This window comes from Virgisporangium ochraceum, assembly GCF_016863655.1.
GTDB classification, from domain to species: Bacteria; Actinomycetota; Actinomycetes; order Mycobacteriales; family Micromonosporaceae; genus Virgisporangium; species Virgisporangium ochraceum.
Map to the genome: position 1 here is coordinate 1 of NZ_BOPH01000016.1, position 93416 is coordinate 93416.

A 93416-nucleotide genomic window follows, 5' to 3' on the forward strand; every position below is an offset into this window, starting at 1 on the left:
CCTCACTCGTGCCCGGGCTTCGTTGCCCGAGCACGAGCACCCCCGATCGGGTTCCTCTCGCGAGGCCGGTAAGCCCGGCCTTCGAGGGGTGACCGGGCTAGTAGCTCACTGCGGGAAAGCGCGTGTTCCAGTGTTCGCGTGCCTTGCGGAGCGCCCGGTTCAGCTTGCCCACCTCGATGGAGTCACGGGTGCTGAGGAGCGCGAGTTCCGCGCCGTGGAAGTTGGCCCACAGGGTCCACTCCCTCGGGTGGGTGCGGCTCAGGACGAATGCCGAGCCGACCGAGGCCAGACCCGCGAGCCCGAGCGCCGCGGTCATCGCCACCGGCATGACCGCGCTCATGACGATGGCCATGGCCATCAGGGAGACGCCCCCGCTGAGCGTGCGGACCACCATGCGGTGGATCGGGCCGCGGGTGGTGCTGATCTCCCGCAGGTCGCTCACCGGGTAACGGTGGTCGCCAATGGCGACGTACTCACTGGTGACCTTCACGTACCGGTCGTTGTAGTAGGTCCTCATCTCTTTCACCGCCCTTCGCCAGCCACCTGGCGGATGGAACCTTCGCTGATTGCGATGTCCCGTCAGTAGTATGACCCGGCCCACAATCCGGGTGCAACTGTTTTCAGTGATCACCTACGATTCTCAGTTGGCATCCCCGGCGCGGCCGTCGAAACTTCAAGTTTTTGTCAAGTTCGACTACGCTGCAGCGACGAAGACACGCACAGCCCTCCAACGTTCAGGCCTGGTGATGACGAACGACGCCCAGTCGGGAGCCCAGTCGAAGCGTCCGGGTGAGGATTCCCGCGGCGCCGCGCACGAGGCCCGGCAGCGGTGGGCCAACGAGGTCATCCAGGCGCTCGCCGAGCGACGGCTGTCCATCAACGCGGCGGCCCGCGAGATCGGGATCTCACCGGGACGCCTGCAGGCCTGGCTGCACCAGGACGTCGAGCCGTCGCCGCGGGTGATGCGCGACCTCGCCCGCGTGATCGGCCGTAGCCACACCCACCTGCTCTCGCTGCTGGAGTGGCTGCCGCCCGAGATGTCCGACGCGCCGATGCGGCTGGAGGCCACCGAGAAGCTCAACGAGGCGATCGGCGAGGCCCGCCGCTGGCTGCGTGGCGCCACCCGGGCGGTCGGCATCCGGGGCGGCACCATGGTCGCCGGAGCGCTGCTGGAGAACAGCCGCGACTGGGGCGCGACGGTCCGCAACAGCATGCGGGGCCAGAAGTACCCCACCCGGTACGCGGTGCGGGTCGGCGCGCATCCGGTCGACGCCGTCTCCGGCATCCGGGGGCTGCCCGACGACCCGCGGGTCACCGCCGACGACCGGCACCGCATCGAACTCGCCATCTTCGACACCATGCTGCGCACGTCCGCTCATTGGCTCGAACCCGGACCCGCGACCGGCGCGCACTGGGCCCGGCGGCCCGACCTGGTGATGAGCGTGCCCTCGCTGTGCGCGAGCCGACCGCGCGGCCTGCGCCCGAACCTGCTGGTGCCGCCGAGCATCGTGGTGGTCGGCATCCCGCACGCTGGCAGCCAGGAGGTCGGCGCCCTGCTCGCCGACCTGCTCGACTGGGCGTACCAGGACGTGAAGGCGCTCGCCGCCGAGCAGTTCGAGCTCGGACCGGACACGTCCACCGAGGTCGTGGAGCGGGCCGAGGTGGCGGCCGCCCGCCGGCTGATGGAGGACCCGCTGGGCATCGCCCGGCAGACCGTGTGGTCGTACCTCGACCCCAAGCCGATCCTGCAGACGTTCCGCCAGCTCGGGCCGGAGCTGCCGCTGGTGGTGCTGCTCCGCGCACCCGACAGCCTGATCGAGCACGTCACCGCCGAGTTCGCCGAGCGCGGTGACCCCGACGTCGACCTCGTGGAGGCGGCGCAGAACCTGGTGCGCCGCACCGTCGAGACCAACCGTGCCCCGAACAGCTACCTGATCGTCGACGTGCCCGACCTGCCGCTCGGTTCCGGCAAGCCCGACGAGACCGACCTGATCTTCGACGCCTACGTCGAGCTGGCGTTCAGGGCGGCCGAGTGGCTGCACATCCACCACGGCGGCCCCGCGCTGGCGCAGAGCGACGGAATCCTCGGCCGCCTCTGGCGGTCGGTCAACACCTGACAGTCACCTCTGATCCGACACCTTCCGAACCTGAATCGGGGCACCACGGTGATGCACGCCGACTTCTACGACCGCGCCTACTTCGATGGCACGGGCAAGAGCAACTACTGCTCGTACACCGGAACCTCCTCGCCGTTCGAGGCGCACGCCGACGCCGTCGTCGCGATGCTCCGGGAGTACTCGCTCGACGGGCCGGTGCTCGACATCGGCTGCGCCAAGGGCTTCCTCGTCGCCGAACTGCGCCGGCGGGGCGTCGACGCGCACGGCGCCGACTGGTCCCCATACGCGATCGCCGAGGCGCCGGCGGAGGTGCGGCCGTACCTGCACCGGGCCGGCGCACACGATCTGCCGTTCGCCGACGGGCAGTTCGCGCTGGCCGTGTCGTTCGACGTGCTGGAGCACATGGATCTCGGCTACGCGCAGCGCGCGCTGCCGGAGATCGCGCGGGTCTCGCGGTGGCAGCTGCACCAGGCCAATACCGGTCGGCTCGACATCTGGCGCTTTGACGGCGACGCCAGCCACTGCACGCGGTTGCCGCTGGAGCAGTGGCAGGCCCTGGCCGTCGCGCTCGACCTGCCGCACACGGTAGTTTGCGAGCCCGACCGGCGGCTGCCATTTCTCAGCGAGGTGCACGCGACTTAGGCAACTAAGCTTGCCGATGGGAGAGGGGACCATCGTGTGGAGTTCGCTCGGGGGAACGTGGATCACCGCACCGCACGTCGTCGAGCTCGGGGCCGACAAGATCGCCCTGTTCACGGTCGGCACCGACCACATCATCCGGGTGCGCTGGCGCATCGACGGCGAGTGGGGCGGCTGGACGGTGATCCCCGGCGAGGTGATCCAGGTCCCCCACGCCGTCGCCGGCACCGGCGACTGCCTCGACATGTTCGCCGTCGATCCGAAGTACTCCATCCAGCACCGCCAGTGGCGGGCCGGCGAGTGGACCGAGTGGCAGTCGATGACCGGCGAGGCGGGCGGTCCCACTCTCACCGCGCCGCGGGCGGTGTGGTCGACACCGACCCGGCTCGACATCTTCGTGCTTGGCACCAACCTCGGCATCTGGCACAAGTACCGCGAGGACAGCGGGTGGAGTGACGAGTGGTCGTCGCTCGGGTCGCTCTGGCTCACGCCGCCGCACGTCCTGTCGCGCGGTCCCGGTCGCATCGACGCGGTGGCGATCAACTCGCAGAGCGGCCTGTCGCACGCGCGCTACCAGGACGGCGAGTGGAGCCACTGGCAGACCGACGACGCGATCTCGATCTCCCGCCCGTTCGCCGTCGAGTCCGACGACAGGCTGCACGTGTTCGTGCTCGGTGAGAACCGCGGGGTCTACCACTACACGTGGGACAAGGAGTGGACCGAGCCGACGCCGTTGCGCGGCACGGTGATCTCGCCGCCACGGGCGGTCGCGTGGCCCGACGGCGGCATCGACGTGTTCGTCGTCGGGCAGAACAGCGCGATGTTCCGGCGCGCCTACCGCGGCGGCGTCTGGCACGAGTGGCAGCCGATCGGCGGCCGGGCGTTCTCGCCGCCGAGCATCATCGCCCGCGACAGGACCGTGGAACTGTTCGTCCTCGGCGCCGACAGCGCCATCTGGCACACCGAGGTCAGCGTCGACTAGACCGCGGCCTTGCGGGCGCGCTTGGTCGCGTACATGGCCTGGTCGGCGCGGCGGAGCAGTTCGTCGGGGGTGATCGCGGCGGCGACCACCGAGCCGATGCTGGCCCGCACCGGCACCACCGCCCCGTCGACGACCACCGGGTCGGCCAGCAGCGCGTCGACCCGCTCGACCAGCTTGGCCACCAGGGTCTCGTCGGCGTCGGGCACCAGCACCGCGAACTCGTCGCCGCCGAGGCGGGCGGCCAGGTCCTGCTCGCGGAACCCGTCGCGCAGGCGCTGACCGACCGCGACCAGCACCGCGTCGCCGGCGTGGTGGCCGATCGTGTCGTTGATCGGTTTGAAGTCGTCGAGGTCGATCAGGCAGATGCCGACCTGCCGGCCGGCGGCCACGACCTGCTCCAGCCGCTCGGTGAACAGGGCCCGGTTGGCGAGGCCGGTCAGCGCGTCGTGGTGCGCCTGATGGTGCAGCTTGTCGCGCAGCCGGCGCGCGTCGGTGATGTCACGCGCGTTGCTGACGATGCCGTTCACGCCGGGCTCGTCGAGCAGGTTCGTACTGAACAGCTCCAGCCACCGGTACGAGCCGTCGGCGTGGCGGAAGCGGGCCTGGAACGTCACCGTCCGGCCCGGATCGGCCGCCAGGTCGAGCAGCAGGCCGCCGACGCTCTGCCGGTCGTCGGGATGCAGCCGGTTCAGCCACATCGTCCCGGTGATCTCGTCCGGCGGCACCCCGAGGATCCGCTCGATGGCCGGGCTCACGTACGTGATCCTGCGGTCGGTGCCGGTCACGGCGGTGATGTCCGACGAGTGCTGCAGCAGCGCCCGGAACCGCTTCTCGTGCCCCACCAGCTCACGGAACAGCCGCTCGTTGTCGGCGAACGCGGCGAGCTGGCGGATCACCACCAGCATCGTGATCAACGTGACGGCGATGACCGCGCCCCACGCGCGCGCGTCGAGCCCGCCCGGCAGGAGCGCGAGCATGAGACCGAACGTCAGCACGATCGACACGTACGGCACGAAGCTGTACCGCCGGGCCGGCGCGAAGACCACGTTGACCAGGTGCTGCGGGCGCAGCTCCACCCACAGCCCTAGCATGAAGATCATGATCGGGGTGATGCGCAGGGCCTGGGTCACGGCCAGGTCCGCCGCCGGCGTCTGGACGGCCGACCCGCAGCTGGCCAGGGCGAACGTCAACGACCCGACCGCCAGCAGCGTGCCGCCGGGCCGGGTCTTCAGTCGGTCGCCGCCGAGCATCAGACGGATCACCGTGAACGCCACGACCATCAGCACCGCGGCGTTCACCAGCACGTTGATCTTCTGGGTGAGCCCGCCCTCGGCGACCTGGTCGGCGATCACCGTCGCCCACACGAACGCCGACCCGCCGAGCAGCACGATCACCGCATCGAGCCAGTTCCGGAACTTCTCCGACCGGTTGTGGTGACTGGTCGGGTGGCGCAGCAGCACCACGAGCGTGGGCACCATGCCGATCAGCAGTGCCACGCTCTGGACGTCGCCGCTGACCGTCGCGCGCAGGCCCGGCTCCGCCAACGACAGGACGACCTGCGACCCGTCCCCGATCACGAACATCGCGCACATGAACGCGACCACCCGCCACAGGCGACGCAGTTCGGCGTAGCCGCCGGGCTGCCGGGCCAGCGCGACGCAGATCGCCACGAAGACCACGTCGAGCGCGACCTGGAACGTCCAGAACACCTGCACCTGGAGCGCGGCCGGACCGACACCGGCCAGGAAGTACAGCGGTGCGGCCACGGCGAGCAGCACGAACGCCGTGAGGACCCGGTCACGGGCAACGAACCGCACCGCACCGCACACGGCGAGCGCGACTCGCTTACCGGACATGTACCCGAGGTCGGACGGCTCGGCCCGAACCTGAGCACTCAGCGTTACAGGGAGACTTCTCCGCGTGCGGCGCGCAGGGCGATATCGGGCCGCACCTGCGCACCGGGCATCGTGACACCGTCGACGAGGGCGTAGGCGGCGTGCCGGGCCGACGCCAGGTCGGGGCCCGTGGCGGTGCAGCACAGCACCCGTCCCCCCGCCGACACCAGCGACCCGTCGGACCGGCGGGCGGTGCCCGAGTGCAGCACGCCCGGCACCCGGTCGGCGCCCAGGATCGGGTCACCCTTGCGCGCCGACGCCGGATAGCCGGCCGACGCGATCACCACGGTCACCGCCGACTCCGGCCGCCACCGCAGCGTCGGCTGCGCGGCCAGCGTCGTGGTCGCGGCCGCGTACAGCAGACCGGCCAGCGGCGTCTCCAGAAGCGCGAGGACGACCTGGGTCTCCGGATCCCCGAACCGGCAGTTGAACTCGATCACCCGGGGACCCGACGGCGTCAACGCCAGACCGACGTAGAGCAGGCCGCTGAACGGGGTCCCCCGCTCGCGCATCTCGGCCAGCGTCGGCGTCACCACGGTCGCCAGCACGTCGTCGACCAGGCCCGCCGGTGCCCACGGCAGCGGCGCGTACGCGCCCATGCCACCCGTGTTCGGACCGGTGTCGCCCTCCCCGATGCGCTTGAAGTCCTGCGCCGGGATCAACGGACGCACGGCCGTGCCGTCGGTGATCACGAACAGCGACACCTCGGGGCCGCTCAGATACTCCTCGACCACCACCCGCTCGCAGGAAGCGGCATGCGCCAGGGCCTCCGCGCGGTCGTCGGTGACCACCACGCCCTTGCCGGCGGCCAGTCCGTCGTCCTTCACCACGTACGGCGCGCCGAACTCGTCGAGCGCGGCGGCCGCCTCCTCGGGCGTGGTGCACGTCCTGGCCCGGGCCGTCGGCACGTTCGCCGCGCTCATGACGTCCTTCGCGAAGGTCTTCGAACCCTCGATGGCGGCCGCGGCCTGCGACGGACCGAAACACGCGATGCCCTTGGCCCGCACCAGGTCGGCGACGCCGGCCACCAGCGGCACCTCCGGGCCGACCACGACGAGGTCGACCCGGTGCTCGACCGCGAGCCCCGCGGCGGCCTCGAGGTCGGTGACCTCCAGCGGCGCCAGCACCACCGGCGCGCCGCCGCTGAGGCTGACGCTCGCGATGCCGGGATTACCGGGGGCGCAGACCAGCGCGGTGACGGCGGGGTCGGCGGCGAGGCTACGGGCGAGGGCGTGCTCCCGCCCACCCGAGCCGATCAGAAGTACGCGCACGGGGACAGATGGTACGGGCGGTTCAGGGCAGGAGGGCGTGCCGGATGACGTTTTCCTCCCTACCGGGACCAACACCGACCACGCTCACCCGGGAACCGCACAGTTCCTCCAGGCGCGCGATGTAGCGGCGGGCGTTGGCGGGCAGGTCGGCCTCGGTGCGGGCCTTGGAGATATCCTCCCACCAACCCGGCAGCTCCTCGTAGATCGGCCGGGCGTGGTGGAACGCGGTCTGGGTCATCGGCATGTCGTCGACGCGCTCGCCGTCGATCTCGTAGCCGACGCAGATCGGCACCGGGTCCAGGCCGCTGAGGACGTCGAGCTTGGTGACCACGAGGTCGGTGATCCCGTTGACGCGCACCGCGTACCGGCCGACGACCGCGTCAAACCAACCGCAGCGCCGCTCCCGTCCTGTAGTTGTGCCGTATTCGACTCCCACCTTGCGCAGGTGCGCGCCGTTGTCGTCGAACAGCTCGGTCGGGAACGGACCCGCACCGACCCGGGTGGTGTACGCCTTGATCACGCCGATGACCTGGTTGATGCGGGTCGGCGGCACCCCGGAACCCACACACGCGCCACCGGCGGTGGGGTTCGACGAGGTCACGAACGGATAGGTGCCGTGGTCGACGTCGAGCAGCGTCGCCTGTGCCCCTTCGAGCAGCACGGTCTCGTCGCGCTCGAGTGCCTCGGCGAGCACCTTGCGCGTGTCGGCGATGAACGGACGCAGCCGCGTGGCGTAGCCGAGGTACTCCTCGACCACCGAGTCGGCGTCGATGCCCTTGCGGTTGTAGACCTTGACCAGGATCTGGTTCTTCTCCCGCAGCACCAGCTCGAGCTTCTTGCGCAGGATGCCGGTGTCGAGCAGGTCCTGCGCGCGGATGCCCATGCGGCCGACCTTGTCGCCGTACGCGGGTCCGATGCCGCGCCCGGTGGTGCCGATGCGGGCCGAACCCAGGTAGCGCTCCACCACGCGGTCGAGCGCCCGGTGATGCGGCATGATCAGGTGCGCGTCGGCGCTGAGCAGGAGCTTCGACGTGTCGACACCCCGCTCGGCCAGCCCCTCGATCTCGGTGAGCAGCACCTTCGGGTCGACCACGACGCCGTTGCCGATCACCGGCACGCAGCCCGGCGTCAACACCCCGGACGGCATCAGGTGCAGCGCGAACTTCTCGCCGTCGGGCGTGATCACCGTGTGACCGGCGTTGTTGCCACCCTGGTACCGCACGACGTACTGGACGCGCTCGCCCAACAGGTCGGTAACCTTGCCCTTGCCCTCGTCGCCCCACTGAGCGCCGATGAGCACAATCGCTGGCATGTTCTTCGCCTCCCGGCCCTGGGCCACCGTGGCGCCCACCTGGCGCCTTGGAGCGGCCCGCGGCCCCGGGGTGACAGGCTACAACCCACCTGATCGGGAAGGACGAACCCGGTGCATCGCGTCGTGATCCTGTCGCTGTCCGACGGTCCCTCCGGGGGCTGCTCGGCTCCGCGCGTCCCCGTGCTCGCGTGCCAGGACGCGCTGCGCGCGGCCGGGGCCGAGGTCGAGATCGTCAACGCCGGATCGGATGCGGAGATCGACGCGGCCCTCGCCACCGACGGGCGGCTCGTGGTCGCCGCCGCCGCCGACGGCCAGGTGCGCGCGGTCGTGCGTCGCCTGGTCCGCAAACACGCCCCGGCGCCGAGCAAGCGGCCGGCGGACCTGCCGGCCGACCGCACCCTGCCCGACCTTCCCCCGATCGGCCTCCTGCCGCTCGACCCGACCGGCCCCGACCTGGCGTCGCGCCTCGGCCTGCCGCGCGACCCGGCCGCCGTGGCCGGCGCCGTGCTCGACGGCCACGTCCGCCGGATCGACCTGCTCCGCAACGACGGCGGCTCGCTCACCCTCGACGGCGCGCTGCTCGGCGGCGCCGACAGCGAGGGCCGGGCGGTGCCGTTCAAGGCCACCGTCAACGTCGACGACGCCGTGTTGTCGAACGGCCGCGAACAGTTGATCGCCGCGGTCGTGGCGAACGCCGCCGGCTACTCGACCTTCGACGGCCTGCCGCTGGTCGTCGACCCGAAGCCGGCCGACGGCGTCCTCGACGTCGCGGTGGCGCTGGCCGTACGCCGGCGCGGCCGCGTCGAGATCGAGGTCCGCCGTGGTCGCGGCCGCGCGGTCGCGGTGACGCCGCGCGCCGAACTCCCCTTCCTGGACGACGGGGTGGCCGGCTCGCTGACCCACAAGCGCACCTGGTGGATGGAGCGCGCGGCGTGGGGCGTGTACGCACCGGCGTGAAGAACGGGCCTTTGTGTGCAAGGCTTTCCCGGGGCTTCCCCGGAAGCACGCACGGGGGCATGGGGCAGGAGGTTTGCGGTGGAAGATCCGATCTGGCCGCCGGAGGACCGAGCCGGCGACACCGACAGCGACCGCACCGCACGGGTGCGACCGGGCGGAGTGGCCGAGGCCATACCGGGCTCGGGGCTGCCGGCACAGCCGGTGCACACACCGGTGCCAGCGCCGGTGACTCCGCCTTCGGCGTCGCTTCCGCCTGTGGTTTCGCCTCCGCCTGTGGCTTCGCCTCCGCAGCCCGCGGTGCCCGGCCAGCCGGGCTCCCCGTGGGGACCCGCTCCGGGGCAACCCACCGGGCCGACGGTGTACGGGCAGCCTGGCGGGCCCGTGCAGCCTGGGCAGCCCGGCCAGCCGGCCGGCCCCGAGTACGGCCAGCATGGCGGACCTCCGGTTCCGCCACCGCCAGTCGCCCCGCCTCCGAACACGGGCTTTCCCACCGCCCAGTACCCGGTGGCGCCGCCCGCGGGTCCGCCGGTGCCGGGGCAGGCACCCTGGTCGACCCCGGCCGCCGGATACGGACCGGGCGCGGTCTACGGGCAGCCTGCCGAGGCGCCGCCCGGTCAGTCGCCCGGTCAGCAACCCGGTCAGCCGCCCGTTGGCCTGCCCGGGTACGGGGCGCCACCGCCGCCGGCCGGTCACGCGCCGGCGCCCGGGCAGGCCGGATACCCCCAGCCCGGGTATGCCCAGCCCGGTTATCCGCAGCCCGGATATGCCCAGCCCGGGTACGCGCCGCCGCCGGCGGAGATGCCGTACGGCCCACCACCGGTGCCGGCTCCCGGCCCCGGCGCGTTCGGGCCACCGCCAGGCACCGACCCGGGCGCCCTGCCGTTCGGGCCACCACCTGGCGCCGACGCCGGAGTGGCGCCGTTCGGGCCACCGCCCGGTACCGAGTCCGGGGCGGCGCCGTTCGGGCCGCCCCCCGTGCCTGATCCGGTGCCCGCGCCGCGGTCGGGTCCGCCGGCGCCGGTCTCAGGTATGCCCGGAACGACTCCGGGCTTCGACGCGCCGGTGTCCGGCCCCGGGGCCGGCACACCGCCGCTGCCGTGGAGCACCACCCCGCCGGCCACGGAGGGACCGCACGAGGACGACAGCCCCACACCCACGTCGCCCTGGGCGCATCCGATCTACCGGCCGAGCGGCACCGACGGGCCGAACGGGTCCGGTGGGCAGCAGCCCTCGCCCGCCGATGCGCCGGAGGCCACGCTGACCGGGAACCAGACGGCCGAGGGTGGCGCGCCCGCCGACGTCGTGCCGTCCAGCCCGGCTCCGGTGGGTCCGGACCAGCCGCAGCCGGACGCACAGCCGGTGTACTTCCCGGACGGGCAGTCGATCAGCTACCCCGGACTGTCGCAGCCGGTTCCGCCACAGGCGATTCCGTTGCCGCCGGCCGAGCAGGGTTTGGAGCACGGCCCGGAGCAGGGTTTTGAGCACGGCCCGGAGCAGAGTCCAGAACACGGCCCGGAGCTGGGGCACCAGCAGGCACCGCCGCAGCTGGCGCCGTGGCAGTCGGCGGCCAGTTCGCAGGCGGGGACGCCGGCATACTCGGCACAGCAGGCCTACCAGGCGCAACAGGCATTTCCGACCCAGCAGGCGTACCCCTACCAGCAGCCCTCCGCCGCGTTCCAGACCCAGCCGGCCGCACAGCCGGCCGCCCAGTCACACGCACAGCCCCACGCACAGCCGCACGCGGCCGGGCCGCAGCAGGAGCAGCGGGTCGACGAGAGCGGGCAGTACATCCCGACGGCCGAGGAGTTCGCCCGGCGACGGGAGGTGCGGCCCAGCAACCCGGTCGCCACCATGGGTCTCCGGGGCGCGCTGCGCCGCACGACGTTCGGGCTCATGCGGCCCGGGCCGGGCAAGAAGGAGCAGGAGCACCGGCACCTCATCGAGACGATCCGGCGGAACTTCGGCGGGCTCCGCCAGGTGACGGTCGTCAACCCGAAGGGTGGCGCGGGCAAGACCGTCGCCGTGCTGCTGCTCTCGATGACGTTCGGGCAAAGCCGCGGCGGATACGTCCTGGCCTGGGACAACAACGAGACCCAGGGCACGCTCGGCATGCGGGCGATCCAGGACTTCCACTCCCGCACCGTGCGTGACCTGATGCGCGACCTCGACCACTTCCAGGGCGCGCACGGCCGGGTCGGCGACCTGTCGCAGTACGTCCGGTCGCAGGGCGAGGGCATGTTCGACGTGCTCGCGTCCGATGAGTCGGCGACCGCGGGCGAGATGCTCACGGCGATGTCGTTCGGCGACCTGCGCGAGGTGGTCAGCCGGTTCTACAAGTTGATCTTCGTGGACACCGGCAACAACGTGCGCGCCGAGAACTGGCAGGCCGCGATCGACGCGACCGACCAGCTCGTGGTCACGATGTCGGCCCGCAACGACTCGGCGGAGACCGCCGCGCGGATGCTCGACCACCTGGAGCAGAACGGCCGCAACCGGCTGGTGCGCCAGGCGGTGACCGTGGTGTCGATGCCGCCCAGTCGGCGCGACCTCGACGTCCCCTCGATCACCCGGCACTTCGCGGCCCGCACCCGCACGGTCATGCTCGCCCCGTACGAGAAGCTCATCGACTCCGGTGAGCCGATCCGCTACGGACAGCTGAGCGCGGCGACCAGGCTGGCCTGGCTACGGATCGGCGCGGCGGTCGCCGAAGGCCTGTAAGGGCTCAGCCGGTCAGGGCGTCGGCGGCCGACGGGTCCGAGTCGCGCAGGAACTGGGCGCAGCGGGCGGCCTCGTCGGCCTCGCCGATCGCCGCGGCGGCCAGGGCGAGCACGTTCAGGCAGCGGAGGAAGCCCTGGTTCGCCGGGTGCGACCACGGCACCGGACCGTGACCGCGCCAGCCGTTGCGGCGCAGCTGGTCGAGCCCCCGGTGGTAACCCGTGCGGGCGAACGCGTACGCGGTGACCTGGTCGCCCTCGCCGTAGGCCCATTCGGCGAGCCGGCCCCACGCGGCACTGTAGGTGGGGTTGTCGGCCGCGACAGCCTTCAACGCGGCGATGTCTTCGGGGCTGGCCAGGGCCTTCTCGAGGGCGGCCGCCGCGGCGGCGTTCTCCGGCAGCAGGGTCGGCGGCACGTCCGGGAGGAGGTTCTGCATGCGGACATCTAACCCCGGTGTTACCGACGGGGATGGCTGAACGGCTGAGGCGTTCGTCACGCGACCGGATGGTGCGCCAAACCCTGTCCAAGGGCTACAAAGGAGGTCCGGAGCCTCCCCAGGACCCGGTAACGCGATGGCCCGCCACTTCGGTGACGGGCCATCGTCCGTGAAAGGGTGGCTCATGCATCACCACGACCACAGCCCCGACGAGATCGAGTCGCGGGAGGAGCTGGAGCTCCACCTGACGGCCGACACCCTGCGCGGGCTCACCGTCCAGGGGCTGCACCTCGCCGACGACCCGCCCGACTGGTCGGCGGTCGACGTCACCGGCACCCTGTTCATCGCCTGCCACCTCGGCCCGGTCGACACCCAGATCGAGCTGATCCGGCGCGGCGCCCACGTGATCCCGCCGCTCCCCGACGTGCCCTACCCCACCCACCCGCCGCACCTCTACCTGCCGCACGAGCTGAGCGCGGGCTTCGCCGAGCACGGCTTCACCGGCATGTACGACACGGTCGTCTACCGGCACTTCATCGAGCACGGCGGAGCCCTACCCGGCGTGCGCGAGGCCCTCAGCCAGCGGATGCACGACCACGGCATCGACGACGCGCTGGCCGACGCCATCGACGGCTGGGCCGCCGAGTCCGGTGGACCGGTGGTCGGGATCATGGGTGGCCACGCCGAGCCCCGCGGATCCCAGGGCTACCGGGCCGCCGCGCAGATCGGACGCGGCCTCGCCGAGGCCGGCTGCCTCGTGGTGACCGGCGGCGGCCCGGGCGTGATGGAAGCCGCCAACCTGGGCGCGTTCATGGCCACCAGCACGCAGGAAGACCTGGCGGCAGCCATCGACGACCTGGCGGAGGAGCCCGACTTCCACCAGCACGACCCGTTCACCGCACTGGCGCTCGAGGTCCGCGCGAAGTACTCACGCAACGACCGCGACGGCGACCGGCGCGACGTCACCGGGTGGGCCCGGCACGGCGGCCTCTCCGTACCCACCTGGCTCTACGGCCACGAGCCGGCCAACCTCTTCGCCGCGCGCGTGGCCAAGTACTTCTCCAACGCGATCCGCGAAGACACGATCCTCCGCCTCACCCGCGGCGGGATCGTCTTCGCACAGGGCCGCGCGGGAACGGTCCAGGAGATCTTCCAGGCCGCGACCAAGACCTTCTACGCGACCGACGGCGCCAGCGGACCCTTCGTGTTCCTGGGCAAAGACTTCTGGACGCACGAGCTTCCGGTCGAAAGCCTGCTGGAGCCGCTCCTGAAGGCCAGCCCGCACGGCGACCTCACGCACCTGATCGAGATCACCGACGACCCGGCCGAGGCGGTGCAGATGATCCTCACCTACGCCGCCCCGGCCGAAGCCAAGGAAGAGCAACGGACGACGCCGTAACTACTTCGACAGCGACGTACCCACCGAGCGGAGGTCGTCGCAGGCCTGCACGATGCGCTTGGCCATGGCCTCCTCGGCCGCCTTGCCCCAGGCGCGCGGGTCGTACGCCTTCTTGTTGCCGACCTCGCCGTCGACCTTCAGCACACCGTCGTAGTTCGAGAACATGTGCGCCGCGACCGGGCGCGTGAACGCGTACTGCGTGTCGGTGTCGACGTTCATCTTCACGACGCCGTAGTCGAGGGCCGACCGGATCTCCTCGAGCAGCGAGCCCGACCCGCCGTGGAACACCAGCGCCAGCGGCTTCTCCTGACCGTACTTCTCCCCCACGGCCTTCTGCGCCTCACGCAGGATCTCCGGACGCAGCTTCACGTTGCCCGGCTTGTAGACGCCGTGCACGTTGCCGAACGTGAGAGCGGCCATGTACCGGCCCTTCTCCCCCAGCCCGAGCGCGTCGACCATCGCCAGCGCGTCGCCCGGCGTGGTGTACAGCTTCTCGTCGATCGCGCCGACGATGCCGTCCTCCTCGCCGCCCACGACGCCGACCTCGATCTCCAGGATCACGTTGGCGGCGGCGCTGAGAGCGAGCAGCTCCTCGGCGATCTGCAGGTTCTCGTCGAGCGGCACCGCCGACCCGTCCCACATGTGGGACTGGAACAGCGGCAGGCCGCCACCGGCCACCCGCTCCTTCGAGATCTCCAGCAGCGGCCGCACGAAGCCGTCGAGCTTGTTCTTCGGGCAGTGGTCGGTGTGCAGGGCGATGTTCACGGGGTACTTCTTGGCGACCTCCTGCGCGAACGCGGCGAAGGCCACCGAGCCGGTCACCATGTCCTTGACCGTGGGGCCGCTGAGGTACTCGGCACCACCCGTGGAGACCTGGACGATGCCGTCGCTCTCCGCCTCAGCGAAGCCGCGCAGCGCCGCGTTCAGCGTCTGCGACGATGTGACGTTGATCGCCGGGTATGCGAACGCGCCGGCCTTGGCACGGTCGAGCATCTCGGCGTATACCTCTGGCGTGGCGATAGGCATGGTTGGGCTCCTTGGACCTAACTTCGGTGTCGACAGTCGTACCGTATAGGCATGACCCAGCCCGGCGAACCCCTGCATGACCTCGACGGCCCCGAGCTTGCCAGCGGCCGAAGTGTGGAGGCTCCGGAGGCCGACGCGTACGAGCAGTCCGTGCCCGCCGATCCGGCCCGGCTGCCGGCCGACCTCCGGCTGCCGGCCGACGTCAACGAGGCCGACGCCTACGAGCAGAGCCAGGTGGTCGACCTCGACGACGACTACCGCTGACCCACTTGCTGGGGGTTCGCCAGCGCCCACTGCTGCACCGTCCCGTCACGGACGGCCGTCCACAGCGCCGCCGCCTCCGGCAGCAAACGGGTGTTCGGTCCGTCGAACTCGGCGGGCGGTGCGATGCTCACCACATCTCCGGACTTCAGGTCCCTGGCCGCCGCGAACACCGCGGCCAACTGGAATCCGCCGGCGTCGACGCGGATCGCCGTGCCAGCAGCCTGGATCACGGTGAGGAGCTCGGGCAGGCTGGCGTCGGCGAGCCGCTTGAACAGCGCGCTCACGTACTCGCGACCATGCTTCTGCCGGTCGAAGTCGCCGGCCTCGAACGACTTCCGCTGCCGGAGGTAGTCCATCGCCTCCTCGCCGGAGAAGTGGCGGCAGCCGGGTTGGAAGATCCGCCCGGTGTGCTCGCTCACCGCCTTCCGGCGCACGCACAGGTCGACCCCGCCCACCGCGTCGGTCACCGTGACCAGCCCGGCGAAGTCGACCTCCACGGCACCGTCGATCGGAATTCCCGTCAGCGACTGCACCGCGTCACGCAGCCCACGGATCCCGTCGTGCGCGTAGTAGAAGCTCAGCCGTTCCCGGTCACCCCGGAACGGCATCATCTGGTCGCGCGAGAGCGAGATCAGGTACGGCGCCGACCGGTCGGCCGGCAGGTGCGCCAGCATGATCGAGTCGGCCCGCACGAAGTCGGGCGCGTTGTCCCAGGGTCGCTTGTCGGTGCCGACGAGCAGGAACGTCATCGGACCGCGTGGGGCGGCCACCGCCGAGGCGACCGTCGACGCGGCCACGTCGGGAACCGTGCGCACCGCGTCCAACCGCACGAAGACGGTGGCGACGAGCGCGACCAGCGCGACCGCCGTGCCACCGACGAGCCCCTGACGCACCCGGCGCCGCCGCGTGACGGCGGCGTCGATCCGCTTCCGCACCTGATCGGGCGCGGGCGCCAGATCCTCGTGCCGCGCGAACGTCTCCATCAGTTGTTCGATCATCGGTAGGCCTCTTCGTCCAGAGCGCTCGGCAGTTGGAGACGCAGGGTGGTCAGCGCCCGCGAGATGTAGCCGCGCACGGTGCCGACGGAACAGCCGAGAACCTCGGCGATCTCGTTGTCGCGCAGGCTTTCGTAGTAGCGCAGCACCAGGGCCGCGCGTTGCTGGCGCGGCAGCGTCGCGAGCATGGCCCAGAGCAGGTCGCGGTTCGCGGTGGTGTCGGCATGGTCCGGAACAGGCGCGGGCTCGGCCGGTTCGGCCCGCAGCATGACCTTGCGGAACCAGCTGAGCCGACGCTGGTCGATATAGGTGTTCGTGATCAGGCGGCGCACGTAGCGGTCGGGCTGGTCGACCGCGTTGATCCGGCGCCACCCCAGCTGCACCTTGACCATGGCGTCCTGGACCAGGTCGGCGGCCGTGTCCCGGTCGCCGGTGAGCATCACGGCGAACCGCAGAAGCCCCGGCAGTCGGGTGGTCACGAACTCTTCGTAGGTCACGCCTCTGTAGACGAGATCGGGCGCCCGATCATTGTGCGAGTTTCTCGGTGGCCTTCCGCGCCGCGATGAGGATCGGGTCCCAGACCGGTGCGTAAGGGGGCGCGTAGCCGAGGTCGAGGCCGGTCATCTCCTCGACGGTCATGCCGTTCCAGAGCGCGATCGCGAGGCCGTCGATGCGCTTGGCGGCCTCGGTGCGGCCGACGATCTGCGCGCCGAGGAGCCGGCCGCTCACGCGCTCGGCGATCAGCTTGACCACCATCGGCTTCGCGCCGGGGAAGTAGCCGGCCCGGTTCGTCGACTCCACGCTCGCGGTGATGTATGCGAATCCGGCTTTCTCCGCGTCGGCCTCCCGGAGCCCGGTGCGGGCGACCTCCAGGTCGCAGACCTTCGTGACCGCGGTGCCGATGACGCCCGGGAACGTGGCGTACCCACCACCGATGTTGACGCCGGCCACCCGGCCCTGCTTGTTGGCGTGGGTGCCCAGCGGGATGTGCACCGGCTCGTGCGTGAGGCGGTGGATCGTCTGCACGCAGTCGCCGGCGGCCCAGATGCCCTCGTGGCCCACCACACGCATGCGCTGGTCGGTGACGATCGCGTTGCCGGCGCCCAACGGCAGCCCGGCCTCCTTCGCGATCTGTGTGTTCGGCCTGACGCCGAGCCCGAGCACCACGATGTCGGCCCGGTAGTGGCCGTTGTCGGTGTCGACGCCGACGACCTTCCCGTCGGCCTCCCGCAGCGCCGTGACGGTCTCGCCGGTGTGCACGACGATGCCGAGCTTCTCCATCGACGTGCGTACGAGCGCGCCCATGTCGGGGTCCACAGTGGACATCGGTTGGTCGGCGCGCTCCAGCACGATGACCTCGAGCCCGTGGTTCTGCAGCGCCTCGGCCATCTCGACGCCGATGTACCCGGCGCCGACCACGACACCCTTGCGCGGCTTCTCCTTCTCGATGTAGTCGCGCACGGCCTGGCCGTCGTCGAGCGTCTGCACCCCGAAGACGCCCTGCGCGTCGGCACCCGGCCAGGCTGGCTTGATCGGCACCGCGCCGATCGCGTACACGAGCTGGTCGAAGCCGGTGCGGGTCTCGGTGCCACCGTTGTCGAGGTCGCGGGTGACGACCTCGCGGCGGTCGAGGTCGACCGCGGTGACCTCGTGCCGGGTGCGTACGTCGATCGCGTGCTTCTCGCGGAACGTCTGCGGGTCGCGGGCGACGAGCGCGTCGGGACCGTCGACCAGCCCACCGACCCAGTACGGGATGCCGCACGCCGAGTACGAGGTGAAGTGGCCCCGCTCGAACGCGATGATCTCCAGGTCGTCGGGCCCGCGTCGGCGACGGGCCTGCGACGCGGCCGACATTCCCGCGGCGTCACCGCCGATGACCACCAGACGTTCTCCCATGGTTCGAACCTACCGGCCGGATCCGTCGTTGATCGTGTCGATACCGGAACCCGACTCGACCGAACCCATTGGTGATCGTCGTTGACTGGGGTTAATCTGCGCGCAAACGTGACCATTCGAACAGGGAGGGACACGTGAGACCCCACCTCACCATCGTCGGACTACTGATTGTCGCCATGACGGGCGCTGCCTGCGGTGGGCAGCGCAACAACAACAGCCGGGACACCGGCTCCGGGGAGATCAGCTGCGAGATCGCGAACGACACGCGGATCGGTCTCGCGACGGGCAACACCACGGGCGTCTACTACGCGCTCGGCAACGCGTTCGCCGAGCAGGTCGCCTCGAAGACCGGCGGCAAGCTGCGGGTCACCGCCGCGGAGACCGGCGCGTCGGTGCAGAACATCGAGCAGCTCGCCGCCGACCGCTACCAGGTGGCGTTCTCGCTGTTCGACACCGCCACCGACGCGGTGAACGGCAAGGGCTCGTTCACCTCGCCGCAGAAGGTGCAGGCGCTCGCCCGCATCTACGACAACTACACCCAGGTCATCGTACGCGCCGACGCCGGCATCAACTCCGTCGCCGACATGAAGGGCAAGCGGGTCTCGACCGGCTCGCCGAAGTCGGGCACCGAGGTCATCGCCCAGCGGGTGCTCCAGGCGGCCGGCCTCAACCCCGACACCGACGTGCAGCCGCAGCGGCTCGACCTCACCAAGACCGTCGACGGCATGAAGGGCGGCACGATCGACGCGATGTTCTGGTCGGGCGGTCTGCCGACGCCCGGCGTCACCGACCTGTTCACCACGTCGGCCGGCAAGGTCAAGTTCATCGACATCACGCCGCAGCTGGCGAAGATGGTCGAGGTGAACCCGGCCTACCAGCGCTCGGAGATCCCGGCCGACACCTACAAGACCGGCGCGGCCGTGCCGACGATCGTGGTGCCGAACGTGCTCCTGGTGCGTGACGACCTCGACGCGAACGTCGCCTGCGTGCTGACGAAGACGCTCTTCGAGACGAAGGGTGAGCTGGCGAAGGCCAATGCGGCCGCGAACGGCATCTCGCTCGACACCGCGCGCAAGACGACCCCGGTCCCCCTGCACCGCGGTGCCGAGAAGGCCCTGACCGACCTCGGGGCGAAATAGGTTCTACCCGAGGGCGAAAGCCGGATAGCCCACCACGCGGGAGGGGTCGCCGCCGGAGTCGGCGGAGGTCGTCAGCGCCAGCCGACGCACCGCCAACCCGTTGCGGCGGCCCCACTCCACGGTGCCGCGCAGCGCGAACACGCCGCAGGCGTCGCGGACGCCGATGAGGTCGGGACGGTGTGACTCGACCGCCCGCGCGGTGCGCTCGTCCTGCGCCCGCGCCACCACGTCGCGTTCGTAGTGGGAGAAGTCGGTGCTGCACAGGACGACCGCGCCGTCGGACGTCGCGGCGATCGCGTCGGCGACCTCCTCCACTGTGGACACTCCGGCGACGAACGGCAGCACCGGTACGCCCGGAACGGCCCGCTGCAGGAACGGCAGTTGCACCTCGAGCGAGTGCTCCGGCGCGTGCGGCGCGTCGTCGGCCGGCAGGCCGCCGGCGTGGTCGAGGTCGATCGTCACGTCGCCGAGCGGCGTCGCCCACCGTCGCGTCGTGGGCGCGGCGAGACCGGTCAACCGGACCCGGTGCGCGGGCCCGAGCAACACGATCCGTCCAATGTGGACGGCGTGCCGCCGCAGCCGCGCGTAGACGTGCGCCGCGGTGGCACCGGAGTAGCGGTAACCCGCGTGCGGTACCACGTAGGCCCGCGCGAGCACGTCGTCGGCCGGTACGTCGACGGCGTCGAGCAGCTTGTCCACTGTAGACGTCAGCTCGGCGGGGTCGGCCGGGTAGAAGGCGCCCGCGACCGCCGGGGGCCGGGTCATCGCGCGGGCACCGGCGGGATGCGAACCGGCAGCCTCCTCGCGCCCCACGTTCCCACCGGACCGTCGAACCGGCCCGGAACCGTGGTGCCGCAGCGCTTGCACGCGCCGGTGTCGGTGAGCCCGTACTCCTTGATGACGTACCAGTCGCGCTTCACCACCGGGTCGCCACAGCCCGCGCAGGTGGTGGTCTGCCCGTCGACGTCGTGCACGTTGCCCACGTAGACGTACTTCAACCCCTGCTCCAGCGCGATCCGGCGGGCCCGGGCCAGCGTCTGCGGGGGAGTACGGGGAATGTCGCGCATCTTGAAGTCGGGATGGAACGCGGAGAAGTGCAGCGGCACGTCGGGCCCGAGGTGCTCGGCGAACCAGGCGCACTCGGCGGCGAGTTCGGCGTCGGAGTCGTTGAGGCCGGGGATCAGCAACGTGGTCACCTCGAACCACACGTCGGTGGTCTTCAGGTACTCCAGGGTCTCCAGCACCAGCGGCAGCTTCGCGAACGTCACCTTCTCGTAGAACGTGTCGCTGAACGCCTTGAGGTCGATGTTGGCCGCGTCGATGTGCCGGTAGAACTCCTCGCGGGGCGCGGCGTTCATGTAGCCGGCGCTCACCGCGACCGCCCTGATGCCGCGTTCCCGGCAGGCGTCGGCGACGTCCATCGCGTACTCCATGAAGATCACCGGGTCGTTGTAGGTGAACGCGACGCTGCGGCAGCCCAGCCGCCCGGCCTCCGCCGCCAGGGCCTCCGGCGACGCGTCGGCCGACAGCGTGTCGATCTCGCGGGACTTCGAGATGTCCCAGTTCTGGCAGAACCGGCAGGCGAGGTTGCAGCCGGCGGTGCCGAACGACAGCACCGACGAGCCCGGCAGGAAGTGGTTCAGCGGCTTCTTCTCGATCGGGTCGACGCAGAACCCCGACGACCGGCCGTAGCTCGCCAGCACGATCTGGTCGGCGGTGCGCCCGCGCACGAAGCACAGCCCGCGCTGCCCCTCCCGCAACCGGCAGTTGCGGGGGCACACGTCGCACTGCACGCGACCGTCGTCGAGGGCGTGCCAGTGCTTCGTCGGCACGGTGTACGGGTCGTCGAGATTCAAATCTGACATGACGCCCACCTCCCGTCCGCTTAACGTTACGCGGGTGCTGCTCACGATCACGACGACTCTGAGGCCCGCGACCGATCTGGGTTACCTGCTGGTCAAGCATCCCGACCGGGTGCACGAGTTCACCGTGAGCACCGGCAGGGCGTACGTCTGCTACCCGGAGGCGACGCCGGAGCGCTGCACCGCGGCCCTCGTTCTCGACATCGACCCGGCCGCGCTGCGCACCCGCGGCCGGGAACGCCCCGACGACTTCACGCTGGGCCGGTTCGTCAACGACCGCCCGTACGCGGCGTCGAGCCTGCTGTCGGCGGCCATCGCCCAGGTGTTCCGCAGCGCGCTGCGCGGCACGTCGAAGGAGCGGCCCGACCTCGTCGCCACGCCGGTCCCCCTCGAACTGCGCCTGCCCGCGCTGCGCTGCCGCGGCGGCGCCGACCTCGCCGAGGAGCTCTTCGGGCCGCTCGGCTGGGAGGTCACCGCGATACCGATCAACGACAGTCGGTACGTCGACCTCACGTTGAAGGGCACGGTGCGGATCGCCGATGCCCTGAACCAGATCTACGTCCTGCTACCCGTTCTCGACGACGCCAAGCACTACTGGGTCGCTCCGGACGAGGTCGACAAGCTGCTGCGGGCCGGTACCGGCTGGCTCGCCGGTCACCCGAAACGCGGTCTCATCGCCCGGCGCTACCTGGCGCACCGGCGGTCGCTCGCAAGCGTCGCGCTCGCGAGGCTCGCGGAAGAGGAGGCCGACGACTCCGTCGAAACCGCCGCGACCGAAACCGACGAAGACGCCGAACTCCCCGAAACCGCCCGCAAGGAGCCGCTGGCCCTGCAGCGCCGCCGCGCCGTCACCGCGGCACTGGCCGCGGCCGGCGCCGAACGCGTGCTCGACCTCGGCTGCGGGGGAGGGGCGCTGCTCGGCGACCTGGTCGGCGACCGCCGCTACACCGAGATCGTCGGCGTCGACGTCTCGACGCTGGCGCTCGCGATGGCCGAACGCCGACTGCGGCTCGACCGGCTGCCCGAGCGCCAGCGCAGCCGCATCAAGCTGCTCCAGGGTGCGCTCACCTACCGCGACGACCGGCTCAAGGGCTACGACGCCGCCGTGCTGATGGAGGTCATCGAGCACCTCGACGAGCCGCGGCTGCCCGCCCTGGCCGACGCGGTGTTCGGGCACGCCCGTCCGGCCACCGTCATCGTCACCACCCCGAACGTGGAGTACAACGTGCGCTACGAAGGTCTCACCGGCATGAGGCACCACGACCACCGCTTCGAGTGGAGCCGGGCCGCGTTCGCCGCCTGGTGCGCCGGGGTCGCGGCCGACCACGGCTACTCCGTCGACGTCACCGGCGTCGGCGACGCGGACCCGGAGGTCGGCGCACCCACCCAGCTGGCGGTGTTCACCTCATGATGATTCCCGAGTTCTGCCTCGTGGTGCTGGTCGGACCGTCCGGGTCGGGCAAGAGCACGTTCGCGCGGAAGCACTTCGCGCCGTCGCAGGTGCTGTCGTCGGACATGTTCCGCGCGATGCTCGCCGACGACGAGAACGACCAGTCGGTCACCGCCGAGGCCTTCGAGCTTCTCCACGACGTCGCGGGCCGGCGGCTGCGCGCCGGGCGGCTCACGGTTATCGACGCGACGAACGTGCAGGAGCACGCCCGCGCCGAACTGGTGAAGGTGGCGCGGGCGCACGACGCGCTACCGGTCGCGATCGTCCTCAACACGCCCGAGGACGTCTGCTGGGAGCGCACCCAGGCCCGCACCGACCGCGACTTCGGCCGCAACGTCGTCACCCGTCAGCACCGCGACCTGCGTCGTTCGCTTGGCCGTCTGCAGCGCGAGGGCTTCCGGCATGTCCGGGTCGTGAACCCGGGAGACGTCGTGGAGCGCATCGAGTACGAGCGCCTCTACAACGACCGGCGGGAGCTCACCGGTCCGTTCGACATCATCGGCGACGTGCACGGCTGCCACGCGGAGCTGGTCACGCTGTTGACGCAGCTCGGATACACCGTGCGGGAAGACGGCGCCGCACACCCCGACGGCCGCACCGCCGTGTTCGTCGGCGACCTCGTCGACCGCGGCCCCGACACCCCCGGCGTGCTGCGCCTCGTGAAGGGCATGGTCGAGGCCGGTACCGCGCTGTGCGTGGCCGGCAACCACGAGGACAAGCTGCTGCGTAAGCTCCGCGGCCGCAACGTGCGGGTCTCGCACGGGCTGGCCGAGACGCTCGAACAACTGGAGGCGTCGCCAGTCGACGGGCTGGAGCCGTTCCTGTCCGGTCTCATCAGCCACTACGTGCTCGACGGCGGGAAGCTCGTCGTCGCGCACGCCGGGTGCAAGGAGGCGTACCAGGGCCGGGCGTCGGGACGGGTGCGGGCGTTCTGCCTGTACGGCGACACGACGGGGGAGACCGACGAGTACGGCCTGCCCGTCCGGTACCCGTGGGCGAACGACTACCGCGGCCGGGCGGCGGTCGTCTACGGCCACACCCCCACGCCCCGCGCCGAGTGGATCAACAACACGATCTGTCTCGACACCGGCTGCGTGTTCGGCGGCGCGCTGACCGCCCTGCGGTACCCCGAGCGCCAGATCGTCACCGTTCCGGCCGCTCGCGAGTACTACGCTCCCGTCCGTCCCCTCAAGCCCGCCGGACCGGCGACGAACCTCGACGCGCTGACGCTGGCCGACCTCACCGGGCGCCGCGTGCTCGACACCGGGTACGGCCGGGTGACCGTCGCCGCCGAGAACGCGGCGGCGGCGCTGGAGGTCATGAGCCGGTTCGCGATCGACCCGCGGTGGCTGCGGTGGCTGCCGCCGACGATGGCGCCGTCGTCGACCTCGGACCTCGACGGCTACCTGGAGCACCCGACCCGCGCGCTCGCCGACTACGCCAAGATGGGCGTCACCGACATCGTGTGCCAGGAGAAGCACATGGGGTCACGCGCCGTCGTGCTCGTCGCCCGTACGCCGGCGGCGGCTCTGTCGGCGTTCGGCATCGAGGGTGACGGCGCCGTCTGGACCCGCACCGGCCGGCCCTTCTTCCCGGACGCGCAGCCGCTGCTGGCCCGGGTGCGCGACGCCGTCGGCGCGGCCGGCCTGTGGGACGAGCTCGGCACCGACTGGCTGATGCTCGACGCCGAGATCATGCCCTGGTCGGCGAAGGCACAGGGCCTGATCCGGGACCAGTACGCCCCGGTCGGTGTCGCCGCCGGTGCGGCGCTACCCGCCGCGGTGGCGGTGCTCGACTCGACGCTGGGCCGGTCGCTGGAGGACCCCGGTGCGCTGCGCGCCCTGCGCTCGAAGTTCGCCGAGCGCGACGCCAACGCGGCCGGCTTCCGGGCGGTGATCGAGCGTTATGTCTGGCCCGTCGACGGTCTGAAGGGCCTGCGGGTGGCGCCGTTCGCCGTGCTGGCGGGCGCCGGTTTCGCCGGCGTGACCCGGGACAACGCCTGGCACCTGGCGTTGGCCGACCGGCTGGTGGCCGCCGATCCGGAGCTGTTCGCGTCCACCCGACGCCTGACGACGACGGTGACCGACGTCGACACGGTGACCGACTGGTGGCTGGCCCTCACCGCCGAGGGCGGCGAGGGAATGGTGGTGAAGCCCCTGGCCGGCGCCGTACCCGCGCAGCCCGGTACGGGCCGGTCGATCCAGCCCGGCCTCAAGTGCCGGGGCCGCGAGTACCTGCGCATCATCTACGGCCCCGACTACACCGATCCGGGCCAGCTGGCCCGGCTCCGCCAGCGCGGCCTCGGCCGCAAGTGGGGCCTGGCGCTGCGCGAGTACAGCCTGGGCGTCGCCGCCCTGGACCGCCTTGCCGCCGGCGAACCACTGTGGCGCTGCCACGAACTGGTGTTCGCGATCCTCGCCTGCGAATCCGAACCGGTAGACCCCCGCCTGTAACTCCCCGCGCCCCGCGCCCTCCCCGCGCCCCGCGCCCTCGCCGCGCCCCGCGCCGGGCCGCCCCGCGCCTTACCGCGCCGATCTTGCACTTCTGGCCGCACCTATTTCGTGCTATGTCCCGCTTTGCAGGGGGCCACAACTGCAAGATCGGCGCGGGGTGGCGGGCCGGCGCGGGGTGGCGGGCCGGCGCGGGGTGGCGGGCCGGCGCGGGGGTAGCGGGTTACTGGGTGCGGCGGGCTTCGTCGAAGTCGGCGCGGTCGATGGAGGCCTGGTCGAGCGTCGCCTGGGCGCGGGCCTGGCGCTTCTTGTTGCGCCGCTCGCGGTACATCTCGATCAGGATCGGGAGGATCGAGATGAAGACGATCAACGCGACGGCCGGCAGGATGTACTTGTCGATCTGGCCGTCCGGGATCACGTCGCGGATCTGCTTGGCCAGGGCCCAGCCGGCGATGATGATGCCGTCGGTCCACAGAATCGCGCCGATGACGTTCCAGACGAAGAAGGTCTTTGCCGGCATACCGAGCACCCCGGCGACCGGGTTGAGGAACGTGCGGACGATCGGGATGAAACGCGCCAGGACCACGGCCTTGGCCGAGCCGAACTTCTGGAAGTAGTACTCGGCCTTGGCGACGTACTCCAGCTTGAAGAACCGGGAGTCGGGACGGGCGAACATCTTCCGCCCGTACTTCGCGCCGAGCCAGTGACCGAGCTGCGCACCGGCGATGGCGCACACCGGCGCGCCGATCAGCAGACCGGTGAGGGACAGCCGGGTGCCGACAAGCTCGTCGGCGACGGGGGAGGCGGCGACGCCGGCGAGGAACAGCAGCGAGTCACCGGGGAGGAAGAAGCCGATCAGCAGACCGGTCTCGGCGAAGAGGATGACCCAGACGCCGACGAGCCCGAACGTCTTGAGGAGGCCTTTGACGTCGAGGGGGTTGAGGGCAAGGCCGTCGAGGAGGGCGCGGGTCTTCTCGGCGCTATTCACGGTTCAAGACTGTACTTGCCCAGCGCCGGATCGAAATCCGGCGGGCAGGGGCGCAGGTCGGCCACCCGGCCCAGGACGAGCGCCGAGTAGGTGAGCCGGGCCGCCTCTTCCAGGCAGAAGGCGCGCTTGTGTGCCAGCTCGACGGAGCCGGCCAGGATGCTGACGCCGTGGTTGGCGAGCACCAGACAGTTGGCGCCGCCGCTGACCGCGGCGGCGGCCAGGGTGCCGACCCGTTCGGTGCCGGGCACAGCGAACGGGGCGCGCACCACTTCACGCACGTATGCGAGATGGTCGGTCGTGATCAACCGGATCGGCTCGTCGAGCGCGTCGAGCAGCAGCACCGACTGCGGGTGCAGATGCACGACGACGTTGACGTCGGGCCTGGCCCGGTAGGTCGCCAGGTGCAGACCGAGTTCTGAGGACGGCGACGGAGCGGCACGATCTGCTCCGTCGCCGGTTTCCGTGCCGTCGACACCGCTGTCGGCTGAACTTTCAGCGGCGTCGAGGACGGCCCCGTCTGAGATTCGGACGCGGCGGAAGGCTGAGGGGTGCAACCTGTCCAACCACGTACCCGCACCCGTGACCCAGATGTCGTCGGCGCCGGAGGCCCGGGCGGACAGGTTGCCGCCCGAACCGACCACCAGACCGGCCGCTACCGCGGACCGACCCAGGTGCGCCACCTGGTCGCGTATGTCACCGACCGGGTAACCCACGCGTCAGCGCGGCGCCTTGCGGGTGGCGCGCTTCCGCGGCGGGGTCAGCAGATCGGCGATGGTGCCGATCGCGGTGGGCACCAGGCGGTAGAACGCCCAGACCCCCCTCTTCTCCCGCTCGAGCAGCCCGGCCTCCGTCAGGATGCGGAGGTGGTGACTCACAGTGGGCTGAGAGAGCCCCAGCGGCGCGGTGAGGTCACACACGCACGCCTCGCCGTCAGGCGAGGACTGGATGAGGCTCAACAGCCGAAGGCGCGCCGGGTCGGCGAGAGCCTTCAGGACGCCGGCGAGACGCTCGGCATCGGCACGGTCGATCGGTTCGCCGGCAAGCGGCGAAATTTGCGGCATGGTCATTTCGGCCAACGCAGTTCCCACAACCCCTATCCTTCCACCAACCAGCATCGACTCGTCTGCATATCTGCAGGTCCGAATCGACATTTCTTCAAGACTTTAGGCCGAGGTCGGCCAACGAGAACGCGGAGCGGTAGATCATCCCCGCGGCGCGAACGGCATGTTCCGCACCGCGATCGACGATAACCGCTACCCCGGTCACTTCGGCGCTATTCCGTCGTAATGCCTCCACAGCGGTGAGAACACTCCCTCCTGTGGTCGACGTGTCCTCGACTGCCAGGACCCGGCGCCCCGTTACGTCCGGCCCTTCGATCTGGCGCTGCAAACCATGCGCCTTCTCACTTTTTCGAACCACGAACGCGTCGAGCTTGCGCCCCTGCGCGGCGGCGGCGTGCATCATCGCGGTCGCGACCGGGTCGGCACCGAGGGTGAGGCCGCCCACGGCGTCGTACCCGAGGTCCTCGGTGAGCGAGAGCATCACCCGCCCCACGAGGGGCGCTCCCGCGTGATGGAGAGTCACCCGGCGTAGGTCGATGTACCAATCGGCTTCTCGGCCCGAAGACAGGGTGACCCGGCCATGCACAACTGCGAGTTCCTGGATCAGCCCGCGCAGTTCATCGAGGTCGGACATGTTTCGAAGAGTATCTTGATCACCTGGGTATTAGCTGGCAGAACCCCGTCACCTAACCTGTTCGCGCACCCGGTCAGCCGCTTCGGGCACCCCTGTCGACCGTTCGTGCGCCCCCTACAGGGCTTGCGTGGGCCCTTGCCCTGCCGGCCCCGCCGTGTCACTGCTGTCGTGCGTCTCTGCCGAACGGTCGCGCCGTGCCGTCATGCGCCCGGACGCCACGCTCGCGTCAGCTCTTACCCTCTCGCCGCTGGGCCTCATCGCGGTCGAACTCGTCGCGGCCGATGCGCCCCCGGACGTCTCGGGTGGCCCGACGGATCAGCCCGCGCGGCAGGTGTCGCATACCGAACACCGCCACCTTGTACTTCCAGTCGGGAACGCTCACCCGCTTGCCACGCCTCAGATCGCGCAGCCCATCGGCGACCACCGCATCGGCGGCCAGCCACATCCACTCGGGCGTGCGGGACATGTTGATGCCCGCCCGCTGATGGAACTCCGTCTTCGTGTAGCCGGGGCACAGAGCCATTACCCGTACCCCACGGGAGCGCACCGACTCCCCGACCGACTCGCTGAAGTTCGTCACCCACGCCTTGGACGCCGAATATGTCGACCCCGGCATCGGCACCCCGAACCCCGCCACCGACGACACATTGACGACACCACCCCGGCCGCGCTCCACCATCCCGGGCAGCACCGCGAGAGTGAGGCGCATCACTGCTGTGACGTTCAACGCCAGCAGCCGCTCCTCGTCCTCCGCCGTCGACTCGACGAACGACCGGTTCAAGCTGATGCCCGCATTGTTGACGAGCATCTCGACCGGCCGTTCCCGCAACTGCTTCTCGACCGCGGCAAGCCCTTCGCCCGTCGTCAGGTCGGCCGGCACCGTCTCGACCGAGCCGCCCGCACCGCCGAGTTCGGTGGCCATCGCCGCGAGCCGCTCCGCGTCGCGGGCGACGAGCAGCAGTGCGTACCCGTCGGCATGCAGCCGCCGCGCAAACGCGGCCCCGATGCCGGCCGTAGCACCGGTGACGACGGCAAGCCCGCTCATGACGACGGTGGCGGGTTGGCGGTACCGGACGGACCCGCGGAGCCGGGCCGGTCGTCACGCTCGCCGTCGCGCTCCTCGGCCCGCTCGTCGGTGGGTGCGTCGGAGGACGCGCTTGCCTCGGCGGCGGGTTCGTCGGCAGACGCGGGTGCGTCGGCGGCGCCGGGGGCGATGCCCGATGGGGCGGCTTCGTCGGTGGCAGCGCCTGGCCGGACGGACTCCCGGTCCGACGGCGCGGCATCGGCAGACGGCGCGGCATCGGCAGACGGCGCGGCGGCGGCCGACGGAGTGGGTGCGGCGGCGGCCGTGGGAACCGTTGGAGAGTCGGCGGTGGGCGCCGGTTCGGCGGCGGGGGATGGCTCGCCGGGCGTGGAGGCTTCGGCGATCGAGGGTTCGGCGTCTGTGGCTTCGCCGGGGGACGGCTTGGTCACGTCGACAGCAGGAGCGGCCGGAGAATCACCGGATGCGCCGGGGGTAACAGGAGCGCCCGCAGTGACAGGAGCGCCCGCAGTGGTTGGCGCGCCTGGGTGGCCCGGAGTACCCGGGGCGGTGGGGGACGGGTAGTAGGCGCCGGGGACGGGCGGTTCCCAGAGGGGTTCGCGCTTGCGGAAGTACTCGTTGGCCGCGGGAAGGGCCAGCAGGATGATGCCGGCCGCGGAGGCCAGGAGGCCCAGGAAGAGGAGGAGGTAGTTGACGGGCGTGACCCAGCCGGGGATGGCGTTCTCGATGGCGCGGGCCAGCTCCTCCTGGTCTACGTCGCCGGTGCTGCCGCCGCCGGCACCGCTGAGGACGCCACCGGCGGCGGCGCCCAGCAGGCCGAAACCGTTGCAGCACAACATGAGACCGAGTACGACCCAGGAGATGATGCGGGCCGGCTGGTTGCCGCGGCCGACGAACAGGCCCAGCACGCCGAAACCGATGGCGAACGCCAGCGCGAAGGCCAGACCGATGAAGCCGCCGATGCGGACGCTCGCGATGATCGTGTCGCCCTCGCGGGTGCCCTCGACCACGTCGCGGGCGGCGTCGATGGTGGCGCCCAGCGTGGTGAGCGAGAGGATCGCGCTGATGATCTGGAGCGCTGCCAGAAGGTACAGCGCCCAGACCGCGATGCTCACCTGAACCGGACGCGGCATGCGGGATGGGGCGGGCGGCTCAGCCGGGAAGGCCATTCGGGATCTCCTCCTCGTAAATGCGCCAGCACAAACTATCGGCACCGGGCCGAACGCGCGACCGCCCCGAGAAGGAGGACCGCCGGTCCCGGAGAAGGACACCGGGACCGGCGGAAAGCGGAGGTAACTACCGGGGGTGGGTGACCAGACCCTTCTTGTCGTCGGCCAGGTCGACCACCACGGTGTCGCCGTCGCGGACGTCGCCGGCCAGCAGCGCCTTCGCGAGCTGGTCGCCGATCGCGGTCTGCACCAGGCGCCGCAACGGCCGCGCCCCGTACACGGGGTCGTATCCGTGGCTCGCCAGCCAGTCGCGGGCCGCGTCACCGACGTCGAGCGCCAGCCGCCGCTCGGCCAACCGCTTGCTGAGGCGCGCCAACTGGATGTCGACGATCGCGCGGAGGTCGTCGGAGGTGAGGCCCGCGAACACCACGATGTCGTCGAGACGGTTCAGGAACTCGGGCTTGAAATGCGAGCGGACCGTCGACAGCACGGCGTCGCGGATCTGCTCACCGGTGAGCGTGGGATCGGCGATGACCGACGAACCCAGGTTCGACGTGAGAATCAGGATCGCGTTGCGGAAGTCGACCGTGCGGCCCTGCCCGTCGGTGAGCCGACCGTCGTCGAGCACCTGCAGCAGAACGTCGAACACGTCGGGATGCGCCTTCTCGACCTCGTCGAGAAGCACCACCGAGTAGGGACGCCGGCGCACCGCCTCGGTGAGCTGGCCGCCCTCCTCGTACCCGATGTACCCGGGCGGCGCACCCAGCAGCCGGGCCACCGAGTGCTTCTCGCCGTACTCGCTCATGTCGATGCGCACCATCGCGCGCTCGTCATCGAAGAGGAACTCGGCGAGCGCCTTCGCGAGCTCGGTCTTGCCGACACCGGTCGGGCCGAGGAACAGGAAGCTGCCCGTCGGCCGGTCGGGGTCGGCGATGCCCGCACGGGCCCGGCGCACCGCGTCGGACACCGCGGAGACCGCCTCGGCCTGACCGATGACGCGCGCCCGCAGCGACGACTCCATCCGCAGCAGCTTCGCCGTCTCGCCCTCGAGCAGCCGGCCGGCCGGGATGCCCGTCCACGCCGCCACGACCGCGGCGACGTCGTCGGCGCTGACCTCCTCCTTCAGCATCGCGCCGGCCGCCTGCAGCGCGGCCAGCTCCCGCTCCGCCTGCTCCAGCTGCTGCTGACGCTCGGGGATCAGCCCGTGCTCCAGCTCCGACGCCCGCGTGGCGTCGTAGGTCGTCTCCCGGGTGACGAGCTTGTACTCGTCCTTGAGCGCCTCGAGCTGCTCCTTGGTGCTGGCGATCGCCGCGATGTGCTCCTTCTCGGTGCGCCACCGCTCGTTCAGCGCGGCCAGCTGCTCCTTGCGCTCGGCCAGCTCGCCGCGCAGGCGGTCGAGCCGGTGCGCGCTCGCCTCGTCGGGCTCCTTCTTGAGCGCCATCTCCTCGAGTTCGAGGCGCCGCACGATGCGCTCGATCTCGTCGACCTCGGTGGGACGCGAGTCGATCTCCATCCGCAGCCGCGACGCCGCCTCGTCGACGAGGTCGATGGCCTTGTCGGGCAGGAAACGGTCGGCGATGTAGCGGTCGGAGAGCGCGGCCGCCGCCACGATCGCCGCGTCGGTGATGCGGACACCGTGGTGCACCTCGTAGCGCTCCTTGAGCCCACGCAGGATGCCGATGGTGTCCTCGACGCTCGGCTCACCGACGAAGACCGGCTGGAACCGGCGCTCCAACGCCGGGTCCTTCTCGATGTGCTCGCGGTACTCGTCGAGCGTGGTGGCACCCACCATGCGCAGCTCGCCCCGCGCCAGCATCGGCTTCAGCATGTTGCCGGCGTCCATCGAGCCTTCGCCCTTGCCGGCCCCCACGACGGTGTGCAACTCGTCGATGAACGTGATGACCTGGCCGTCGGAGTTCTTGATCTCCTCCAGGACGGACTTGAGGCGCTCCTCGAACTGCCCGCGGTACTGGGCACCGGCGACCATCGCGCCGAGGTCGAGGCTCACCAGACGCTTGTCGCGCAACGACTCCGGCACGTCGCCGGCCACGATGCGCTGCGCCAGCCCTTCGACGATGGCGGTCTTGCCGACGCCGGGCTCACCGATGAGGACGGGGTTGTTCTTGGTACGGCGGCTCAGCACCTGGATGACGCGCCGGATCTCGGAGTCGCGCCCGATGACCGGGTCGACCTTGCCGTCGCGGGCCCGCGCGGTGAGGTCGAGGCCGTACTTCTCCAGCGCCTGGTAGGTGGCTTCCGGGTCGGGGTTGGTGACCCGGCGCTCGCCGCCGCGCACCTGGGGGAACGCGGCCACGAGGGTGTCTTCGGTGGCGCCGGCCTGCCGTAGCGTGTCGGCCACCGGGCCGCCGACGCGGGCGAGACCGGCGAGCAGGTGCTCGGTGGACGTGTACTCGTCGCCCAACGGGCGGGCGATCTGCTCGGCGGCACCGATCGCGTTGGCGAACTCGCGGGCGAGCGTGGGCTCGGTGATGCTCGACCCCTTGACGGTCGGCAGCTTGTCGAGGGCCTTCGTGGCGGCCCGGCGCACGTCGGCGGCGTTGGCACCGGCCGCGCGCAGCAGGGCCGGCGCGTACGTGCCGCCGGTGTCGAGCAACGACAGCAGCAGGTGCCAGGCCTCGACGGTCGCGTGGCCACGCTGCGTTGCCGTGGCGACAGCCGCGGAGATCACCTCGCGGCTCTTGTTGGTGAGGCGTTCGGCGTTCATGGGCTCCCCGGTCGGTGTTCACAAAGTCGGTGAGTTGAGCCTACCTCGCTCAACTTTAGAGCGGCAACGCAATGCGGGAACAACCCGATGGGACCGGGGTCAGCGCCACCTGGCGTCGACGGTCACCCGGTTCCACACGCGGATGCCGCCACTGCCGCTACCCAGCCAGACGTCCCACGGCGCTACCGACGTCAGCACGGTGCCGTCGCCCAGCCGGCGCACCGAGACCGCGTTCATCGGCCGGTCGGAGTGGTGGAAATGGCCGTCGAAGTGCAGGTAGCTGAACCGGCTGCACGCCACCGCCAGCACCCCGCCGCCCAGCGCGACCGCGCCGCCCAGCCGGGTCGGCAGGGCGATGCCGCGCTTCACCTCACGCCATTCACCCTCGTCCCACCGGTAGGCGGAAAGTGTGTCGGTGCCGTTCGCGACCAGCCACACGTCCCTGCCGTCGGGTGACACCGACAGCCGCACCGAGTCGGCCGCCGGCACGGTCACCGGCTCGCCGAGCGGCGCCCAGCTACGACCGTCGTCGCGGCTCGCCGCGGCGGCCACCGACGTTCCGGATGCCGCGACCGCGAGGAGCGTGCCGTCGGGTGCCCGGTCGACGCCACGCAGACCGCCGTCCAGCGGAGGCTGCGTCGGCGCCGGACGGCCGTCCATCAGGAGGACGGGCGTGCACTCCTGCTGCTGGTCGACGCAGCCGACGCCCGGACCGCGGAGGTACTCCGCCGGTGCCGGCTCGCCGTCGCCGCCCCGCACGAAGGTGCGCCCGGCGTCGGAGGACCGGAACCACCCCAGCGGCTGGCTCGCCACGATGATCGTGTCGGCGTCGACCAGCCAGAGCCGCGCCGCCTCCGCCCGCTCGAAGGGCAGGGTCCGCTCGACCCAGCTCTGGCCGCCGTCGAACGTGACGAACAGCGCTCCGCGACACTCCTGCGAGCAGCCCGAGAACAGCACGTACCCGGTGTAGGCGTTGGCGAACTCCAGCACCTGCGGGCGGAGCCCCTCGCGGACGGTCAGCTCGCTGTGCCGCTCGACCGGCCCGGCGGACGCAGCCGACCCGCGCTCACGTGCGTCATCTATGGGTTTCTTCTTCGGACCGCACGCGCCCGATGCGAGCACCACGACGGCGGCCGCGACCACGGCGACCGTTCGGCGCAGCGGGAGGCGGTCCGACACGGCTCCCATTGTGGGACGAAGCGCCGGCGGCGATGGGGAGGGTCGTCGATCGCTTTGGTAACGGTCGGCGCATCGGGCCTGCCCAGGCGGTTCCCCCTCTTCCGCCCAGCGTGCTGTTCGGGCTACCGTGAGCCCAGCCCAGATCCCCGTGAACAAGGCGGATTCCGGGCAAAGTGGGCACCGGATGGAACACCGGGGAGTATCGGTGAGCGTGCAGCAGGAATCGTTCCGGGGCTTCGGAAATCCCGTCGACCCGCAACCGGCCGAGCTGAAGGCCTGGGCGTACCACCCCGACTCGGTGCCGCTGGAGACCATGCCGGCCGACTGGGACCTGCTCGTCGCCTCGAACGACCGGCTCGTCGGCACCACGTTCGAGCTCGCGTTCGACGCCGGCTGCCCGGCCCGGCGGTTCGCCCTGCACTGCATGTACATCTACGCCGCCGACTCGATCCGCACCGGCTTCCGGGCCCACCCGAAGCGGCGGCTCCGCAAGTTCGTCGAACAGGCCGAGGAGCAGGGCGACGCGCTGCTGACCGGCTGGGCCCACAACGTGCGGGCCCTCCAGAACCGGCCCGACCTGTTCGACTACTACGACTGGTGCGAGGGCGGGCTGGTCCGCAGCCCCCGCCGCATCTAGACAGTAGATCTTGGACGCCTGTGCATCGAATTCGATGCACAATCGTCCAAGATCGCCGCGCGGGGTTACAGCTGGCCCTGGCGCCAGATCACCACTGAGCGCTGCGTGGTGCGGCGCACCAGGTCGCGGCTCGGGAACGCGGCCGAGTTGGTCTCGGCCAGCATCCGGTGCGCCTCGTCGAGCGCCCGCTCCAGCTGCTCGACCCGCTGCTGGAGCTGCTCGGCCCACTGCTCGAGCTCGATGATCCGCTTGATGCCGGCGAGGTTGACGCCCTCCTCCTGGGAGAGCCGCTGCACCTCGCGCAGCAGGGCGACGTCGCGGGCGCTGTACCGGCGCCCGCCACCCGGCGTGCGCTGCGGCTGCACGAGTCCGAGACGGTCGTACTGCCGCAGCGTCTGCGGATGCATGCCGGCCATGCGGGCCGCCACGGAGATGATCAGGACCTTGGCGTCGGCTTCGAACTGAGTCATGGCGACCTCCGTCCCTTCGACAGCTCCGCCTCGATGCGCTCCCGACCCGCCGGAGCGGTGTGGGTGGCGAACTCCTCCATCGCCTTGCGCGCCTCGGGAGACAGCTCCTTGGGCACCTGCACCTCGATCGTGACGAGCAGGTCGCCCGGCGTCGAACTCTTCCGCGGCACACCCCGGCCCCGGACCCGGAGCACCCTGCCGCTGGGGGTACCCGGAGGCACCCGCACGGTCACCTGACCGTCGAGCGTCGGCACCACGACGTCGACCCCGAGCGTCGCCTCGGCGATGGTCACCGGAACGGTGATACCGAGGTTCTGCCCCGACCGTGTGAACAACGCGTGCGGCTTGACCCGCACCAGCACGTACAGGTCGCCCGCCGTGCCACCCCGGTCGCCCGGTTCGCCCCGGCCGGACAGGCGGATGCGCTGCCCGTCGTCGACCCCCGGCGGGATCCGCACGGTGAGCGTGCGCGGCTTGGTGACCGCGCCGGTTCCCTTGCAGTCGCCGCACTTCTCGTCGACGACCGTGCCGACGCCCTGGCAGTCGCGGCACGGCTCGGAGAACTGGAACGCACCCTGGTTCGTGGAGACCAGCCCGACGCCGTTGCACTTCGGGCAGGTGCGCGGCTCGGTGCCCGGCTTGGCACCCGTGCCGTGACAGGTCTCGCACCGCCCGGGCGCCCGCAGCGTCAACGGCAGGGTCGCGCCCTGCACCGCTTCCTCGAACCCGAGCGCCAGCTCGGCCTCGACGTCGCGGCCCCGGTTCGGCCCGCCGCGCCGGGCGGCGGAGTTGCCCTGGAACAGCGAGCCGAACAGATCGCCGAAGCCGCCGCCGAAGCGGCCCCGCTCGCCGGTCGTCGCTCCGCCGGCACCGGATCCCTGGTTGCCGAACAGGTCACCGAGGTCGAACGGCACGCTGCTGGTGCCGCCACCCGGCCGGGCGTTGCGCCGCATCGCCCCGCCACCGAACAGCGAGCGCGTGTCGTCGTACTCCTTGCGCTTCGCCGGGTCGGAGAGCACCGCGTTGGCCTCCGAGACCGCCTTGAACTTGGTCTCGGCGGCCGCGTCGCCCGGGTTCCGGTCGGGGTGCAGCTCGCGGGCGAGCTTGCGGTAGGCCTTCTTGATGTCGTCGGCGGAGGCGGACCGGGTGACCCCAAGCACCTTGTAGTAGTCCTTCTCCAGCCAGTCCTTGGAACTCACCCGGTCACCTCCTCTGTCTTCTTATTCCGGATCCGCAACTTCGACCATCGCCGGCCGCAGCAGCCGCTCGCCGAGCAGGTAGCCGCGCCGCATCACCGACACGCACGACGGCTCCGTGACCTCGGCGGAGGTGCGGTGCGCGACCGCCTCGTGGCGGGTCGGGTCGAACGCGTCGCCCTGGGAACCGAACGGCGTCAACCCGAACTTGCCCAGCGCCGCGACCAACTGGTCGGCGACCGCACCGAACGGCCCGGTCAGGTCACCGTGCTCCCGGGCCCGATCAAGATCATCGAGGACCGGGAGCAGCACGCCGAGCACCTCGGCGATACCGTCGTTGCGGGCGTTCGCCTGGTCACGGGCGACCCGCTTGCGGTAGTTGGCGTACTCGGCGGTGATGCGCTGCAGGTCACGGACCCGCTCGTCGATCTCGGTGCGCAGGGCGCCGATCTCGGCGCTCTGGGCGGTACCGCCGGCGACCTCATTGTCGCCGACGGCGTCCTTCACCGCCTCAGCGAGCGGATCGCCGTGCACCTTCTCCAGCTTCTCGTCCGGGGCGGCGTGCTTGCCCGCCCCGTCCGGCTTGGAGTGCTTCCCGGTGTCGCCGTTGCCCGCCGGTTCGCCGGCGCTCGCCTCGGCGGCCGTGTCGACCTTGGCGGCCGGGTCTCCGGCGGCCTCCGGCGACGGTGCTTCCGAAGAACGTCGGCTGTGGGTCACTTCTTGTCGTCCTCATCGATGATCTCGGCGTCGACCACGTCGTCGGCGGCAGACTCCTTGGTGAACGACGGACCACCGGTGCTCTCGCCAGCGCCGGGCGCGCCACCGAAGCCGGCGTCGCCGAACGGGGTGTCGCCCGTGGCGCCGCCACCGCCGGCCGCGGCCTGCTGAGCGGCCTGGGCCTGCTGGTAGATCGCGGTGCCGGCCTTCTGCGAGGCCTCCGACAGCTTCTCGTGCGCCGTCTTGATCTTGTCGATGTCCTGGCCACCGAGTGCGGCCCGCAGGTCGCCCAGCGCCTCGTTGATCTCCGTCTTGCTGTCTTCGGGGATCTTGTCGCCGTTCTCGGCCAGGAACTTCTCGGTCTGCCACTGCAGGGCCTCGGCCACGTTGCGGGTCTCGGCCTCCTCGCGGCGGCGCTTGTCCTCGTCGGCGTGGTCCTGAGCGTCGCGCATCATGCGCTCGATGTCGTCCTTCGGCAGCGACGAGCCGCCGGTGATCGTCATCGACTGCTCCTTGCCGGTGCCCAGGTCCTTCGCACCCACGTGCACGATGCCGTTGGCGTCGATGTCGAAGGTGACCTCGATCTGCGGCACACCGCGCGGCGCCGGCGCGATGCCGGTGAGCTCGAAGGTGCCGAGCTTCTTGTTGTACGCGGCCATCTCGCGCTCGCCCTGGTACACCTGGATCAGCACGGACGGCTGGTTGTCGTCGGCCGTCGTGTAGACCTCGGAGCGCTTGGTCGGGATCGTGGTGTTGCGCTCGACCAGCTTGTGCATGATGCCGCCCTTGGTCTCGATACCGAGGGACAGCGGGGTGACGTCGAGCAGCAGGACGTCCTTGACCTCGCCCTTGAGAACACCGGCCTGCAGGGTCGCACCGAGCGCGACGACCTCGTCGGGGTTCACGCCCTTGTTGGGCTCCTTGCCGCCGGTGAGCTCCTTGACCAGTTCGGTCACCGCGGGCATCCGGGTCGAACCGCCGACCAGGATCACGTGGTCGATGGCGGAGACGCTGACGCCGGCATCCTTGATCGCCTGGTGGAACGGGTTCTTGCAGCGGTCGAGCAGGTCCTGCGTCATGCGCTGGAACTCGGCCCGCGACAGGCTGACGTCGAGGTGCAGCGGGCCCGACTGGCTCGCCGTGATGTAAGGCAGGTTGATGCTGGTGGTCTGTGCGGCGCTCAGCTCGATCTTGGCCTTCTCGGCCGCCTCCTTGAGCCGCTGCATCGCCATCTTGTCCTGGGACAGGTCGATGCCGTGCTGGCCCCGGAACGTCTTGACCAGGTGGTCCATGATCCGCTGGTCCCAGTCGTCACCACCGAGGTGGTTGTCACCGCTGGTGCTCTTCACCTCGATGACGCCCTCGCCCAGCTCGAGCAGCGAGACGTCGAAGGTGCCGCCACCGAGGTCGAAGACCAGAACGGTCTCCTCCTTGGAGCCCTTGTCGAGCCCGTAGGCCAGAGCGGCCGCGGTGGGCTCGTTGACGATGCGGGAGACGGTGAAGCCCGCGATCTCGCCGGCCTCCTTGGTGGCCTGCCGCTGGGCGTCGTTGAAGTACGCCGGCACGGTGATCACCGCGTCGCTGATCGTCTCACCGAGGTAGGCCTCGGCGTCGCGCTTGAGCTTCATGAGCACCCGCGCGGAGATCTCCTGCGGGGTGTACTTCTTGGTGTCGATGTCGATGGACCACTTCGTGCCCATCTCGCGCTTGACCGACCTGATGGTCCGGTCGGGGTTGGTGACCGCCTGGCGCTTGGCGACCTCGCCCACCAGCACCTCGCCGTTGCGAGCGAACGCGACGATGGACGGCGTCGTCCGCGACCCTTCGGCGTTGGCGATGACGGTGGGTTCGCCACCCTCGAGGACGGCCACCACCGAGTTGGTGGTACCCAGGTCGATGCCGACCGCACGTGCCATGGTGGATGATCCTCCGATAGTTGAGTGTGCTGGACTCAACATTAGGAGTTGAGTCCACCAGACGCAAGTATGCCTCCCCGTCACCACCTGTGAGGACCGGTACACCAGCGAACGCCGTCCACCAGGGAATATGTGACAGAAGTTGCGGGCAGTCGCGGATCGTGCCCGGATCGTATTGCCGAACGCCGGGGGTTGGGCTGTTGCGAAAGACCCCGATCGGGCAACCTGTACACCGTGACGTCGCCGAGCGATCCCGCACCGCTGGCCGAACCTGCCCGGCCGCGTTCGGTGACGCCGGTTCCCCTGGCCCGGCGCACCACGAAACCCGCACCGCCCCCGGCCGGTCTGCCCCCGTCGGGGCCGCCCTCGCCGCAGGTGGCCGAGGAGCCCCCGGTGGCGGACCCCGACGCCGGACAGGCGGCGGAACGGGCGACGGAACCGCCGGCCGAACCGGCAGTGGAGACGCCGACCGTGGCTGATCCCGGCGGGGCCACGCCGGCCCCCGTGTCGGTGGCGAAGGCGCCGCCGACCGAGCCCCTGCGGGCGGCCGCGCCTCCCACGGAGCAGTTGCGGGCCGCGGCACCGTACGTCCCGGCGCCCTCCACACGGGCGACCCTGCCGGCCACGGCGCCACCCGCGTCGGCACCGCCGCCGTGGCCGCCGATCGCCGCCGACTCAAAAGCCGACACGGAGGCCGACACCACCGCAGCGGCGGAAGAGGCGGAAGTGAACGCTGAGCCGGAAGGGGAGACGGTCGAGGCCGTCGAGGCGGAACCGGCCGCTCCGGAGCCCGCCGCCCAGCCGGACACCGTTCCGGCCGAGGCGCCGACCCGGCGGGAGGAAGCGGAGGCCCTCGCCGCCGCCCGGCACCAGAACGGGTCGACGGCCAACGGAACCTCGCCGAAGAGCGTCGAGGTCGCGAAGCTCACCGCGTCACTGGTCGGGCTGCGGCACACGCTGGCCACCTCGCGGTACACGCTGAACCTGCCCGGCGCCGAAGAGGCCGAGGCGACCCGGGCGGCCACCGTCGGCCAGCTCGACGACTACCTGCTGCCCCGCATGCGCCGGCTCGACGCGCCGCTGCTGGTGGTCGTCGGCGGATCCACGGGCGCGGGCAAGTCGACGCTGGTCAACAGCCTCGTGCGGGCGCCGGTCAGCCCCGCCGGGGTGCTGCGGCCGACCACCCGGGCACCCGTGCTGGTCTGCCACCCGGCCGACCTGCCCTGGTTCGCCGGCAGCCACCTGCTCCCGGGAATGGCCCGCACCTCCGGCCCGAGCACCGACCCGAACTCGTTGCAGGTGGTCAACGCCGCGCACCTCAGCCCCGGCCTGGCGTTCCTCGACGCGCCCGACATCGACTCCGTCGTCGACAGCAACCGGGCCCTGGCCACCCAACTGCTCGCCGCCGCCGACCTGTGGCTGTTCGTCACCACGGCGGCCCGGTACGCCGACGCGGTGCCGTGGACGCTGCTGCGCACCGCGAAGGAGCGCGGCACCGTCGTGGCGCTGGTGCTCGACCGGGTGCCGCCCGGCGCCGCCGACGAGATCGGCCCGCACCTCACCCAGATGCTGCGTGACAACGGGCTCGGCGGTGCCCCGCTGTTCGTGCTGCCCGAGGCCTCCCTCGACGGCCAGGGCCTGCTCGCCGAGCGCGTGATCACCCCGCTGCGGGCCTGGTTCGACGAGCTGGCCAACTCCTCGCAGGCCCGGGCCGCGGTGGTGCGGCGCACCGTCGGCGGCGCGATCGACGCGCTCGGCCCGGTGGTGGACCGGCTCGCCGCCGCGGCCGACGAGCAGGTCGCGGCAGAGAAGGCGCTGGCCGGCGCGGTGCAGACCGCGTACGCCGACGCCGAGAACGCCATCGAGAACGGCATGCGTGACGGCGTGCTGCTCCGCGGCGAGGTGCTCTCCCGCTGGCAGGAACTCGTCGGCACCGGCGACCTGATGCGTGCCCTGCAGGCCCGGGTCGGACGCGCCCGCGACCGGGTGGTGGCGACGGTCACCGGCAAGCCGGCGCCCGGCAGGCAGTTCCAGGCCGCGCTGGAGTCCGGCGTGGTCACGCTGATCCGCGGTGCCGCCGCCGACGCGGCAGAGAAGGCGACCACGGCGTGGAAGAACCACCCGGCCGGCGCCAAGCTGCTCACCCCGGAGCTCGCCAAACCGTCGCCCGACCTCGACAGCAACGCCCAGCGGCTCGTGCGCGACTGGCAGCGCGGCGTGCTCGACATGGTGCGGCAGGAGGCCGAGGGCAAGCTCAAGATCGCGAAGGTGAGCGCGTACGCGGTCAACGCGACCGGGCTGCTGGTGATGGTCAGCGTGTTCGCGGCGACGGCGTTCATACCGACCGGGCTCGAGGTCGCCACCGCCGCCGGCACCACGGTCGCCGCGCAGAAGGTGCTCGAGGCCATCTTCGGCGACCAGGCCGTCCGGTCCCTCGCCGAGCGGGCCCGCGCCGACCTGCTCACGCGGGTCCAGGAACTGCTGAACGCGGAGGCCGCGCGATTCGACGGACCGCGCGCCATGACGATGGTCGACCCACGGACGGCCTGGCGGCTGCGCGACTCCGCGACCGACGTGTCGGCCGCCCGGCAGGCCGTGAACCTGCCGGCCGGTGAGGTGCCCCGGCCCGGCCTGATCAAGACGGCGGGAGACAGATGACGGTAGCGACGAGGATCCGACCGGTCGACGGCGAGCGGTTGGTGTCGCGGGTCACCGCACTGGGCAAGTTCGTCGACCTGGTCGAAACCAGCGTGCCGGCCGAACGCCTGCAGGCCGCCCGGACCGTGCTCGGACGCTCGGGCATGCGGCTGTCGCTCAGCGGCGACCACACGGTCGTGGCGCTCGCCGGCGCGACCGGCAGCGGCAAGTCCAGCCTGTTCAACAAGATCGCCGGCCTGCCGTTGTCGCAGGTCGGGCTGCGTCGGCCGACCACCGGCGTCGCGCACGCCTGCACGTGGGGACCGGCGGCGCCGGCCCGGTCGCTGCTCGACTGGCTCAACATCCCCGCCGGCGCGAGGTTCACCCGGGAAAGCGCGCTCGACGGCGACGACGAGGCCGTCCTGCGCGGGCTCGTGCTGCTCGACCTGCCCGACTTCGATTCGATCGAGAAGGACCACCAGCTCGAGGTCGACCGGCTGCTCGAGCTCGTCGACCTCGTGGTGTGGGTGCTCGACCCGCAGAAGTACGCCGACAAGGTCGTGCACGACAAGTACCTGGCCCAGTTCCGCACCCACAGCGACGTCACCGTGGTGCTGCTGAACCAGGCCGACCGGCTCGCCGTCACCGACGTGGAGCGGGTCGCCACCGACCTGCGCCGGCTCCTCGACAGCCGCGGGCTCGGCGAGGTGCCGGTGCTGCCCACCTCGGCGATCGGCCTGCCCGGCACCAGCGACCTGCGCGCCCTCCTGGAACGCACCGTCGCGGCGCGGCAGGCGGCCCTCCAGCGCATCGCCGCCGACGTCTCGGTCGCCGCCACCGACCTCGCGCCGCTGGTCGCCGCGCCGGCCTCGGAGGCCGACATCGACCGCGACTCGATCCGGCGGCTCAGCGACTCGCTCGCCGACGCGGCCGGGGTTCCGGCGGTGGTCGAGGCGACCGAGCAGGCCTACCTGCACCGGGCGAGCGCGGCGACCAGCTGGCCGCTGGTCCAGTGGGTGCGCCGCGTGCGGCCCGACCCGCTGCGCCGGCTGCACCTGCACGAGTCCCAGCGGACCACGCCCGTGGAGAGCGGCGGCGTGCTGCCGCGCCGGCGCCGGTCACCCGAGGACGACGCGCCGGTACCCGCGACCTCGCTGCCCGGCTCGACCGCTGCCGAGAAAGCGGCCGTGGCGCTGGCCGGCCGTTCGATCGCCGAACGAGCCGCGGCCGGCGGCACCCCCGCTCAGTTGCCCGACCCGTGGCCGGCCGTCCTGCTCGACGCGGCCCGGTCGCGGCTCGACGACGTTCCCGACGCGCTCGACGTCGCGATCGCCCGCACCGACCTCGGCCTGGCCGAACAGCGCCGCTGGTGGCGGATGGTCGGCGTGGCCCAGTGGGTCGGCGCGCTGGTCGCGCTCACCGGGCTGGTGTGGCTCGGTGTGCGGTTCGCGATGTTCGCGATCGGGCTGCCGGAACTGCCGACACCCGAGGTCGGTGTGCTGCCGCTGCCGACGATCCTGCTGCTCGGAGGGCTGCTCTTCGGGCTGCTGCTGTCGATCGTGGTGCGGCCGTTCGTGCGGCAGGGCGCAAAACGGGCCCGGCGCAGCGCGGAGAAGAAGCTCCGCAACGCGGCGGCCAACGTCGCGATGGAGATGATCGTCGCGCCGGTGCGGGCCAAGCTGAAGACGTACGCCTTCGCCCGGGACGCGCTCGACTCGGCCCGCTGATGGATCTCGCGTACCTGAAGGCACACCCGTCCCACCTGTCGGCGTTCCTGACCCACCAGCGGATCCGCGAGACGCCCGTGTCCGGCGGGTCGATCTGCGTCGCGCAGCGGCTGACGCTCGAAGACGGCGCGTCGGTGTTCGCCAAGACGCTCAAGGACCCGCCGGAGGGCTTCTTCGCCGCGGAGGCGGCCGGGCTGCGGTGGCTGCGCGACGCGCGGGCGGTGGCCGTTCCCGAGGTGCTCGCCGAGCTACCCGACCTCCTCGCGCTGGAGTGGATCGAGCCGTCGCCGCCGACCGCGGCGAACGCCGAGCGCTTCGGCCGCGAACTGGCCGACCTGCACCGGTTCGAGCCGCCGTCGTCGTTCGGCGCCGGCTGGAATGGATACATCGGCCGGGTGCCGCTGGACAACACCCGGGTCGACACCGCCTGGGGGGAGTGGTTCGCGGAGTTCCGGCTCGCGCCGTACCTGTCGCGGCTGTCCGGCGACGACGCCAGGTTGGTCGAACGGGCGAAAGAGCGCATTTCCGACGGGGTCTTCGGCGGCGCCGAGCCGCCCGCCCGGATACACGGTGACCTGTGGCCGGGCAACGTCGTCTGGGCGGCCGACCGGGCCTGGCTGGTCGACCCGGCCGCGCACGCCGGGCACCGGGAGACCGACCTGGCGTTCCTGGCACTGTTCGGCGGCGCACCGCACCTCGACCGCATCCTCGCCGCGTATCGGGAGGTCGCGCCGCTCGCCGACGGCTGGCGTGAGCGCGTCGCCGCCCATCAGTTGCACCTGATGCTCGTGCACGTGGAGCTGTTCGGTGACGCCTACCGCGATCAGGTCGTCGCGCTCGCGCGGAAACTGTCGTAGGCGCGGGTACCTTTATCCGCATGACCATGCAGGGGTTGGTAGACCGCTACGGGCGCGTGGCCACCGACCTACGCGTGTCGCTCACCGACCGGTGCAACCTGCGCTGCACCTACTGCATGCCGGCCGAAGGGCTGGCCTGGCTGCCGAAGCCCACCCTGCTCACCGACGACGAGGTGGTGCGGCTGGTCCGCATCGCGGTCGAGAAGCTGGGCGTCACCGAGGTGCGGTTCACCGGCGGCGAGCCGCTGTTGCGTCCCGGCCTGGTGAAGATCGTCGCGGCCGCCGCCGGGCTCGGGCCGCGTCCGCAGCTCTCGCTCACCACCAACGGCATCGGCCTCGCGCGCATCGCGCACCAGTTGCGCACCGCCGGGCTCGATCGGGTCAACGTCTCGTTGGACGCGCTGAGCGCCGACACGTTCACTTCCCTCACGCGGCGTAATCGCCTCGACGACGTCCTCGCCGGGCTGGCCGCGGCTGATGCCGCCGGCCTGCGTCCCGTGAAGATCAACTCTGTTCTGATGCGCGGCATCAACGACACCGAGGCCGTGCCGCTGCTGCGGTTCGCGCTCGACCACGGCTACGAGCTGCGGTTCATCGAGCAGATGCCGCTCGATGCCGGTCACACGTGGCAGCGGGCCGAGATGGTCACCGCGGAGGAGATCCTGGCCCAGCTGCGCGGTGCGTTCGAGCTGACGCCCGACCCGGCCCACCGTGGCGCCGCGCCGGCCGAGACCTGGCTCGTCGACGGCGGGCCGGCGAAGGTCGGTGTGATCGCCAGCGTCACGCGGCCGTTCTGCGGCGCGTGCGACCGCACCCGGCTCACCGCCGACGGCGCGATCCGTTCGTGCCTGTTCAGCACCACCGAAACCGACCTGCGCACGATGATGCGCGAGGGCGCCGACGACGCCCGGCTCGCCGCGGCGTGGGCCGGCGCGATGTGGGCCAAGAAGCCGGGGCACGACATCAACGACCTGACGTTCCTGCAGCCCGCCCGCCCGATGTCGGCGATCGGCGGCTAGTCCGTGGTGCTCGTCAGGTACTTCGCCGCCGCGCGGGCCGCCGCGGGCGTGAGCGAGGAGAAGGTGTCGGCGGCCACGCTGGCCGACCTGCTCTCAGTCGTTTCTCAGGCCCACGGGCCGAAACTGGCATCGGTGCTGGAGCGTTGTTCGTTCCTGGTCGACGGTCTCGCGCGCCACGACCGAAACGCACCGCTCGCCGCCGACTCGGTGGTCGACGTCCTACCGCCGTTCGCCGGAGGCTGAACAACCTTGATCGCGGTGTTCCTGCTCGTCGTCTTCGGTGTGCTCTTCGGCATCCACTTCTACCTGTGGAAGCGGCTGGTCAAAGACACCACCCGGCCCGGCCGGGCCCGGCTGATCGGCACGTTGGCCCTGGTGGCGATGGTGCTGCTGGTGGTGGGTGGGCTCGTGTTCGGGCGCCTCATGCGTCCCGACGCGGCCCGCTGGGTCGCCTGGCCGGGGTACCTGTGGCTGGCGACGATGTTCTACCTGCTCGTGGTGCTGCTGGTGCTGGAGGTTCCGCGCCTGGTGCTGAACCTGGCCTGGGTCCGGCGCCGGCGCGAGACCGAGGTGGCTCCCGAGCCGGCGCTGGTGCCGGCGGCCGCGGAATCCGTGGATCCACCCGCGGACCCACCGTCCGCGCTGCCTTCACCCGCGCGGGCGCCCGATCCGTCGCGGCGGCTGCTGCTCGCCCGGACGATGGCGGTCGCCGCCGGGGTCACCTCGGTGGTCACGGTCGGGTACGGCGTCAGCCAGGCGATGGGCCCACCCCGGATCGACCGGGTGCGGGTGCCGCTGGCGAAACTGCCCCGCCAGCTCGACGGGCTGCGCATCGCGCTCGTCTCCGACATCCACCTCGGGCCGCTCCTCGGACGCTCGCACACCCGCCGGGTGGTCGACACGATCAACGGCGTCGGTGCCGACCTGGTGGCCGTCGTCGGCGACCTCGTCGACGGCACGGTCGCCGAGCTGGGGGAGGCCGCCGAGCCGCTGGCCGACCTGCGGGCCCGGTTCGGCAGCTTCTTCGTCACCGGGAACCACGAGTACTTCTCCGGGTACGCGGAGTGGATCGCCGAGGTCGACAGCCTCGGCCTGAAGGTGCTGGAGAACCAGCGGGTGGAGATCGAGGGCCTCGACCTGGCCGGCGTCAACGACGTCACCGGCGAGGACTACGAGCACGCGCCCGACTTCGGCAAGGCGCTGGGCGGCCGTGACCCGGCGCGGCCGGTGGTGCTGCTCGCGCACCAGCCGGTGCAGGCGACCGAGGCCGCGAAGCACGGCGTCGACCTGCAGCTCAGCGGACACACCCACGGCGGGCAGATCCAGCCGTTCGGCGCGCTGGTGCGGCTGGAGCAGCCGGTGGTCTCCGGTCTCGGCGAGGTCGACGGCACGAAGGTCTACGTCACCAACGGGGCCGGGTTCTGGGGCCCGCCCGTGCGGGTCGGCGCCCCGCCCCAGATCTCGGTGGTCGAGCTCAGGAGCTCGTGACCCGCTTCCGGCGGTTCACCACGTAGGCGCCACCGGCAACGAGCGCCAGAACGACCACGGCGAGCACGATCCAGGGGAGCGGGCTGCCGCCCCCGTCCTCCCCGGCCGCGTTCGACGGGTCGACCGGCGCCGAGGTCGTCGAGGCAGCCGGCGCGTCGGCGGCGCCGTGGTCGGTCGACGCCGGCTTCGGACCGGTCGAGGCGCCACCGCTGGGGAAGCCACCCGGGGGAGCGGCCAGCTCCACCACCGGCGCCGGGTACTCGGGTTGAGCGTTCGCCGCGCTGGGGATCTCGATCCACCGGTCGATGCGGCCGTCGGTGTAGGTCTGCAGCACCTTGAACACCAGCGTGGGCGTCATCGGCAACTGCTTGGCGCGCACCCGGTGCTGCACGTCGCGGCCGACCGCGACGGCCGGCCCCGACACCACGTAGCCGTCGGCGTCGGGCCGCATCGCCCAGCCGGCCGGGCCGTCGACGTAGGTGAGGTCGGCCGCGGTGAGACCCTGCGGCAGCACGATCTTCAACGACGTGATGCCGGCGGTCGTCGACTCGGCGGCGGCGTTGAACGAGATCGTGGCGTTCTGCGCCCCGGCGACGGCCGGTTCGACCGTCGCGCTGGTGTGTGCCTGTGCCGGGTCCGCCATGATCACGGCGGCGATCACGCCGACGAGAACCGCCAGAACGGCGCGCAGATATCGGGTCACAACATGAATGGTCGTACGGGTACCTCGAATGGTTCCCTCCGGGGTGTCACCCACACGGACACCACAGCGACATGACACACTGCGGCGTGCCAGCGAAGACCTTCGTCGCCGATCTGCACATCCACTCGAAGTACTCCCGCGCGTGCAGTCGCGACCTCGAACTGGACAACCTCACGTGGTGGGCCCGCCGCAAAGGCATCACGCTCCTCGGCACCGGCGACTTCACCCACCCGGCCTGGTTCGCCCACCTGCAGGACTCGCTGGAACCGGCCGAGCAGGGCCTCTACCGCCTCAAGGACGACAGGTACCGGCAGGTCGCGCAGCGCTTGCCCAGGAAGCTGACCAGCGCGGAGGACCCCGTGCGGTTCCAGCTGTCGGTCGAGATCTCCACGATCTACAAGCGCGCGGCGCCGAACGGCGACGACAGGACGCGCAAGGTGCACCACCTCGTCTACCTGCCCGACTTCGAGTCGGTGGAGCGGTTCAACACGGCCCTCGGGCGCATCGGGAACCTGGGCTCCGACGGGCGTCCCATTCTCGGTCTCGACTCCCGCGATCTGCTGGAGATCACCCTCGACGCCAGCCCCGACGGATATCTGGTGCCCGCGCACATCTGGACGCCGTGGTTCTCGGCCATGGGCTCGAAGTCGGGCTTCGACGCGATCGAGCACTGCTACGCCGACCTCGCCGACCACATCTTCGCCGTGGAGACCGGGCTGTCGAGCGACCCGGAGATGAACTGGCGGGTGTCGAGCCTCGACCGGTACCGCCTGGTGAGCAACTCCGACGCGCACTCGCCGCAGGCGCTGGCCCGCGAGGCCACGATCTTCGAGACCGAGCTGACCTACCACGCCGTGCGCGAGGCGATGCGCACCGGCGCCGGCCTGAAGGGGACCCTCGAGTTCTTCCCCGAGGAGGGCAAGTACCACGCCGACGGCCACCGCGCCTGCGGCGTGAACTGGCAGCCGGCACAGACCCGCGAAACGAACGGCATGTGTCCGGAGTGCGGCAAGCCGCTGACCGTCGGCGTGCTGCACCGCGTGGAGGAGCTGGCCGACCGCCCCGAGGGCTACGCGCCCGACGACGCGCCCGACGTCACCCACCTGCTCCAGCTCCACGAGGTGCTCGGCGAGGTCAACCGCGTCGGTGCGAAGTCGAAGACCGTCGAGACGCAGCTGCAGGCGCTGGTCAACGAGCTGGGGTCGGAGCTGTCGATCCTGCGTGACGTGCCGGTCGACGACATCGCGAAGGCCGGCGGCGAACTGCTCGGCGAGGCGATCACCCGGCTGCGCGCCCGCACCGTGCGGCGCATCCCGGGCTACGACGGGGAGTACGGCGTCATCCGGATCTTCGAGCCGTCGGAGCTGGAGACCGAGGCGACCCTGTTCGACGTCCCGGTGGTTCCGAAGCAGCGCAAGGAGGAGCCGCGGCGGGCGCGTCCGGTGAAGGTCGCGGAGAAGGCGCCGCCGCTGGCGGCGGTGGTCTCCCCGCACGAGCCGCTCGAACCGATGCTGGCCGGCATGGAGGAGGTCGGCACCGGGCTGCTCGACCGGCTCGACGCCATGCAGCGGGTGGCCGCGTCGGCGCCCGGCGGGCCGATCCTGATCGTGGCCGGCCCGGGCACCGGCAAGACCCGCACGCTGACCCACCGCATCGCGTACCTGTGCGCCGAACTGGGTGTCTACCCGGAGCAGTGCCTGGCGATCACGTTCACCCGGCGGGCGGCCGAGGAGCTGCGGCACCGGCTCGACGACCTGCTCGGTGAGGTGGCAGCCGACGTCACGGTGGCCACGTTCCACAGCCTCGGCCTGTCGATCGTGCGCGAGCACTCGCCGTCGTTCAACCTGTCGCCCGACTTCCGCATCGCGGAGGAGGCCGACCGCATCACCGCGCTCGTCGAGGCCGGTGCGGCGTCCGCCGAGCGCGAGGCCCGCCGGCAGCTCAACGCCGGCGTCGCACCGGAGTTCCGGGACGCGTACCGCAAGGCGCTGCGGTCGCGCGACCTGGTCGACCTGGACGAGCTGATCACGCTGCCGGTGGAGCTGCTGACCGACGCGCCCGACCTGGTCGAGGAGTACCGCGCGCAGTACCGGTGGATCTTCGTCGACGAGTACCAGGACGTCGACCCGGTGCAGTACGACCTGCTGCGGCTGCTCTGCCCGCCCGACGGCAACCTCACCGCGATCGGCGACCCCGACCAGGCCATCTACTCGTTCCGCGGCGCCGACGTCGGGTTCTTCCTGCGGTTCACGGCCGACTTCACCGACGCCCGCCAGGTGCGGCTGACCCGCAACTACCGCTCGGCGCCGCCGATCCTGGCCGCGGCGGTGCAGGCGATCGCGCCGTCGTCGCTGGTGCCGGGCCGGCGGTTGGACCCGGCCAAGCTCGACCCGGAGGCGCCGCAGGTCGGGCTGTACGCGGCGGCGTCGGCCGAGGACGAGGCGGTGTTCGTCTCGAAGACGATCGACGAGCTGGTGGGTGGCGTCACGCACCGCACGGTCGACTCGCGGGCGGTGGCTCCGGACGCCGTGTCGTTCGCCGACATCGCCGTGCTGTACCGCACCGACGCGCAGGCGTCGTTCGTGGTCGACGCGTTGAACCGGCACGGGGTTCCGGTGCAGAAGCGGTCGCACGACCGGCTGCTCGACCGGCCGGGCGTGGCGGCGATCGCGCGGGAGTTGCGCTTCGCGTCGGGACTGGGTGGGTCGCTGGCCGCGCGGGTCAAGCTGACCGCGCAGGTGCTGGCCGAGCGGCCGGCGCTCGACGTGGTGGTGTCGGCCGAGGACCTGTGGTCGGCGGTCGACCTGCTCGGTCCGCTCGCCCTGCGCTGCGGTGACGACCTCGGCGCGTTCCTGACCGCGCTGGAGACCGGCGCCGAGGTCGACGCCTGGGACCCGCGCGCCGACCGCGTGACGCTGCTGACCCTGCACGCGGCCAAGGGCCTGGAGTTCCCGATCGTGTTCCTGGTCGGGTGCGAAGACGGGCTGCTTCCGTTGCGGCGTCCCGGAAACCCGCTGTCGGCGGAGGAAGAGGCGGAGGAGCGGCGGCTGTTCTTCGTCGGGCTGACCCGCGCGCAGGACCGGTTGTACGTCTCGCACGCGCGGAAGCGGTTCCGGCACGGGTCGGAGCGGGAGATGGCGGTGACGCCGTTCCTGTCGGTGATCGACCCCGGCCTGTTCGAACGCAAGGGACCGGAAGCACCCCGGCGGCCGAAGGACCGACAGCTTAGATTGATCTAGTGGCCCTCTCTGATCTGTTCGGTGACTTCGGCGGACGCACCTGGCTCAACACGGCGCACCAGGGTGCGGTGCCGGTGCCCGCGGCCGCCGCGGTCGCGGAGGCGATCGGCTGGAAGGTCTCGCCCCATGAGCTGACGACCGAGCGGTTCGAGGAGGTGCCGCGGCGACTGCGTGACGCGCTGGGCCGGCTCGTCAACGCGCCCGCGGAGCAGGTCGTGCTCGCCAACAGCGCGTCGTACGGGCTGCACCTGGTCGCCAACGGCCTGCCGTGGTCGGCCGGCGACGAGGTCCTGGTGATCGCCAACGACTTCCCGTCGGACATCTTCCCCTGGCTGACCCTGGAGAAGCGGTTCGGCGTCGTGGTGCGCCGGATCCGTCCCGCACAGGCGGTGGTCGATCCACAGGAGCTGGCGGCCGCGATCACGCCACGGACGAAGCTGTTCTGCACCACGTGGGTCAACTCGTTCACCGGCGGCGCCGCCGACCTGACCGCGCTGGGCGAGGTCTGCCGGTCGAACGGTGTCGTCTTCGTCGTGAACGGCTCGCAGGCCGTGGGCGCCCGACCGTTCGACGCGGCGGTGACGCCGGTCGACGCGCTCGTCAGCGTCGGGTTCAAGTGGTTGTGCGGCCCGTACGGCACCGGGTTCGCGTGGCTCGCCCCGCACCTGCGCGAGCGGCTGGTGCCCACCAAGGCCTACTGGCTCGCCCACCTCAGCCAGCGCGACCTCGCGGGCGACGACCTCTCGCCCGAGCTCGTCGACGGAACGGCACACGACCTCGACATCTTCGGCACGGCCAACTTCACCACGTTCGTGCCGTGGACCGTGTCGGTGGAGCACGTGCTCGACCTCGGCGTCGACCGGATCCGGACCTACGACCGGACGCTGGTCGATCGGCTCACCGACGGGCTCGACCGGGCCGGTTTCCGGGTACTGAGCCCGCGCACCGACCCGTCGACGCTCGTCTACTTCACCCACGGGGACCCCGCCAGGAACCAGGACCTGCACCGGCGGCTGGCCGACGCCGGGGTCGACGTCGCGTTCCGGGCCGGCAAGCTACGCGCGTCTCCACACCTCTACAACGACCCCGCCGACGTCGACCGCCTGCTCGACGCCCTCGCCGGATAGCACCGCCACCACCAGCGCCCCGGCCAGCATGTGCGGGCCGAACGGCAGCGGCGTGTCACGCCGGGCCCGGCCGGTGGCCATCAGCACCGCCGCCACCACCCCACCCGACACGAATGCCAGCGCGGCACCCCAGGCCAGCGCCGCCCACCCCAGGAGACCGAGGGCGGTGCCGAGCAGTCCCGCCAGCTTGACGTCCCCGAACCCCAGACCGCTGCGCGGCAACACGGCGAGCAACGCGCACGCGGTCACCGACAGGGCGCCACCGGCGACGGCGGCCGGCTCCCCGCCGACCAGCGCGACCACGACGGCCGCGGCCACCGCCGGTAGCACCAGCGCATCGGGCAGCCGGTGCGCGCCGAGGTCGATCGCGGCCAACGGGACGCCCACCGCGAGCGTCACCGCCCACACCCACAGGTCTCCCGGGGCGAGCGCCCACCCGAGAACCGCGCCGGCAGCCGTACCCACGGAGATCCACGGGCGGGCCCGCGCCGCCACGCCGAACCGGGCCGCCACGGCGGGGGTGGCCGCTCCGGCGCCGGCACCGACGATCATCATGAGCAGTGTGGTGAGCACGGGCGGGGAGGCTACCGGCGCTGGCCATCGGGCGATAACGAATTCACACCGCTTCGAACCGCCGTACGGCCCCGAACAGGGGTTGGCGCGGTTTCGGGAGGCGGACCCACCGGGGGCGCACGTTACCGTGACCGGGACGCACATTTCGAACGGGGAGGCATCCCATGTCATCGTACGGACCGCAGGGCGGGCCGTACCCGGGCCAGCCGCAGGATCCATGGCAGGACGGGTCGGCCGGTGACCCGTACCGCACCGGTTACCCGGATCCGCTGACCGAGTCGAGCTTCGTGGCCGGGCAGTACGGCAACCGGCCCGACCACACGCCCAACTCGGTGTCGGGCGAGGTGTGGGGGCCGCCGCAGGCGCCGGCCCGGCAGGGCCGGTCGGGCGCCGCGATCGCGGTGATCGTCGTGGTGGTGCTGCTGGCCATCGGTGGCGCCACGACCGCCGCCGTGCTCTTCACCCGGGGCGACAACAAGGCCGGGCCGGGTCCCGACGGGTCCGCCCCGCCGTCGTCGTCGGCGAAGTCGGCCGCGCCGTCGTCGTCGGCCAACGCCGACGCGAAGGTGGCGGCGGTGGGCGACTGCCTGGTGAACAAGGGGAGTGCCAAGGAACCCGACATGCAGAAGGTCACCTGCGCGGCGAACACCTACCAGGTGCTCAAGCGCATCGACGGCACGTCGGACTACAAGAAGTGCGAGGGCACCCCGAACCTCACCGACTGGTACTTCTTCGACCACGCCCAGGACGCCCAGGACTTCGTCCTCTGCCTCCGCAAGCGTTAGCTTGGCTGGCTCCGTAGATATCGGCCGAAATGGGGGACGGTGAACGCCACCGTCCCCCGCTCGCCGGAGTAGATCAGCCCCTTCTTGATGAGCGCGTCGCGCGCCGGCGACAGGCTGGCCGGGCGGCGGCCCAGATCCTTCGCGATCTCCGCGGTGGGCACCGCACCCTGCATGTCGTCAGACGGGGCCAGCAGGGCCATGCTGCGCAGGTACTCCCGCTCGGCCGGGGTGGCCCGCTCGTACCGGGAGCCGAAGAACCCCACCCCCAGCTCGGCCTCCGCCTCGGGTGCGGCGACCCGCACGTCGTCGGCCGTGATCGGTGACCGGGGTGCGTGGTCCCAGGTGGCCTTGCCGTAGGCCTGCACGAAGTACGGGTAGCCGCCCGACGCGTCGTACATCGCGTCGAGCGCCTTGGCCTCGTACTCGACCCCTTCCCGTTCGGCGGGTGCCGTCAGTGCCTGGTCGGCGGCGCGCCGTTCGAGCCGGTCGATGCGCTGGTACCGGAACAGCCGCTCGGAGTACGACTTCGACGCCGACAGCACCGCCGGCAGGTGGGGCAGCCCGGCACCGACCACGATCAGCGGCGCGCCGAGCTGCGACAGCTCGTGGCAGGCCGCGCAGAGCGCGGAGATGTCGTCGGTCTGCACGTCCTGCATCTCGTCGATGAACAGGGCGATGCCGGTGCTGACGTCGGTGGCGATGCCCGCCGCGTCGGTGAACAGCTCGGTGAGGTCGATCTCGATGTCGCCGGAGTCGGCCCGCCCGGTGGCGGCGGGCACGTCGATGCCCGGCTGCCACCGGTCGCGCAGCTTCGCGTTGGTCGGCGCGCCGCGCAGCGCGAAGGCCTTGAGGACGCCGAGGAACTCGTCGATGCGGTCGGGCGCCCGGTGCCGCGGGGCGAGCTCGCGCACGGCCATGTGCAGCGCCGCGCTGACCGGCCGCCGCAGCGACTGGTCGGGCCGGGCCTCGATCTTGCCGGTGCCCCACAGCCGCGAGATTGCCTGCGAGCGGAGGGAGTTGAGCAGCACGGTCTTGCCGACCCCGCGCAGGCCGGTGAGCACGAGCGACCGCTCGGGTCGGCCCCGGGCCACCCGCTCGAGCACCACCTCGAAGGCCTGGAGCTCGCGGTCGCGGCCGGCCAGCTCGGGTGGCCGCTGCCCGGCACCGGGCGCATAGGGATTGCGAACCGGATCCACGCGAGGACTTTATCTGCCTGTCTAGGCAGAACCCTAGATACGGCTATACGCGCCTATCGGCGTGTCGCCAACCATCCTGACGACGCGCCGAATTGCCTGGAATGCCCTGTATCTCGTCGCACACCCGAGTGCAGAGTCTAGCGATTTTCGAACACGTGTCCAGCGGCTCGCGGTAGAGATTTCGTCACGCGCGTTCGGCGGCGAGGCGTTCGATGAGGCCGCGCACGTCGCGGCGTTCGATGGCCGCGGCCATGATCTCCGGGAACGCGTCGGGCGTGCACGCGAACGCCGGTACGCCGAGGTTCGCCAGCGCCGCGGCGTGCTCGCGGTCGTAGTCCGGCGCGCCGTCGTCGTTCAGCGACAGGAGCACGATCACCTGCACGCCACCGCCGACCAGGGAGGCCACGCGGCGCAGCATCTGCTCGGCGGAGCCGCCCTCGTAGAGGTCGCTGATCAGCACCAGGATCGTGTCGCGGGGGGTGGTGATCAGGCTCTGGCAGTAGGCGAGGGCCCGGTTGATGTCGGTGCCGCCGCCCAGCTGGGTGCCGAACAGCACGTCGACCGGGTCGGCAAGCTTCTCGGTCAGGTCGACCACGGCCGTATCGAAGACGACCAGCGAGGTGCGCAACGACCGCAGCGACGCCAGCACCGACGCGAAGATCCCCGCGTACACGACCGAGGTGGCCATCGACCCGGACTGGTCGACGCACAGCAGCACCTCGCGGTGCACCGCGTTCGACCGGCGGCCGTAGCCGACCAGCCGCTCCGGCACCACCGTCCGCAGGTGCGGCTGGTAGTGCTTGAGGTTCAGCCGGATGGTGCGGTCCCAGTCGATGTCGCGGTGCTGGGGGCGGCTGATCCGTACGGCGCGGTTGAGTGCGCCGGTCACCGCGGCCCGGGTGCGTTGGGTGACGCGCTGCTGCAGGTCCTCGACGACCTTGCGCACGACGGCGCGGGCCGTGCGCCGGCTGGCCTCCGGCATCACCCGGCCCAGCGCGAGCAGCGTGCCGACCAGGTGCACGTCGGGCTCGACCGCGTCGAGCATCTCGGGCTCCAACAGGAGCCGCTGCAACCCGAGCCGCTCGATCGCGTCGGACTGCATGACCTGCACGACCGTCGACGGGAAGTACCTACGGATGTCGCCGAGCCAGCGCGCCACCCGCGGCGCCGACGCACCGAGGTCACCGCCGCGGCCACCGCCCTCGCCGGAGCCGGACGCGTCGGAGGAGCCACCGCCGTACAGCGCGGCCAGCGCCTGGTCCATGCCGGCGTCGGCGGGGGAGAGCTGCTCCTCGGTGCCGTCGGCGTCGCCGCCGCCGAGCACCAGGCGCCACCGCCGCATGCGGTCGTCGTCGTCACTCATCAGAGGGGACCCCCAGCAGCGCGCGAACCGTCGGCAGCACCACGTCGCCGCGAACGTGCGGACCGGCTTCGACCGGTGCGGGCCCGCCCCGGCCGAGCTGGCGCACCCGCTCGCCGATCGCCCGGCGCTGCGGCGCCGGGAACGCCCCGAACGTCCGCCGCAGCAACGGGAGCACCGTCGTGAAGTCGTCGATCCCGGCGAGCCACTGGTCGACCAGCCGCAGCAACGGCTCGTCGTGCACGAGCACCAGCCCGCCACCGGCGACGAAGCCCTCGATCCAGCCCGCGCCGCGGGCCGGCGGCACGCCGACCGTGAGCACCACGGCGAGCTGGCGGGCCGCCTCCTCGCGGTCGATGCGGCCGGCGTCGCCGAGCAGCCGCGCGATCCGGCCGGCCAGCAGCCCGGGCAGGTCGTCGCGGTCGGCCACGCGGGCCAGCGCGTCGTACCACTCGTCGGGCGAGGCTTCGAGCAGCGGGATCGCCGCGTGCACGGCGTCGAGGCGGGCCCGCATCGCGCGGGTGGCGTCGTCGTCGAGGTTGGTCAGCGCCTTGGGCAGGCCGACCCGGATCCTCGTCAGCATCGTGGTGGTGACCACGCGCAGCGACCCGACGTCGGTGCCGCGCACGTCGCCGTAGCGCAGGGTGCGGGCGAGCGCCGGCAGCGCGTCCATGAGGTGGGCGACGTCGGTGTCGAGCGCCATCCGCTCGTCCAGAGCTCCGAGCACCGTCGGCAGGGCCGCCGGCAGGTCCGCCAGCAGGCACCGCTCGACCAGCGCGGTTACGTCGCCCAGGGTCTTCGCCTGCCCGGCCCGTTCGACCACGACGGCGGTTGCGGCGGCGGAGACGGTGGCGCCGTAGCCGCTCGCGGCGATGACGTCGACCGCGAACTCCGGCTCCCATTCCAGCCGCCACGACTCCCAGAACGTGCCCTTGCCGCCGCGGTCCTGCATCGGCTCGCCCCACGGCACGTCGAGCAGGCGGAGCCGGTGCAGCAGTCGGCTGCGGTCGCTGTCGATCTGGCGGCGCAGGTCGAGCCGCAGGTCGCGGGCCAGCGCCGACGGCGGCAGCCGCAGCGACCGCTGCGTCGACGCGAGGTCCTGTGCGAGCGGCACCCCCGGCATGTCGGCCGGGATCTCGCCGAGCCGCTCGCCGACCACGAGCTTGCGGTTGACCAGTTGCACGCGCAGTTCGTCGCCGTCGCACAGCACGGCCCGGGTCGCCTCGGTGACCTCGGCGAGCCCGGCGAGCGGGCGTCCGCGCAGAGTCGCGAGCGTCTCGGCTAGCCGCACCGCCTCGATGATGTGCGCGCTGGAGATCGGCAGCCCTTCCGTGCGCAGCACGCCGGCCACGGCGGTGAGCCACCGCTCGATGACGCGGTCGGGCGCGGTGAACAGGTGGTGGTACCAGCCGGGGGAGGAGACGCCGGCGCCGTAGCCCTGCCACGAGGCGAGCCGCCCGTGCGTCCACGGCACCCAGGTCATGCCGATGCGCGTCTTCTGCAGGCCTTTCAGCACCCGGGCGTCGGCGGCGGCGGTCGGCAGGGGGTCGGTGAGCGCGGGCACGTGCCAGGCACCGCACACCACGGCGATCCGTTCGTGGGTCTTGCGCGCGGTCCGGAGCACCTGCCGCATGTGCGCTTCCCGCCGGTCCTCGTACAGCTTCTCGCGGGCCGGCGGCGCGGGCGCGGCCTGGCGCACGACGCCCATCGCGGTGGCGATCGCCTCGAACGGCGCCATCGGGTCGTGCGTGTGGTCGGCGATCTGGTGCTCGACCACGTCCTCCCACCAGCGTTCGGGGTCGTCGTAGCCGGCGGCCGTCGCCAGGGCGCCGATGGGGTCGCGCCGGGCGAGGGCGTCATCGGCGGGCTCGCTCTCCGCGTCCGGTTGCTCTTCTTCAGGACCTTGATGTGACGCGAACCGCACTCCCGCGGGTAGGTCGCAGAACTGAACGGGCACCTTCGCGTCGAGTGCCCACCGGATGGCCTGCCACTCCGGTGAGAAGTCGCCGAACGGCCAGAACGCGGCCCGCGTCGACGGGTCGCCGTGCTGCGGGTAGGCGAGCAGCGCGACCGGCGGCTTGAGCTCCTCGTGTGCCGCCCAGCCGACGAGTTTGTCGGCTTCGGGCGGCCCTTCGATCAGCACGATGTCCGGTTCGACCGCCGCCAGCGCGCGCCGTACCGCACGGGCCGATCCCGGCCCGTGGTGTCGCACCCCCAGGAGGAAGGTGTCAGGCACGCGCGGCCCGGTAGAAGTCGCGCCAGCCGTCGCGTTCGCGCACGACCGTCTCCAGGTACTCCTGCCACACGACGGCGTCGGACACCGGGTCCTTTACGACCGCACCGACGATTCCGGCCGCGACGTCGGAGGCCCGCAGCACGCCGTCGCCGAAGTGTGACGCCAACGCGATGCCGTTGACCAGCACCGAGATCGCCTCGGCGGTCGACATCGTGCCGCTGGGCGACTTGAGCTTGGTGCGCCCGTCTTCGGTGCTGCCCGCCCGCAGTTCCCGGAAGACCGTGACCACGCGCCGGATCTCCTCGTACGCCGGCGGCAGGTCGGGCAGTTCGAGCGACCGGCCGAGCGCGGCCACCCGCCGCGAGACGATGTCGACCTCCTGCTCCGCGTCGGCCGGCACCGGCAGCACCACCGTGTTGAACCGGCGCCGCAGCGCGGAGGACAGGTCGTTGACGCCGCGGTCGCGGTCGTTCGCGGTCGCGATGACGTTGAAGCCCTTGCGGGCGGCGACCTCGGTGCCCAGTTCCGGGATCGGCAGCACCTTCTCGGACAGCACGGTGATCAGCGAGTCCTGTACGTCGGACGGGATGCGGGTGAGCTCCTCGATCCGGGCGATCGCGCCGCCGGCCATCGCCTTGAGCACGGGGCTCTCGACCAGTGCCGCACGGCTGGGCCCTTCGGCGAGCAGCCGCGCGTAGTTCCACCCGTACCGGATCGCCTCCTCGGGTGTGCCGGCCGTGCCCTGCACCATGAGCGACGAGTCGCCGCTGATCGCCGCGGTGAGGTGCTCCGAGACCCAGGTCTTCGCGGTGCCGGGTACGCCGAGCAGCAGCAGCGCCCGGTCGGTGGCGAGGGTGGCGACGGCCACCTCCATGAGCCGGCGCGGTCCGATGTACTTGGGCGAGATCCCGTCGCCGCCCATCAGGTAGGTGACCACCGCCTGCGGCGAGAGCTTCCAGCCCGGCGGCTTCGACCGGTCGTCGCCCTTGGCGAGCAGTTCCAGTTCGGCCGCGAACTCGTCTTCGGCGTGCCGCCGCACAATGTCTGTCACTGGTTGAGCTCCTCATGCATCTCGTGGCGGAAGCGCAGCACGTCCAGTAGTTGGTCGATGGTGCCCAGGCGCGGGTCGGTGGGGCGGTCGTCGGCGAATGCGGCCCGCAGCAGCTCGACCGCGACCGCGGTAGGAGTGGCTCCGATGGTCAGCGGCATCCGGGTGCCGGCGAGCGTCACGAGGCCGGCGAGCCGCCAGGTCGACGCGCCGCCGCGTACCAGTATCGCGATGGCTCCGAGGGCGGCGTCGGCGAGCTGTGGCGGCCAGGGCCGCGGGCACAGTTCGAGCAGCCGCTCGACGCCGGCGGCGGTGGCCCGGCCGGGGTCGTTGCGCAGCACCTGTGCGGCACGCTCGGCGCGCTGTTCGGGTGGCAGCGCCTCGTAGAGCGCTTCGAGCAGCAGCCGGTCGTCGGGTCGCTGGGCGGCGGTCGCCTCCGGCCAGAGCCGGTCGACCAGCGCGGCCGCCCATTCGCCGGAGCCCTGCGCGGCCGCCGCCCGGCCCAGTCCGCGCCGCACGACGCCGGCCCACTCCTCGGGGATCTGCCGGCGGAGAAGCTCGTCGGGGGAGCCCCAGACCGCGAGCGGCGTTCGCGCCAGCACCTCCTCGAGCCACCAGGCGCGCTGTCCGGTGCCGGCCGGTGCCTTGGCCGCCACCCCGTCGCGCTGCATCGACGCGTCGCACCGGTTCGGCGGACGCACGTCGATGCGGTTGGTGGCCACGCGCAGGCACGCCCGGCCCCGCTCGGCCATCCGCGCGCCGTACCGGGTGTCGGGCAGCCGGGCCAGCAGGTCGAGCGCCATGCCGCGCACCTCGCGGCGGCGGTCGTCGAGCGCCGGTTCGAGCAGTTCCTCGTCTGCGGTCGACAGCCCGACGTCGAGGGTGTTGAGGAGCGTGGCGCGGTCGTCGGCGTTCTCCTGGTCCCAGGTCGACATCAGCAACGCGCGGCCCGCCGCCGGGTCGCGGCGCCGCAGCGCGGTGAGGTGTCCGATGCGCCGGCCGATCGGCGCGAGGTCCCACGGCTCGATGAGTTCGCGTTCGTCGGCCTCGCCGAGCAGGTAGCGCCAGTCGGCCCGCTGGGCGGCGAGCCACCGGCCGCGTTCGCCACCGGCGGCGAGCAGGGCCGGGCGCAGCCGCCGGTGCCGCCGGCCGAGGTCGAGCAGCGCGGGCAGCAGTTCACCGGCGGCGAGCTTGCCGCGCTCGAGCCACTCGTCGACGAGTTCGAGCCGGGTCTCGGCGCCGCGCCCGTCGATGCTGGTGAACGGGTCGAGGAGGCCCGCGAGGCGGGTGGTCGCGGTCTGCGACGCCGGTCGCGCTTCGTCGTCGGGTGCGGCTTCGGGCAACGGGACCGCGTGAGCGGCGTCGACGCCGGCCCGCCTGCGGAGGCCGAGTTCGGCGGCGGTGTCGAGGAGCGCGGTGGCGCCACCGTCGACGGGTCGCCGGTCGGTTCCCACCAGGGCGGTCGCCACGACCTCGGACCACGTGTTCACAGGTCCACCAACCGTCCGTCGACCCAGGCGGAGACCGGCCGCAGCCCGGCCGGCCCGTACTCGCCCATGACCCGGCACGGCCGGCCGCCCGCGGCACCGATGAGCTGCCAGTGCTCGCCACGCAGGGGGAGTGCGGTGCCGTCGGCCTCGACGAGGTGGGTCAGGGTCGGGTGCACGTCGCGGATCAGCACCGGCCAGCGGTCGATCCACGGGTCGCCGGCCAGCGCGGTGGCCCAGGAGTCGAGCGCCTCGGCGATGGTGTCGGCCGGCGGTTCGTGGTCGGTGAGCCCGGCGCGGCCGGCCACCAGCGCCCGCAGCTGGGTGGCGCCGGGGTAGAAGCACAGGTCGGCCTCGACCGTGGTGCCGGGCGTGAAGTCGGTCGACAGCGACTGGCCCGGACCGGCGAACGACAGCACCATCGCCATCCGGCCGGTGCCGCACCCGCGCAGCCAGACGCGCCGGCTGCTCAGCTGGTCGTCGATCTCGTCGCGGACGCCGAGCACGGCCCACTGGTCGGCGACCGGCGGGGAGGCCAGCACCTCCTCCCGGCTCACCGGAATGCCGACCCGGCTGGCCACGGTGGCGGCGAGCGGCGCGGGCAGCTCGTCGATGCGGGCGTACCCGGACGCCAGGAGCCGCAGCAGGCCGAGCTCGGTGACCAGGCGCTCGGGGTCACCGCTCACGGCCGCGGTCGCCAACCGACGCACCAGCCCGGCCGCGCCGCGGGCCTGCGCGTCGACCAGCCGGGCGGCGAGCGTGTCGAACGGCTCGTAGCCGACGGTGGTGAGCCCGGCGACGCCGGTGGCGACCTGGTCGGCCAGCCACCGGTCGAGCTCGGCCATGCCAGCCGCGACCCGCTCACCCCGGCGCGCGACGGTTTTCGGGTTCACCTCGCGCGGCTTCGCCGCACCCGCTTCGCGCCGGGCGTGCCGGGCGGCCTGGCGCAGCGACCAGTCGTGCACCCAGGCCGGCTCGTCGGCACCCGCGACCTTGCCGGCCGCCCACCGCAGCAGCAGCGCCAGGACGTGCTTGCACGGCACCTTGCGGCTGGGGCAGGAGCAGTGGAACTCGGGCTTCGCGGTGAGGTCGGCGATGGCCTGGTACTCGGCGGTGCCGCGGATCCGACCCCACACCACCGCCTGGTTGCGGCCGGAGTCGGACCACCGGGAGTCGCCGACCAGCAGCTGCGCGGCGCGTTGAGAGGGGACATCGGTGGCGAGCGCGAGGACCTGCTCGGCGCTCCAGAGGGCCACCTCGGTCTCGGTCATCACACCGCAGCGTAATGAAGGGGTACGACACTTGCGTAAAGCGGCCTCACGTGGGGTAAGGACCGGTCATGACGCCTATTCGTACAGCAGCCCGTACGCTGCTCGGCGCGCTGTTCGTCGGCAGCGGGTACTACGTCCTGAAGCACCCGGAGCGGCACGTCGCGGAGGCCAAGCCGGTCGCCGACTATCTCGAGCCGGCGCTCGAGGCCGCGAACCTTCCCACCGACACCGAGACCCTGGTCAAGGCGACCGGTGCGGCCCAGATCGCCGGCGGCCTGCTCCTCGCCAGCGGCCACTTCACCCGGCCGGCGGCCGCGGTGCTCGCGGCGACGGTGGTGCCCTCGACGATCGCCGCCCACCCGTTCTGGAACGAGAACGACCCGGAGCGCAAGGCCGAACAGCGCACCCAGTTCGCCAAGAACCTGGGTCTGCTGGGTGGCCTTCTGTACGCGATGGTCGACCGCGGCGGCAAGCCGAGCCTCGCGTACCAGACCCGCTACGCCGCCCGCGACGCCGGACGCCGCGCCGGGTACGCCGCCCGCGACGCCCGCCGCGCAGCCAAGGTCGCCGGTCTCACCGCCGGCCTCAGCGGCGTGACGACGGCCAAACGGGCCGGCACCGCGGTCAGCCGGGCCGGTGACGCCGTCAGCGACACCGTGGGCAACGCGGCCTGGCGGGCCAGCACGGTGGCTTCCGACGCAGGCAAGGCGGTGCGCCGCACGGCCCGTACCGCCCGCCGCGAGGCCAGGATCGCCGCCCGGGCCCTGCAGGCGGGACGTCGCCTGCCGTTCTGATGATTCACGTGAAACAACGCGACTACGCGGTAACTATGCGCAGTTGACCCATTCGTCGGTTCCGTCGGCGAAGACCTGGTGCTTCCAGACGGGTAGTCGCGCCTTCACCTCGTCGACCAACCGGGCGCAGGCCGCGAAAGCGGCCGCCCGGTGGGCCGTCGAGACCGCGGCGGCCAGCGCGACGTCGCCGATCTCCAGCGGTCCGAGGCGGTGCGACACGGCCACCGCGTAGACGTCGGGATCCTTGGCGATCTCCTCGGCGACCTCGCGCAACACCTGGGCCGCGCTGGGATGGCCCTCGTACTCGAGCAGCCGGACCGCGCGTCCATGATCATGATCTCGCACGACACCGCTGAACGACACGACGGCGCCCGCGGCCGCACGCCCGACGGCGCGTTCGTGCGCGGCGACATCGAGCACGTCGGTGGTCACCGCTGTTTCGATGATCTCGTTCGTCATGGCAGCGCCACCAACGGGACGCTCGCGCCCGACGTCCCGGTGGTGCCCGGAGCGATCACCGCGAACCCGATCGCCTGGGCCAACCCCCGCAGCATCGCCGAGTTGGCGTGCGGCAGGGGATAGGCGCGACCGTCGGCCGCATCGCGCCGCACCAGGGCGAGGTGCGTGTGCCCGCCGCGACCGGCGACCTCCGCGCCGAGCGTCACGGTGCCGAGCGGCGGGACCGGCTGACCGGCGAGCCCGGCGATCAGCGGCATCACCAGGGTCACGATCGCGACGACCGCCGACTGCGGGTTCCCCGGTAGGCCGCAGACGAAGCGACCACCGGGCAGTGCGGCGACCAGCATCGGAAACCCGGGCCGCACCTCGACGGTGTTCACCACGTACTCGGCACCCAGCTCCTTGAGGGCCGGGTGGAGGTGGTCGACCGGCCCGTTCATCGTGCCGCCGGTGGTGCAGATCAGGTCCGCTCCGTCGGCGATCGCCTTCCTGAGCGCGTCGACGTGGGCGTCGAGGGAGTCGGGAACCGGTACCACCGGCGGCAACGCGTCGGCGCCGAGCCGGCGCAGCCACGCGGGCACCTGCGGGCCGAGGGCGTCGCGCACCCGGCCGTCGCCGGCCAGTCCCTCGGTGAGCAGCTCGTCGCCGAACACCAGCGTCGCGACCCGCGGCGCGGCGTGCACCGACAACGTGTCGTGCCCCGCCGACGCGGCCAACCCGAGCACGGCGGGGTTGATCCTGGTTCCGGCCGGCATGAGCTCTTCGTCGCCGGCCGCCTCCTCGCCAATGTCGCGCCACTCGTGCGGGGCGCGCGCCTCGCCGCTGACCTCGTCGCCGGTGACGGTGGAGTCCTCGACGCGCACGATCGTCGTCGTGCCGTCCGGCACCATCGCGCCCGTGGCGATCTCCACGCACGTGCCGTCGACGGACAGCGCCGGTGCCGGTGATCCGGCGAGCACCCGGCCGGTGATGCGCCACGGCCCGCTTCCCCGGACCGCCCAGCCGTCGACGCTGGACGTGGGGAACGCCGGCATCGGTGCCCGCGCGGTGAGGGGACCGGAGAGGGTACGGCCTTCGGCCTCGACGAGCGGGACGGTCACCGGTGGACGGATCGCCGCCGCGCCGGCCGCGTGCACCGCCTGGCGGGCCGCGGCCCAGGGGACGGACGTTGTCGGGTGGGCTGCCACGAGGCCAGCCTATTCGCCTACTCGCTCCGGGGGTGATCGCCGCCGCGCAGTTGGTCGACCGCGTGGGCCAGGATCGGGCCGAGAACGGCGAGCCCGTCCTTCGCTCCACCTCGCGAACCGGGCAAATTGACGATCAATGTTCTTCCCGCGACGCCCACCACGCCTCTTGACAAGATAGCGGTGGGCACTTTGTCCCGACTTACAGCGCGCAACGCCTCGGCTACGCCCGGAACCTCGTAGTCGAGGATCTCTCGCGTCATCTGCGGCGTTGCGTCCGTCGGGCTGATCCCGGTACCCCCGCTGGTGACCACGACATCGAAGCCTGCGACGACGGCAGCACGCAGCGCAGTGCGGACTGGCGGTCCGTCAGAAACGATCACGGGATCACTAACTTCGCAGCCGAGTTCGCGGAGGCCTTCGACAAGTAGCGGGCCGCTGGTGTCTTCGTAGACACCGGCCGCGGCGCGGTTGGAGGCGACGATGACCTGTGCCCGGATCATGATCGGGTCCACGTTCCGGTCTTGCCGCCTTCCTTCCGCAGCACCCGAACCGAGTCCAGGGAGGCGGCCGGGTCAACGGCCTTGATCATGTCTATCAATGCGAGTCCGGCGACGGCGACGGCGGTGAGCGCCTCCATTTCCACACCGGTTCGATCAGCTGTTCGAACAATCGCCTCGATATCGACGGCATTATCGCGCAGCGTCAATTCAACGGTTACGCCGTGCAATGCGATCGGGTGGCAGAGCGGCAGAAGGTCGGGCGTTCTTTTCGCGCCCATGATGCCGGCAATGCGGGCGGTGGCCTGGGCATCACCCTTCGGTAGGGAATCGCTGCGGAGCAAATCGATGACGCTTGTGGTGGTAGTCACCGTTCCAGCTGCGACCGCCCGGCGAATCGTGATGTCTTTTCCGGACACATCCACCATGCGCGCTGCGCCTTTGGCGTCTACATGGGTAAGTTGCTCCTCGGCCACCCGTCGAGCCTACGCAAGGCACCGGTTGGCTGGTGACGGGCTCGCCGACGATCCGCGAGAATCGTGATTGACCATGCTCACTGTCTGTTCGCCACCTGTCGCTGTCGCTTTCCGCGCACATGTGGACACGCCGGGTCAGAAGGGCCGGTCGCGCCGTGCAATTGCCTGGTCATTTGCACGTGCAGCGGATGTGACAAACGTCGTTTCCGAATGGATCAACGACCAAAATCAGGTAACATTGAGTAATCGCCATACTACATTTTACGGTATGAAAACTATCCCAGTTCGCAAATCGCGAATCTCGGGACAAAAAGACTGGACAGCCAGGTGTCGATTGGCCTAGTGTCACTTCTGACAGGCCGTTGACCTCCTGGAATACACAGGGTCATCGCGGTAGACAAGTTCTTGATCGAGAGGGGTGTGGCATGCGCGAGTTCGGCTGGTCATAACAGACCGTAATTAAGCCACCACATCACTGTTGGTGGCGTATTGACAGCGCCATACCTGCACGGGTCACGATGGATATGTGACTGCAGGGTCCACACCGAATCGAGTGCACTGGTTGAAGCCTCTCGTGTACTCGATCGCGGCGTTGGCGTCGGTGGTCATGGGCCTCGCCGTCTGGCAGGCGTGGCCCGGATGGCAGCCTGGATGGCAGCCGGCGCTCCTCGTTCTTTTCGTCGCACTGCTGCAATGGGCCGAAATCAACGGCCGTATCCGGTCGACGACAGTTTCCCTAGCTCCCACTTCTGTAGCGGGATTGGTATGCGTGATCTACGCGCGTCCGTCCGCAGCTGTCGTTTACGCGTGCATGGGCGCATTGATTGGAAAGTGGCTATTCAAGCGCCAGCCCGCGATCAAGGCGATTTTCAACGCCTCCAAAGAGACCCTTGCCGTAGCTGCCGCCGTTGTGGTGGCGCACGGCCTAGGGTTCGTTCCGATCAGCCTCGGCCCAGAGAGTCGGGGGGTTACGCCGGCCGACATTGTTGCCATCTGCGCCGCCGCGGGTGCCTACGCGCTGGTCGAGGAAGTGCTGGGAGCCCCGGTTCTGTCCATTGCCGGCAGGCTCAGCATGCGCCATATATTGATGGCGAACCTCGACATCCGGTATGTCGTGCGGTTGGGCGCCCTGGCGGCCGCGGTCGCGATGTACCTCATCCTCTTACAGAGCGACGTGCTGCTGCTCGCGATGCCGTTGCTGGTCTACGGAATCCACCTGGGTACCGCCATGCGGATCCGCACCCGTAGCGAGCGGGAGACGTGGCAGCGTCTCTCCCGGGCCACCGACGAGTTCAACTCGGTCGACTTCGACGGCGTGCTCCGTACCGCGGTCATCCGGGCCGCCGAGCTGTTCTCCGTCCACGAGGTCGAGGTCGAGGTCAAGCAGCCGCCCCGGCTGGTCCGCGGCGACGCCAACGACGTCCTCTACGACGGCCCTCCGGCCGGTGCGCCGGCTTCGAGCGGCCAGGCGATCAGCATCGACCTGACCACCTCGGCCGACGTCGCATCGCTCGGCGAACTGCGCCTGCTCATCCACGGCGGCCAGATCACGCTCTCGGAGCGGGAGAACTACACGCTCTCCACGTTCGCCGCCGCACTGCGCACCGCGATCCGCAACGCCACCACGTTCACCGAGACGAAGCGGCTGTCCGAGATCAACGCCCGCGCCGCGGCCATCGACCCGCTCACCGAGCTCGCCAACCGGCGCAAGCTCACCGTGTACGGCGAGCAGGTGCTGGCCACGAGGCCGCCGAACGGCGTCACCGCGCTTCTGCTCATCGACCTGAACCACTTCAAGGAGATCAACGACACGCTCGGCCACTCCGCCGGTGACCAGGTGCTCGTCGAGTCCGCCCGCCGGTTGAAGGCCACCGCGCAGCCCGACGACCTGGTGGCCCGCCTCGGCGGCGACGAGTTCGCGATCCTGCTGGTGGGTCTGCCCGCCCCGGCGCTGGCGCTGTCGCGCGCCCACGGGCTGCTGGCGTGCCTGAACCCGCCGATGGAGGTCGACGGGGTCCGCGTCTCGGTCGAGGCGAGCGGGGGAGTCGCGGTCGCGTCGAGCGACGGCCCGGGCAAGCGGACCGTGGAGGAGCTGCTGCGCCGCGCCGATGTCGCGATGTACCAGGCCAAGCGCAACGGTCAGCGGGTGGTGACCTTCGAGCAGTCGCGCGACACCGCCGACGTGAACATGCTCTCCCTCGGCGGCGAGATCTCGCGCGGGATCGCGAACAAGGAGTTCGTCGTCAACTTCCAGCCGATCGTCGACCTGGGCACCGGCGACGCGGTGGGCGCCGAGGCGCTGACCCGCTGGTCGCATCCCCAGCACGGCGATCTGGCGCCGAACCGCTTCCTCGACTCGATCGAGCGGTCCGGCCAGCTCGGTCCGTTCACCGAGGAGGTCCTCGACCAGGCGCTGTGCGCCGCCACCGTCTGGGCCGACGCCGGTTTCGAGATGCCGGTGTCGGTGAACGTCACGCCGCGGAGCCTGCTCGACGCCACGTTCCCCGACATGGTCGAGCGGCAGTTGAGCGGTCGCGAGGAGCTGGCGGCGAACCTGGTCATCGAGCTCACCGAGAGCGTGACGTTGAGCCAGCTGGAGGTCGTCGACGACGTGCTGAGCCGGCTGCGGGGCCTGGGTCTGCAGCTCGCCCTGGACGACTTCGGTACGGGCTACTCGTCGTTGGCCACGCTGGCCCGGGTCCCCGTGCAGGAGCTGAAGATCGACCGCAGCTTCGTGGCCGCGATGGACGCTCCCACCGAGACGGCGGTGGTCCGCTCGACGATCGAGCTGGGCCGCAGCCTGGGCCTGACGGTGGTGGCGGAGGGCGTGGAGAGCGAGCGGCAGCGGGCCAAGCTGTGGGAGTTCGGCTGTCCGCTGGCGCAGGGCCACCTGTTCGCGAAGCCGATGCCGCTGGCGAAGCTCATGACGCTGCTGAAGGCGGGTCCCGGTGGTAAGCCGGGTCGGCTGGCCGAGCCGCTGCACGAGACCGGTTCGGTGATCCGGATCCCCCCGAGCCGGCGGGCACGCGGGTCCCAGCAGGCCGCCGAGGGTTCCTAGTGTCCTGAGTCAGGTTGCGGACCGGCCGCGCCGCTCGCGGTCGCGCCGTTGTCGAGGCCTGCGCCGATCTTGCACTTGTGGCCGCCCCTATTTGCGTAGATGTCGTGTTTTGAGGTAAGCCACAACTGCAAGATCGGCGGAAAAAGGGGACGTGGGTGCCGTGAACGGCGCCGCGTGCTGCCGCCCTCCCGTTGCCCTTGCCCGACGGCCTGGCGCCCTGCGGGGCGCGCGGGCGGACGCACGAAGGCCGGCCCGGTGCGAACCGGGCCGGCCTGTCGTTCAGTCGTCTACTCGGAGATCACCGCGAGCCACGACTTTTCGTTGACCGGGCTGTCCGTTCCGCTGTTGGAGACCACGACCTTGCAGACACCCGAGAAGACGTCGGCACCGAGGCCGCCGGCGTCGTCGATGATGCCGGTCGCCGGGATCGTGATCACCATCGAGGTACCCGCGGAGGTGGGTGGCGTGGCGACGTTGGCCGTGACACCGCAGACCTTGGCGGTGGCGGTGGTGGCGAAGCCGGTTCCGGTCACCGTCACGTTGGTCTCGACGCCCGCCTTCACCGACGTCACGCTGAGCGCGGTGATGACCGGAGCGCTGACGATCGTGATGCCGGTGGCGGTGGAGGAGAAGGTCTTGCTGACACCGTTCTGCGTGATGATCACGCTCGGCGTGGCGCTGGCGGTCATGCCGCTCGCCGTCTTGCCGGTGAGCGTGTTGCCCTTGTCCGCATCTCCCGCCGCCGCGGTGAGCGCCGTCGTGCCGGCCTTGTTCCACGCCTTGACCTCGGTCAGGGCCTTGCCACCGATGGTGACCGCGAGGCCTGCCCCGGTGCCGCCGCTGAAGGCGAAGTCGTTGGACGCGGTGATCCGGACCGTCTGACCGCCCGAGGCGAGCAGTCGCTTCACCTTGTCGTCGGCGGCCGGGATCTTCGAGCTGTTGTCGGTGACGACCGGGGCGGCGCTGACACCAGCGATGTCCGGCGGCGTGATGAAGAACAGGTTCGAGCCGGTCTTCGTGAGCGTGTCGTCGTTGGCGAACGTGATGACGATCGTCTCACCGGTGGTCGTGCTCGCGGTGGGCGCGCAGCCGTCGTTCGCGTCGTCGGCATCGTCCGGAGTCTTCGCGGCGATCTGCGTGGTACCGGTCACTATGTACCACTCCATGTCGGTGCACCTGGTGGCACCGAGGCTGACCGTTTTGATGTTCTCCTCGCTCAGCGTGGTGCCGGCGGGCAGTGTCAGCGTCAGCAGGATGACCTGCTTCGGCGTGTTGGCGGCGACCTTGCCGGTCGTCGGCGAGGACACGACGATGTTGCCGGTCAACGCTGTGGCGGCGGATGCCGGTGAGGCCGGAACGAGCGCCACGGCTGAGACGACCGCAGCGATTGCGGCACCGACGGCGAGGCGGGAGCGCCGCCACGCACGGAGGATAGACATTCGGGTCGGGGTCCTTTCAGCTTTTCGGTGCCGGCGTTGGCAACCGCACTGATCCCATCTGGCGACCCAAAGTAACATCGTGGTGGCGTTGTGTTACGAAAAATCCGAATTTGGTTGACGAATGCAGTTCCTCTATGTGATCGCCATGTCGACGAACCGGGACAGGTGCAGCTGCGCCGCCACCGTGATCGTGTCGGTAGGCCCGTTCCGGTGCTTGGCGACGATGAAGTCAGCTTCCCCGGCTCGCGGCGACTCCTTGTCGTAGTAGTCGTCCCGGTGCAGCAGAATCACGACGTCGGCGTCCTGCTCGATCGAGTTGTGAACGGCGATGCCGTTCGCGATGAAGTTGTGGAGGCCCAGCACGGTGGCGTCGTAGACCTCCTGCTCTCCGATCGGGTCGATCGACACGACCTCGTCCCACAGGACGTCGTTGGTAGCCAGCAGCTCGAGGTCTGCGTTACCGAGCACCGCAGCCACCCGCGACAGGCGTTCACGTCCGGGAGCGTGCTTCCACAGGGTGCTCCCGCAGAACTGCGTCCCGGTGGCGGCCGCGAACTCGCGATGGGTCATCTGCTGGTCGGCAAGAGCGGTGCGGACCCGGTCCCAGACCTCACGCGGCACCGTGTCGATGTTGGTGTTGCTCCGAACCTTCTCCAGCAGGGCCAGCAGCGCGAGGCAGGAGGCGCTCCGGCCGCCGTGAACCGAGATCTCGCGCAGGAACCGGAGCTGGTCGTCACGTCCGGAGATGTCGAGGGTGTACTGCGTGCGGTAACCGTCCGGCTGTACCGCCTTGATCCGCCCACTGATACCGAACCGCAAGAGCAGCGATGCAACGCCGTCGATCAGCCTGCGGCTCGTGGAGCTGAAGTAGACCCGCCCCACATTGCCCCGTACCGTGACCGACCCATCGGTCGCCCACAGGTGGTGCAGGAACAGGGTGATCTGCCGCTTGCCGAGGCCGAAGACCGCGTCGGGGATGAACTTCTCGTGCGAACGCAGCCCGAACAGGCCCATGCCGTCGAGCCACTCCGCGATCGGGTTTCGCCGACCGCGAGCGACCGGGAACGGAGCCGGAAGCCGGAGGGTCTTCACCCTGGCGGCCGGATGGTCGTCCAGCACCGCGGTGACTCCGAAGTGGCGGGCCGCCCCCCTCACCGCCGCCATATTGCTTTCGTCGACGCTCGCATACCGGATCGGCTGTCGGCGGACGAACGAGCCCTCACCGAGTAGGTGTGCCAGCAGCACGACCTCGTCGTTGGACCATGCCGAGCCCTCCAGCGGACCGGGGACGTGACGAGGAACCGCCAAGCGGCTTCCCGGGCCCAGCGTGTCGAGCGCCCGCCATCCGTCGATGGTCAGGAAGGGATGGTTGCCGGTGGCCTCGATCTCCTTGCCCGACCGGAGCCGCATCCGGAACACGGGTTTGCGTCCGCTGGGGAAGACGTGCGTCATGGTGCGGGGCACGTATTTGAGCCGCTCGTCGAGGGCCCAGATCGGGATGTCACGTTCGCCGGACGCGAGAAGGTCGCCCAACGACACCTCGGCGTTCGTGTCGGCTCGCACCACCCGCGTGTCGGCCGTCAGGCATCCCGACTCACGCAGATCGGACAGTTGGGGACGCTTGTCGGTGCGCTGCTCGGGGCCACGGTTCAGCTGGCTGACCGCGACAACCGGGCACTCGACCTCCTTGGCCAGCAGCTTGAGCCCCCGGGAGAGTTCGGCCACTTCCTGCTGCCGGCTCTCGGTGCGCTTCGGCGAGGTCATCAGCTGGAGGTAGTCGACCACGATCAGCTTCAGGTCGTTCCGCTGCTTGAGGCGGCGGGCCTTGGCCCGGATCTCCATCAGCGTCATGCTCGGCGTGTCGTCGACGAACAGCGGCGCCTCGCTGATCTCACCCATGCGCCGGGCGAGCTTGGTCCAGTCGTCGTCGGACAGCTGGCCCGAACGGAGCACGTGCAGCGGCACCCGCGCCTCGGCCGACAGCAGTCGCATGACGATCTCGACCTTGCTCATTTCCAGGGAGAAGATCGCGCTGGCCAGGTTGTGCTTCACGGATGCGGCCCGCACGAAGTCCATGCCCGCGGTCGACTTGCCCAGACCGGGCCGCCCGGCCACGATGATCAACTGGCCGCCGTGGAGGCCGTTGAGGAGGCGGTCGAGGTCGGAGAAGCCCGTCGGGATTCCCGTCATCACGCCGCCCTGGGCACCCACCGCCTCGATCTCGTCGAGCGTGGGCTGCAGGAGCTCGGACAGGATCGCGAAGTCGTCGCCGCCGCGGCGTTCGGTGACGTTGTAGATCTCCTGCTGGGCCAGGTCGACCGTGTCGTCGACGTCGCGGCCGCCGGTGCCGGCCGCGCCGTATCCGAGCTGGACGATGCGGGTGCCGGCCTCGACCAGCCGGCGCAGCACGGCCCGCTCGGCCACGATGCGGCCGTAGTACGAGGCGTTGGCCGCCGTCGGGACGATCGCCAGCAGGTCGTGGACGTACGGCACCCCACCGACGCGGGCCAGGTCGCCCGAGTCGGCGAGCGCCGCGACCACCGTGATGGCGTCGGCCGGCTCGCCCCGGCCGTACAGGTCGAGGACCGCGTCGAAGATCGTGGCGTGCGCGGGCCGGTAGAAGTCGGCGGTGCGCACGATCTCGACGACGTCGGCGATCGCGTCCTTGCTCAGCATCATCGCGCCGAGGACACACTGCTCCGCAGCGATGTCCTGCGGGGGAGTGCGGTCGTATCCGCCGCCCTCGCCCGGTGGCGGCCCGTCGGGACCCCCACCCGACCGTCCCTTTCCCCGGAAGGGTCGGTCGCCGCCGCCTCCGGCCCACTCGTCGTCGCCGCCGCGCTCCTCGGGAGGAGGCTGCATGGCGCGCACCTCATCGGTGACCGACACCGCTGCCTCCCCTCGCCACCCTCGCCACGTCGAACCTGCTGATCAGGTTAGTACGTGCGTACGACAATTCCGCGCCGGAGCGACCCGAAACTGCGCCAGTGTGCGGGCCCACGCTAGGAAAACGGCGGCCGGGGATCAAACACCCCGGTGGACACAGCTCGGGACAAGCTGTGGATACCGCGCCCAACCCGGTGGTCAGGCATGTGCGCAACCTGTGGACAGCCCTGTTGATACTGCTTTCACATTCATGTTGAGCTGCGAAAACGTTGTCCTCAGCCTGTGGATAAAAGAAAACAGGCGGCCTCTGAGGCCGTTGCGGTATCTTGGCGACGATGGCTGACGGGCGGATGGCACGCCGGCCGCCGCGCGATGAAGCTACGGGCGATCCACACCGCGATCAACAACGGGGTGCCGATCCCCGCTGGAGCGAGCGCCGCGACGGCGGTTCCGCGCGCGGTTCCTCGCCTCATCGGCGCCCGCACATTCCACCCTCGGTTCCGGGAACGCCACGCGCTGCCCCCGAACCGTACGCCACGCCGAACGGTCCGTTCGACCCGACACGCGAACTGCCCCGGCCCCCCAACCCACGCGGCGACCGCGTGAGCCCGGCCTTCGACGAAGCCGCCACCGACGCCCGGGGAATCCCGCGGGTGGGCCGGACTCGCCAACCGAGATCACGACGCCGCGACCCGAGCCGCGACGCGCCGACCAACGGCTACGGCTACCCGGCGGTCCCCGATTACGGTCGCCCCTCGCCCGCCGACCGGCCGACCACCGACTTCGCCGGGCCGATGGCCGACCGCCCCACGGTCGACGGCCTCCCGCGCGTGGGCGGCGCGCGTCCCACCGACGACCGCTACGGCCCACCCACCGGCGAGATCCCCCGGACCGGATACGCTGGACCACCGACGGGCGAGATCCCCCGCGTCGGGTACGCCGGCCCACCGACAGGCGGCTACGGCCCCTCGACGCCCGGCGGCTATCCACCACCCCGTCCGCCCTACTTCAGCGGACCCGACTACGGGATGCCGCCACCGTCCGGCATCCCGTACGGCGCGCCGTACGGAGCGCCTCCGGGTCCGACCGGCCGAACCCGCGAAACGCCCTACCGCCCACCCAGCCCGAACCGCGATCACGGCCCGAGCCGTGACCATGGCCCGTCCACATCGAGCTATGGTCAGCCGCCGGGCCACGGGGCTCGCCCGGGTAACCCGTACGCCGAGCCGACCGAGTCCGGCCGGGGCGGCGGCAACGGAGCCGTCCCGCACGAGACCGGACGGTGGAGCAGCAGCCGGGGCATGTGGGTGCCGGCCGAGCCGCGCGAGGAGCCGCCCGGGTTCGCGATCGAGCGCTTCGAGGAGACCACCGACCTCCGGCGCACCCCCGACCGCGGTCGCAACCAGGTCATCGACGCCGCCGACTGGACCGAGCGCCACGACCAGCGCCCCGAGTGGCACCCGCACACCTGGGATGATGCACCGACGTCCCGCTCCACCGACTGGAGCGAGATCCCGCAGCCTCCACCGAGCCGCCGCGTGGACCCCGATCCCGAACGCGATCAGGTCGCGAACGAACTCATGGGGGAGCGGGTGCCCGCCGGCACGGTCAGCGCGGCACTGGCGCCGCTCATCTGGTTCGCGCTGGCGATCGCGGCCTACCTGGGTGCGGTGTTCCTCTTCGACGAGGGTGCCGAACGTGCCGAGGCGCTCGACGCCGGCATCCAGGCGCTTCCCTGGCTGGGCGTCGCGTCGACGATGAGCGTCGGGCTGGCGCTCACGTTCCGCTGGATCGGCGCCGGATGGAAGGCAGGCGGACTGGGGTTCGCAGCCGCCGTGGTCAGCGGCACGCTGACGACCGTCCTCAACTCCCTGATCTTCGGCTGAAATCCGCCGATCTTGCAGTTGTGGCCCCCGACAAAGGCCGGCTTATCACCATAAAAGGGCGGCCACAACTGCAAGATCGGCGCCACCGCCCCGCACCCCGACGCGCCACCCGCACCTCGACGTGCCACCCGCACGCCGGCACATGCCTCGCGCCGCCCCGGCACACGCCCCGCACGCCCATGCGCCACCAGCACGCCGGCACATGCCCCGCACGCCGGCACGCCCCGCGCCCCCACACCTGCCGTCCCGCACGCCGACGCACCACCCTCGCGCCCCACGCCGCTCGCACGCCGCTCGCACGCCGGCGCGCACCCCGTACCCGGGCGCGCCACCCCCACCCCGGCGCGCCACCCCGCACGCCGCCACACGCCCGCACGCCGGCTCGGCGTCCCGCCGCGCCACCCCCGCCCCCCGACGCCACGCCGAGCACCCCGACCCACGCACACAAAAGCGCCCCGGCCCACCCGGGCCGGGGCGCTCTCGCAGAACCGTCTACTTCGCGGCCGTGACCGCGAGGTTGAACGTGGCCGTGACCTCCGGGTGCAGCCTCACCTGCACCTTGTAGTCGCCGACCGACTTGACCGCGCTGGACACCTGGATCCGCCGCTTGTCGAGGGCCGGCCCGCCGGCGCTGCGCACAGCGTCGACGATCTCGGCCGGGGTGACCGAGCCGTACAGCCGGCCGGTGTCGCCCGCGCGGACCGCGAGCTTGACCGACAGCGCCTCGAGCTGGCCCTTGACCTCGTTGGCGTGACCGAGGTCGCGGATCTCCCGGGCCCCGCGGGCCCGCTTGATCACGTCGACCTGCTTCTCCGCGCCGCGGGTCCATTTGATCGCGAAGCCCTGCGGGAGCAGGTAGTTGCGCCCGTAGCCGTCCTTGACCTCGACGATGTCGCCGGGGGCACCGAGGCCGTTGACCTCCTGGGTCAGGATGATCTTCATTGCTCAGCCCTCCCCGGTCAGCGCGCCGTGGTCGTGTACGCCAGGAGCGCCATCTCGCGGGCGTTCTTCACGGCGCGGGCGATCTGACGCTGCTGCTGGGCGCTCACCCCGGTGACCCGGCGGGCACGGATCTTGCCCCGGTCGGAGATGAACTTCCGCAGCAGGGCGGTGTCCTTGTAATCGATGTAGGCGATGCCCTCTTTGTCGAGAGGGTTCACCTTCTTCTTCGGCTTGCGAAGAACCGCAGCCTTGGCCATTTCGCTACTCCTAGAAAGGTGGCTCGTCGTCGAACGATGAACCCGATCCGCCGCCGCCACCGCCACGGTTGCCGGCCGGTGCCGCGCTGGCCCAGGGGTCGTCGGCGTAGCTGCCGCCGCCCTGGTTGCCGCCGCCGCCTCCGCCGCCACCACCGCCGCGATAGCCGCCGCCACCGCCGCCGCCGTAGCCGCCACCACCGCCGCCGCCATCGCCGCCGAAGCCGCCGGAGCGCTGCATCTTCTGCACCTTGGCGGTGGCGTAACGGAGCGACGGGCCGACCTCGTCGACCTCGAGCTCGACGACGGTGCGCTTCTCGCCCTGCTGGGTCTCGTAGCTGCGCTGACGCAGCCGGCCGACGACCACCACCCGGGCGCCACGCTGTAGCGACTCGGCCACGTTCTCGGCCGCCTGACGCCAGATGGTGCACGCCAGGAACAGCGGGTCGCCGTCTTTCCATTCACCCGACGCGCGGTCCATGAACCGCGGCGTCGACGCGATCCGGAACTTGGCCACGGCCACACCGGACGACGTGAACTTCAGCTCCGGATCATCGGTCAGGTTGCCGATGACCGTGATGGTGGTATCTCCTGCCATGGCCCTACTCCTCGCGGGAAACAGTGTCGCGGTGAGGCTGTCACACAGGTGCGACAGAAATCGGGAAGTGGAAGACCTAGCGGACTTCCGGCCGGATGACCTTGGTACGCAGCACCGACTCGTTCAGCCGGAGCTGGCGGTCCAGCTCGGCCACGGCCGCCGGAGTTGCGTGCAGGTCGATGACCGCGTAGATGCCCTCGGTCCGCTTGTTGATCTCGTACGCGAGGCGGCGGCGCCCCCACACGTCGAGCTTCTCCACTGAGCCACCCGCGCCACGGATCACATTGTTGAGATACGAGTCGAGCGACGGGGCGATGGTGCGCTCCTCGAGACTTCCGTCGAGGATCACCATGATTTCGTAATGACGCAAGACGTAATCACCTCCTACGGGCTAGGCGGCCACGGTCTCTCCGTGGCAGGAGGTCATGCGTCGTCCACTGACAAAGGGTCGGGGGACCGGACAAGGATAGCGGACGCGACCGCGGGGCGTTTCATCCGGCAGCTGGGTGGGACCTGGGGAGGAACGACCACACCGACAGAGGATGAAACGCCCCGCGGAGATCAGGGGGTTATGCGAATCTCGCGGCGCCCGGCCGCCGGGCCAGGACGGCCCGTACCGCAGCCACGCCGACACCCACCGTGAGAACCGCGGCGATCATCGCCAGCAGCCCCGACGGTCCGTGCACCGGCTCACCGGCGGCCTGCACCACGTCTCCGATGTCGGTCGCGCCCGGCGGCAGGTCGTCACCTCCACCCGCGCCCTGGTCCGGCACCGCCGCACCCGCGGGGCTGGCATCGGTCCCGGCTGAAGCGAACGGATCGGCCGGCGGGGTCGCCTCGGTCGGGCCCGTCGCGGTCGGCGCGGGGCTGGCCGAGCGGTTGTAACCGCTGGACCCGTTACGTCCGGCCGTACCGGTGGGGGAGGGCGCGCGGTTGGCCGGCGCCGTCGTCGGTGCCGCGGCGGGCGGAGCGGCCGCGGGCTTCGGCGTCACCCCGACGGTGACCGCGCGGAACTCCTCGACCACACCGGCACTGCAGGAGATGGTCATCGACACCTCGACCGGGCCGTGGTGGAACACGACCGGTACGGCCTGGTTCGCACCCACCGAGGTCACGGTCTTGCCGCCGACGCGGAGGGTGGCGTTCTGGCCGAGCCGGTTGACGAACGTGATCCGACTCTCCGCCGGCACGGTCAGCCGGCTCGTGCTCGGCTGCGACTTGCAGACCAGCATGTTGAGCACGCTGCCACCGCTGAACTCCACCGCCGGCGCGGCCTCCGGCGCCGCGTGCGCCGGTCCGGCGACCAACGCCGCCCCGGCAACCATCGCTGGCCCGGCGCTGATCGCGGCCGCAGCGAGGATCCTGGCCATCCTCGGAACCACAGCTGAGTACATAACCATCCAGCGTCTCGTTCGGGGACATGTGCATGGCCGGTTTGTCCCATCGTGCAGATGGTCGGTACCGGGCCATTCGGGACAACGACGGCCGGCACCAAGCGGTGACGCGCAAACTGTCAGGCTGTCGTCGTAGGCTCGCCGCATGCGCATCGGTGCCCACGTCGACCGTCAAGATCCGCTGGCCGCCGCCGCTGAACGCAAGGCGGAGGTGGTCCAGTTCTTCCTCAGTGATCCCCAGGCATGGGTCGATCCCGAGGACAGAACGGATGCCGAGGAGCTCAAGGCATCCGACATCGACGTGTTCATCCACGCGCCGTACCGCATCAACGTCGCCACGATGAACAACCGCATCCGCATCCCGAGCCGCAAGCTGCTCTTCAAGTACGCCACCGGCGCCACCACCGTCGGCGCGAAGGGCCTCATCGTCCACGGCGGCCACGTCGACAAGCCCGAAGACATCGACAAGGGCATCGACAACTGGCGCAAGACCTTCGCCTACGCCGAGGAGCAGGGCGGCTTCGCCACGCCGGTCCTCATCGAGAACACCGCCGGCGGCGACAACGCCTGCGCCCGCCGCTTCGACGCCCTATCGCGCCTCTGGGACGCCATCGGCGAGTACAACCCCGGCTTCTGCCTCGACACCTGCCACGCCCACGCCGGCGGCGAAGACCTCCTCGGCATCGTCGACCGCGTCAAGGCCATCACCGGCCGCATCGACCTGATCCACGCCAACGACTCCCGCGACGCCTTCGACTCCCGCCGCGACCGGCATGACAACATTGGAAAGGGTCAGATCGACCCTGATCTCATCGTTGCGGTCATCCGGGCCGCCGGCGCGCCGGTCGTCGTGGAAACGCCCAACGGCGCGGAAGGTCAGGGTGACGACATCGCGTTCCTGCGCGACCGGGTGGGGTGAGAAGGATCAACGAAGAAGGCACGCGCCGCGCGCCGGTCACCGTCGATCGCTGGTCAGGGCCGCTTGAAGGAGCGTATGAAGACGAGCACCGGCCTGCTTCCGAGCGACCACCCACCCCGGCACCGGAGACCGTAGGTCCCGAAAGCCCATCAAAGAAAGCACCGGAGTCCGCAAGCACCGCCCCGGACACCGACCACGCCTCCGAGCAGCGCGCCTCCGAGCACCGCGCCTCCGAGCACCGAGCCTCCGAGCACCGAGCCTCCGAGCAGCGAGCCCCGAACGGCCGCTCCACCGGCCCCACAAGCGGCCCCCCGGCGACTCCACCGGCGGTGGTGCCGACGGCCTCACAGGCGGCGCCCCCGGCAGCCCAACAGGCGACTCCGCCTGCGGCACTGCCGGAGCCCGACGCCGAGGAGACCCAGCCGACCCCCGGCGTCCGCCTCCTACGCCGCTCCACCCTTCCGACCCGCCACCGCCGCACGACGAGCCGACGCCCCGGTGGCACGACCCTCCGGGTCCGCACGCTCCCAACCACGACGAAGCCCGGCAGCCCTCCAGCACAGACCCCTCCCGGCGGGCAGGCCCCAACCGACGGGCAGGCGCAAGCCGACCCGAAGGCCCCAGCCGCTGGCAAAGCCCCAGCCGACGCGAAGGCCCCAGCCGCTGGCAAAGCCCGAGCCAGCAAGAAAGCCCCGGCCGGCAAGAGCGCGCCGGAACCGCCGAAGGTCAGCCTGGTCCGACGGGTGAGCCTCGTCCGTCGGGTGCCCAAGAAGCGCCGCGTCAGCCTCCGCAAGCGAGCCGCCCAGCAGCCCGGCAAGTGGCGCGCGTTCGCGCCGACGGCCGATCGTCCCGGTCCCATCACCCGGTCCTTGCAGGCGATCGGCCGCTCCGTCTTCCACGAGTACACGCTGGCGACGCTCGGATCGGTGCTGCTCGCGGTCATCATGACCTGGCCGACGATGCGCTACCCGACCCGCACGGTTCCGCAGGACCTCGGTGACCCACTGCTGCAGGCGTGGCAGCTGGCGTGGTCCGGGCACGCGCTCGACACGAAGCCCAGCACGATCTGGGACTCGAACACGTTCTTCCCCGAGCGCCTCAGCTTCGCCTTCTCCGACACGCTGCTCGGGTTCGCGCCGCTGGGGATGATCGGCTCCGGCGTCAGCGCGGCGATCCTGCGTTACAACATCGTCTTCACGCTGGCGTTCGCGCTGGCCTTCCTCGGTGCGTACGCGCTGGCGCGGCAGCTGGGCGCATGGAGGTCCGGTGCGGTGGTGGCCGCCGCCGCGTTCGCGTACGCGCCGTGGCGCTGGGGCCAGGCGGGTCACCTGCACGTGCTGTCGAGCGGCGGCATCGTGTTGGCGCTGGCGATGCTGGCCCGCGGTCACGGTTTCACGCTGCGCCACGGTTACCGTCCGGCCGACGCCAAACCCGGATGGGCCCTGGCCGGCTGGCTGGTGGCCGCGTGGCAGATCAGTCTCGGCTTCGGCATCGGCCTGCCATTCGCGTACGTGCTGGCGCTCCTCGCGGTGGTGGCGCTGATCGCCTGGTTCGTGGTCCCGCGCCGCGTGGTCACGAGGCACTCCACCCCGGAGATCCTGCCCGCCGGCCTGGAAACCCCGACGCCCGCACTGGCAGCCCCGCCCCCGACGACGTCCGCCTCGCAGGTGACGTCCTTCGAACGCCCAGAGCCGCAAACCTCTCCCTACGCCCGCCCCACCTCGGCGCCGGCAACGTCCCCGTACGCCCGCCCGACGTCCCCGTACGCCCGCCCGACGTCCACGATTACCGCCACCATCGACACGGCCGCCAAACCCACCGACGCCACACCCACCGATGGGGCCCCCACCGATGGGGCGCCCACCAACAGCGCACCCACTGACGGCGCGCCCACCAACAGCGCACCCACTGACGGCGCGCCTACCAATGGCGCGCCCACCGACGTCGCGGCCACCACCGTCGCGCCCACCGACAGCGCCCTCACCGACAGCGCCCTCACCGACAGCGCACCCGGCACCGGCCAGCCGCCAACGGCCCAGCCCACCGGCGAATCCACATGGGCCCGCCCCGACGGCGAACCCGCACCGGCCAAGCCGAACGCCGAGCCCACCGCAGCCCGGCCCCACGACGATCCCGCACCGGCCCAGCCCCAAGCCGGCACCCACGGCTCCGCGCAGCCGTCCGGCACCCTCGCGACTCCGGCGGCCGGCCCGCCAACCAACGGCCGCTCCGGTCGGCGCCGGGCCCGGGGCCCCGAGCTCCAGCCCGCCGCCCGGGCCAGCGACGTCATCGATTTCGGACCCGTGCGTCCGGAGCCGAGCCAGCAACCCGCTCGCCCAGCCCGCCCGGCCGGGCCGTTCAAACGGTGGCTGGCCCGCCGCCCGCCGTTCCCGAAGCGGCTCCTGGGTGCCGATGTCCTCGGCGGCATCATCTTCGCGGCCGTCGGCGTCTTCATGGCGATCCCGTATCTGCGGGTCGTCAATGACCATCCCTATGCGCGGCGGGGCGTCAACGAGCTCGACATCTACTCGCCGCCGGCATACGGCTTCGTCACGGCGCCGGCGGAGTCGTGGTTGTGGGGGCATGACCACTCCGGACTGCGAACGACCATGGAGGCGCCCAACGAGGGTGCGTTGCTGATCGGCTTCGTGCTGCTCGGGTTGGCCCTGGCCGGACTGCTGTACTCGGTGTGGTCGTACCAGGTCCGGTTCCTGCTGCTCGTGGCGATGATCGTCAGTGCGGTGCTGGCCATGGGTACGGCGGCACCCTTCGGCGGCAAGTTCTCCTACCTGCCGCTGCACTCGGTACTGCCGGGCTGGGACGGCATACGCACCCCCGGCCGTCTCGTGCTCTGGACGACACTCTTCGCCGGACTCCTCGCCGCCGGCGCGGTGAGCGCCTTCGTGGAGCGGGCCCGCGACTTCACCATCGAGCGGGGAGCCGGACCTTATCCCGGTCCGCTCCTCCGGATGGCGCTGCTGCTGCCGCTCGTGCTGGTTCTCGTCGAGGGCATCTCGGCCAGCCCGCACCCGGAGGTACCCCGCCCGCCCGCCGGGCTGAGCGAGGTCCAGGGACCCATGCTGGTGCTCCCCTCCGACCAGCTGAGCGACGAGATGATCATGCTCTGGACCACCGACGGCTTCCCCTCGGTGGTCAACGGCGGCAGCGGTTTCATCCCCGCCCGCCTCGACGAGGTACGCGAGGTCGCCGCCACATTCCCCGATCCGGCCAGCGTCGAACTGCTGCGAGGGCTGGGCGTCCGATCGGTCGTGGTGGTGAAGAGCATGGTCGCCGGCACCGACTATGAGCCCACCGCCAATCCCGGCAACTTCCCCGACCTCGACCCGGCCATCGAAGTGGAAGACACCCCGGAACTGGTGATCTACAACCTCTGACCCCGGCCCCGCGCAAGAGGCAGAGCAGCACCAAGGCCCGGCACGCGAGAAGCGGAGCGGCGCAGCCCTACAACGGCCCGCCGCTCCTCACAAAACGCAGACTCAGGCTCTGACCGGCGTCGGTGGCTCGTCCCCGTCCGGGGGTCGCTCGTCCGACAGCGGCCCCTCCTCGGTAGCGGCCGGCACGCCGACCGGAACCGCCGCCGGCTCGTCGTCCGCCGTCCAGCCTTCGGGCCAGTCGTCGCGGTCGGGGGTGCCGTCGAGGACGCCGCCGTCAGGGTCGTCGTCGTAGGTTTGGCGGACCACGTCTAGTTCGGGGTGCAGGATCTCCTTCACCACCAGCCAGATCAGGACGCCGACCATGATGAGGCGTAGCTCGGATGCCCACACGAACACCCACTCCGGGAAGATGACCTTGCCGGACTCGCCCATCAGGCGTCCGTAGAAGGCGGCGAAGTACGCCACCTCGGCGGCCTGCCACGCCAGGAACGCGCCCCACTTCGGGCGGGCCAGCACCAGCAGCGGAATCAGCCACAACACGAACTGCTGCGACCACACCTTGTTGAAGACCAGGAACAGCGCCACCACGAGGAACGCCACCTGTGCGAGCCGCGGCCGGCGGGGGGCACGCACGGCCAGCAGCATCACGGCGGCGATCGCCAGCAGGATCACCACCCACGACACGGCGTTCTGCATCGGCAGGTTGTCGCTCAACCACTGGAACGGCCGCAGACCGTACCGGTCGTTGCCCAGCGGGAAGTTGGCGCCGATGTACCAGAACGTGCCCCAGTCGACCGGGCGCTCGCTGTTCAGCTGGAAGAACCTCGCCCAGCTGTCCGGCCACAGCACCAGCACCGGAATGTTCACCAGCGCGAGCGTGAACACGCCCGTCCACGCGGCGGTGTTGAAGTCGCGCATCCGCCGGGCGCGCCAACACAGCGCCAGCAGCGGCAGGGCGAGCAGTGCGGGCCACAGCTTGGCCGACGCGGCGAGCGCGATGAACACGCCGGCCAGAGCCGGGCGGCTGCGGGCCCAGAAGTACCAGCCGAGCATGGTCAGGCCGATGGCCAGCAGGTCCCAGTTGACCGTCGCCGACAGGAACAGCCCCGGCGCGACAGCGAACATCGCGACGTCCCACGGCCGCTTGCGCCGGACCGCGAGCAGCAGCGCCACGGTCGCGATGGCGAGCGCGCCGAGCGCCAGCACGTTCAGGTTGTAGAACAGCTGACCCTCGTTGAGGGCGCCGGCCCGGTCGCCGAGAGCGTTGACCGGCAGACCGATCAACCCCATGAACGCACCGGTGACCACCGGGTACTCGACCGGGAAGTCCTTGTACGGCACTGCGCCCTCGGACAGCTCCTCGGCGTAGTACAGCGCCAGCGTGTCGGTGTAGCACATGTACTTGTACTGCTCGAGCCCGCTCCACGCGCCGTCGTTGCACGGGAACTTCTGCACCCAGTGCAGCGACAACGTGATGCAGACCAGCGCGAGCACCACCCGCCCGGCGGTCCAGAAGCCACGACCGTAGACGCTCCGCACGGGGCGGACCGCGTGCTCGCCCAGCGGACCGCCGATCGCCTCGGCGAGACCACGCACGAACCCGTCGGAGGTCGCCGGCTCGTCGGGCACCGCGGCGGCGTCGGGGGCGTTGTCGAGCGGTGTGGCCGTACTCATGGCGTCGATACTGCCCTACGCCCGCGTCGCACGGTGCGCACCCCACGAACGGCGCGACACCACAAACGAACCGAGGCCCCACGCAGAGCGTGGGACCTCGGTTTCACAGTTGTCGATTCGAGCTAGTCGCGACCGCCGCGGTTTCCACCGCCGCCACCGCCACCGCCGGGGCCGCCGCCGGGCGGAGTCGCGTTGCCGCCGCCCGGACCCGGGTTGTTGTTGCCGCCGCCGGGGCCGGGATTGCCCTGCGACTGGTTGTTCTCGGTGCTGGGCGTGGGCGACTTGCCGTCACCGGCGTCCTCGTCGCCGACGAACTTGGGCGGCGCGAACTTGGCCGTCGGTTTCTTCTCGCTCACCTTCTTGATGAACTTGTCGAAGATCTTGCCGGCGCCCGACGAGCCCTGCATCTTCTCGCCGTTGGCCTGTTTGATCGGTAGCTCGTCGCCCTTGTTACCGACCCAGACGGCGACCGCGACCCCGTTGTACTTCTTGTCCTTGTTCGCGGGTGAGTACCCGACCGTCCAGGAGTGCGCGTTCTGGCCCTTGTACTTGTCGTTGCCGTTCTCCCAGGTACCGGTCTTCGCCGCGACCTTGCGGTCCTTGGGGTTCCAGTTGTACTTCGCCGCGACGTGCTCCAGCGTCCACGCCATGTCGGCGCCCATCTGGGACGTGAAGCCGGGCATCGCGGTGAGCTTCAGGCTCTCCGTGAACAGCTTCTTGTCGTCCTTGTAGATCTCGGCGATGAAGTGCGCCTTCGCGGCCTGGCCACCGGCGGCCAGCGAGGCCACGCCGTTGGCGTGGTCGATGACCGTGATGGGGTACTGACCGAACCCGATCTCGATGTCGAAGACGGTCGCGCTGGTGTTCTGACCGGTGTTGGCCAGCTCGGTCGCCTTGTGCGCGTTCAGGTCCCAGATGGCGCCCTTGCCGGGGATCACGTCACGCATGTACCGCACGCCGGCCGCCCGGGCTGTTTCCAGCACCGCGGCCGCCTTGTTGTCCAGATCGGTCGTGAGCTGGTAGAACGGCACGTTCAGCGACTGGGCCGTCATCTCCCAGAGCTGGCACGAGCCCTTCGCGCAGTCACCCTCGGCGTTCGCGTTCCGGATGCCGTTCGAGGCGTTCTTGGGCCGGCCGTCGAAGTCGCGGGGACGGCCGTCCCACCACGAGTTGATCGAGATTCCCTGGGACAGCGCGGCGGCCAGCGTGTAGATCTTGAATGACGACGCGGGTGCGTGGAAGCCCGCGGTGGTGCGCTGACCGTCGCCGAGGACGGGGTCGACCCAGGAGCCCGCGTAGTCGAGGTCGGATCCCTTGTTGCCGCCGTAGTAGGCGAGCACCCGGCCGGTGAACGGTTCCACCGCCACCAGTGCCGCGGTCTGGGTGGCGGGAATCCCCTTCAACGGGGAGTCCTTGCCCGTCACGTCGGCGTAGGTCTGTGCGGCACCCTGCGAGGCCAGGTCGATCGTGGTGACGATCTTCAGACCGGCGTCCTTGAGGTCCTCGGGCGTCTCGGCCACGGCCTTGATGTTGCGGTCGGTCTTCTGCAGCTGGGTCAGCTCGTCCATCACGTTGTGGACGATGTGGCCGGTCGGCGTGTCGAGCCCGAACTGCGTCTGCGCCTTCCGGTTGCTCCGGTCGAACTTCGGCACCGCCGGCATCTGCATGTCCTTGGTGACCTGGTACGCGTCGCTGCCGTACTTGGCGAGCTTCGGCTTCAGCTCGACGAGCGAGTTCCGGTTGGCCTCGAAGCGGGCCTTCGCGTCGTTCGGGTTGACGTTCGGGTCGAACGCGCTGCTGCCGCCGCCGCCGTCGGGGTTCTTGATGAAGCCCGCGAGCATGATCGACTGCTCGACGGTGAGCTCCATAGCCGAGTTGAGGTCGAAGTACGCCTTGGCGGCCGCCTCCACCCCGTACGCGCTGCGGCCGAAGTACACGGTGTTGAGGTAGAACCCGAGGATCTCGTCCTTGGTGTACTTGTCGGCCAGCTTCATCGCGACGGCCGCTTCCTCGACCTTCCGCTTGTACGAGTTCTCGGTGAGCTCGGCGATCTTCCGGGCGTACTGCTGCGTGATCGTCGACGCGCCCTGCCGCTCGCCACCCGTGAAGTTGTTCCACGCCGCACGCACGATGCCGGCGACGTCGACGCCCTCGTTCGAGTAGAACGACTGGTCCTCGGTGGCGATCACCGCGTGCTGCATGTGCTTCGGGATCTTGTCGAGGGCGACGATCGTGCGGTTCTCCCGACCGATCTTCGCCATCTCGGTGGCGCCGTCGGAGAAGTAGATGGTGCTGGTCTGGCCGGCCGGCAGCGCGTCGGGCGCCGGAATCTTCGCGAAGACGTAGGTGCCGCCGACGAGCGTTCCACCGGCCACCATGATCAGGACGGCGATGCTCGCGATGGCCCAGTTACGTCGGCGGGCCTTCTTCGACCGCGGTGGACGCGGCCCGCGCTGGGCACGCCCGCCCTGACCCGCGGCGGCAGGTCCGTCGGGACGCGTCGGGCCACCGGGTCCGCCGGGGCCAACGGGCGCCACCGGGCTCGGTGGAGCACCGACCGCAGCCCGGCCCACCGTGGCGCGGCCGACGGTCGCCCGTCCCGCAGGTGCGGCTCCGGAGACCGGAACGCTCGCCGAGCCGACGGACGCTCGTCCCGTCGTACCGCCAGGAGCCGGAACCGACGCGCGGCCGCCGACCCCGGCGGCCCCCACGGCCGCACCGGACCCGGGGCCAGGAGCCGGAACGCTCGCCCGACCGACCGTCGCGCGGCCTACCGGACCACCTGACGCACCGGCGCTCGGAAAGCCGCTCGATTCGCCGTAACTCATTCATCCCACCTTGCCGGCCGCGATGGTATTTCATCCACCATCGCCCAGTTGTCGTGAGGAGTATGGCCGGCCCGCATCCATACGGGACGACCAGTGGAAGCCTCGGCCACTTCGGTGCTGGTCACTGAACGGGTCCTCCTCGACGCCGACCGCCGACGGCGGTGGCTGCCTCAGCGGGAGCCGGTGTCGACTCCGCCAACCCGTCACGCCCGAGCGTGAACTGCTCGATGAGGTGGTTCCAGCCGCACCCGCGGCACACCTCGACCACGTACACCCGAAACTCGCGGAACGTCATCGCCAGGACCGGCAGCTCGGCCGCCTTCCGGGCCTGACCCGACGACGCCTTCAATTCGTCGCCGTAAATGTAGTGCACGTTCGTGAGGTGCTCCCGCCGGCACACCGGACAACGCTCGTCGGTGGGGTCCCCGTGGAACCTGGCGGCGTTGCGCAGGTAGGGAGACGCGTCACAGACCTCGTACGTTCCGACCCGGCCGGAATACACCTCACGCAGCAGCGATCTACGCCTCAGGGCGTAGTCGACGATCTGCCGTTGCGTGCGCACGGACCGAGGGTACGCGGTCCCGGCTCGCGAGGCGACAACGGCTACGGACCGTAGTCACACGTGTAACAGCGGTCGATGGTCTTGCAAACGACAGATGAACCGAGCTACCGTCCCGATGTATCGGCGCGATACATCGGAGGGAGGCCGGAACACGATGCTCGAGCTCGCGATCCTCGGCCTCCTGATGGAGACCCCGATGCACGGTTACGAGCTGCGTAAACAGCTCGCGACCAAGCTCGGCGCATTCCGGGCGGCCATCAGCTACGGGTCGCTCTACCCGACGCTCCGGCGCATGAAGGAAGCCGGCTGGATCACCGAGGAGTCGGCGACGGCCGACAAGGATGCTCCACCGCTGGCGTCGAAGCGGGGCAAGGTCGTGTACAAGATCACAGCCGAGGGCAAAGAGCGATTTCAGGATCTTCTCGGCAGTTCCGGGCCGGAGACGTTCGACGACCCGGGGTTCGGTGTGCACTTCGCGTTCTTCTCGCGCACCGACCAGGCCACCCGACTGCGCATCCTCGAGGGCCGGCGCCGGCGCGTCGAGGAGCGGCGGGAGGGCCTGCGCACCACGTTGGGCCGCGCTGCGGAGCGGCTCGACGCCTACACGCTCGAACTCCAGCGCCACGGTCTCGATGCCTGCGAACGCGAGGTCCGGTGGTTGGAGGAGCTCATCGCGAGCGAGCGCTCCGGTCGGCCGCCGGAGGTCACCCCAGATCCGGAAGCACGGCCAGAAACCCGGCCAGAAACCCGGCCCGAAGCAAACAACCCAACCAATCTAGGAGGCACCTGACATGGGCTCCGTCCGCGTGGCCGTCGTCGGTGTCGGCAACTGTGCCTCGTCCCTCGTCCAGGGGGTCGAGTACTACCGGAACGCCGACCCGGCAACCCGCGTCCCCGGCCTCATGCACGTGAAGTTCGGCGATTATCACGTGGGCGACGTCGAGTTCGTCGCCGCCTTCGACGTCGACGCCAAGAAGGTGGGTCGTGATCTCGCCGAGGCCATCGTGGCCAGCGAGAACAACACGATCAAGATCTGCGACGTACCCCCGACCGGTGTCACCGTGCAGCGTGGCCCGACCTACGACGGTCTCGGCAAGTACTACCGCGAGATGGTCGAGGAGAGCGACGAGCCGGCTGTCGACGTGGTCGCGGCCCTGCGCGAGGCGCGGGTCGACGTGCTCGTCTCCTACCTCCCGGTGGGCTCGGAGCAGGCCGACAAGTTCTACGCCCAGTGCGCGATCGACGCGGGTGTCGCGTTCGTCAACGCGCTGCCGGTCTTCATCGCCTCCGACCCGGAGTGGGCCAAGAAGTTCGAAGACGCCGGTGTGCCGATCGTCGGCGACGACATCAAGAGCCAGGTGGGTGCCACGATCGTGCACCGCCAGCTGGCGCGCCTCTTCGAGGAGCGCGGGGTCGAGCTGCTGCGCACGTATCAGCTCAACTTCGGCGGCAACATGGACTTCATGAACATGCTGGAGCGCGACCGCCTCCAGTCGAAGAAGATCTCGAAGACCCAGTCGGTCACGAGCCAGATCCCGCACGAGATGAACGCCGGCGCCGTCCACATCGGTCCGTCCGACCACGTGCCGTGGCTCGACGACCGCAAGTGGGCCTACATCCGGCTCGAGGGCAAGTCGTTCGGCGACACGCCGCTGAACGCCGAGCTCAAGCTCGAGGTCTGGGACTCGCCGAACTCGGCGGGCATCATCATCGACGCGGTCCGTGCGGCCAAGATCGCACTCGACCGCGGCATCGGCGGCCCGATCCTCTCGGCCTCGTCGTACTTCATGAAGTCGCCCCCGGAGCAGTACCACGACTTCGACGCGCGCGAGTCCGTCGAGAACTTCATCAACGGCAGCATCGAGCGCTAGCTCACGTCGTAAGGGAGCCGGGCCGTCGTGGCCCGGCTCTTTTATGTGTGACGGGCCGCGTCAGCTCCGGCTACGGTCGATCATTGCCACTCGTGGCGAACTACCGGAACGCCGCCTCGATCGTCACCCTTGCCTCGAGCTCGAGCAGGTGTACCTTGCGGGGGAGGCCCCCGCCGAAACCGACCAGCTTCCCGCCCGCACCCACCACCCGGTGGCACGGGACCACGATCGGCAGCGGGTTGTGGTTGCACGCGATGCCCACCGCCCGGGCGGCTCCGGGGTCGCCGAGTTCGGTGGCGATTGAGCCGTATGTGGTGGTCTCCCCGTACTTGATGGCAGCAATCCGGTCCCAGACCTTGCGCTCGAACTCCGATCCGCTGCGTACTACCAGGGGGAGGTCGAACTCGGTGAGCGTGCCCTCGAAGTACTCGGTCAACTGTTCAGCGGCGGCGGCCAGCAGGCCGTCTGGCTCCTCCACGAGCCCGCGGCCGGGTGGTGCGCCCTGGAACTGCACGCCGCACACTCTCTCGTCGGCGCCGTCGCCGTCGACCGCGACACCGATCTCCCCGATCGGAGAGGGAACCTTCGCCCACCGCATGGCACCCATCCTGCCTCCCGCCAATGCTCAGGCCGTCGTCCGATCGGCCGACCGGCTAGGTATGACCCAGGTGGCCGTACTCCCCGGATCGGGCTCTGAACCGTACGTTCGAGGTGCACGGCCGGAAGGCGTGACTACGCTCGGAGCCGTGCCCTCCCCAGGCAGTGCCGCTCAGGTGAACCGCTCGCACAACCTCCGCGCCGTCCTCCGCGTGCGCGGGTTCCGTCGGCTTCTCGGCGTCCGGATGCTGAGTCACCTGGGTGACGGCTGGTTCCAGGCGGGTCTGGCGGGCAGCGTCCTGTTCAACCCCGACAAGGCCACGAACCCGCTGGCGATCGCGATCGGGTTCGCGATGCTGCTGCTTCCGTACTCGCTCATCGGGCCGTACGTCGGTGGCTTCCTCGACCGGTGGAGCCGCCGCTCGATCCTGTACGTGGCGAACGTGCTGCGGGCGCTGCTCGTGGTCCCCGCGGCGCTCCTGATCTTCAACGGCGACGAGGGCCTGCCGTTCCTCGTCCTCTCGTTCCTGATCATCGGGTTCAACCGCTTCTTCGTGGCCGGCGTGTCGGCGGCGATCCCGCACGTGGTCGAGGACCGGCGCCTGGTCACGGCCAACTCGCTCGCCACCACGATGGGCTCGGTCTGCTTCGCGGTCGGCATCGGCACCGCGGCGGTCACGCTCGCGGTTTTCGACCTGGCCAGCTTCCACGGCTACGGCGTGATCGCGTCGGTGGCCGTCCTCGGATACACCGCGTCGGCGCTGCTGGCCCGCTGGTCGTTCGGCCGGTCCGACCTCGGTCCCGACCACCCGCCGGCCGGCGCGCTGCGCTCCGCGCTCGCCTCGTCGGGTCGCGAGATGGTCGACGGGGTACGCCACCTCGCCGCCCAGCGGGGCGCTGCGTACGCGCTGCTCGCCCAGAGCGGCCAGCGGGTGCTGTTCGGGGTGCTCACGCTGTCGGCGCTGCTGATGTTCCGCAGCCCGGTGGCGGAGGACGGTAACGTCGCCGGCGCCGTGCCGGGTCTCGCCGCGGTGTTCGTCGGTGGCGCGGTGGGCAACCTGGCCGCGTCCGTGCTGACCCCGCCGGTCGCCCGCCGCGTGTCGGGCTGGCGCTGGCTGACCCTGCTGCTGGCGCTCGAAGGGCTCGCCATCGCGGTGTTCGGCCCGGCGTTCACGCCGTACCTGCTCGCGATCGCGGTGTTCTTCGTCAACCTGGCCGGCCAGGGCGTCAAGATCGTCGTCGACACCGACCTGCAGCACGAGTGCGCCGACGACTACCGCGGCCGGGTCTTCAGCCTCAGCGACACGATGTTCAACGTCAGCTTCGTGCTGGGCCTGTTCCTCGCCGCGCTCGTCCTGCCGGCCGACGGCCGCTCGGTCGAGGTGCTGTTCTCGGTGGCGCTCGGCTTCGTCGTGGTGGCGATCTGGTACGCGTTCACCGGCGGCCGCTGGGCGCTGCGCGTCGGTGACGACATCGCCCAGCCCGACCTCGAGGTCGACAAGGTCACCGCCCGCGTCTGACGCGGTTTCACGTGAATCCTTACTTGCTCATCTCGACCGTGGCCAGGTCGGTCGACTGAGTCAGCGTGTTGCCGCCGCACTCGTACTTGGCCGGCTTGGTGTCCATGTCCAGCGGGATCGACGTGGTCGTCGTGCCGTTGACCTTCACCGTGGCGGTCCCGTTCGCCGACGGGTTGCTGAAGGTGAACGAGCCGTCGGACGTCTTGAACGAGAAGGTCACCGAGCCGGTGAACGTGATCGCCACGTTCTGGCCCGACATCTTCCCGGTGTAGGTGACGCCGTTGCCGTAGTCGTACTTGCCGGTGCCGTCGGACTTCAGCTCGACGGTGCCGCCCCGGGCGGTGAACTCGGCGAGCGTGCCGTCGATGTCGACCTTCTCCCTGGCGCTGGTGACCTTCCAGGTGCCGACCACGCACTTGTCGATGCCGTTGGCGGTGGTGCCGCCGGTGCCCCCGCCGCCACCCGGGTCGTCCTTGCTGGCCCTGACGACCACCACCCCGACGATGCCGATCACCAGGATCACTGCCACCACCGACAGCACGATCAGCGGCACCGTCGACGGCCGACGGGTGGGTTGCGCCGGTGCGGCCTGGTACGGGTTCGGATCCTGGTAGCCGTACTGGCCCTGGGGCTGCTGGTAAGGCTGCTGGTAGCCCTGGTACCCCTGCTGCCCCTGGTTCGGCGGGGCGGAGTACGGCTCCGCTGAGTACGGAGCCGCTGAGTACGGAGCGGCCGAGTAAGGGTCCGCCGGAGCGGCCGAGTACGGGTCGGCCGGTGGCGGGTACGCCTGGCCGTAGCCGGAGTTGTAGGCCTCGTTGCCGCGGAACAGTCCACAGTTCTGGCAGTTTCCCGCCGGAGTGACCTCCGTGCGGCCGCAGTTGGGACACGGCTGCATGGCTCTCCTCCAGAGGCGTTCGTGGTCGGGCTGGAATGCGACGGTAAAACACGGTGTCGAGCGCGGTCATCACCTGCTCCGGCAGGTCGACCCCCCAATCCGGGCAATCTGGTTGTTACGATCAGTCGCATACCAATTGCTTTCAGTAACGGGGGATCCGACCATGGCCCGTGTCGAGCAGGCAGCCGCACCCGGTGCGGCGGCACCCGGCGAGCCCCCCGAAGCTGCGGCAACGCCCGGAACCCGCTCCACGGATCGCGCGGCCGAACCGTCGTCGACCACCTCCGAGGCGGAGCCGACCACCCGGGCCGGCCGTCGGGCCGCCCGGAGGCGTGCGTCTCAGAAGTCCGGTCGGAATTCGGACGCCCGCGACGACCGGACCCCCGCCAAGCCCCCCACTCCCAGCGAGCCGGGCGGCCAGCACGCCGCCTCCGAGACGGACGACGCCAAGCCCACCGGGCAGCACAGCGCCCAGGACACCGCCGAGGCCGGCCCGGACCGGGTCAGCCTCGTCAAGGCCCGGCCCGCCCACGCCCGCGCCGACGAACCAGCCGGCGCCGACGAACCGGCCGGCGCCGACAGCCCAGCCGACGCCGACGAACCGGCCGACACCGGCAGCCCAGCCGACGCCGACGAACCGGCCGACACCGGCAGCCCAGCCAGCGCCGGCAGGCCAGCCGACGCCGGCAGCCCAGCCAGCGCCGACGAACTGGCCGGCACAGACAATCCCGAGCCGCCATCCGGGTCCGAGCGAAACCGTGCCCCACGACCCGGCGGACCGGCCCACGCCGGTGCCCCGACCTACCGCCCCCGCCACGCCAAGCGGAACCGCCGCCGCTGGCCGGTGCTCCTCGGTGCCGGGCTGGTGCTCGTCGCGCTGGCCGGGGTCGGCGCCGCGGCGGTCGTCTCCCGGCAGGACGACGGCACCGACGGCGCCACCGCCCCGGCCGCGACGCAGATCGCGCCCGCCCCGGCGAACCTTCCGACCGGACCGTCGGGCGTCACGGCGGCGTCGGTACCGCCGCCCGCGGCGGCCGCACCGGCGGCACCGGGCACCGTCGAGTGCCGGTTCAACCCGGCGCCCGACAAGTCGCCGAAGATCGTTCCGCCGGTTCTGGCCACCCGCACGGGACTGGTCACAGCGACGATCGGCACCAACCGCGGTCCGATCTCACTGGAGCTCGACGCGACCAACGCACCGTGCACCGTCGAGTCGTTCCTGACGCTCGCCGCCGGCCGGTACTTCAACGACACCGCCTGCCACCGCCTCACCACGATGCTGATCTTCGTGCTGCAGTGCGGCGACCCGACCGCCCTCGGCTCCGGCGACCCCGGCTACTCCTTCGACGACGAGAACCTGCCCGCGCCGGGCGGCACGCCGTACCCGCGCGGCACGCTGGCGATGGCGAACGCCGGTCCCGACACGAACGGCAGCCAGTTCTTCATCGTCTACAAGGACAGCCCGATCGACCCCAACTACCCGGTCTTCGGGAGGGTCACCGCCGGGTTGGAGATCGTCGACCGGGTGGCGGCCGGTGGCGCGCCGGGCAACGACGGCCAGCCCAACGAGTCGCTGGTGATCCAGACGGTCCAGCTCGCCTAGTGTTTCGGGTGTCCGTTGATCGTTGTTGAGGAACAGAACCGCAGTGGGGCTTCACCTTCGTTCCGCGGACGACGATCAAGGCGGCCGGCACAGCCCTGGTTCCGTATGGCGCAACACATTCAGCGACACACGTCGGCGCCGTTCACGGCACCCACGACGACCCCTCTCCGCCGATCTTGCAGTTGTGGCAAGATCGACGCAGACATCGACAACGGCGCGACCGCGAGCGGCGCGGCCGGGCCACAGACCTGACAAGCACCACTAGTGTCCCGAGTCGCAGGTTCGCGCGTGGTCGTGGAATGGGCAAAGCCGGCATTTTAGCCCGAGGCCACCACTGTCCGTTATCGCAAACCTGCCTACCAGGTCTGTGCCGGCCCGCTTTGATCGTCG

75 protein-coding genes and 1 pseudogene are annotated in these 93416 nt (G+C 71.0%); 29 read left to right on the top strand and 47 right to left on the bottom strand.

Annotated elements, in window-relative coordinates:
• Positions 1-97: 97 nt before the first annotated feature.
• Positions 98-517 carry a DUF6232 family protein gene (locus Voc01_RS05220; RefSeq protein WP_203926112.1) on the bottom strand — a complete coding sequence of 140 codons (420 nt, stop codon included), beginning with the start codon at positions 515-517 and terminating at the stop codon, positions 98-100.
• A gap of 229 nt (positions 518-746) precedes the next feature.
• Here Voc01_RS05220 and Voc01_RS05225 point away from each other — a divergent pair, with 229 nt between their 5' ends.
• From Voc01_RS05225 to Voc01_RS05235, 3 genes are read left to right on the top strand one after another with little or no spacing between them, the layout of a single operon-like run.
• A complete protein-coding gene (locus tag Voc01_RS05225; protein ID WP_203926113.1) occupies positions 747-2117 on the top strand; it encodes a helix-turn-helix domain-containing protein in 1371 nt (456 codons plus the stop codon).
• Positions 2118-2168: 51 nt separating this feature from the next.
• The gene (locus tag Voc01_RS05230) at positions 2169-2759 is read left to right on the top strand and encodes a class I SAM-dependent methyltransferase (RefSeq protein WP_203926114.1); all 591 of its coding nucleotides are present in this window, start codon (positions 2169-2171) and stop codon (positions 2757-2759) included.
• Between the two features lie 16 nt (positions 2760-2775).
• Positions 2776-3738: a DUF8189 domain-containing protein gene (locus Voc01_RS05235; protein WP_203926115.1), complete on the top strand. Its 963-nt coding sequence runs from the start codon at positions 2776-2778 to the stop codon at positions 3736-3738.
• Here the strand turns inward: Voc01_RS05235 and Voc01_RS05240 are convergent.
• Genes Voc01_RS05240 through Voc01_RS05250 form a run of 3 tightly spaced genes read right to left on the bottom strand, consistent with a single transcriptional unit; the run spans position 3735 to position 8216 of the window.
• Complete coding sequence (locus tag Voc01_RS05240) at positions 3735-5594, bottom strand: sensor domain-containing diguanylate cyclase (protein ID WP_203926116.1); 1860 nt, start codon at positions 5592-5594, stop codon at positions 3735-3737. The genes Voc01_RS05235 and Voc01_RS05240 overlap by 4 nt on opposite strands.
• A 44-nt stretch (positions 5595-5638) precedes the next feature.
• Entirely contained in the window at positions 5639-6904 is a 1266-nt protein-coding gene (gene purD / locus Voc01_RS05245) for a phosphoribosylamine--glycine ligase (protein ID WP_203926117.1), read from the bottom strand.
• 22 nt (positions 6905-6926) lie between these two features.
• Positions 6927-8216, bottom strand: a complete 1290-nt coding sequence (locus tag Voc01_RS05250; protein WP_203926118.1) for an adenylosuccinate synthase — start codon at positions 8214-8216, stop codon at positions 6927-6929.
• A 111-nt stretch (positions 8217-8327) separates the two neighbouring features.
• Here Voc01_RS05250 and Voc01_RS05255 point away from each other — a divergent pair, with 111 nt between their 5' ends.
• Together Voc01_RS05255 and Voc01_RS52830 are read left to right on the top strand one after the other, a co-directional pair.
• Complete coding sequence (locus Voc01_RS05255; protein ID WP_203926119.1) at positions 8328-9173, top strand: diacylglycerol kinase family protein; 846 nt, start codon at positions 8328-8330, stop codon at positions 9171-9173.
• 1029 nt (positions 9174-10202) lie between these two features.
• On the top strand, positions 10203-11891 hold the full coding sequence (locus tag Voc01_RS52830; RefSeq protein WP_307781557.1) for a MinD/ParA family ATP-binding protein: 1689 nt from the start codon (positions 10203-10205) through the stop codon (positions 11889-11891).
• 4 nt (positions 11892-11895) lie between these two features.
• Here Voc01_RS52830 and Voc01_RS05265 read toward each other — a convergent pair whose 3' ends face one another.
• Positions 11896-12324, bottom strand: coding sequence for a DUF3151 domain-containing protein (locus Voc01_RS05265; protein WP_203926120.1), 429 nt, complete (start codon positions 12322-12324; stop codon positions 11896-11898).
• 184 nt (positions 12325-12508) lie between these two features.
• On the opposite strand from Voc01_RS05265, the gene Voc01_RS05270 reads away from it, so the two are divergent.
• A complete protein-coding gene (locus Voc01_RS05270) occupies positions 12509-13723 on the top strand; it encodes an LOG family protein (RefSeq protein ID WP_239159966.1) in 1215 nt (404 codons plus the stop codon).
• Here the strand turns inward: Voc01_RS05270 and fbaA are convergent, their stop codons facing one another.
• Complete coding sequence (fbaA, locus tag Voc01_RS05275; protein ID WP_203926122.1) at positions 13724-14749, bottom strand: class II fructose-bisphosphate aldolase; 1026 nt, start codon at positions 14747-14749, stop codon at positions 13724-13726.
• A 51-nt stretch (positions 14750-14800) separates the two neighbouring features.
• On the opposite strand from fbaA, the gene Voc01_RS05280 reads away from it, so the two are divergent.
• On the top strand, positions 14801-15013 hold the full coding sequence (locus Voc01_RS05280) for an Rv3202a family protein (RefSeq protein ID WP_203926123.1): 213 nt from the start codon (positions 14801-14803) through the stop codon (positions 15011-15013).
• On the opposite strand, the gene Voc01_RS05285 is transcribed toward Voc01_RS05280, so the two are convergent.
• The 3 genes from Voc01_RS05285 to Voc01_RS05295 are packed head-to-tail and all read right to left on the bottom strand — an operon-like array spanning position 15004 to position 17904.
• On the bottom strand, positions 15004-16011 hold the full coding sequence (locus tag Voc01_RS05285) for an LCP family protein (RefSeq protein ID WP_203926124.1): 1008 nt from the start codon (positions 16009-16011) through the stop codon (positions 15004-15006). The genes Voc01_RS05280 and Voc01_RS05285 overlap by 10 nt on opposite strands.
• Positions 16008-16505 (bottom strand): SigE family RNA polymerase sigma factor, encoded by a 498-nt coding sequence (locus tag Voc01_RS05290; protein WP_203926125.1) that lies wholly within the window; start codon positions 16503-16505, stop codon positions 16008-16010. The genes Voc01_RS05285 and Voc01_RS05290 overlap by 4 nt, the downstream gene beginning before the upstream one ends.
• Positions 16506-16533: 28 nt before the next feature.
• On the bottom strand, positions 16534-17904 hold the full coding sequence (locus Voc01_RS05295; protein WP_203926126.1) for an FAD-dependent oxidoreductase: 1371 nt from the start codon (positions 17902-17904) through the stop codon (positions 16534-16536).
• Between the two features lie 134 nt (positions 17905-18038).
• On the opposite strand from Voc01_RS05295, the gene Voc01_RS05300 reads away from it, so the two are divergent.
• On the top strand, positions 18039-19043 hold the full coding sequence (locus Voc01_RS05300; protein WP_239159967.1) for a TAXI family TRAP transporter solute-binding subunit: 1005 nt from the start codon (positions 18039-18041) through the stop codon (positions 19041-19043).
• A 3-nt stretch (positions 19044-19046) separates the two neighbouring features.
• Here Voc01_RS05300 and amrB read toward each other — a convergent pair whose 3' ends face one another.
• Both amrB and amrS read right to left on the bottom strand, forming a co-directional pair.
• Positions 19047-19808: an AmmeMemoRadiSam system protein B gene (amrB, locus tag Voc01_RS05305; protein WP_203926127.1), complete on the bottom strand. Its 762-nt coding sequence runs from the start codon at positions 19806-19808 to the stop codon at positions 19047-19049.
• Entirely contained in the window at positions 19805-20908 is a 1104-nt protein-coding gene (gene amrS / locus Voc01_RS05310; RefSeq protein WP_203926128.1) for an AmmeMemoRadiSam system radical SAM enzyme, read from the bottom strand. Before amrS ends, amrB begins: the two co-directional genes overlap by 4 nt.
• A 34-nt stretch (positions 20909-20942) precedes the next feature.
• Here amrS and Voc01_RS05315 point away from each other — a divergent pair, with 34 nt between their 5' ends.
• Positions 20943-22316: a 3' terminal RNA ribose 2'-O-methyltransferase Hen1 gene (locus Voc01_RS05315; protein WP_203926129.1), complete on the top strand. Its 1374-nt coding sequence runs from the start codon at positions 20943-20945 to the stop codon at positions 22314-22316.
• Positions 22313-24808 carry a polynucleotide kinase-phosphatase gene (locus Voc01_RS05320; protein ID WP_203926130.1) on the top strand — a complete coding sequence of 832 codons (2496 nt, stop codon included), beginning with the start codon at positions 22313-22315 and terminating at the stop codon, positions 24806-24808. Before Voc01_RS05315 ends, Voc01_RS05320 begins: the two co-directional genes overlap by 4 nt.
• A gap of 220 nt (positions 24809-25028) precedes the next feature.
• Here the strand turns inward: Voc01_RS05320 and Voc01_RS05325 are convergent, their stop codons facing one another.
• From Voc01_RS05325 to Voc01_RS05360, 8 genes are all read right to left on the bottom strand, one after another.
• Positions 25029-25793, bottom strand: a complete 765-nt coding sequence (locus tag Voc01_RS05325; RefSeq protein ID WP_203926131.1) for a DedA family protein — start codon at positions 25791-25793, stop codon at positions 25029-25031.
• The gene (locus Voc01_RS05330; protein ID WP_239159968.1) at positions 25790-26473 is read right to left on the bottom strand and encodes a class II aldolase/adducin family protein; all 684 of its coding nucleotides are present in this window, start codon (positions 26471-26473) and stop codon (positions 25790-25792) included. Before Voc01_RS05330 ends, Voc01_RS05325 begins: the two co-directional genes overlap by 4 nt.
• 36 nt (positions 26474-26509) lie before the next feature.
• Positions 26510-26854, bottom strand: coding sequence for an ArsR/SmtB family transcription factor (locus Voc01_RS05335; RefSeq protein ID WP_203926179.1), 345 nt, complete (start codon positions 26852-26854; stop codon positions 26510-26512).
• A 94-nt stretch (positions 26855-26948) separates the two neighbouring features.
• Positions 26949-27488, bottom strand: a complete 540-nt coding sequence (gene pyrE / locus Voc01_RS05340; protein ID WP_203926133.1) for an orotate phosphoribosyltransferase — start codon at positions 27486-27488, stop codon at positions 26949-26951.
• Between the two features lie 226 nt (positions 27489-27714).
• Positions 27715-28533 (bottom strand): SDR family NAD(P)-dependent oxidoreductase, encoded by an 819-nt coding sequence (locus tag Voc01_RS05345; protein WP_203926134.1) that lies wholly within the window; start codon positions 28531-28533, stop codon positions 27715-27717.
• Positions 28530-29663 (bottom strand): hypothetical protein, encoded by a 1134-nt coding sequence (locus Voc01_RS05350; RefSeq protein WP_203926135.1) that lies wholly within the window; start codon positions 29661-29663, stop codon positions 28530-28532. Before Voc01_RS05350 ends, Voc01_RS05345 begins: the two co-directional genes overlap by 4 nt.
• A 163-nt stretch (positions 29664-29826) precedes the next feature.
• A complete protein-coding gene (clpB, locus tag Voc01_RS05355; protein WP_203926136.1) occupies positions 29827-32424 on the bottom strand; it encodes an ATP-dependent chaperone ClpB in 2598 nt (865 codons plus the stop codon).
• Positions 32425-32523: 99 nt separating this feature from the next.
• Positions 32524-33603 carry a WD40/YVTN/BNR-like repeat-containing protein gene (locus Voc01_RS05360; protein WP_203926137.1) on the bottom strand — a complete coding sequence of 360 codons (1080 nt, stop codon included), beginning with the start codon at positions 33601-33603 and terminating at the stop codon, positions 32524-32526.
• Between the two features lie 205 nt (positions 33604-33808).
• On the opposite strand from Voc01_RS05360, the gene Voc01_RS05365 reads away from it, so the two are divergent.
• On the top strand, positions 33809-34240 hold the full coding sequence (locus Voc01_RS05365; RefSeq protein WP_203926138.1) for a hypothetical protein: 432 nt from the start codon (positions 33809-33811) through the stop codon (positions 34238-34240).
• A 65-nt stretch (positions 34241-34305) separates the two neighbouring features.
• Here the strand turns inward: Voc01_RS05365 and Voc01_RS05370 are convergent, their stop codons facing one another.
• From Voc01_RS05370 to dnaK, 4 genes are read right to left on the bottom strand one after another with little or no spacing between them, the layout of a single operon-like run.
• Positions 34306-34710: a heat shock protein transcriptional repressor HspR gene (locus tag Voc01_RS05370; RefSeq protein ID WP_203926139.1), complete on the bottom strand. Its 405-nt coding sequence runs from the start codon at positions 34708-34710 to the stop codon at positions 34306-34308.
• On the bottom strand, positions 34707-35909 hold the full coding sequence (gene dnaJ / locus Voc01_RS05375) for a molecular chaperone DnaJ (RefSeq protein WP_203926140.1): 1203 nt from the start codon (positions 35907-35909) through the stop codon (positions 34707-34709). Before dnaJ ends, Voc01_RS05370 begins: the two co-directional genes overlap by 4 nt.
• A 21-nt stretch (positions 35910-35930) precedes the next feature.
• Complete coding sequence (locus Voc01_RS54575; protein WP_203926141.1) at positions 35931-36623, bottom strand: nucleotide exchange factor GrpE; 693 nt, start codon at positions 36621-36623, stop codon at positions 35931-35933.
• Complete coding sequence (dnaK, locus tag Voc01_RS05385) at positions 36620-38539, bottom strand: molecular chaperone DnaK (RefSeq protein ID WP_203926142.1); 1920 nt, start codon at positions 38537-38539, stop codon at positions 36620-36622. Before dnaK ends, Voc01_RS54575 begins: the two co-directional genes overlap by 4 nt.
• Before the next feature lie 234 nt (positions 38540-38773).
• Here dnaK and Voc01_RS05390 point away from each other — a divergent pair, with 234 nt between their 5' ends.
• From Voc01_RS05390 to Voc01_RS05415, 6 genes are read left to right on the top strand one after another with little or no spacing between them, the layout of a single operon-like run.
• The gene (locus tag Voc01_RS05390) at positions 38774-41197 is read left to right on the top strand and encodes a GTPase domain-containing protein (protein WP_239159969.1); all 2424 of its coding nucleotides are present in this window, start codon (positions 38774-38776) and stop codon (positions 41195-41197) included.
• Complete coding sequence (locus tag Voc01_RS05395; protein ID WP_203926143.1) at positions 41194-42903, top strand: GTPase; 1710 nt, start codon at positions 41194-41196, stop codon at positions 42901-42903. The genes Voc01_RS05390 and Voc01_RS05395 overlap by 4 nt, the downstream gene beginning before the upstream one ends.
• Entirely contained in the window at positions 42903-43760 is an 858-nt protein-coding gene (locus Voc01_RS05400; RefSeq protein WP_203926144.1) for a fructosamine kinase family protein, read from the top strand. The genes Voc01_RS05395 and Voc01_RS05400 overlap by 1 nt, the downstream gene beginning before the upstream one ends.
• A 20-nt stretch (positions 43761-43780) precedes the next feature.
• On the top strand, positions 43781-44779 hold the full coding sequence (moaA, locus tag Voc01_RS05405) for a GTP 3',8-cyclase MoaA (RefSeq protein WP_203926145.1): 999 nt from the start codon (positions 43781-43783) through the stop codon (positions 44777-44779).
• 3 nt (positions 44780-44782) lie between these two features.
• On the top strand, positions 44783-45022 hold the full coding sequence (locus Voc01_RS05410; protein WP_203926146.1) for a MoaD/ThiS family protein: 240 nt from the start codon (positions 44783-44785) through the stop codon (positions 45020-45022).
• 6 nt (positions 45023-45028) lie between these two features.
• Complete coding sequence (locus Voc01_RS05415; protein WP_203926147.1) at positions 45029-46267, top strand: metallophosphoesterase; 1239 nt, start codon at positions 45029-45031, stop codon at positions 46265-46267.
• Here the strand turns inward: Voc01_RS05415 and Voc01_RS05420 are convergent.
• Entirely contained in the window at positions 46254-46970 is a 717-nt protein-coding gene (locus Voc01_RS05420) for a DUF1775 domain-containing protein (RefSeq protein ID WP_203926148.1), read from the bottom strand. The two genes, Voc01_RS05415 and Voc01_RS05420, sit on opposite strands and share 14 nt — an antisense overlap.
• A gap of 71 nt (positions 46971-47041) precedes the next feature.
• Here Voc01_RS05420 and Voc01_RS05425 point away from each other — a divergent pair, with 71 nt between their 5' ends.
• Together Voc01_RS05425 and Voc01_RS05430 are read left to right on the top strand one after the other, a co-directional pair.
• Complete coding sequence (locus tag Voc01_RS05425) at positions 47042-50209, top strand: UvrD-helicase domain-containing protein (RefSeq protein ID WP_203926149.1); 3168 nt, start codon at positions 47042-47044, stop codon at positions 50207-50209.
• Positions 50209-51336: an aminotransferase class V-fold PLP-dependent enzyme gene (locus Voc01_RS05430; protein ID WP_203926150.1), complete on the top strand. Its 1128-nt coding sequence runs from the start codon at positions 50209-50211 to the stop codon at positions 51334-51336. The genes Voc01_RS05425 and Voc01_RS05430 overlap by 1 nt, the downstream gene beginning before the upstream one ends.
• Here the strand turns inward: Voc01_RS05430 and Voc01_RS05435 are convergent.
• Positions 51265-51909 carry a prepilin peptidase gene (locus Voc01_RS05435; protein ID WP_239159970.1) on the bottom strand — a complete coding sequence of 215 codons (645 nt, stop codon included), beginning with the start codon at positions 51907-51909 and terminating at the stop codon, positions 51265-51267. The two genes, Voc01_RS05430 and Voc01_RS05435, sit on opposite strands and share 72 nt — an antisense overlap.
• Before the next feature lie 164 nt (positions 51910-52073).
• On the opposite strand from Voc01_RS05435, the gene Voc01_RS05440 reads away from it, so the two are divergent.
• Positions 52074-52694, top strand: a complete 621-nt coding sequence (locus Voc01_RS05440) for an LppU/SCO3897 family protein (protein WP_203926151.1) — start codon at positions 52074-52076, stop codon at positions 52692-52694.
• On the opposite strand, the gene Voc01_RS05445 is transcribed toward Voc01_RS05440, so the two are convergent.
• The 6 genes from Voc01_RS05445 to Voc01_RS05470 all read right to left on the bottom strand — a co-directional run bounded on the left by Voc01_RS05445 (position 52691) and on the right by Voc01_RS05470 (position 61292).
• Positions 52691-53890, bottom strand: a complete 1200-nt coding sequence (locus Voc01_RS05445; RefSeq protein WP_203926152.1) for an ATP-binding protein — start codon at positions 53888-53890, stop codon at positions 52691-52693. The genes Voc01_RS05440 and Voc01_RS05445 overlap by 4 nt on opposite strands.
• Positions 53891-54074: 184 nt before the next feature.
• Entirely contained in the window at positions 54075-55253 is a 1179-nt protein-coding gene (locus Voc01_RS05450; protein WP_203926153.1) for a VWA domain-containing protein, read from the bottom strand.
• The gene (locus Voc01_RS05455) at positions 55246-57486 is read right to left on the bottom strand and encodes a DUF5682 family protein (RefSeq protein ID WP_203926154.1); all 2241 of its coding nucleotides are present in this window, start codon (positions 57484-57486) and stop codon (positions 55246-55248) included. The genes Voc01_RS05450 and Voc01_RS05455 overlap by 8 nt, the downstream gene beginning before the upstream one ends.
• Positions 57479-58537 (bottom strand): ATP-binding protein, encoded by a 1059-nt coding sequence (locus Voc01_RS05460; RefSeq protein ID WP_203926155.1) that lies wholly within the window; start codon positions 58535-58537, stop codon positions 57479-57481. Before Voc01_RS05460 ends, Voc01_RS05455 begins: the two co-directional genes overlap by 8 nt.
• Positions 58534-60024 carry a DUF5691 domain-containing protein gene (locus tag Voc01_RS05465; protein ID WP_203926156.1) on the bottom strand — a complete coding sequence of 497 codons (1491 nt, stop codon included), beginning with the start codon at positions 60022-60024 and terminating at the stop codon, positions 58534-58536. The genes Voc01_RS05460 and Voc01_RS05465 overlap by 4 nt, the downstream gene beginning before the upstream one ends.
• Positions 60021-61292 (bottom strand): SWIM zinc finger family protein, encoded by a 1272-nt coding sequence (locus Voc01_RS05470; RefSeq protein ID WP_203926157.1) that lies wholly within the window; start codon positions 61290-61292, stop codon positions 60021-60023. The genes Voc01_RS05465 and Voc01_RS05470 overlap by 4 nt, the downstream gene beginning before the upstream one ends.
• A gap of 68 nt (positions 61293-61360) precedes the next feature.
• On the opposite strand from Voc01_RS05470, the gene Voc01_RS05475 reads away from it, so the two are divergent.
• Positions 61361-62086 carry a DoxX family membrane protein gene (locus tag Voc01_RS05475; protein WP_203926158.1) on the top strand — a complete coding sequence of 242 codons (726 nt, stop codon included), beginning with the start codon at positions 61361-61363 and terminating at the stop codon, positions 62084-62086.
• Positions 62087-62119: 33 nt separating this feature from the next.
• On the opposite strand, the gene Voc01_RS05480 is transcribed toward Voc01_RS05475, so the two are convergent.
• The 4 genes from Voc01_RS05480 to moaC are packed head-to-tail and all read right to left on the bottom strand — an operon-like array spanning position 62120 to position 64705.
• Positions 62120-62545: a molybdenum cofactor biosynthesis protein MoaE gene (locus tag Voc01_RS05480; RefSeq protein ID WP_203926159.1), complete on the bottom strand. Its 426-nt coding sequence runs from the start codon at positions 62543-62545 to the stop codon at positions 62120-62122.
• Entirely contained in the window at positions 62542-63732 is a 1191-nt protein-coding gene (locus Voc01_RS05485; RefSeq protein ID WP_239159971.1) for a molybdopterin molybdotransferase MoeA, read from the bottom strand. The genes Voc01_RS05480 and Voc01_RS05485 overlap by 4 nt, the downstream gene beginning before the upstream one ends.
• Before the next feature lie 17 nt (positions 63733-63749).
• The gene (locus Voc01_RS05490) at positions 63750-64232 is read right to left on the bottom strand and encodes a MogA/MoaB family molybdenum cofactor biosynthesis protein (protein ID WP_203926184.1); all 483 of its coding nucleotides are present in this window, start codon (positions 64230-64232) and stop codon (positions 63750-63752) included.
• Entirely contained in the window at positions 64229-64705 is a 477-nt protein-coding gene (gene moaC, locus Voc01_RS05495) for a cyclic pyranopterin monophosphate synthase MoaC (protein WP_275423692.1), read from the bottom strand. Before moaC ends, Voc01_RS05490 begins: the two co-directional genes overlap by 4 nt.
• Before the next feature lie 1087 nt (positions 64706-65792).
• Here moaC and Voc01_RS05500 point away from each other — a divergent pair.
• Positions 65793-67763 (top strand): putative bifunctional diguanylate cyclase/phosphodiesterase, encoded by a 1971-nt coding sequence (locus tag Voc01_RS05500; RefSeq protein ID WP_239159972.1) that lies wholly within the window; start codon positions 65793-65795, stop codon positions 67761-67763.
• A 287-nt stretch (positions 67764-68050) separates the two neighbouring features.
• Here Voc01_RS05500 and Voc01_RS05505 read toward each other — a convergent pair whose 3' ends face one another.
• On the bottom strand, positions 68051-69130 hold the full coding sequence (locus Voc01_RS05505) for an IPT/TIG domain-containing protein (RefSeq protein ID WP_203926160.1): 1080 nt from the start codon (positions 69128-69130) through the stop codon (positions 68051-68053).
• 204 nt (positions 69131-69334) lie between these two features.
• The gene (locus Voc01_RS05510; RefSeq protein ID WP_307781558.1) at positions 69335-72091 is read right to left on the bottom strand and encodes a replicative DNA helicase; all 2757 of its coding nucleotides are present in this window, start codon (positions 72089-72091) and stop codon (positions 69335-69337) included.
• Between the two features lie 599 nt (positions 72092-72690).
• Between Voc01_RS05510 and Voc01_RS05515 the strand changes: the two genes are divergently transcribed.
• Positions 72691-73974 carry a hypothetical protein gene (locus tag Voc01_RS05515; protein WP_203926161.1) on the top strand — a complete coding sequence of 428 codons (1284 nt, stop codon included), beginning with the start codon at positions 72691-72693 and terminating at the stop codon, positions 73972-73974.
• Between the two features lie 492 nt (positions 73975-74466).
• Here the strand turns inward: Voc01_RS05515 and rplI are convergent, their stop codons facing one another.
• The 5 genes from rplI to Voc01_RS05540 all read right to left on the bottom strand — a co-directional run bounded on the left by rplI (position 74467) and on the right by Voc01_RS05540 (position 77138).
• On the bottom strand, positions 74467-74916 hold the full coding sequence (gene rplI / locus Voc01_RS05520; protein ID WP_203926162.1) for a 50S ribosomal protein L9: 450 nt from the start codon (positions 74914-74916) through the stop codon (positions 74467-74469).
• A gap of 17 nt (positions 74917-74933) precedes the next feature.
• A complete protein-coding gene (gene rpsR, locus Voc01_RS05525; RefSeq protein ID WP_203926163.1) occupies positions 74934-75173 on the bottom strand; it encodes a 30S ribosomal protein S18 in 240 nt (79 codons plus the stop codon).
• 10 nt (positions 75174-75183) lie between these two features.
• On the bottom strand, positions 75184-75768 hold the full coding sequence (locus Voc01_RS05530) for a single-stranded DNA-binding protein (RefSeq protein ID WP_203926164.1): 585 nt from the start codon (positions 75766-75768) through the stop codon (positions 75184-75186).
• Positions 75769-75844: 76 nt separating this feature from the next.
• The gene (gene rpsF, locus Voc01_RS05535) at positions 75845-76138 is read right to left on the bottom strand and encodes a 30S ribosomal protein S6 (RefSeq protein ID WP_203926165.1); all 294 of its coding nucleotides are present in this window, start codon (positions 76136-76138) and stop codon (positions 75845-75847) included.
• Positions 76139-76337: 199 nt separating this feature from the next.
• Positions 76338-77138: a hypothetical protein gene (locus Voc01_RS05540; protein ID WP_203926166.1), complete on the bottom strand. Its 801-nt coding sequence runs from the start codon at positions 77136-77138 to the stop codon at positions 76338-76340.
• 169 nt (positions 77139-77307) lie between these two features.
• Here Voc01_RS05540 and Voc01_RS05545 point away from each other — a divergent pair, with 169 nt between their 5' ends.
• Positions 77308-78081: a deoxyribonuclease IV gene (locus Voc01_RS05545; protein WP_203926167.1), complete on the top strand. Its 774-nt coding sequence runs from the start codon at positions 77308-77310 to the stop codon at positions 78079-78081.
• An 824-nt stretch (positions 78082-78905) separates the two neighbouring features.
• Positions 78906-79661 (top strand): annotated as a pseudogene (locus tag Voc01_RS55030) (hypothetical protein); the annotation flags it as partial.
• Positions 79662-81578: 1917 nt separating this feature from the next.
• Here the strand turns inward: Voc01_RS55030 and Voc01_RS05555 are convergent.
• The 3 genes from Voc01_RS05555 to Voc01_RS05565 all read right to left on the bottom strand — a co-directional run bounded on the left by Voc01_RS05555 (position 81579) and on the right by Voc01_RS05565 (position 86540).
• Positions 81579-83150, bottom strand: coding sequence for a glycosyltransferase family 87 protein (locus Voc01_RS05555; protein ID WP_203926169.1), 1572 nt, complete (start codon positions 83148-83150; stop codon positions 81579-81581).
• A gap of 122 nt (positions 83151-83272) precedes the next feature.
• Positions 83273-85687, bottom strand: coding sequence for a transglycosylase domain-containing protein (locus tag Voc01_RS05560; protein WP_203926170.1), 2415 nt, complete (start codon positions 85685-85687; stop codon positions 83273-83275).
• Positions 85688-86099: 412 nt separating this feature from the next.
• The gene (locus Voc01_RS05565; protein WP_203926171.1) at positions 86100-86540 is read right to left on the bottom strand and encodes a DUF5318 domain-containing protein; all 441 of its coding nucleotides are present in this window, start codon (positions 86538-86540) and stop codon (positions 86100-86102) included.
• Positions 86541-86694: 154 nt separating this feature from the next.
• Here Voc01_RS05565 and Voc01_RS05570 point away from each other — a divergent pair, with 154 nt between their 5' ends.
• Together Voc01_RS05570 and Voc01_RS05575 are read left to right on the top strand one after the other, a co-directional pair.
• Entirely contained in the window at positions 86695-87330 is a 636-nt protein-coding gene (locus tag Voc01_RS05570; protein WP_203926172.1) for a PadR family transcriptional regulator, read from the top strand.
• 1 nt (position 87331) lies between these two features.
• Positions 87332-88411: an inositol-3-phosphate synthase gene (locus Voc01_RS05575; protein ID WP_203926173.1), complete on the top strand. Its 1080-nt coding sequence runs from the start codon at positions 87332-87334 to the stop codon at positions 88409-88411.
• 100 nt (positions 88412-88511) lie between these two features.
• Here the strand turns inward: Voc01_RS05575 and Voc01_RS05580 are convergent, their stop codons facing one another.
• Positions 88512-89009 carry a methylated-DNA--[protein]-cysteine S-methyltransferase gene (locus Voc01_RS05580; protein WP_203926174.1) on the bottom strand — a complete coding sequence of 166 codons (498 nt, stop codon included), beginning with the start codon at positions 89007-89009 and terminating at the stop codon, positions 88512-88514.
• A gap of 148 nt (positions 89010-89157) precedes the next feature.
• Here Voc01_RS05580 and Voc01_RS05585 point away from each other — a divergent pair, with 148 nt between their 5' ends.
• Positions 89158-90528 (top strand): MFS transporter, encoded by a 1371-nt coding sequence (locus tag Voc01_RS05585; protein WP_203926175.1) that lies wholly within the window; start codon positions 89158-89160, stop codon positions 90526-90528.
• Positions 90529-90547: 19 nt separating this feature from the next.
• On the opposite strand, the gene Voc01_RS05590 is transcribed toward Voc01_RS05585, so the two are convergent.
• Entirely contained in the window at positions 90548-91423 is an 876-nt protein-coding gene (locus tag Voc01_RS05590; protein WP_203926176.1) for a hypothetical protein, read from the bottom strand.
• 163 nt (positions 91424-91586) lie between these two features.
• On the opposite strand from Voc01_RS05590, the gene Voc01_RS05595 reads away from it, so the two are divergent.
• Positions 91587-93026: a peptidylprolyl isomerase gene (locus Voc01_RS05595; protein WP_203926177.1), complete on the top strand. Its 1440-nt coding sequence runs from the start codon at positions 91587-91589 to the stop codon at positions 93024-93026.
• Positions 93027-93416: the final 390 nt, after the last annotated feature.

What these genes read in the sequence shown, in the direction of transcription:
- Voc01_RS05230 (WP_203926114.1), top strand. Translation starts at nt 2,169, where the DNA reads ATGCACGCCGACTTCTACGACCGCGCCTACTTCGATGGCACGGGCAAG.
- Voc01_RS05345 (WP_203926134.1), bottom strand. Translation starts at nt 28,533, where the DNA reads ATGAGCGGGCTTGCCGTCGTCACCGGTGCTACGGCCGGCATCGGGGCC.
- dnaK (WP_203926142.1), bottom strand. Translation starts at nt 38,539, where the DNA reads ATGGCACGTGCGGTCGGCATCGACCTGGGTACCACCAACTCGGTGGTG.
- Voc01_RS05570 (WP_203926172.1), top strand. Translation starts at nt 86,695, where the DNA reads ATGCTCGAGCTCGCGATCCTCGGCCTCCTGATGGAGACCCCGATGCAC.
- Voc01_RS05350 (WP_203926135.1), bottom strand. Translation starts at nt 29,663, where the DNA reads ATGCCGCGTCCGGTTCAGGTGAGCATCGCGGTCTGGGCGCTGTACCTT.
- Voc01_RS05475 (WP_203926158.1), top strand. Translation starts at nt 61,361, where the DNA reads ATGACGCCTATTCGTACAGCAGCCCGTACGCTGCTCGGCGCGCTGTTC.
- Voc01_RS05580 (WP_203926174.1), bottom strand. Translation starts at nt 89,009, where the DNA reads ATGCGGTGGGCGAAGGTTCCCTCTCCGATCGGGGAGATCGGTGTCGCG.
- Voc01_RS05250 (WP_203926118.1), bottom strand. Translation starts at nt 8,216, where the DNA reads ATGCCAGCGATTGTGCTCATCGGCGCTCAGTGGGGCGACGAGGGCAAG.
- Voc01_RS52830 (WP_307781557.1), top strand. Translation starts at nt 10,203, where the DNA reads ATGCCCGGAACGACTCCGGGCTTCGACGCGCCGGTGTCCGGCCCCGGG.
- Voc01_RS05240 (WP_203926116.1), bottom strand. Translation starts at nt 5,594, where the DNA reads ATGTCCGGTAAGCGAGTCGCGCTCGCCGTGTGCGGTGCGGTGCGGTTC.
- rplI (WP_203926162.1), bottom strand. Translation starts at nt 74,916, where the DNA reads ATGAAGATCATCCTGACCCAGGAGGTCAACGGCCTCGGTGCCCCCGGC.
- fbaA (WP_203926122.1), bottom strand. Translation starts at nt 14,749, where the DNA reads ATGCCTATCGCCACGCCAGAGGTATACGCCGAGATGCTCGACCGTGCC.
- Voc01_RS05530 (WP_203926164.1), bottom strand. Translation starts at nt 75,768, where the DNA reads ATGGCAGGAGATACCACCATCACGGTCATCGGCAACCTGACCGATGAT.
- Voc01_RS05470 (WP_203926157.1), bottom strand. Translation starts at nt 61,292, where the DNA reads ATGACCGAGACCGAGGTGGCCCTCTGGAGCGCCGAGCAGGTCCTCGCG.
- Voc01_RS05480 (WP_203926159.1), bottom strand. Translation starts at nt 62,545, where the DNA reads ATGACGAACGAGATCATCGAAACAGCGGTGACCACCGACGTGCTCGAT.
- Voc01_RS05295 (WP_203926126.1), bottom strand. Translation starts at nt 17,904, where the DNA reads ATGGGAGAACGTCTGGTGGTCATCGGCGGTGACGCCGCGGGAATGTCG.
- Voc01_RS05270 (WP_239159966.1), top strand. Translation starts at nt 12,509, where the DNA reads ATGCATCACCACGACCACAGCCCCGACGAGATCGAGTCGCGGGAGGAG.
- Voc01_RS05590 (WP_203926176.1), bottom strand. Translation starts at nt 91,423, where the DNA reads ATGCAGCCGTGTCCCAACTGCGGCCGCACGGAGGTCACTCCGGCGGGA.
- pyrE (WP_203926133.1), bottom strand. Translation starts at nt 27,488, where the DNA reads ATGTCCGACCTCGATGAACTGCGCGGGCTGATCCAGGAACTCGCAGTT.
- moaA (WP_203926145.1), top strand. Translation starts at nt 43,781, where the DNA reads ATGACCATGCAGGGGTTGGTAGACCGCTACGGGCGCGTGGCCACCGAC.
- Voc01_RS05280 (WP_203926123.1), top strand. Translation starts at nt 14,801, where the DNA reads ATGACCCAGCCCGGCGAACCCCTGCATGACCTCGACGGCCCCGAGCTT.
- Voc01_RS05490 (WP_203926184.1), bottom strand. Translation starts at nt 64,232, where the DNA reads ATGATCCGGGCACAGGTCATCGTCGCCTCCAACCGCGCCGCGGCCGGT.
- Voc01_RS05285 (WP_203926124.1), bottom strand. Translation starts at nt 16,011, where the DNA reads ATGATCGAACAACTGATGGAGACGTTCGCGCGGCACGAGGATCTGGCG.
- amrB (WP_203926127.1), bottom strand. Translation starts at nt 19,808, where the DNA reads ATGACCCGGCCCCCGGCGGTCGCGGGCGCCTTCTACCCGGCCGACCCC.
- Voc01_RS05225 (WP_203926113.1), top strand. Translation starts at nt 747, where the DNA reads ATGACGAACGACGCCCAGTCGGGAGCCCAGTCGAAGCGTCCGGGTGAG.
- Voc01_RS05540 (WP_203926166.1), bottom strand. Translation starts at nt 77,138, where the DNA reads ATGGCCAGGATCCTCGCTGCGGCCGCGATCAGCGCCGGGCCAGCGATG.
- Voc01_RS05500 (WP_239159972.1), top strand. Translation starts at nt 65,793, where the DNA reads ATGGCGAACCTCGACATCCGGTATGTCGTGCGGTTGGGCGCCCTGGCG.
- Voc01_RS05335 (WP_203926179.1), bottom strand. Translation starts at nt 26,854, where the DNA reads ATGCCGCAAATTTCGCCGCTTGCCGGCGAACCGATCGACCGTGCCGAT.
- Voc01_RS05320 (WP_203926130.1), top strand. Translation starts at nt 22,313, where the DNA reads ATGATGATTCCCGAGTTCTGCCTCGTGGTGCTGGTCGGACCGTCCGGG.
- Voc01_RS05555 (WP_203926169.1), bottom strand. Translation starts at nt 83,150, where the DNA reads ATGAGTACGGCCACACCGCTCGACAACGCCCCCGACGCCGCCGCGGTG.
- Voc01_RS05595 (WP_203926177.1), top strand. Translation starts at nt 91,587, where the DNA reads ATGGCCCGTGTCGAGCAGGCAGCCGCACCCGGTGCGGCGGCACCCGGC.
- rpsR (WP_203926163.1), bottom strand. Translation starts at nt 75,173, where the DNA reads ATGGCCAAGGCTGCGGTTCTTCGCAAGCCGAAGAAGAAGGTGAACCCT.
- amrS (WP_203926128.1), bottom strand. Translation starts at nt 20,908, where the DNA reads ATGTCAGATTTGAATCTCGACGACCCGTACACCGTGCCGACGAAGCAC.
- Voc01_RS05450 (WP_203926153.1), bottom strand. Translation starts at nt 55,253, where the DNA reads ATGAGTGACGACGACGACCGCATGCGGCGGTGGCGCCTGGTGCTCGGC.
- Voc01_RS05265 (WP_203926120.1), bottom strand. Translation starts at nt 12,324, where the DNA reads ATGCAGAACCTCCTCCCGGACGTGCCGCCGACCCTGCTGCCGGAGAAC.
- Voc01_RS05220 (WP_203926112.1), bottom strand. Translation starts at nt 517, where the DNA reads ATGAGGACCTACTACAACGACCGGTACGTGAAGGTCACCAGTGAGTAC.
- clpB (WP_203926136.1), bottom strand. Translation starts at nt 32,424, where the DNA reads ATGAACGCCGAACGCCTCACCAACAAGAGCCGCGAGGTGATCTCCGCG.
- Voc01_RS05370 (WP_203926139.1), bottom strand. Translation starts at nt 34,710, where the DNA reads ATGACTCAGTTCGAAGCCGACGCCAAGGTCCTGATCATCTCCGTGGCG.
- Voc01_RS05575 (WP_203926173.1), top strand. Translation starts at nt 87,332, where the DNA reads ATGGGCTCCGTCCGCGTGGCCGTCGTCGGTGTCGGCAACTGTGCCTCG.
- Voc01_RS05440 (WP_203926151.1), top strand. Translation starts at nt 52,074, where the DNA reads ATGTCATCGTACGGACCGCAGGGCGGGCCGTACCCGGGCCAGCCGCAG.
- Voc01_RS05235 (WP_203926115.1), top strand. Translation starts at nt 2,776, where the DNA reads ATGGGAGAGGGGACCATCGTGTGGAGTTCGCTCGGGGGAACGTGGATC.
- Voc01_RS05400 (WP_203926144.1), top strand. Translation starts at nt 42,903, where the DNA reads ATGGATCTCGCGTACCTGAAGGCACACCCGTCCCACCTGTCGGCGTTC.
- Voc01_RS05425 (WP_203926149.1), top strand. Translation starts at nt 47,042, where the DNA reads ATGACACACTGCGGCGTGCCAGCGAAGACCTTCGTCGCCGATCTGCAC.
- Voc01_RS05545 (WP_203926167.1), top strand. Translation starts at nt 77,308, where the DNA reads ATGCGCATCGGTGCCCACGTCGACCGTCAAGATCCGCTGGCCGCCGCC.
- Voc01_RS05395 (WP_203926143.1), top strand. Translation starts at nt 41,194, where the DNA reads ATGACGGTAGCGACGAGGATCCGACCGGTCGACGGCGAGCGGTTGGTG.